The 111,535-nt window shown below is 65.0% G+C and carries 108 protein-coding genes, 1 tRNA gene and 2 pseudogenes (1 of these 111 cut by a window edge); 47 read left to right on the top strand and 64 right to left on the bottom strand.

Annotated features, from left to right (window positions below; translation table 11 throughout):
* The 7 genes from GWG65_RS16595 to GWG65_RS16565 form a co-directional block, all read right to left on the bottom strand.
* Nucleotides 1-1,233: the 5' portion of an alkaline phosphatase D family protein gene (locus tag GWG65_RS16595; protein ID WP_275196639.1), read on the bottom strand. It extends 342 nt beyond the left edge of the window; only the first 1,233 of its 1,575 coding nucleotides appear in the window; its start codon is at nucleotides 1,231-1,233; its stop codon lies beyond the left edge, outside the window.
* A gap of 119 nt (nucleotides 1,234-1,352) precedes the next feature.
* The gene (locus tag GWG65_RS16590; protein WP_275196638.1) at nucleotides 1,353-1,772 is read right to left on the bottom strand and encodes a hypothetical protein; all 420 of its coding nucleotides are present in this window, start codon (nucleotides 1,770-1,772) and stop codon (nucleotides 1,353-1,355) included.
* A gap of 108 nt (nucleotides 1,773-1,880) precedes the next feature.
* Nucleotides 1,881-2,882, bottom strand: a complete 1,002-nt coding sequence (locus tag GWG65_RS16585) for a nitronate monooxygenase family protein (RefSeq protein ID WP_275196637.1) — start codon at nucleotides 2,880-2,882, stop codon at nucleotides 1,881-1,883.
* 173 nt (nucleotides 2,883-3,055) lie between these two features.
* Nucleotides 3,056-4,669, bottom strand: a complete 1,614-nt coding sequence (locus tag GWG65_RS16580) for a DHA2 family efflux MFS transporter permease subunit (RefSeq protein WP_275196636.1) — start codon at nucleotides 4,667-4,669, stop codon at nucleotides 3,056-3,058.
* A complete protein-coding gene (locus GWG65_RS16575) occupies nucleotides 4,666-5,817 on the bottom strand; it encodes an HlyD family secretion protein (RefSeq protein WP_275196635.1) in 1,152 nt (383 codons plus the stop codon). The genes GWG65_RS16580 and GWG65_RS16575 overlap by 4 nt, the downstream gene beginning before the upstream one ends.
* 21 nt (nucleotides 5,818-5,838) lie before the next feature.
* Entirely contained in the window at nucleotides 5,839-6,183 is a 345-nt protein-coding gene (locus GWG65_RS16570; protein ID WP_275196732.1) for a hypothetical protein, read from the bottom strand.
* A gap of 21 nt (nucleotides 6,184-6,204) precedes the next feature.
* Complete coding sequence (locus GWG65_RS16565) at nucleotides 6,205-6,579, bottom strand: PRC-barrel domain-containing protein (protein ID WP_275196634.1); 375 nt, start codon at nucleotides 6,577-6,579, stop codon at nucleotides 6,205-6,207.
* A gap of 144 nt (nucleotides 6,580-6,723) precedes the next feature.
* Between GWG65_RS16565 and GWG65_RS16560 the strand changes: the two are divergent.
* The 5 genes and pseudogenes from GWG65_RS16560 (at nucleotide 6,724) to GWG65_RS16540 (ending at nucleotide 10,510) form a co-directional block, all read left to right on the top strand.
* Nucleotides 6,724-8,510 (top strand): annotated as a pseudogene (locus GWG65_RS16560) (thiamine pyrophosphate-requiring protein).
* 3 nt (nucleotides 8,511-8,513) lie between these two features.
* Nucleotides 8,514-8,741 (top strand): hypothetical protein, encoded by a 228-nt coding sequence (locus GWG65_RS16555; protein WP_275196633.1) that lies wholly within the window; start codon nucleotides 8,514-8,516, stop codon nucleotides 8,739-8,741.
* 334 nt (nucleotides 8,742-9,075) lie between these two features.
* The gene (locus GWG65_RS16550; RefSeq protein WP_275196632.1) at nucleotides 9,076-9,678 is read left to right on the top strand and encodes a phosphatase PAP2 family protein; all 603 of its coding nucleotides are present in this window, start codon (nucleotides 9,076-9,078) and stop codon (nucleotides 9,676-9,678) included.
* Complete coding sequence (locus GWG65_RS16545; protein ID WP_148741608.1) at nucleotides 9,675-10,022, top strand: DUF3147 family protein; 348 nt, start codon at nucleotides 9,675-9,677, stop codon at nucleotides 10,020-10,022. The genes GWG65_RS16550 and GWG65_RS16545 overlap by 4 nt, the downstream gene beginning before the upstream one ends.
* The gene (locus tag GWG65_RS16540) at nucleotides 10,022-10,510 is read left to right on the top strand and encodes a DUF3147 family protein (RefSeq protein WP_275196631.1); all 489 of its coding nucleotides are present in this window, start codon (nucleotides 10,022-10,024) and stop codon (nucleotides 10,508-10,510) included. The genes GWG65_RS16545 and GWG65_RS16540 overlap by 1 nt, the downstream gene beginning before the upstream one ends.
* 165 nt (nucleotides 10,511-10,675) lie before the next feature.
* On the opposite strand, the gene GWG65_RS16535 is transcribed toward GWG65_RS16540, so the two are convergent.
* The gene (locus GWG65_RS16535; RefSeq protein ID WP_275196630.1) at nucleotides 10,676-10,840 is read right to left on the bottom strand and encodes a hypothetical protein; all 165 of its coding nucleotides are present in this window, start codon (nucleotides 10,838-10,840) and stop codon (nucleotides 10,676-10,678) included.
* Nucleotides 10,841-11,020: 180 nt separating this feature from the next.
* On the opposite strand from GWG65_RS16535, the gene GWG65_RS16530 reads away from it, so the two are divergent.
* Nucleotides 11,021-11,275: a hypothetical protein gene (locus GWG65_RS16530; protein WP_148741604.1), complete on the top strand. Its 255-nt coding sequence runs from the start codon at nucleotides 11,021-11,023 to the stop codon at nucleotides 11,273-11,275.
* A 144-nt stretch (nucleotides 11,276-11,419) separates the two neighbouring features.
* Here the strand turns inward: GWG65_RS16530 and GWG65_RS16525 are convergent, their stop codons facing one another.
* From GWG65_RS16525 to GWG65_RS16515, 3 genes are all read right to left on the bottom strand, one after another.
* Nucleotides 11,420-11,626: a hypothetical protein gene (locus GWG65_RS16525; protein ID WP_275196629.1), complete on the bottom strand. Its 207-nt coding sequence runs from the start codon at nucleotides 11,624-11,626 to the stop codon at nucleotides 11,420-11,422.
* Between the two features lie 85 nt (nucleotides 11,627-11,711).
* Nucleotides 11,712-11,843 carry a hypothetical protein gene (locus GWG65_RS16520; RefSeq protein ID WP_275196628.1) on the bottom strand — a complete coding sequence of 44 codons (132 nt, stop codon included), beginning with the start codon at nucleotides 11,841-11,843 and terminating at the stop codon, nucleotides 11,712-11,714.
* Between the two features lie 119 nt (nucleotides 11,844-11,962).
* Nucleotides 11,963-12,157 (bottom strand): hypothetical protein, encoded by a 195-nt coding sequence (locus GWG65_RS16515; protein WP_148741602.1) that lies wholly within the window; start codon nucleotides 12,155-12,157, stop codon nucleotides 11,963-11,965.
* 94 nt (nucleotides 12,158-12,251) lie between these two features.
* Between GWG65_RS16515 and GWG65_RS16510 the strand changes: the two genes are divergently transcribed.
* Nucleotides 12,252-12,761, top strand: coding sequence for a DUF4142 domain-containing protein (locus GWG65_RS16510; RefSeq protein WP_275196627.1), 510 nt, complete (start codon nucleotides 12,252-12,254; stop codon nucleotides 12,759-12,761).
* A 6-nt stretch (nucleotides 12,762-12,767) separates the two neighbouring features.
* Here GWG65_RS16510 and GWG65_RS16505 read toward each other — a convergent pair whose 3' ends face one another.
* Nucleotides 12,768-13,064, bottom strand: coding sequence for a hypothetical protein (locus tag GWG65_RS16505; RefSeq protein ID WP_275196626.1), 297 nt, complete (start codon nucleotides 13,062-13,064; stop codon nucleotides 12,768-12,770).
* Nucleotides 13,065-13,328: 264 nt separating this feature from the next.
* Here GWG65_RS16505 and GWG65_RS16500 point away from each other — a divergent pair, with 264 nt between their 5' ends.
* A complete protein-coding gene (locus GWG65_RS16500) occupies nucleotides 13,329-19,619 on the top strand; it encodes a HAMP domain-containing protein (RefSeq protein WP_275196625.1) in 6,291 nt (2,096 codons plus the stop codon).
* Between the two features lie 12 nt (nucleotides 19,620-19,631).
* Nucleotides 19,632-21,122 (top strand): HWE histidine kinase domain-containing protein, encoded by a 1,491-nt coding sequence (locus GWG65_RS16495; protein WP_275196624.1) that lies wholly within the window; start codon nucleotides 19,632-19,634, stop codon nucleotides 21,120-21,122.
* On the opposite strand, the gene GWG65_RS16490 is transcribed toward GWG65_RS16495, so the two are convergent.
* Nucleotides 21,119-21,340, bottom strand: a complete 222-nt coding sequence (locus GWG65_RS16490; protein ID WP_275196623.1) for a hypothetical protein — start codon at nucleotides 21,338-21,340, stop codon at nucleotides 21,119-21,121. The genes GWG65_RS16495 and GWG65_RS16490 overlap by 4 nt on opposite strands.
* A gap of 139 nt (nucleotides 21,341-21,479) precedes the next feature.
* On the opposite strand from GWG65_RS16490, the gene GWG65_RS16485 reads away from it, so the two are divergent.
* A complete protein-coding gene (locus GWG65_RS16485; protein ID WP_275196622.1) occupies nucleotides 21,480-21,737 on the top strand; it encodes a hypothetical protein in 258 nt (85 codons plus the stop codon).
* Nucleotides 21,738-21,860: 123 nt separating this feature from the next.
* Nucleotides 21,861-22,100: a hypothetical protein gene (locus GWG65_RS16480; protein ID WP_275196621.1), complete on the top strand. Its 240-nt coding sequence runs from the start codon at nucleotides 21,861-21,863 to the stop codon at nucleotides 22,098-22,100.
* A 320-nt stretch (nucleotides 22,101-22,420) separates the two neighbouring features.
* Here GWG65_RS16480 and GWG65_RS16475 read toward each other — a convergent pair whose 3' ends face one another.
* Nucleotides 22,421-22,642: a hypothetical protein gene (locus GWG65_RS16475; protein ID WP_275196620.1), complete on the bottom strand. Its 222-nt coding sequence runs from the start codon at nucleotides 22,640-22,642 to the stop codon at nucleotides 22,421-22,423.
* Between the two features lie 115 nt (nucleotides 22,643-22,757).
* Between GWG65_RS16475 and GWG65_RS16470 the strand changes: the two genes are divergently transcribed.
* Together GWG65_RS16470 and GWG65_RS16465 are read left to right on the top strand one after the other, a co-directional pair.
* Nucleotides 22,758-22,952 carry a DUF3072 domain-containing protein gene (locus GWG65_RS16470; RefSeq protein ID WP_275196619.1) on the top strand — a complete coding sequence of 65 codons (195 nt, stop codon included), beginning with the start codon at nucleotides 22,758-22,760 and terminating at the stop codon, nucleotides 22,950-22,952.
* A 90-nt stretch (nucleotides 22,953-23,042) separates the two neighbouring features.
* Nucleotides 23,043-23,351: a DUF6496 domain-containing protein gene (locus GWG65_RS16465; RefSeq protein ID WP_275196618.1), complete on the top strand. Its 309-nt coding sequence runs from the start codon at nucleotides 23,043-23,045 to the stop codon at nucleotides 23,349-23,351.
* Between the two features lie 6 nt (nucleotides 23,352-23,357).
* Here GWG65_RS16465 and GWG65_RS16460 read toward each other — a convergent pair whose 3' ends face one another.
* The 3 genes and pseudogenes from GWG65_RS16460 to GWG65_RS16450 all read right to left on the bottom strand — a co-directional run.
* Nucleotides 23,358-23,720, bottom strand: a complete 363-nt coding sequence (locus GWG65_RS16460; RefSeq protein ID WP_247383022.1) for a hypothetical protein — start codon at nucleotides 23,718-23,720, stop codon at nucleotides 23,358-23,360.
* A gap of 273 nt (nucleotides 23,721-23,993) precedes the next feature.
* The gene (locus GWG65_RS16455; protein ID WP_275196617.1) at nucleotides 23,994-25,532 is read right to left on the bottom strand and encodes a Do family serine endopeptidase; all 1,539 of its coding nucleotides are present in this window, start codon (nucleotides 25,530-25,532) and stop codon (nucleotides 23,994-23,996) included.
* Between the two features lie 147 nt (nucleotides 25,533-25,679).
* A pseudogene (locus GWG65_RS16450) lies at nucleotides 25,680-26,513 on the bottom strand (cell division protein FtsH); the annotation flags it as partial.
* 140 nt (nucleotides 26,514-26,653) lie between these two features.
* Here GWG65_RS16450 and GWG65_RS16445 point away from each other — a divergent pair.
* Nucleotides 26,654-27,490, top strand: a complete 837-nt coding sequence (locus GWG65_RS16445; protein ID WP_275196616.1) for a universal stress protein — start codon at nucleotides 26,654-26,656, stop codon at nucleotides 27,488-27,490.
* A 19-nt stretch (nucleotides 27,491-27,509) separates the two neighbouring features.
* On the opposite strand, the gene GWG65_RS16440 is transcribed toward GWG65_RS16445, so the two are convergent.
* The 9 genes from GWG65_RS16440 to GWG65_RS16400 all read right to left on the bottom strand — a co-directional run bounded on the left by GWG65_RS16440 (nucleotide 27,510) and on the right by GWG65_RS16400 (nucleotide 36,774).
* Nucleotides 27,510-27,716, bottom strand: coding sequence for a hypothetical protein (locus GWG65_RS16440; RefSeq protein ID WP_275196615.1), 207 nt, complete (start codon nucleotides 27,714-27,716; stop codon nucleotides 27,510-27,512).
* 308 nt (nucleotides 27,717-28,024) lie between these two features.
* Nucleotides 28,025-28,762: a ribulose-phosphate 3-epimerase gene (rpe, locus tag GWG65_RS16435; protein ID WP_275196614.1), complete on the bottom strand. Its 738-nt coding sequence runs from the start codon at nucleotides 28,760-28,762 to the stop codon at nucleotides 28,025-28,027.
* Nucleotides 28,759-29,691 (bottom strand): CbbX protein, encoded by a 933-nt coding sequence (gene cbbX / locus GWG65_RS16430; protein WP_275196613.1) that lies wholly within the window; start codon nucleotides 29,689-29,691, stop codon nucleotides 28,759-28,761. The genes rpe and cbbX overlap by 4 nt, the downstream gene beginning before the upstream one ends.
* A gap of 98 nt (nucleotides 29,692-29,789) precedes the next feature.
* A complete protein-coding gene (locus GWG65_RS16425; RefSeq protein WP_247383029.1) occupies nucleotides 29,790-30,197 on the bottom strand; it encodes a ribulose bisphosphate carboxylase small subunit in 408 nt (135 codons plus the stop codon).
* 11 nt (nucleotides 30,198-30,208) lie between these two features.
* Nucleotides 30,209-31,669: a form I ribulose bisphosphate carboxylase large subunit gene (locus GWG65_RS16420; RefSeq protein WP_148741586.1), complete on the bottom strand. Its 1,461-nt coding sequence runs from the start codon at nucleotides 31,667-31,669 to the stop codon at nucleotides 30,209-30,211.
* Between the two features lie 42 nt (nucleotides 31,670-31,711).
* Nucleotides 31,712-32,797 (bottom strand): class II fructose-bisphosphate aldolase, encoded by a 1,086-nt coding sequence (gene fba, locus GWG65_RS16415; protein ID WP_275196612.1) that lies wholly within the window; start codon nucleotides 32,795-32,797, stop codon nucleotides 31,712-31,714.
* An 11-nt stretch (nucleotides 32,798-32,808) separates the two neighbouring features.
* Nucleotides 32,809-34,833, bottom strand: a complete 2,025-nt coding sequence (gene tkt, locus GWG65_RS16410; protein WP_275196611.1) for a transketolase — start codon at nucleotides 34,831-34,833, stop codon at nucleotides 32,809-32,811.
* A gap of 16 nt (nucleotides 34,834-34,849) precedes the next feature.
* On the bottom strand, nucleotides 34,850-35,725 hold the full coding sequence (locus GWG65_RS16405) for a phosphoribulokinase (protein ID WP_275196610.1): 876 nt from the start codon (nucleotides 35,723-35,725) through the stop codon (nucleotides 34,850-34,852).
* Nucleotides 35,726-35,736: 11 nt separating this feature from the next.
* A complete protein-coding gene (locus GWG65_RS16400; protein WP_275196609.1) occupies nucleotides 35,737-36,774 on the bottom strand; it encodes a class 1 fructose-bisphosphatase in 1,038 nt (345 codons plus the stop codon).
* 119 nt (nucleotides 36,775-36,893) lie between these two features.
* Here GWG65_RS16400 and GWG65_RS16395 point away from each other — a divergent pair, with 119 nt between their 5' ends.
* Nucleotides 36,894-37,865, top strand: coding sequence for a LysR family transcriptional regulator (locus GWG65_RS16395; protein WP_275196608.1), 972 nt, complete (start codon nucleotides 36,894-36,896; stop codon nucleotides 37,863-37,865).
* 301 nt (nucleotides 37,866-38,166) lie between these two features.
* Here GWG65_RS16395 and GWG65_RS16390 read toward each other — a convergent pair whose 3' ends face one another.
* The 4 genes from GWG65_RS16390 to GWG65_RS16375 form a co-directional block, all read right to left on the bottom strand.
* Nucleotides 38,167-38,364: a hypothetical protein gene (locus GWG65_RS16390; protein ID WP_275196607.1), complete on the bottom strand. Its 198-nt coding sequence runs from the start codon at nucleotides 38,362-38,364 to the stop codon at nucleotides 38,167-38,169.
* A gap of 140 nt (nucleotides 38,365-38,504) precedes the next feature.
* The gene (locus GWG65_RS16385) at nucleotides 38,505-38,924 is read right to left on the bottom strand and encodes a DUF4118 domain-containing protein (protein ID WP_275196606.1); all 420 of its coding nucleotides are present in this window, start codon (nucleotides 38,922-38,924) and stop codon (nucleotides 38,505-38,507) included.
* Nucleotides 38,925-39,059: 135 nt separating this feature from the next.
* On the bottom strand, nucleotides 39,060-40,259 hold the full coding sequence (locus GWG65_RS16380) for an MFS transporter (RefSeq protein ID WP_275196605.1): 1,200 nt from the start codon (nucleotides 40,257-40,259) through the stop codon (nucleotides 39,060-39,062).
* A 50-nt stretch (nucleotides 40,260-40,309) separates the two neighbouring features.
* The gene (locus GWG65_RS16375) at nucleotides 40,310-40,864 is read right to left on the bottom strand and encodes a TetR/AcrR family transcriptional regulator (RefSeq protein WP_275196604.1); all 555 of its coding nucleotides are present in this window, start codon (nucleotides 40,862-40,864) and stop codon (nucleotides 40,310-40,312) included.
* 708 nt (nucleotides 40,865-41,572) lie between these two features.
* Here GWG65_RS16375 and GWG65_RS16370 point away from each other — a divergent pair.
* The gene (locus GWG65_RS16370) at nucleotides 41,573-41,887 is read left to right on the top strand and encodes a hypothetical protein (RefSeq protein ID WP_275196603.1); all 315 of its coding nucleotides are present in this window, start codon (nucleotides 41,573-41,575) and stop codon (nucleotides 41,885-41,887) included.
* Between the two features lie 21 nt (nucleotides 41,888-41,908).
* Here the strand turns inward: GWG65_RS16370 and GWG65_RS16365 are convergent, their stop codons facing one another.
* A complete protein-coding gene (locus GWG65_RS16365; protein WP_148741577.1) occupies nucleotides 41,909-42,121 on the bottom strand; it encodes a hypothetical protein in 213 nt (70 codons plus the stop codon).
* A gap of 188 nt (nucleotides 42,122-42,309) precedes the next feature.
* Here GWG65_RS16365 and GWG65_RS16360 point away from each other — a divergent pair, with 188 nt between their 5' ends.
* Both GWG65_RS16360 and GWG65_RS16355 read left to right on the top strand, forming a co-directional pair.
* The gene (locus GWG65_RS16360; protein WP_275196602.1) at nucleotides 42,310-42,570 is read left to right on the top strand and encodes a hypothetical protein; all 261 of its coding nucleotides are present in this window, start codon (nucleotides 42,310-42,312) and stop codon (nucleotides 42,568-42,570) included.
* Nucleotides 42,571-42,750: 180 nt separating this feature from the next.
* Entirely contained in the window at nucleotides 42,751-42,951 is a 201-nt protein-coding gene (locus GWG65_RS16355; RefSeq protein WP_275196601.1) for a hypothetical protein, read from the top strand.
* Nucleotides 42,952-42,959: 8 nt separating this feature from the next.
* Here the strand turns inward: GWG65_RS16355 and GWG65_RS16350 are convergent, their stop codons facing one another.
* Both GWG65_RS16350 and GWG65_RS16345 read right to left on the bottom strand, forming a co-directional pair.
* Nucleotides 42,960-43,241, bottom strand: coding sequence for a hypothetical protein (locus tag GWG65_RS16350; protein ID WP_275196600.1), 282 nt, complete (start codon nucleotides 43,239-43,241; stop codon nucleotides 42,960-42,962).
* 848 nt (nucleotides 43,242-44,089) lie between these two features.
* Nucleotides 44,090-44,166: transfer RNA gene (locus GWG65_RS16345), tRNA-Pro, on the bottom strand.
* A 68-nt stretch (nucleotides 44,167-44,234) separates the two neighbouring features.
* On the opposite strand from GWG65_RS16345, the gene GWG65_RS16340 reads away from it, so the two are divergent.
* The 6 genes from GWG65_RS16340 to GWG65_RS16315 all read left to right on the top strand — a co-directional run bounded on the left by GWG65_RS16340 (nucleotide 44,235) and on the right by GWG65_RS16315 (nucleotide 50,218).
* Nucleotides 44,235-45,224 carry an L-threonylcarbamoyladenylate synthase gene (locus tag GWG65_RS16340; RefSeq protein WP_275196599.1) on the top strand — a complete coding sequence of 330 codons (990 nt, stop codon included), beginning with the start codon at nucleotides 44,235-44,237 and terminating at the stop codon, nucleotides 45,222-45,224.
* 80 nt (nucleotides 45,225-45,304) lie between these two features.
* The gene (locus tag GWG65_RS16335) at nucleotides 45,305-46,732 is read left to right on the top strand and encodes an FAD-binding oxidoreductase (RefSeq protein ID WP_275196598.1); all 1,428 of its coding nucleotides are present in this window, start codon (nucleotides 45,305-45,307) and stop codon (nucleotides 46,730-46,732) included.
* Entirely contained in the window at nucleotides 46,729-47,184 is a 456-nt protein-coding gene (locus tag GWG65_RS16330) for a GNAT family acetyltransferase (protein ID WP_275196597.1), read from the top strand. Before GWG65_RS16335 ends, GWG65_RS16330 begins: the two co-directional genes overlap by 4 nt.
* 9 nt (nucleotides 47,185-47,193) lie before the next feature.
* Entirely contained in the window at nucleotides 47,194-47,775 is a 582-nt protein-coding gene (locus tag GWG65_RS16325; RefSeq protein ID WP_275196596.1) for a GDP-mannose pyrophosphatase, read from the top strand.
* A 282-nt stretch (nucleotides 47,776-48,057) separates the two neighbouring features.
* A complete protein-coding gene (locus tag GWG65_RS16320; protein ID WP_275196595.1) occupies nucleotides 48,058-48,987 on the top strand; it encodes a glycine reductase in 930 nt (309 codons plus the stop codon).
* 37 nt (nucleotides 48,988-49,024) lie between these two features.
* A complete protein-coding gene (locus tag GWG65_RS16315) occupies nucleotides 49,025-50,218 on the top strand; it encodes a CoA transferase (protein WP_275196594.1) in 1,194 nt (397 codons plus the stop codon).
* Between the two features lie 190 nt (nucleotides 50,219-50,408).
* On the opposite strand, the gene GWG65_RS16310 is transcribed toward GWG65_RS16315, so the two are convergent.
* The gene (locus tag GWG65_RS16310; protein ID WP_275196593.1) at nucleotides 50,409-51,164 is read right to left on the bottom strand and encodes an SOS response-associated peptidase; all 756 of its coding nucleotides are present in this window, start codon (nucleotides 51,162-51,164) and stop codon (nucleotides 50,409-50,411) included.
* Nucleotides 51,165-51,226: 62 nt separating this feature from the next.
* Here GWG65_RS16310 and GWG65_RS16305 point away from each other — a divergent pair, with 62 nt between their 5' ends.
* The 4 genes from GWG65_RS16305 (at nucleotide 51,227) to GWG65_RS16290 (ending at nucleotide 53,156) form a co-directional block, all read left to right on the top strand.
* Nucleotides 51,227-51,727: a hypothetical protein gene (locus GWG65_RS16305; RefSeq protein WP_275196592.1), complete on the top strand. Its 501-nt coding sequence runs from the start codon at nucleotides 51,227-51,229 to the stop codon at nucleotides 51,725-51,727.
* 19 nt (nucleotides 51,728-51,746) lie between these two features.
* Nucleotides 51,747-52,181: an NUDIX hydrolase gene (locus GWG65_RS16300; RefSeq protein WP_275196591.1), complete on the top strand. Its 435-nt coding sequence runs from the start codon at nucleotides 51,747-51,749 to the stop codon at nucleotides 52,179-52,181.
* A gap of 56 nt (nucleotides 52,182-52,237) precedes the next feature.
* Nucleotides 52,238-52,615, top strand: coding sequence for a TIGR02301 family protein (locus tag GWG65_RS16295; protein WP_275196590.1), 378 nt, complete (start codon nucleotides 52,238-52,240; stop codon nucleotides 52,613-52,615).
* Nucleotides 52,616-52,889: 274 nt separating this feature from the next.
* Complete coding sequence (locus tag GWG65_RS16290) at nucleotides 52,890-53,156, top strand: hypothetical protein (RefSeq protein ID WP_148745459.1); 267 nt, start codon at nucleotides 52,890-52,892, stop codon at nucleotides 53,154-53,156.
* A gap of 32 nt (nucleotides 53,157-53,188) precedes the next feature.
* On the opposite strand, the gene GWG65_RS16285 is transcribed toward GWG65_RS16290, so the two are convergent.
* The 5 genes from GWG65_RS16285 to GWG65_RS16265 all read right to left on the bottom strand — a co-directional run bounded on the left by GWG65_RS16285 (nucleotide 53,189) and on the right by GWG65_RS16265 (nucleotide 57,254).
* Complete coding sequence (locus tag GWG65_RS16285) at nucleotides 53,189-53,506, bottom strand: cupredoxin domain-containing protein (protein ID WP_275196589.1); 318 nt, start codon at nucleotides 53,504-53,506, stop codon at nucleotides 53,189-53,191.
* Between the two features lie 12 nt (nucleotides 53,507-53,518).
* Complete coding sequence (locus GWG65_RS16280) at nucleotides 53,519-54,040, bottom strand: DUF4142 domain-containing protein (RefSeq protein ID WP_275196588.1); 522 nt, start codon at nucleotides 54,038-54,040, stop codon at nucleotides 53,519-53,521.
* A gap of 88 nt (nucleotides 54,041-54,128) precedes the next feature.
* Complete coding sequence (locus GWG65_RS16275) at nucleotides 54,129-54,818, bottom strand: RNA polymerase sigma factor (protein WP_275196729.1); 690 nt, start codon at nucleotides 54,816-54,818, stop codon at nucleotides 54,129-54,131.
* Nucleotides 54,819-54,884: 66 nt separating this feature from the next.
* Entirely contained in the window at nucleotides 54,885-55,757 is an 873-nt protein-coding gene (locus GWG65_RS16270) for a sulfurtransferase (RefSeq protein WP_275196587.1), read from the bottom strand.
* Nucleotides 55,758-55,919: 162 nt separating this feature from the next.
* A complete protein-coding gene (locus tag GWG65_RS16265) occupies nucleotides 55,920-57,254 on the bottom strand; it encodes a dihydroorotase (protein WP_275196586.1) in 1,335 nt (444 codons plus the stop codon).
* 101 nt (nucleotides 57,255-57,355) lie between these two features.
* On the opposite strand from GWG65_RS16265, the gene GWG65_RS16260 reads away from it, so the two are divergent.
* The 6 genes from GWG65_RS16260 to GWG65_RS16235 all read left to right on the top strand — a co-directional run bounded on the left by GWG65_RS16260 (nucleotide 57,356) and on the right by GWG65_RS16235 (nucleotide 64,056).
* Nucleotides 57,356-58,237: a folate-binding protein gene (locus GWG65_RS16260; RefSeq protein ID WP_275196585.1), complete on the top strand. Its 882-nt coding sequence runs from the start codon at nucleotides 57,356-57,358 to the stop codon at nucleotides 58,235-58,237.
* The gene (locus GWG65_RS16255) at nucleotides 58,234-58,860 is read left to right on the top strand and encodes a DNA-3-methyladenine glycosylase I (RefSeq protein WP_275196584.1); all 627 of its coding nucleotides are present in this window, start codon (nucleotides 58,234-58,236) and stop codon (nucleotides 58,858-58,860) included. Before GWG65_RS16260 ends, GWG65_RS16255 begins: the two co-directional genes overlap by 4 nt.
* Nucleotides 58,857-59,474, top strand: coding sequence for an HD family hydrolase (locus GWG65_RS16250; protein WP_275196583.1), 618 nt, complete (start codon nucleotides 58,857-58,859; stop codon nucleotides 59,472-59,474). The genes GWG65_RS16255 and GWG65_RS16250 overlap by 4 nt, the downstream gene beginning before the upstream one ends.
* A gap of 141 nt (nucleotides 59,475-59,615) precedes the next feature.
* Entirely contained in the window at nucleotides 59,616-60,122 is a 507-nt protein-coding gene (locus GWG65_RS16245; protein WP_275196582.1) for a protein tyrosine phosphatase, read from the top strand.
* A gap of 214 nt (nucleotides 60,123-60,336) precedes the next feature.
* Complete coding sequence (locus tag GWG65_RS16240) at nucleotides 60,337-61,305, top strand: NAD regulator (RefSeq protein ID WP_275196581.1); 969 nt, start codon at nucleotides 60,337-60,339, stop codon at nucleotides 61,303-61,305.
* 48 nt (nucleotides 61,306-61,353) lie between these two features.
* Nucleotides 61,354-64,056 carry a DUF2339 domain-containing protein gene (locus tag GWG65_RS16235; RefSeq protein ID WP_275196580.1) on the top strand — a complete coding sequence of 901 codons (2,703 nt, stop codon included), beginning with the start codon at nucleotides 61,354-61,356 and terminating at the stop codon, nucleotides 64,054-64,056.
* Nucleotides 64,057-64,211: 155 nt separating this feature from the next.
* Here GWG65_RS16235 and GWG65_RS16230 read toward each other — a convergent pair whose 3' ends face one another.
* From GWG65_RS16230 to GWG65_RS16205, 6 genes are all read right to left on the bottom strand, one after another.
* Nucleotides 64,212-65,900: a methyl-accepting chemotaxis protein gene (locus tag GWG65_RS16230; RefSeq protein ID WP_275196579.1), complete on the bottom strand. Its 1,689-nt coding sequence runs from the start codon at nucleotides 65,898-65,900 to the stop codon at nucleotides 64,212-64,214.
* 428 nt (nucleotides 65,901-66,328) lie between these two features.
* Nucleotides 66,329-68,071 carry a methyl-accepting chemotaxis protein gene (locus GWG65_RS16225; protein ID WP_275196578.1) on the bottom strand — a complete coding sequence of 581 codons (1,743 nt, stop codon included), beginning with the start codon at nucleotides 68,069-68,071 and terminating at the stop codon, nucleotides 66,329-66,331.
* Between the two features lie 228 nt (nucleotides 68,072-68,299).
* Nucleotides 68,300-68,533, bottom strand: coding sequence for a hypothetical protein (locus GWG65_RS16220; protein ID WP_275196577.1), 234 nt, complete (start codon nucleotides 68,531-68,533; stop codon nucleotides 68,300-68,302).
* Between the two features lie 168 nt (nucleotides 68,534-68,701).
* Entirely contained in the window at nucleotides 68,702-69,301 is a 600-nt protein-coding gene (locus GWG65_RS16215; protein ID WP_275196576.1) for a hypothetical protein, read from the bottom strand.
* 113 nt (nucleotides 69,302-69,414) lie between these two features.
* The gene (locus GWG65_RS16210) at nucleotides 69,415-70,401 is read right to left on the bottom strand and encodes an MDR family oxidoreductase (protein WP_275196575.1); all 987 of its coding nucleotides are present in this window, start codon (nucleotides 70,399-70,401) and stop codon (nucleotides 69,415-69,417) included.
* A gap of 40 nt (nucleotides 70,402-70,441) precedes the next feature.
* Nucleotides 70,442-71,686, bottom strand: a complete 1,245-nt coding sequence (locus GWG65_RS16205; protein ID WP_275196574.1) for an MFS transporter — start codon at nucleotides 71,684-71,686, stop codon at nucleotides 70,442-70,444.
* Nucleotides 71,687-72,026: 340 nt separating this feature from the next.
* Here GWG65_RS16205 and nadA point away from each other — a divergent pair, with 340 nt between their 5' ends.
* The 3 genes from nadA to nadC all read left to right on the top strand — a co-directional run bounded on the left by nadA (nucleotide 72,027) and on the right by nadC (nucleotide 75,808).
* Complete coding sequence (nadA, locus tag GWG65_RS16200; protein ID WP_275196573.1) at nucleotides 72,027-73,130, top strand: quinolinate synthase NadA; 1,104 nt, start codon at nucleotides 72,027-72,029, stop codon at nucleotides 73,128-73,130.
* A gap of 177 nt (nucleotides 73,131-73,307) precedes the next feature.
* Nucleotides 73,308-74,918, top strand: coding sequence for an L-aspartate oxidase (locus tag GWG65_RS16195; RefSeq protein WP_275196572.1), 1,611 nt, complete (start codon nucleotides 73,308-73,310; stop codon nucleotides 74,916-74,918).
* Nucleotides 74,919-74,929: 11 nt separating this feature from the next.
* A complete protein-coding gene (gene nadC, locus GWG65_RS16190; RefSeq protein WP_275196571.1) occupies nucleotides 74,930-75,808 on the top strand; it encodes a carboxylating nicotinate-nucleotide diphosphorylase in 879 nt (292 codons plus the stop codon).
* 143 nt (nucleotides 75,809-75,951) lie between these two features.
* On the opposite strand, the gene GWG65_RS16185 is transcribed toward nadC, so the two are convergent.
* From GWG65_RS16185 to GWG65_RS16175, 3 genes are all read right to left on the bottom strand, one after another.
* A complete protein-coding gene (locus tag GWG65_RS16185) occupies nucleotides 75,952-77,406 on the bottom strand; it encodes a cell wall hydrolase (RefSeq protein ID WP_275196570.1) in 1,455 nt (484 codons plus the stop codon).
* 459 nt (nucleotides 77,407-77,865) lie between these two features.
* Nucleotides 77,866-80,829 (bottom strand): pyruvate, phosphate dikinase, encoded by a 2,964-nt coding sequence (gene ppdK, locus GWG65_RS16180; RefSeq protein WP_275196569.1) that lies wholly within the window; start codon nucleotides 80,827-80,829, stop codon nucleotides 77,866-77,868.
* A 95-nt stretch (nucleotides 80,830-80,924) separates the two neighbouring features.
* Nucleotides 80,925-81,080, bottom strand: coding sequence for a DUF3096 domain-containing protein (locus tag GWG65_RS16175; protein WP_074077234.1), 156 nt, complete (start codon nucleotides 81,078-81,080; stop codon nucleotides 80,925-80,927).
* A gap of 230 nt (nucleotides 81,081-81,310) precedes the next feature.
* Here GWG65_RS16175 and GWG65_RS16170 point away from each other — a divergent pair, with 230 nt between their 5' ends.
* Nucleotides 81,311-81,664, top strand: coding sequence for a DUF1236 domain-containing protein (locus GWG65_RS16170; RefSeq protein WP_247391106.1), 354 nt, complete (start codon nucleotides 81,311-81,313; stop codon nucleotides 81,662-81,664).
* A gap of 249 nt (nucleotides 81,665-81,913) precedes the next feature.
* Here the strand turns inward: GWG65_RS16170 and glyS are convergent, their stop codons facing one another.
* The 6 genes from glyS to GWG65_RS16140 all read right to left on the bottom strand — a co-directional run bounded on the left by glyS (nucleotide 81,914) and on the right by GWG65_RS16140 (nucleotide 87,679).
* The gene (gene glyS / locus GWG65_RS16165) at nucleotides 81,914-84,094 is read right to left on the bottom strand and encodes a glycine--tRNA ligase subunit beta (RefSeq protein ID WP_275196564.1); all 2,181 of its coding nucleotides are present in this window, start codon (nucleotides 84,092-84,094) and stop codon (nucleotides 81,914-81,916) included.
* On the bottom strand, nucleotides 84,094-85,041 hold the full coding sequence (locus GWG65_RS16160) for a glycine--tRNA ligase subunit alpha (RefSeq protein ID WP_275196563.1): 948 nt from the start codon (nucleotides 85,039-85,041) through the stop codon (nucleotides 84,094-84,096). Before GWG65_RS16160 ends, glyS begins: the two co-directional genes overlap by 1 nt.
* A gap of 230 nt (nucleotides 85,042-85,271) precedes the next feature.
* The gene (locus GWG65_RS16155; RefSeq protein ID WP_148743101.1) at nucleotides 85,272-85,463 is read right to left on the bottom strand and encodes a hypothetical protein; all 192 of its coding nucleotides are present in this window, start codon (nucleotides 85,461-85,463) and stop codon (nucleotides 85,272-85,274) included.
* A gap of 105 nt (nucleotides 85,464-85,568) precedes the next feature.
* Nucleotides 85,569-86,477 carry a S49 family peptidase gene (locus tag GWG65_RS16150; protein ID WP_275196562.1) on the bottom strand — a complete coding sequence of 303 codons (909 nt, stop codon included), beginning with the start codon at nucleotides 86,475-86,477 and terminating at the stop codon, nucleotides 85,569-85,571.
* Nucleotides 86,478-86,691: 214 nt separating this feature from the next.
* Complete coding sequence (locus GWG65_RS16145) at nucleotides 86,692-87,459, bottom strand: methyltransferase (protein WP_275196561.1); 768 nt, start codon at nucleotides 87,457-87,459, stop codon at nucleotides 86,692-86,694.
* Nucleotides 87,452-87,679 (bottom strand): DUF2007 domain-containing protein, encoded by a 228-nt coding sequence (locus GWG65_RS16140; protein ID WP_247497016.1) that lies wholly within the window; start codon nucleotides 87,677-87,679, stop codon nucleotides 87,452-87,454. Before GWG65_RS16140 ends, GWG65_RS16145 begins: the two co-directional genes overlap by 8 nt.
* A 133-nt stretch (nucleotides 87,680-87,812) precedes the next feature.
* On the opposite strand from GWG65_RS16140, the gene GWG65_RS16135 reads away from it, so the two are divergent.
* On the top strand, nucleotides 87,813-88,820 hold the full coding sequence (locus tag GWG65_RS16135; protein ID WP_275196560.1) for a polyprenyl synthetase family protein: 1,008 nt from the start codon (nucleotides 87,813-87,815) through the stop codon (nucleotides 88,818-88,820).
* Nucleotides 88,821-88,960: 140 nt separating this feature from the next.
* Nucleotides 88,961-89,593 carry a LysE family translocator gene (locus tag GWG65_RS16130; RefSeq protein ID WP_275196559.1) on the top strand — a complete coding sequence of 211 codons (633 nt, stop codon included), beginning with the start codon at nucleotides 88,961-88,963 and terminating at the stop codon, nucleotides 89,591-89,593.
* Between the two features lie 9 nt (nucleotides 89,594-89,602).
* Here GWG65_RS16130 and GWG65_RS16125 read toward each other — a convergent pair whose 3' ends face one another.
* The 4 genes from GWG65_RS16125 to GWG65_RS16110 form a co-directional block, all read right to left on the bottom strand.
* Nucleotides 89,603-89,773, bottom strand: coding sequence for a hypothetical protein (locus GWG65_RS16125; protein WP_275196558.1), 171 nt, complete (start codon nucleotides 89,771-89,773; stop codon nucleotides 89,603-89,605).
* Between the two features lie 142 nt (nucleotides 89,774-89,915).
* Nucleotides 89,916-90,800 (bottom strand): 4-(cytidine 5'-diphospho)-2-C-methyl-D-erythritol kinase, encoded by an 885-nt coding sequence (locus GWG65_RS16120; protein ID WP_275196557.1) that lies wholly within the window; start codon nucleotides 90,798-90,800, stop codon nucleotides 89,916-89,918.
* An 86-nt stretch (nucleotides 90,801-90,886) separates the two neighbouring features.
* Nucleotides 90,887-92,683 carry a tetratricopeptide repeat protein gene (locus GWG65_RS16115; RefSeq protein WP_275196555.1) on the bottom strand — a complete coding sequence of 599 codons (1,797 nt, stop codon included), beginning with the start codon at nucleotides 92,681-92,683 and terminating at the stop codon, nucleotides 90,887-90,889.
* Between the two features lie 305 nt (nucleotides 92,684-92,988).
* A complete protein-coding gene (locus GWG65_RS16110) occupies nucleotides 92,989-94,650 on the bottom strand; it encodes an electron transfer flavoprotein-ubiquinone oxidoreductase (protein ID WP_275196553.1) in 1,662 nt (553 codons plus the stop codon).
* 136 nt (nucleotides 94,651-94,786) lie between these two features.
* Between GWG65_RS16110 and GWG65_RS16105 the strand changes: the two genes are divergently transcribed.
* Nucleotides 94,787-95,596 (top strand): uracil-DNA glycosylase, encoded by an 810-nt coding sequence (locus GWG65_RS16105; protein WP_275196551.1) that lies wholly within the window; start codon nucleotides 94,787-94,789, stop codon nucleotides 95,594-95,596.
* A gap of 122 nt (nucleotides 95,597-95,718) precedes the next feature.
* Here the strand turns inward: GWG65_RS16105 and GWG65_RS16100 are convergent, their stop codons facing one another.
* The 3 genes from GWG65_RS16100 to GWG65_RS16090 form a co-directional block, all read right to left on the bottom strand.
* Nucleotides 95,719-97,227: a glycosyltransferase family 39 protein gene (locus GWG65_RS16100; protein ID WP_275196549.1), complete on the bottom strand. Its 1,509-nt coding sequence runs from the start codon at nucleotides 97,225-97,227 to the stop codon at nucleotides 95,719-95,721.
* Nucleotides 97,228-97,437: 210 nt separating this feature from the next.
* The gene (locus GWG65_RS16095) at nucleotides 97,438-98,337 is read right to left on the bottom strand and encodes a ribonuclease HII (RefSeq protein WP_275196548.1); all 900 of its coding nucleotides are present in this window, start codon (nucleotides 98,335-98,337) and stop codon (nucleotides 97,438-97,440) included.
* Nucleotides 98,338-98,411: 74 nt separating this feature from the next.
* Entirely contained in the window at nucleotides 98,412-99,587 is a 1,176-nt protein-coding gene (locus tag GWG65_RS16090; RefSeq protein WP_275196547.1) for a PA0069 family radical SAM protein, read from the bottom strand.
* A 207-nt stretch (nucleotides 99,588-99,794) separates the two neighbouring features.
* On the opposite strand from GWG65_RS16090, the gene GWG65_RS16085 reads away from it, so the two are divergent.
* From GWG65_RS16085 to GWG65_RS16070, 4 genes are all read left to right on the top strand, one after another.
* Nucleotides 99,795-102,209, top strand: coding sequence for a phosphoketolase family protein (locus GWG65_RS16085; protein WP_275196546.1), 2,415 nt, complete (start codon nucleotides 99,795-99,797; stop codon nucleotides 102,207-102,209).
* A 9-nt stretch (nucleotides 102,210-102,218) separates the two neighbouring features.
* Nucleotides 102,219-103,409 carry an acetate/propionate family kinase gene (locus GWG65_RS16080; RefSeq protein WP_275196545.1) on the top strand — a complete coding sequence of 397 codons (1,191 nt, stop codon included), beginning with the start codon at nucleotides 102,219-102,221 and terminating at the stop codon, nucleotides 103,407-103,409.
* Between the two features lie 82 nt (nucleotides 103,410-103,491).
* Nucleotides 103,492-105,420, top strand: a complete 1,929-nt coding sequence (locus GWG65_RS16075) for a hypothetical protein (protein WP_275196544.1) — start codon at nucleotides 103,492-103,494, stop codon at nucleotides 105,418-105,420.
* 10 nt (nucleotides 105,421-105,430) lie between these two features.
* Complete coding sequence (locus tag GWG65_RS16070; RefSeq protein WP_275196543.1) at nucleotides 105,431-107,044, top strand: PEP/pyruvate-binding domain-containing protein; 1,614 nt, start codon at nucleotides 105,431-105,433, stop codon at nucleotides 107,042-107,044.
* Here the strand turns inward: GWG65_RS16070 and GWG65_RS16065 are convergent.
* Nucleotides 107,038-107,793, bottom strand: coding sequence for an RMD1 family protein (locus tag GWG65_RS16065; RefSeq protein ID WP_275196728.1), 756 nt, complete (start codon nucleotides 107,791-107,793; stop codon nucleotides 107,038-107,040). The genes GWG65_RS16070 and GWG65_RS16065 overlap by 7 nt on opposite strands.
* Nucleotides 107,794-108,213: 420 nt before the next feature.
* Here GWG65_RS16065 and GWG65_RS16060 point away from each other — a divergent pair, with 420 nt between their 5' ends.
* Nucleotides 108,214-108,789 carry a glycosyl transferase gene (locus tag GWG65_RS16060; RefSeq protein ID WP_275196542.1) on the top strand — a complete coding sequence of 192 codons (576 nt, stop codon included), beginning with the start codon at nucleotides 108,214-108,216 and terminating at the stop codon, nucleotides 108,787-108,789.
* A 61-nt stretch (nucleotides 108,790-108,850) separates the two neighbouring features.
* A complete protein-coding gene (locus GWG65_RS16055; RefSeq protein WP_275196541.1) occupies nucleotides 108,851-109,810 on the top strand; it encodes a helix-turn-helix domain-containing GNAT family N-acetyltransferase in 960 nt (319 codons plus the stop codon).
* A gap of 204 nt (nucleotides 109,811-110,014) precedes the next feature.
* Here the strand turns inward: GWG65_RS16055 and moaB are convergent, their stop codons facing one another.
* Nucleotides 110,015-110,578 (bottom strand): molybdenum cofactor biosynthesis protein B, encoded by a 564-nt coding sequence (gene moaB, locus GWG65_RS16050; RefSeq protein WP_275196540.1) that lies wholly within the window; start codon nucleotides 110,576-110,578, stop codon nucleotides 110,015-110,017.
* Nucleotides 110,579-110,681: 103 nt separating this feature from the next.
* On the bottom strand, nucleotides 110,682-111,535 hold an 854-nt coding region (locus tag GWG65_RS16045), incomplete at its 5' end, for a neutral zinc metallopeptidase (protein ID WP_275196539.1).

Here is a 111,535-nt window from a genome sequence, read left to right as displayed (position 1 = left end):
GTGCATGTCAGCCGTGAGCCAGACGACGTTGCGGATGCCTGCGCGCTTGATCGATGCCAGCAGATCCGCGATCTCATGCTCGCGCCGGTCGGGCGCCCCGTCGCCGAGCGCTACCGCATCGAGACTGATCAGGCCGATCGGCAAATCGGCCGCGATCACCTTCCAGGTCGCGCGCGAGGCGGCGAGCTCGCGCTTCAGCCAGACCAGTTGTTCGGCGCCCAAAATCCAGCCGCGATGGTCGTCGCCCTTGTTCCAGCTGTCATCGCGAAAGCTGCGCATGTCGATCATGAAGACGTCGAGCAGCGGGCCGTAACCGATCTTGCGATAGACCCGGCCCTGCCGCGCGCCGATGTCGCGGATCGGCATGAAGTCGAAGAAGGCGCGGCGGGCGCTCGCGACCAGACGCGGCGTGCCGTCGTCCTCAAACCCGGCGTCGTCGTAGCTGCCGGCAGGCGACCAATCGTTGGTGACCTCGTGATCGTCCCACTGCGCGAACATCGGCACTTGCGCGTGGAAGGCGCGGAAATTCTCATCGAGATGGTTGTATTTGTAGTTGCCGCGGAATTGCGCCAGCGTGTGCGCGACTTTCGATTTTTCCTCGGTCACGACATTGCGCCACGTCTCGCCGTTCGGGAGCTTCTGTTCGGCGGGAATCGTGCAATCGGCGTAAATGTGATCGCCGGAGTGGATGAAAAAATCAGGACGGTTGTCGAGCATGGTGCGATAGCTGCGATAGCCGCCGCGCGAAACGTCGATGCCCCAGCCCTGCCCCGCGGTGTCGCCGGACCAGACGAAAGAGATCGATTGTCCTGCGGCCGGCGCAGTGCGGAAATGGCCGACGCGGCTTTCGCCGGCGATGCCGGTCGCGATGTCGTCGAACCGCACGCGATAGAAGATATCCTGGCCGGCCGGTAGATCGTTCAATAGCAGTTTTGAGGCGAAGTCGGCCTCCGGCGTCGCATCACCCGACGCTGACGCGATGATTGTCTTGAAGCTTTCGACGCTCGCGCACTCCACCTGCATCCGCGCGGCCCGGTCGGCGCGGGCCCAGACGACTGCAGAGCCATCAGAGACGTCCCCGGACTGGATGCCGCCCGCGATCTGCGGGCGGTCGGCGGCGCGGCTGATGGACGGGCTTGCGAGCGTGCCCAGCGAGGCGACGGCGAGGCTGGAGGTGGAGCGCACCAAAAACTGCCGCCGGGTCCATGCGCGCTGCGCGCGGAGCGTTGCCATTCAGGAGACCTTCGTCGAATCGTGACGGAAGGTGCCTGCGCTCCTTGACTCCCAGCTTACGGTTTTTTGACTCCACGCCTACGGTTTTGCGACGCGTAGATGACGCGTCAGGCAGGCGCTCAGCGCTGCCAGTTGCAGATGCCGCCGGACCGGCAGGGCCAGGTTTGGATGCGGGTATCCCTTGCCTGTGCATTCAGCGGATTGCCGTGGCGACGTGCGAGCCTGGTGCGGGCCGCACCGCGCGGCTGCGAGGGCTTGGCGTGCGCGACCTTCGGCTCCGGTACATGCACGCGTTCGGCGACAACCTTCTTCGGCACATCCATCGGTTCGATGCGCGCTTGCGCGTCATTGCCGCCGCGCGCTTCGAGGGGGACAGGCGCAAACCGCGTCTCGGGCCCGAGCCGCTTCGGCGATAGCACGGCCTTGGAGAGATCAAGACCGAGATATTCGTCAGGCTTGTAGTCGTCGGCGCGCGCGACGCCGCCCGCTGCGAGCACGAGGGCAACGGCAACAGCAAAATGAACGCTCTTCAGGACCACGGACGCCTCCTGAAATTGATTATGAAAGAGGTAATTTACCCCTATTTAGGAGGCGCCGCGCGCAATTCCAGCGGGCAAGTGCCGCCGTGGTTAAGAAGATTGGCGGTGTCAGGCGACCTTTCGCGCCGCACCCGTCCCGTCCAAGAACCCCATCAGGCGACTGCGGATGAGGGTTTCGGCCTCACCCATGATGCGATCGACGAGTTCCTTGCACGATGGGATGTCGTGGATCAGGCCCGCGACCATGCCACAGCTCCAGGCCCCGGCATCCATCTGCCCTTCCAGCATGATTTTGGGATAGACGCCGGCGACCTGGTCATGGATGTCATCGATCGTGAGCTTGGCGCCCTTTTCGCGCTCGATATCGAGCAGACGGTCGACATTGGCGTTCTTGAGCACACGCTCGGTGTTGCGCAAGCTGCGCATGATCAGCCTTGTATCGAGCTCAGTCGCCGCGACCAGCGCGTTCTTCACGTTCTGATGCACCGGCGCTTCCTTGGTGGCGATGAAGCGCGTGCCCATGTTCATGCCGGCCGCGCCCAGCGACAGCGCCGCGACGAGGCTGCGCCCGTCGGCCATGCCGCCGGAGGCGACGAACGGGATCTTCAATTCCTCCGCCGCGCGCGGCAGCAGGATCATGTTGGGAATGTCGTCCTCGCCGGGATGACCGCCGCACTCGAAACCATCGACGCTGACGGCGTCGCACCCGATCCGCTCGGCCTTCAGCGAATGGCGCACCGAGGTGCATTTGTGGATCACCTTGATGCCTGCCGCCTTCAGGGCCGGCATATAAGCTTCCGGGCTGCGGCCCGCGGTTTCCACGGCCTTGACGCCACCTTCGACGATGGCCGCGATGTATTCCGGATAGGGCGGCGCGGAGAAGGCCGGCAGGAAGGTGAGGTTCACGCCGAACGGCTTGTCGGTCATGTCGCGGCAGCGCGCGATCTCCTTGGCCAGCAGCTCCGGCGTCCTCTGCGTGAGCCCGGTAATGATGCCAAGCCCGCCGGCATTGGAGACTGCGGCGGCCAGCTCGGCAAAGCCGACGAAATGCATGCCGCCCTGGATGATGGGGTGCTCGATGCCGAACAGTTCGGTGATCGCGGTCTTCACGTAGTGCCCTCCCGGAGCTTTGGTTCGCGTTGGGATCAGTCTAGCCAGACTTTTGCGCCGCGGTCACCACCTCTCTCGGAACGGCCCGATCTCCATCTCCAAGGTCCAGGCGCTCTTCGGCTGCCGACAGAGCTCCGATGAGGGTCGACCGACGATGGTGGCATCAGGGGACATCAATGCCCGCGCGCCGGCGCGCGCAAATCGATCGGCCGGATGACCGCGGCAATCGGGATCAACAACGCCGCAATAACGGCAAGCGTCCAGAACACGTCGATATAAGCAAGAAGATCGATCTGCTGCTGGAGGGTCTGGCCGATCCAGGCGATCGCTTGCGAGGCAGCATCCGTTGCATTCGAGCCTTGGGCCTGGAAGAAGCGCGTCATGGCGTCGATGGTTTGCTGATAGCCGAGATCGGACGGCGCGGCGTGCTCGATCAGGCGGCTCTGATGGAATTGCTGGCGCTGCGCCAAGAGCGTTTGCGCCAGCGCCACGCCCATCGAGCCGCCGATATTGCGGGCGACATTGATCAGGGCGGAGGCCTGGTTGGTCTTCTCGGGTGGCAAGCCGTCATAGGATGCCGTTGTCACCGGAAGGAATAGGAAGGGAAGAGCGACCGCGAGATAGATTCGCGCCAGCGCGGCGTAGCCGTAGGTGATGTCCCCGGTAAGCCCGGTCAGATGCCACATCGAAAGTGCGGCAGTCGCAGCGCCGAACATGATCAGATATTTCGGCTGCACTATCGTGACCAGTCGTCCCGCCGCCGGCATCAACATCATCGTCACGACGCCGCTCGGCGACAGCACCAGTCCCGCGAGCATGGCGGTATAGCCCAGCTCCGTCTGCAAAAGCTGGGGCAATAGCTGCGTCGTTGAGATCAGCACCGCAAATGTGCCAAGCATGACCAGGAAACAGGACCCGAACTGGCGCCTGCCGAGCAGGCGGATGTCGACGATGGGATCATCCCGCATCAACTCCCACGGGATCAATGCGAGCAGGCAGAAGGCGGCAAGCAGTGCAAAGGACAGGACCATGTTCGATCCGAACCAATCATTGCGCTGGCCTTCGTCAAGGACGAATTCGAGCGAGCCGAGCCCAATCGCGACCAGCAGGAAGCCGATGTAGTCGACGCGCAGGCCTCTGCTGAGCAGCTCCGCCCTCTCCTCTTCCGCGCCCGACGGCTCCTTGACCAGCGTACCGACCAGGAACAGCGAGATCAGACCCATCGGCACGTTGATCAGGAAGACCCAGTGCCAGGAGTAGGTGTCGGTAATCCAGCCGCCGAGCGTCGGGCCAATCACTGGGGCGACCACGACTGCGACGCCATAGATCGCAAACGCTTGGCCGCGTTTTTGCGGCGGAAAAGAATCAGCGAGGATCGCCTGCTCGCTGGTCGCCATGCCACCGCCGCCCAGCCCCTGCAGAATCCGGAACAACACAAGCGCCTGCAAACTCCAGGCGAGGCCGCACAACAGCGAGGCCACCGAAAAGGTCGCGACGCAGATCATATAGAAGCGCTTGCGGCCGATCACGGTCGAGAGCCAGCCCGAGATCGACAGCACGATGGCGTTGGCGACGAGGTAGCTGGTGATGACGTAGGTGCTCTCGTCGATGCCGACCGCGAGCCCGCCGGCGATGTGGCGCAGCGCAACGTTGGCGATGGTGGTGTCGAGCACCTCCATGAAAGTCGCGATCGAGACGACGAACGCGATCAGATACGGATTGTGCCCGCCGGCCGCCGAGCGCTCCGGCGACCAGCCTCCTGCGCTGCCTTGCGCGACCTCGGTCACCGCACCTTCGTCCAGGGCACGACCGACATGCCCGGGCCGACCGGCAGATCGGCCGGCCAGTTGTCGACCATGATCTTCACCGGCACACGCTGCACCACCTTGACGAAGTTGCCGGTGGCGTTTTCGGCGGGCAGCAGGCTGAATGCGGTGCCGGAGCCCGGCTGCACGGAATCGACGTGACCGGTCAGTTTGCGTCCGGGATAGGCATCGATGTGGATCTCGACGGTTTGGCCGGGCCGCATGTCGTTGAGTTGGGTTTCCTTGTAGTTGGCGACGATCCACACCTCGTCGGGGACGAACATCATCAGGCTCTGTCCCGCCGCGACGAAGGTGCCCTTGGCGCCGCTCAGCTTGACGACGCGGCCGGATTGCGCCGCGACGACGTCGGAATATTGCAGGTTCAGCTTGGCCTGATCGAGTTGCGCCTGCGACTGCCCGAGCTGCGCCTTGGCGCCCTCGAGCTGGGCCTGGAGCGTCTTGATGCCGAGCTCGGCCGCGGTCACCGCCGTCTTGGCGCGCTCGGTATTGGCCTGCTGCGCCTGAAGGTCGGAACGGGTCTGCTGCTGGCGCTGCACGGTGCCGGCGCCCTTCTCGGCAAGATCCTCGGCGCGCGCAAATTCCTCCTGCGAGAACCGGAGCTGGGCCTGGGCCTGTTCAAGCTGCGCCTGCGCCTGCTTGATCTGCTCGCGCTGCGAGTCGATCTGCGCATCGAGATTGGCGATGTTGGCCTTGGAGGCCTCGACCTGCGCCGCGGCCTGATCGACGGCGATGCGGTAGTCGCGCTCGTCGATCTTGGCCAGCAGGTCGCCGGCATTGACATGCTGGTTGTCCGTGACCGGGACGTCGGTGACGTAACCACCAACCTTCGAAGCCACGGAAAAGCTGCGCGCGGCGACGAAAGCGTCATCGGTGGATTCATAGTGGCGGATCTCCAGCCAGTAGAGCAGGCCGCCGACCAGGGCCGCGATCAGCAAGATGGCGCCGAGGGTTGCGAGCAGCCAATGTTCGCGAAGCCGCTCGCGCAGCGGCGGCGTCGCCGGCTTCTGGTGGTTGGCGTTGTGGGTCTGATCGGGAGACGCTTTCGGAGCGTCCTTCGCCCTCTGCGGCTGCTCCGCAGACGGCCCACGCTCCCGTGTCTGAGCATCCACGGCGAACACCCTTTCTCGGGACTAAACCGGCAGGGCGGCCAAGGCCGGCGCGCTCGCCGCGAGCCTAACCGCCAGCGCCAAAGCAAGGTTCCGACTGCGACCGGCATTACCGTCATTCGTGATTGCATTGTCCAAAAAAGAAGCGCGGGCTCGTGCGTGCCGCGCCCATCTCGACCGCCTCGGCGCCTTGCTCAGTGCGTCTTCGTCTGATGCCATCTTTTGATGCCATCTTTCGAGATCGGGCTTGACCTCGTCGTCCGATCCCTGCTCCTTCTCCGGATTGCCCTTCCAGGGCTTGTCCGTCTGGCGGTGCGATCCCCAGTCACTCTGGCGCCGCGGATCGTCGGTAGGTTTTTCCTTGCTCATCGCGTGTTCCTCAGTGATCCCCTAAACGAAGGGAACGCCGTAATAGGCGTTGATCCGGCGCACCGCCGCGTCATCACCCCAGTTCCACTCGCTCTTGTCGCCATATTTCGGTGCGCCGGTCAGCTCCTTGGTGGTAATGCCGGTGACGTAGCCGCCGAGTTCAGTGTCATATTTCAGCGACTGCCAGGGCAACGGGTAGTGGTCGTTACCGAGCCCCAGAAATCCGCCGAAGCCAAGCACGGCGTAGGACACCTTGCCGCTGATCTTGTCGATCATCACGCGCTCGATCCAACCGATCTTGTTGCGGTCGGCGCCATAGACCGATGTTCCCTCGACCTTGTCGCTACCGATCAACCGGCCCATCTCGTTTTGGTCCAGTTCGCTTCGATTCAACATCTCAATTCTCCACTCAGCCTGAGTTCAGCCTAAGTAAAGACAACCCGGATAAACGAGCGATCGTTCCGGCGCGTGTTCCGCGAGGGTTGAGGAACATCGCCGGAGACGGCGGGTTCTCGATCGTCACACCGGGAGCCACCCGCGATGACCCAGACCGTCTCCGACTTCATCGTCCAGCGTCTGCATCAATGGAGCGTGCGCCACATCTTTGGCTATCCCGGAGATGGCATCAACGGCGGATTCGGCGCGCTTCAACGAGCTGACGGCAAGATCGGCTTCGTCCAGGCGCGGCACGAGGAGATGGCCGCGTTCATGGCGAGCGCCTATGCGAAGTTCTCCAGCCAGCTCGGCGTCTGCATTGCGACCTCTGGACCGGGCGCCTCGCATCTCGTCACCGGCCTCTACGATGCTCTGCTGGACCACCAGCCGGTGCTTGCGATCGTCGGCCAGCAGGCACGCAACGCATTAGGCGGGAACTATCAGCAGGAACTCGATCTGGTCTCGATGTTCAAGGACGTCGCCGGCGCCTATGTCCTGCAGGCATCTTCGCCAGCGCAGGTGCGACACCTGATCGACCGATCGGTGCGGATCGCGATGGCGCGGCGGACCCCGACGGCGATCATTCTGCCCAACGACGTCCAGGAGGAACCATACAGCGATCCGCCGCGCGCCCACGGTACGTTGCACTCCGGTATCGGCTACAGCGCTCCAAACATCACGCCTCGTGACACCGATCTCGATCGCGCCGCAGGCATTCTCAATGCCGGCAAGGTCGCGATGCTCGTCGGTGCCGGCGCGCTGCATGCCACCGACGAGGTGATTGCCGTCGCCGACCGCCTGTCGGCCGGCTGCGCCAAGGCGCTGCTCGGCAAGGCGGCCCTGCCCGACGACCTGCCCTGGGTGACCGGCTCGATCGGCCTGCTCGGCACCGAGCCCAGTTACAAAATGATGATGGAGTGCGACACGCTGGTGATGATCGGCTCCGGATTTCCGTACTCCGAGTTCCTGCCCAAGGAAGGCGCCGCGCGGGGCGTCCAGATCGACATCGACGCCAGCATGATGTCGATCCGTTTTCCCATGGAGGTCGGCCTCATAGGCGACACGGCCGAGACATTGCGCGCGCTGTTGCCAAGGCTCAAACCCAAGAGCGACGCTTCATGGCGCAAGGGCATCGAGGACAGCGTCGCGACATGGTGGAAGACGCTGGACGACCGTGCGCATCAGCCAGCCGCGCCCGTCAATCCGCAGCTCGTGGCCTGGGAATGGTCGCCGCGCCTGCCCGAACGCGCCATCATCACCAGCGATTCCGGTTCCTGCGCCAACTGGTTTGCGCGCGACCTCAAGATGCGCAGCGGCATGACCGCCTCGCTCTCTGGCGGCCTCGCCTCGATGGGCGCCGCGGTACCTTATGCGCTCGCCGCAAAATACGCGCATCCGGACCGGCCGGTGATCGCGCTGGTCGGCGACGGTGCCATGCAGATGAACAACATGGCCGAGTTGATCACGGCCGCAAAATACTGGCGCGACTGGCGGGATCCGCGCTTCATCGTCTGCGTCTTCAACAACGAGGATCTCAACCAGGTCACCTGGGAGCAGCGCATTATCAACGGCGATCCCAAGTTCGAGGCATCGCAGCGCATACCAGAGACGTGTCCTATTCACGCTTTGCCGAGCTGATCGGCTTGCGCGGCATCTATGTCGACAGCCCGGAACTGCTGGGTTCGGCCTGGGACCAAGCGCTGGCGGCCGAGATGCCGGTGGTGCTGGAGGTGAAGACCGACCCCGAAGTGCCGCCGCTGCCGCCGCACGTCACGTTGCAGCAGGCGAAAAACTTCTCGCTAGCACTGATGAAGGGCGATCCAAACGAAGTCGGGGTGATCAAGGGAGCGGCACGGCAGGTGCTCGAATCGATCCTGCCCGGAAAGGAGTGAACCATGAGCGACTTTCGCGACATCCAGCACGGCGTCAACGATCCGGTCGACGGAGTCGACGTGAAGCGACAGATCAACCCCAACCAGACACCGCACGAGCGGGCGCAGCGTCATGCTGACGTTCGCTCGGCGCCCTCCGCTTCGCCCGCCGAGCCATTCCTGCCGGAGAGGCTTCGGCGCGAGCCAACCGACCCGATCAATCCGCGCACCGGCCGCAATCGAACCGACTAGCCGCTTAGGAACATCCGAGGACGCCGGCATCCCGGCGTCTTCCTCGAGCTGGCAACGATCCCCGTCTCCGCAGGTCGAAGCGCAACGTTCTCGGAGACCATCATGGCCGATCAAACCAGAACTTCGATATCCCGCCGGCACGTCGTTCACGCGGCGAGCGCAACGCTTGCTGTGACGCCAGCTATGCCACGGGCCAAGGGTATGGTGCTTCCGGCGGAGAGCTGGACACCCGTCGTCGCCCATCGGGGCCGCAGGAGAGCGGCGCGCCGGCGAGGAACCTTCATTGTCACTGAAGCTTTACAAAAGTTCATGAAGGATAGCTCACCGTAGAACGATGGCATTAGTAGAGGTCAGACCCACCCGCGTCGACACAACCATTGCGAACGAAATCGCGGTGCACACCAATTCAGGCATCGAGCGTACCGCACAGACCCTGACCTGGGGCGCTGACGAGCACGTGCTGCTCGCGCTGGCTGCGGCCGGGTGGCTCTATGCCCACCTTGTGCAGCCGCGGCAGCGCCGCATCGCCAACCACGTTCTGACTGTTTCGCTGGCGACCGCCTTGCTGCCACATGTCCTGAAATCCGTGTTCGATCAGACCAGGCCGGACCGGTTGACAGTGCGCGGACATCAAAAGGGCGTCCCTGTCTCCGGACAGCCGCGCGACGCCTTCCCCTCCGGCCACGCCGTTCATATGGGCGCACTTGCCTCGGCGGCGGGCTTGCTGCCGCCGACGCCGCGGCGCCTGGTGCGCTCGGTTGCGGTCGCGCTTTCGCTGACGCGGATTGCGCTGCTCGCGCATTGGACGAGCGATGTGGTGGCAGGCTTCGCGCTCGGCGCTGTCGTGGAAAGACTAGTGCGGCCATTGACGCTGGCAAAATCGCGCAGCCGGCAAGAATCGTACAGCCGGCAAGACAAGTCACAGGCACGGTCATGACCGAATATATCGTGCGCTTCATTGCCGGCGGCGTGATCGTTTCCGCGTTCGCGATCCTCGGTGACATGTTCAGGCCGAAGAGCTTTGCGGGGCTCCTGGGCGCCGCCCCTTCCGTCGCACTGGCCACGCTTGGCATCGCCGTCGTCCGGCATGGATCTCACTATGCCGCCGCCGAAAGCTGGACCATGATCTATGGCGCTGTCGCACTCGGCTGCTACAGCGTCGTCGTCTGCCATCTGTTGATGCGATACCGTCTGAATGCGTTGCCGGCCACCACCCTCGCTTTGACCGTGTGGCTTGCGGTAGCCTTCGGACTGCTCGCGGGCTTGGGAGGGGCGGCCTGATGCCGGTCAAGCTGTCACTCTCCGCGCTGAAGCAGACTCGCTGGTATGAGTATGGCGTTCGCTTCCTGCTGGGCGGCCTGGCGACCGTGCTCACGGGGATCGTGGGTGCGCGCTTCGGTGTGTCTGTCGGTGGTCTCTTCCTCGCGCTCCCCGCCATCTTCTGCGCCAGCGCCACGCTGGTGGAAAGCCATGAGCGCCGCACCAAGCAGAAGGCCGGTCTCAGCGGTCGGCGGCGCGGACAAGAGGCGGCTGCGCTCGATGCGGCCGGCGCTGCCTGGGGAAGTATCGGTCTTGTGGCATTCGCCGCCGTTTTCTATCTCACCGCAGCTGCAAGCGTCCTTGGCGCCTTCGCTGCAGCCCTGACGGTATGGGCCGTTGTCTCAGTGTCGGCGTGGTGGCTCAGGCGGAAGCTCCGCATCGTGTCCCATCGTGCACGACGGTCCGGGCGCTGGCCATCATCAGCGAAGACCCCCCATCTGTTCCCGTGACGACAGAAATTCGTGAATTCGTGCATCTCGGCCGCGGCGTGAAGCTGCTCGAGCCGCGCAGCAACGGCGTCGCGCTGCTCGCCATCCCGCAGGTTCGCCAACTCACGTTCAAGCCGGCATTTCTGCGCCTCGATACGCTCCATGATTGTGGGTGGCATCGACCGCTTACGCATTTCGCTCCCCCGGCGGTTGGGGCTCCGGCGGTTGCAGGCCCGGGCTATTGGCCCAGCGCTCCACTTGCTCGATAACTTTCTGATGGCTCGCACGCACCGGCTTGGGTGCTTCCGGTTCTTCGGAAAGCTTGCGGGGTAACCTGACTTTATCCGTCATGGCGAGTCTCCATTCCCGTTTCCCGCATTATGCGTCAGTCCCCGCACCTTTCCAACACACAAACTATTGATTTTATTGAAGTATTTTAATAATTTGATGCTCTTTCCGACTTTTGTGGAACCCGCGTCGGGTTAGGCGGTTGAGTAAACTACTCAATCTGCACATTCGATGTGGTGAGTCATGAATGATCTTCGCGCCGAGCGCCTCCAGGTCATGCTCTCGCCGGAAGAGTTGGCCGCAGTCGATGATTTCCGCTTCAAGCATCGTATGCCGACGCGTGCCGCAGCGGTCCGCGAGCTTCTCAAGATCGGGCTTGCCGGTGCCGTCCCCGACGGCCCACCAGGGATCAAATCAAGCAATTATGGCGTGTTCGGGCGGGGGGCCGACGGGCACATCCGGGGCAATCGAGCCCAGCCGGGCGATACGGAAGACTGAATCGGATCGCAGATATTTCATAAGCAAACGGCCCCGGCACAGGTGTGCCAGGACCGTCCTTGGAGATTGCTTCCGGCGCACCGGGGGCATGACAGCCGGAAGCAAACGTTCGACTCTTCGCGTATGGATTCGTTCCTTGTGAGACTAGCCGCTCGGCGCGCCGCCGGAATCATCCGGCGTCATGCCTGAGCCGGGCGTCTTGCTGTTGTCGCTCAGCTTGGGATCGCGTGTCGCCTCCCGCGAGGGCAATCCCTTCGGCCCCGACTTGTGCACACTCTGTGCACGCTGCTTATCGCGCAGCTGCTGTTCACCGCGCTTGTCTCTGACGATGCCTTGATCGGAATGGACCATGATGTCCTCTCGCCTCCTCTGATGCCTCGAAGCGCTTACGCGCCGCTGTGTCGAAGGTTCCGGCCCGAGCGAGAGCGACTTGTTGCTAGCTGTGCGCCGCGCGTACCGTGGCCGGTGTACTCGCCAGATGCACTTGCCGCACGGTGGTCACCGTCGCGAACGCGACGGAGACGCCGAAGGCGAGGATGAGTGAGAGAAGGGCTAGACGTGGAGTCATCGCAAATCCTCTTTCTGGAACCGAAAATCAACGCGATCGACTATTCCCTAATCATCGTGGATTTGTCGCCTTCATTCCGTGAGCGGAATCACACGGGAGTTTCGCGCAAGCGTGAGCGCTCACACATCCTGCTTGTGGGGGACGCGGTCCGTAACGGGCGGGATTTCGCCATCGAGCCAGTCCTGCTCGTTCGCGAGCGCCATCCAGGCCTCCGCCATACGCGAATAGCGCTTGTAGCTCGGTTGCCCTTCCGCGCGTTCGGCGAGCTGCAGGCAGTTCTCTGCGTTATCTCTGAAGATATCTGATTGCTTCATACAAAAAACGTGGGGTCGGAACCTGCGTCCCGCAACCGCCTTACCGGATCGTAATCTTCGCGGAACTTCGCGCGCCATCAGTCATTGGATAGTCATGCGAGTTCTTGTCGCGATCGTCTTGGCATTCATCGGCACGGCAGCGCTTGCGGACAACATCGGCGAGCGAACGCCTGGGGAGCGCACGCCGACCGCGAACGACGTCGTCAGCAGCCTCTACGCCTTCAGCCACTTTCAGCAGGACCTGTTGGAGAGCACCGACCTGAAGGGCAATGCGGAGGTCAAAAATCTTGCCGCCTTGCGGGTCGAGGAGGCAGCCAAGCGCGACAAAGCGCTGAAAGAAATTCAGCAAGCGATTGGTGCCGAGCCACACGCCGGCAAGACCATGCCCGGCGCCATCCTCGTCGAGCCCGAAGCCTCGGACGGACCAACTTACGTCAGAAGCTTCTATGCTGCGCAGATCCCCGAATATGAGTCCGTCATCACCCTGCTCGAGCACTATCTGAACGGGCCGGACAATCCCGCACTGGCCGCCTTCGCGCGCGAACAGCTGCCCAAGCTGCGCGGCCAGGTCAAGGACGTGGAGCGCACGATGGCCGACAAGTAGCCGCGATCATTTGTCGTCCGAATGCCGCTGCTGGCTCTCGGGGCGCACCGTACGGTCGCTCTCGGGCATCTTGCCACGGCCCGCATCGCCATTGTCATCCTTGCCGCCCGAGGTCGAAGTGCCGCTGCCGCTCGGGCTCGGCCTTGTCGCCGCGCCTGTCGTGGGCGAATCGGCGCGCGGGGTCGCGGAGCTTGCCGCGGGATCACCGGTCACGGCTCCGCGTCCGCTGGGTGCGCCCCCCTGCGCCAGCGCCGAGCCGGCGCCGAACAAGCTGACGATAATCGCTGCAAACACGGCTCGCATGCGTCTCTCCATGGTTTTGCGGGCTAACCACAGGGCCTGTGCTCTGTTCCGACGGGCCTCTATCCGGGGCACCTGCGGGACGGAAACTTCTTCTGAAAGGGATGGAACCGACGTCCTCCCTCGCCGTTATTGCGATTGGGCTGAGTAGAGCAGGTTCCATTTTCGTGCGCCGCAACGTTGGCGCTTGATTTCGAATTTGGCTGACGCTCTAGTTTGACAATTGCGTCTGGCCTTGGATTCGGCCGACGCCTGCGGGGGAATCATATGAGCGACCTCGATCCCGGAACTGCATCACGCTCCGGTCGTCGCGTCCCAAAGCCAAAAATCAATGATGCGTCGGACCCGGATTCCCGGCCGGAATTGCTGCTCGCATTGCAGGCAATGCGCAGCGGCGATTTTTCCGTGCGCATGAGCGTCGACTATCTCGGCATCGACGGCAAGATCGCCGACACTTTTAATGAAATCATCGCCGCCAACCAACGGATGGCGCAGCAGCTCGAGCTGGTCGGCCAGGTGGTGGGGCGCGAAGGCAAGACGCGGCAGCGCGTGAAGTTCGGGCTGGCCTCGGGCTCCTGGGCCGACATGGAAGGCTCGGTCAACACGCTGATCGACGACCTGCTGTGGCCGACCCGCGAGGTCACGCGCGCGGTCGCAGCCGTCGCGCAAGGCGACCTGATCCAGACCGTCAAGCTCGACGTCGAGGGCCGGCCGCTCCGCGGCGAATTTTTGCAGTCGGCGACCATCGTCAACACCATGATCAAGCAGCTTGGCGTGTTCACCTCCGAGGTGACGCGCGTCGCGCGCGAGGTCGGGACCGAGGGCAAGCTCGGCGGACAGGCCCAGGTGCCGGAAGTGACCGGCGTCTGGAAGGATCTGACCGAGAGCGTCAACTCGATGGCGAACAACCTGACCAACCAGGTTCGCAACATCGCCGAGGTGACGATCGCGGTCGCCAACGGCGACTTGTCCAAGAAGATCACCGTCGACGTCCGCGGCGAAATCCTCCAGCTCAAGGAAGCCATCAACACGATGGTGGACCAGTTGCGCTCCTTCGCCTCCGAAGTGACGCGCGTGGCGCGAGAGGTCGGCACCGACGGCAAGCTCGGCGGCCAGGCGATCGTGCCCGGCGTCGCCGGTACCTGGAAGGACTTGACCGATTCCGTCAATGCGATGTGCGGCAACCTCACCGCGCAGGTGCGCAACATCGCCAACGTCACCACCGCCGTGGCGCGCGGCGACTTGTCCCGCAAGATCACCGTGGACGTACGCGGCGAGATTCTGGAGCTGAAGGACACCATCAACACCATGGTCGACCAGCTCAACTCGTTCGCCTCGGAAGTGACGCGCGTGGCGCGCGAGGTCGGCACCGAGGGCAAGCTCGGCGGCCAGGCCCAGGTGCCCGGTGTGGCCGGAACCTGGAAGGACCTCACTGACAACGTCAACTTCATGGCGTCGAACCTGACAGCGCAGGTCCGCAACATCGCCGACGTCGCCACCGCGATCGCTGGCGGTGACTTGTCGAAGAAAATCACGGTGAACGTGTCCGGCGAGATCCTTCAGTTGAAGGAAACGCTCAACACCATGGTGGACCAGCTCAACGCCTTCGCGGGCGAAGTCACCCGCGTCGCGCGCGAGGTCGGCACCGAGGGGCGGCTCGGCGGCCAGGCCAACGTGCTTGGCGTCGCCGGCACCTGGAAGGACCTGACCGAAAGCGTCAACTCGATGGCGTCGAACCTGACCGCGCAGGTCCGCAACATCGCCGAGGTGACGACGGCGGTCGCAGGCGGCGACCTCTCCAAGAAGATCACCGTGGACGTGCGCGGCGAGATTCTCGAGCTGAAAGACACCATCAACACCATGGTGGACCAGCTCAACGCCTTCGCCGGCGAGGTCACGCGCGTCGCGCGCGAGGTCGGCACCGAAGGCAAGCTCGGCGGACAGGCCCAGGTGCGTGGCGTCGCCGGCACCTGGAAGGACTTGACCGACTCGGTCAACTCGATGGCCTCGAACCTGACCGGCCAGGTCCGCAACATCGCCGAGGTCGCCACCGCCGTCGCGAAAGGCGACCTGTCGAAGAAGATCACGGTGAACGTGTCCGGCGAAATCCTTCAGTTGAAGGAAACGCTCAACACGATGGTGGACCAGCTCAACGCCTTTGCCGGCGAAGTCACGCGCGTGGCGCGCGAGGTCGGCACTGAAGGCAAGCTCGGCGGCCAGGCCGAAGTGCCCGGCGTCGCCGGCACCTGGAAGGATCTCACAGACTCCGTGAACTCGATGGCGGGCAACCTCACGGCTCAGGTCCGCAACATCGCCGAGGTCGCGACCGCCATTGCCGGCGGCGACTTGTCGCGCAAGATCACCGTCGACGTGCGCGGCGAAATCCTTCAGCTCAAGGACACCCTCAACACGATGGTCGACCAGCTCAACCGCTTCGCGGGCGAGGTGACGCGCGTGGCGCGCGAGGTCGGCACCGAGGGCCGTCTCGGCGGTCAGGCCAACGTGCCCGGCGTCGCCGGCACCTGGAAGGACCTCACGGACTCCGTGAACTCGATGGCGGGCAACCTCACTGCCCAGGTCCGCAACATCGCCGAAGTGACCACCGCCGTGGCGCGCGGAGACCTGTCGCGCAAGATCACCGTCGACGTGCGCGGCGAAATCCTGGAGCTGAAGAACACCATCAACACCATGGTGGACCAGCTCAACGGTTTTGCCGGCGAAGTGACGCGCGTGGCGCGCGAGGTCGGCACGGAAGGCAAGCTTGGCGGCCAAGCCGAGGTGCCCGGCGTCGCCGGCACCTGGAAGGATCTCACCGACAATGTCAACTTCATGGCCTCGAACCTGACGGCCCAGGTCCGCAACATCGCCGAGGTCGCGACCGCCATCGCCGGCGGCGACCTGTCGAAGAAGATCACGGTGGACGTGCGCGGCGAAATCCTTCTGCTGAAGGACACGCTGAACACCATGGTCGAACAGCTGCGCTCCTTCGCCGCCGAAGTGACGCGCGTTGCCCGCGAGGTCGGCACCGAAGGCCGGCTCGGCGGTCAGGCCGTGGTGCCCGGCGTCGGTGGCACCTGGAAAGACCTCACGGACAACGTCAACCTGCTGGCTGCGAACCTCACCACGCAGGTCCGCAACATCGCCGAAGTCACGACCGCCGTGGCGCGCGGCGACTTGTCGCGCAAGATCACCGTGGACGTGAAGGGCGAGATCCTCGAGCTGAAGAACACCATCAACACCATGGTGGACCAGCTCAATGCCTTCGCCGGCGAGGTCACCCGCGTCGCGCGCGAGGTCGGCACCGAAGGCAAGCTGGGCGGCCAGGCGCAGGTGCCGGGCGTCGCCGGCACCTGGAAAGACCTCACCGACACCGTCAACTTCATGGCGGCGAACCTGACCGAGCAGGTCCGCGGCATCGTCAAGGTGGTGACCGCGGTCGCCAACGGCGATCTGAAGCAGAACCTCACCGTGAAATCGAAGGGCGAGGTCGCGGCGCTCGCCGACACCATCAACAACATGACCGAGACGCTCGCGACCTTCGCCGACCAAGTGACGTCGGTGGCGCGCGAAGTCGGCGTCGAGGGCCGGCTCGGCGGTCAGGCCAACGTGCCAGGCGCCGCCGGCACCTGGAAGGACCTCACTGGCAACGTCAACCTGCTGGCGGCCAACCTCACCTCGCAGGTGCGCGCGATCGCGGAGGTGGCGACCGCGGTGACCAAGGGCGACCTCACCCGATCGATCCAGGTCGACGCCCGCGGCGAGGTCGCGGAGCTGAAGGACAACATCAACACGATGATCACGAACCTCCGTCTTACGACGGACGTGAACACCGAGCAGGACTGGCTCAAGACCAACCTTGCCAAATTCACCAACATGCTTCAGGGCCAGCGCGACCTCACCACCGTCGGCCGGCTGCTGCTCAGCGAATTGTCGCCGCTGGTGAGCGCCCATACCGGCGTGATCTATCAGGTCGAGAACGAGGACAGCCCGCAGCTTCGCCTGCTCGCCTCCTACGCTGGCGACGGCGTCTATCCCTATCAGCAGGTGCTGCAGTTCGGCGACGGGCTGATCGGCCAATGCGCGCTCGACCGGCGCCCGCGTGTGGTCGCGGACATTCCCGCCGACGTGGTGCCGATCAATTCGGCGCTGCTCCGCGTCGCACCGAAAGACCTCGTGGTGCTCCCGGTCCTGTTCGAAGGCCAGGTCAAGGCCGTGATCGAGCTCGCCTCGCTTGCCTCGTTCACGACCTCGCAGATGACCTTCCTGGAGCAGCTCACCGACTCCATCGGCATCGTGCTCAACTCGATCGAGGCGACGATGCAGACCGAAGGCCTGCTCAAGCAGTCGCAGCAGCTCGCCGGAGAGCTTCAGACCCAGCAGCGCGAGTTGCAGCAGACCAACGACCAGCTCGAGCAGAAGGCGCAGCAGCTCGCCGAGCGCAACGTCGAGGTCGAGCGCAAGAACCAGGAGATCGAGCAGGCCCGCCGCGCGCTGGAGGAAAAGGCGACCGAGCTCGCGCTGACGTCGAAGTACAAGTCCGAATTCCTGGCCAATATGAGCCACGAGCTACGCACGCCGCTGAACTCGATCCTCATCCTCGGCCAGCAGCTCACGGACAATCCGGACGGCAACCTCTCGGCCAAGCAGGTCGAATTCGCCCGCACAATTCACGGCGCCGGCACCGACCTGCTCAACCTCATCAGCGACATTCTCGATCTCTCCAAGATCGAGTCCGGCACGGTGACGGTCGACGCCGAGGAGATCCTGACGGCGAACCTGCTCGATACCGTCGGACGGCCGTTCCGGCACGAGGCCGAAAATCGCAACCTGTCGTTCAAGATCGACGTCGATCCGAACCTCGCGCGCAGCCTCGTCACGGACTCCAAGCGCCTGCAACAGGTCTTGAAGAACCTGCTCTCCAACGCCTTCAAGTTCACCGCCGAAGGCGAAGTGCGGTTGAAGGTTGCCGCCGCGCTCGGAGGCTGGGGTACGGATCATCCGGTGCTGAACACCGCACCGGCCGTGATCGCGTTCGAAGTGTCCGACACCGGCATCGGCATACCCTTGGAGAAGCAGAAGCTGATCTTCGAGGCGTTCCAGCAGGCCGACGCCGGCACCAGCCGCAAATATGGCGGCACCGGCCTTGGCCTTGCCATCAGCCGCGAGCTCGCAAGCCTGCTCGGCGGAGAAATCCACCTGCGCAGCGCGCCTGGCAAGGGCTCGACCTTCACGCTCTATTTGCCACTGAAATATTCAGGGCCGACGCTCGCACCGCGCGCCGCGCCACAACAATACAGCCAACCGCCGGCACTTCAGCAGGTAGCGACGGCGCCCGAGCGTGTCATCGAACAGCTTCCCGACGATCGGCTCAATCTCGAGCCAGGCGACAGCATCCTGTTGATCGTCGAGGACGACCCGCATTATGCGCGCGTGCTGATCGATCTGGCCCGCGACAAGGGATTCAAGGTGCTGGTCGCCGCCCGCGGCGCGGAAGCCCTCGAGCTTGCGAAGCAATATCAGCCGAGAGCCGTCTCACTCGACGTCTTCCTGCCCGACATGCTCGGCTGGACGGTGCTGAGCCAGCTCAAGCACAATCCGCTGACGCGCCACATTCCGGTGCAGATCATTACGCTCGACGAGGACCGCCAGCATGCGCTCGCCCGCGGCGCCTTCTCCTTCGTGAACAAGCCGACGACGACCGAAGGCGTCGCCGCCGCGCTGACGCAGATCAAGGAATATGCGCGGCCCCGGCGCAAGCGGCTCCTGATCGTCGAGGACAACGAAGCCGAGCAGCTCTCGATCCGCGAGTTGCTGGATCACGACGACATCGAGATTGTGACGACCGGTACCGGCGCCGATGCGCTCTCGATGCTGCGTGAGGCACCCTTCGATTGCATAGTGCTCGACCTGCGGCTGCCCGATATGAGCGGCTTCGAGGTGCTGGACCATATCCGCAAGGACGATGCACTCTCGAACATTCCGGTGGTGGTGTTCACCGGCCGCGAGCTCTCGGCGGAGGAGGATGCGGAGCTGCACACCATGGCGCGCAGCATCGTGGTGAAGGGCGTGGAATCGCCGGAGCGTCTGCTCGACGAGACCGCCCTGTTCCTGCACCGCGTGATCACGGAGCTGCCGGTCGAGAAACAGCGTATGCTGGAAAAGTTGAACAGTTCCGACGAGGACCTGATCGGCAAGACAGCGCTGCTCGTCGACGACGACGCCCGCAACATCTTCGCACTGTCGAGCGTGCTGGAACGGCGGGGCATGAAGGTGTTGACGGCGACCACCGGCAGAGAAGCAGTAACGCTGGTCGAGTCCAACCCGGAAATCGCGATCGTCTTGATGGACATCATGATGCCGCAGATGGATGGCTATCAGACCATCGGCGTTATTCGCGAGAATCCGGCCTTCGCCCGCCTGCCGATCATCGCGCTGACCGCCAAGGCGATGAAGGGCGACCGCGAGAAATGCCTGGAAGCCGGCGCGTCCGACTACCTCGCCAAGCCCGTGAACACCGACCAATTGCTGCTTGCGATTCGCATGTGGCTGCATCGCTGATCGGGACCAGAAATGGACCACGAAAAGGTCAACATCCTCCTCGTCGATGACCAGCCGGCCAAGCTGCTCGCCTACGAGGTCATCTTGAAGGAACTCGGCGAGAACCTCGTGATCGCGTCGTCGGGTCGCGAGGCGCTGGAGGTGCTGCTGAAGACCGAGATCGCCGTGATCCTGGTCGACGTCTGCATGCCCGACCTCGACGGTTTCGAGCTTGCCGCGATGATCCGGGAGCATCCGCGCTTCCAGAAGACCGCGATGATCTTCATCTCGGCCATTCAAGTGAGCGACATCGATCGCCTCCGCGGCTACGAGATGGGCGCGGTCGACTACGTTCCGGTGCCAGTCGTGCCGGAGGTGCTGCGCGCCAAGATCAAGGTTTTTTCCGAGCTCTACCGCAAGACGCGTGAGCTCGAGCGGCTGAACCAGGAGCTCGAGGATCGCGTCCGCGCGCGCACCGCCGAGCTGGAAAACTCCACCGCAAAGCTGCGGGAGAGCGAACAGCGGCGCAGCATGGCGATCGCCGCCGGCAAGATGGGATCGTGGGATTGGGACTGGATCAACGGCGACTGGATGTGGGATGAAGGCCAGTATCGCATCTTCGGCGTTAGCCCTGAGAATTTTAACGTCAATCCGGCCAACGTTCAGGCTCTGTTGCACCCCGACGACGTCGATGAGTTGCGCAAGGCGATCGCCGAATTCAACAAAGGCTCGCGCGCTTATGAAACGGAGTTCCGCATTGTGCGGCCCGACGGCGACGTGCGTTGGTGCGTCGGTACGGCTGCCGCGACCGTCGATGGGAGCGGTCGCGTGGTGCGCGTGAGCGGTGTCACCGTGGACATCACCGAACGCAAGCGTGCCGAGGAGCGGCAGAATCTGCTCGCGCGTGAAGTCGATCATCGCGCCAAGAATGCGCTGGCGCTGGCCCAATCGATCGTGCGCCTCACCCGTGCCGACGAGGTCAAGGCATATGTCAACGCCGTCGAAGGGCGCATCAATGCGCTGGCGCGCGTTCACACCATCCTGTCGCTGTCGAGCTGGCAGGGCGCCGAATTGTCGAAGCTGATCGACGAGGAGCTTGCGCCCTATTCGCTCGGCGGCCAGATCAGGCTCGCGGGTCCCGAGGTACAGCTCGTGCCTGCCACCGCTCAGACGCTGGCGCTGGCGCTGCATGAACTCTTCACCAACTCCGCAAAGTATGGCGCACTCTCGACGCGGTCAGGCCGGCTCACGATCGGCTGGCAGGTCGATAACGACGCGCTCGCCGTGACGTGGGAGGAATCCGGCGGCCCGCTAGTGAGGCCTCCGAAGTCGCGCGGCTTCGGCACACGCAGCCTGCTGGCGAGCGTCGAATCCCAGCTCGGCGGACAGGCGCTGTTCGACTGGCGGCCCGAGGGGCTGTTGTGCCGCCTGCAGGTGCCGTTGACCCGCAAGATTGCAGCGTCCTCCGCACCCGACAAATTTGGCGCCGCAGCCTCGGCGGAGTTGCAGCGCGCGTCGGGCTAGCCGGACGCCGCCCTCCTCATTCGCCGCAGCGGTCGCGCTTCCTCGGCGACGCGCCCTTCGAGCCAGGCTTCCGTCTGAGCGAGATCGCGTAGCGCCCTCGCGTAGCGGCGGGCCGCACTTCGCTCCGCGCCGTGCGGCAGTTTGCGCGCCTTGCGCAGTATATCCGCGGCCGCGTTGCGATAGGCCAGCGAGCGGTAAAGAAAGACAACCTTGCCCATATCGAATGTCCCGTGTTGATGGCGCCATCCTCGCAACTCCGGCCTGAACGCCGGATGAAGCCTGTCGTGACAATTTGTTCATGTAAGTGGAACCCGCGATCCTCGGCCGCGTTTCCCTGCAAATCGAAGGGGCGGCTCCATGCGCACGAAGAGGCCCTCCGGACTTATCTCTCGCACCGGCGCCATCCGTGTGATGACGCACGCGATGATGGGCGCGGCACTGGGCCTCGTCTTCGGCCTTGTGCTCGCACTCACCAACCCTGCCGTCGCCGCGCTGATCCACAACGGCGGCCGTGAAGCCGTTATCGTCTTCATTATCACACTGGTGACCACGTTCGCGATCGGAGCGACACTTACCGGTGTCGTGTTCATTCTCGCCGAGAACAAAGAGTTTTGAAGCGCAAGGAATAGCGCAAGGAATTTTGAAGCGGATGTGAAGCGGCGCAACGTTTTGCGTGGAACTCCTGCAGCGAACGGCAGTTGGCTGCCTGCGTCATTTTAACTCAGGAGTTCCCGCGCAATGAAGACGACCAAGCTCGCTCTCGCCATGATGTTGGCAACCGGCCTTGCCGCGACCCCCTTCGCCGCTCAGGCAAAGTCGCACAAGGCCAAGCAAGGATCTTCGATGTCATCGTCGCAGACCACAGGCGCCAACACCAAATCCTCAAAGGGCGCTGACCCGTCCGGCCAAGGCGGCTCTGGTCCCGGCTCCGATCAGGGCGGTACCATGACGAACAAGGGCACCACCAACACCAAGTGAGTGCCGTCGACGACTCAATCACAAAGCCCCGCGGTGACGCGGGGCTTTTCCGTTCAGCGATGCCGGGGCACCGGTCACACCGCGCTGCGGTGGATGTCCACCCCGCGTTAGCTGCCTCGATTGTCAGCGATGTTAAGGCCGCCGCCTGCGGAATTCATCTTCACGAGATGCTCGAGCCGTACGCGCCTGCGTGCGATCAGAAGCTTGCGTTGTCGCCTCGTCGAGACCCTCGCAATGCAATTGCCCAATGGCGGAGCCCAGTTCGAAAAGCTCGGCGCGCGGGCGTCCGGACTCCTCCACGGTGAGCCGCCAAAAAAATCTCAGCGGGGCGCGATCGCGCCTGCTGGCTTGCCGACTTGCCTGACGGTCCGAAGACGCACCCTGTCCCGAATGTCGGGCAGGACGTCGCCACCGCCCGCCGCCTTCCATTCGGTAATCGCCAGGTTGATTTTCCGCCGCAGGCCCATTTGCGAAAGCGCCTGTTCGGTGCAGTCGCGATCACGGTTGACGAGGTCGCGGACAGATGCCTCGATCTCGGCCATTTCCAGCCGCAAGGCGCTGATTTTCCGCCGGATTTCATTAATTCTGTTGTCCATGGCTTGTTAGAACAAAATAAGAACATATAGTCAAGCCACGATTTCAGAACGGAGATGGGAAATGCAGATTCAGGTGCGGTACGACGCCAGGGCCGTGCTTTCGGAGCAGATGACGCGGACACAGGGCCTCAAGCTGAAGCGGCTCAGCGAAGAGGCTTACCAGCCTGCACAATACGCGCGGGATCTGTCCTTCGCTGAAGCCGCGCGTCGCATCCAGGCACTGGAGGCGGAGATCGAGCTGGCGAATTCGTTCTAGCCTGCTTGCTGCCGTGGAGTGTCGCAGGCCGTGGTTTCGGAACCCTGCCTGCTACGAACGGTTTTCCCCTCGGCCCAAGGGAGAACGTTGATGGCACGCAAGGCGAAGAAGCGCCGCTATTCGCGCAGCTCCGGCAGTGATGTCGAAAGCGAGATGCGGCGCTACAAGAAGGGCACCGCAAAGAGTGGACGCGGCGGTCGTGGCGGACGCGTGAAAAACCGCAAACAGGCGATCGCGATCGGCCTCTCGAAGGCGCGCAAGAAGGGCAAGAAGGTCCCGAAGAAAGCCTCAAAGCGGAAGACAGCCAAGAAAACGTCCAGGAAGACATCGTCCAGGAAGACATCAAAGAAAACGTCCAAGAAGGCGTCGAAGCGCAAATCCGCCAAGCGGTCGCGCTGACCGGCGTCAGATCATGCTGCCCGGCATGAAGCAGCGGATCGATATCCCGAACGAGGTCTTGACCGGCCACACCATGGTGCGACCAGCGCGGTTCGGCTCGGTGATGACAGCTTCATCGGGCACCTCGACCCACTGCCCATCCAGCCGCACGCGATAGTGCCCGTTGTGCGATTCCCAGTCGGGATCGGCGACGGCAAGCCCGTCCGCGTCCGAGCAGCACGGACCGAGATGGCTGCGCAGGCTGTCGAACCACGGCTTGAGCGGAGAATCGGCGTAGCGGCCATCGTCGCGGCCCAAGGCGCTTCCGATCGACAGCACGAAGGGCGCGACGAGCAGCGCACTTCTCAGAAAGAGCTTCAATCGAACCATCTTCGGCACCGATCAAATGCGAACCGCCGGCCAGTTCCACAAAGCGGCCGGACGCTCGAAGTTCCATCCTTGCAACCCGCGCCGGCAGCTTCATTGCCGCCGAGCACATGCAACTCCGAAGTCTGATAAGCGAACGCGGCTTTTTCGGACGAACCCGTCATCATTCCTGCCGTTGACGAGAATGTTATCGGCGCTCTTTGGGAAACTTGCTTGCCGACGGGAAAAGGCGACCCGAAGGCCGCCTTTTTGGACTCGTGCGGGCAGGCGTATGACTTACGCGAGCGGCACTGCGACGAACCGGGTCGCCTCTGCGTTCTTCACCTGCAACAGCACGCTGCGCCGGCCGGATGATCTGGCCTGCGCCAGCTCGGAGCGGACGTCGCCAACACTGGCGACGGCCTTGCCGCCGACATTGAGGATGACGTCGCCGGTCTGGATGCCGCGCTGCGCGGCCGGGCCTTGCGGATCGACCTCGGTCACCACGACGCCGCTCTGGCCGGCGCCCTGCACGTCGCCTGCGGGCGCCAGGCTGAGGCCAAGGCGCGGCGTTCGCGCGTCCGGCTGGACCTTGCCGTCATCGGCCTTGCCGTTGCCTTGGGCCTGCCGCTCCTTCGGCAGCTCGCCAAGCGCGAGCGTCATCGTCTTGCCCTCACCCTTGTGCCAGACGTCGAGCTTCACCGAGCTGCCCGGCGCCAATGTGGCGATGGTGCGGGCGAGATCGCGCGAGTCCTTGATCGGAGTGCCATTGACGGCCGTGATGACGTCACCCGCCTCGATGCCGGCCTTCGCCGCCGGACTGCCACCTTGCGGATTGTCGACGATCGCGCCCCTTGCCTCCTTCAGGCCGATGCTGTCGGCAATATCCGCCGTCACGGGCTGCACCTGGACGCCAAGCCAGCCGCGGGTCACCGCGCCCCTGTCCTTCAGCTGCGCGACGACGAGCTTTGCGGTCGAGGCCGGAATGTCGAAGCCGATGCCGACCGAGCCGCCGGAGGGCGAGAAGATCGCAGTGTTCACGCCGATCACGTTGCCGGTCATATCGAAGGCCGGACCGCCTGAATTGCCCTTGTTGATGGGGGCGTCGATCTGGATGAAGTCGTCATAGGGACCGTTGCCGATGTCGCGGCCGCTGGCCGAGACGATACCGGCGGTCACGGTGCCGCCGAGGCCGAAGGGATTGCCGACCGCGACCACCCAGTCGCCGATCCGCGGCTTCTGGTCGGAGAATTTGACGAACGGGAAATCCTTCTTGCCCTCGACCTTGATCAGCGCCAGATCGGTCTTCGGATCGGTGCCGACCACCTTCGCGGTGTAGATCGCGCCGTCATCCGTCGTGATCTGCACAGACTGCGCATGGTCGACAACGTGGTTGTTGGTCACCGCATAGCCGTCAGCGGAGATGAAGAAGCCGGAGCCCTCGCCGGTGATCACCTGGTGACGCTGGCGCGGCATGCCCTTGGGGCCACCGAAACCGAACTGCCGGGAGAACTGGTCGAACGGCGAATCCTCGTCGGAGTCCATCCGGTTCTGTTGCAGCATCGCGCTCTTGTCGTTGTCCCGGTCGATTCTGACCCGCACCGAGATGACGGCAGGTTTGACCTTGGCAACGAGGTCGCCGAAGCCCGGCGGCGTTGCGGCGGCTTCCGCCGCCTGCGCCGGCCCAACGAACGGGGTCACACCGAACGGCGAAGAACCGGGAGAAGCAGCAAGCACCGCCACGCCGAGCGCGGCCACGGTGCCGAGCAGCGCAAGCCGGCGCGGCCTCAGAATCTTGCGGGACGTGTTGGTGTCGGAATTGACGCGGTCGGTCATGTCGAAATGTCCATGTTGGGTCAGGTGTCGCCTTGACCTCAATATGGACCTCGCGACATTACGGTATCCCGTCCACGCAATTAATTGTTGGCAAAGGAGGCGCGACCAGCGGCCGCCGATGATGGACACCGTCACTTTGCGCCGACGTCATGCGGCAGCTTGCCCGATTGCGGCTTTCGCGCGCGAGGGGGCGAATTGCTCGGCGGTGAGGCTTTCCTTGTCGATCAGAAGTACGATGCCGGCCTCGAGCTCGGAGCGATGCTCCGCAAGAATCCTGCGCGCCGTAACATCGCCCGCCTCGACCAGATCGCGCACGGCAAGGTCGATCTCCCGCCCGGTGTCCTCCGCCGCACTCACGACCGCATCTTGGGCGGCCTGCAGGAACATCAACGGCTTCGATGCATAGGTGCGCTGGCCGACGGTTGCGTCCATGCCGTACTTTGTCACCATCTCAATCGCGATATCGGTAACACGCTGGAGATCGTGGGCCGCGCCGGTCGATATGTCACCATCGAAGATCAGCCGCTCCGAAGCGCGACCGCCCATCAGAACCGCGATGCGACTTTTCAGCTCGCCGACCGTCAGCAGGAAACGATCCTCAGTCGGACGCTGCATGGTGTAACCAAGCGCACCAATGCCGCGCGGGATGATCGAGACCTTCTGCACGGGATCGACTCCGGGCAGATTGGCCGCGACAAGCACATGACCCATCTCGTGATACGCAACGCGCCTACGTTCGTTGGTGCTCAGCACCCGGCTCTTCTTCTCGACGCCGGCTACGATCCGCTCGATTTCCGCGGTGAAGTCTTCGAAGGAGACCTCGTCGGCCTTGCGCCGGGTCGCCGCAATCGCGGCTTCGTTGATGAGGTTGGCAATGTCGGCACCGGTGAAGCCGGCGGTGAGACCGGCCACCTTGTCGAGATCGACGTCCCGCGCCATGTGGATCTTCTTGATGTGAACCCGGAGAATCGCTACGCGACCGCCCTAGGCGGTTGGAGGCCTGCGGTTTTGCGGAGGATCAAAGTTGCTGGGCCGTAGCCGCAGTTGACGCAAGTCAACAAGCGTTTCCCGATCGGTGGAAGATTGGCCCGCACCAAACGACGTCCGCCGGAGGCGCTGTCATGTACAAAGACATTCTCGTCCACATCCCGACCGAGCGCGCGATGCGTCCGGTGATCGACGGCTCGATCGCGCTAGCAGCGAGCCTCCACGCCCATCTCGATGCGGTCGCGGTCGGCTATGTCGCAACCAGCGCCGCTTACGTCATGGAGGGAGGCGCTGCCGTCGCTGCCGTGTTCGAAATGGAACGCGAACGCGCGGTGGAGCGGGCCGAGGCGGCGCTCGCGGTATTCAAGATCGAAGCGGCGAATGCCGGGATCTCCCACGCTTGTCACCCGCTTGGCGCGATCCCCGTAGACGCGGCTGGCTCGCTCGGCGAGATGGCGCGATTACATGACCTCTGCGTCGTACTTCAGCCGGATCCGGAGCACGGTTCGTTTGACAACGAGCTGCCCCGCGAAATCCTGTTCCAGGCGGGCGGCCCGGTGCTGTTCCTGCCGTATACCTTCCGGGGGGCATTCAAGGCGCGCCGGATCGGGATCTGCTGGGACGGCAGCCGCGTCGCCGCGCGTGCGTTGCGCGACGCAGCGCCATTCCTCGCGCGCGCCGAGGAGATCGTGATCCTCACGATCAACGAAGCCGACACGGTCCCGGGGGACGCTTCGGCGGAGAATCTCGCAAAGCATCTCGCCCGTCGCGGGCTCTCGGCCCGCACGGTCGATCTGCCGGCTACACGCGCTGAGATTCAGCCGGCCATCCTGTCATTGGCGGCAGACGAAAATCTCGACCTCCTGATCATGGGCGGCTACGGCCATTCACGATTGCAGGAGCGCATTCTTGGCGGCGTCACCCGCGCCATGCTGGAAGCCATGACGGTGCCGACGCTGATGTCGCATTAGCGAAGTCGGCCCGGCGCTCTCATGCCGCGGCGGGTGTCTCCCACGCCGCGATGCCGTCCTCTTCGCGTTGCGCATTGCACGCGTCGAAATGCGCCTTCAGCGCGATCTCGGCGAGATACTCGAAATGTTCGGCCTGACCCAGCAGTTCCCAGTTCTGGAGCGGCCGATAGGCCGCCTGCTGACGACAGAGGGACGCCAGCGCCCGGTAGCGACGTACGTTCTCCATGAGGCCCTCCCTCGCTTTCACAGGCTTATCGCCCAGATTTGCGTCAGGCCGATGGCGGTTGTGCAAAACATTTGCTGCGGGCACGACCCGCCTGATCGCGGTTGAGTTTTGAGAAACGCGCGTGAGGACTTTAGTTCCAATCGGCGCAGGCCCTGCGCCGTGGAACATGGCTCACCCGGCCAGCGAGCTAGGCGTAGAGCCGGCGCTCGACGTTCACGCCGATCAGATCGAGCGGAAACTTCCGTAGAACCGCGGAGAAGGTGGCGCGCCTTGGCACAACTGGCCGCCTGGTGCACGGCTCCCGTCGTCTACCGGAGGCGCGCGCTTTCGCCGGCGCGCATCGGCTGTGTGGAACTATCTGGCAGCTTTCGAACCCGGCCTGCCTCGGCGGCGATGCGGATGGCTGCAATGTTGCCGGCATAGTCGGCACTGCCGTTGCCGCGAAACACGGCCGAACCCGCGACCAGCGTATCGGCGCCCGCGGCGGCAACGGCAGCGGCATTGTCGCGCGTGATGCCGCCATCGACCTCGAGCCGGATCGGCCGGTCGCCGATCATCGCTCGAATACGCCTGATCTTCTCGAGCTGGGATTCGAGAAAGGACTGGCCGCCAAAGCCCGGATTGACCGTCATCACCAGCACGAGATCGATGCGGTCGAGCACATATTCGATCACGCTCTCGGGGGTCGCCGGACACAGGCTGACGCCGGCCTGCTTGCCGAGTGCGCGAATGGCCTGGAGCGAGCGGTCGAGATGGACGCCGGCTTCGGCATGCACCGTGATGACATCGGCGCCCGCCTTCGCGAAGGCCTCCAGATAAGGATCGGCCGGCGCAATCATGAGATGGACGTCGAAGACCTTTTTCGTCAGCGGCCGGATCGCCTTGATGACGTCGGCGCCATAACTGATGTTCGGCACGAAGTGTCCGTCCATCACGTCGCAGTGAATCCAGTCGGCGCCGGCCGCATCGATGGCTGCGATCTCCTCGCCGAGACGCGCGAAATCCGCAGCCAGGATCGACGGCGCAATGAGTATTTCTCTGGTCATGGCTTTGCACTCCGCAGATCGACACCGCCGCTGAAGACACGGCTCCCCAGCACGTCGGCGGGATCGATCCTTTCGAGGTCCGCGACATCGAGCATGCGGTCGAGATCGGAGACCAGCCGATCGGCCTGCCGCAACCGGATGCGGTCGACCGCGTTGCGGATCGAGCGCGCATTGGAGAAGAACGGCTGGGTCCGGCGCAATTCGATGTATTTCTCGAAGGCCTCGCGCGCGGCGGCCGAGAAGCGATAACCGCGCTCTCTAAGCATCAGCTCCGCGATGACGAGAAGCTCGGCCTCCCCATAGTCCGGGAAGTCGATGTGATGCGCGATACGCGAGCGGAAGCCGGGATTGCTGGCAAAGAAGCTCGTCATCCGCTCGCCATAGCCGGCAAGGATCACGACGAGGTCCTCGCGCTGGTTCTCCATCACCTGGAGCAGGATCTCGATCGCCTCCTGACCATAGTCGCGCTCGTTGTCGGGCCGATGCAGGTAATAGGCCTCGTCGATGAAAAGCACGCCGCCCATCGCCTTCTTCAATATCTCTTTGGTTTTCGGCGCGGTATGGCCGATATACTGGCCGACGAGATCGTCGCGCGTCACCGAGATCACCTGCCCGCGCCGCACGAAGCCGAGGCCGTGCAGAATTTTCGCCATGCGCAGCGCCACCGTGGTCTTGCCGGTGCCGGGATTACCGGTGAACGACATGTGCAGCGTCGGCGGCGCGGAGGCCAGGCCCGCACGCTGGCGGATGCGTTCGATCAACAGGAGCGAGGCGATCTGGCGCACGCGGTTCTTGACCGGCCTCAAGCCAACCAGCTCCTGCTCGAGCTGTTGCAGCGTGTCCGTGATTCCGGCCGCTTCAGCTTCCTTGCGGAGATCAAACCTGGTCTCGCCGCCTTCGGTGGTCGTTGCATGGGGCACATCGAGCATCGGCACCTCGAAGAAAAGGGCTTCGCCGCGGGGGAGCGGCGAAGCAGTGGTCCGCCAAGGATACGGAGCAGGGAGCGCTCCGCGCGGAGAGGAAGGGATTATTGCGAGGCGTGGGCAGCCGGCTTTCGTACAGTGGTGTACCGGATCGCGCGCCCGCCAACCTCCTGCCGCACCAGCTCGAACTCGGCCTCCTGCGGCGGTCGGTTGACCAGAAAGGAGATCCGCACCGATTCCCAGCCATGGCTTGAGTCGAAGCCGCTGATACGGATGTAACGGTCGCCGTACACCCTACGGCACTCGGCGAGCTCCATCATCACGCCAGCAGCGTCCTGGAGATCGAACATCGGCAGACCCCACATCTCCCAATAAGTGTTGCGGGGATGCGGATCGTCAGTGAATTCGATGTTCACCGCCCAGCCATTGGCCAGGCAATATTGCACCTGCTTCGTGATCTGGTCGTCGGTCAGATCGGGCAGGAACGAGAAGCACCCTTGCGTCAGCTTCATCTCATGTCTCCTCAAACGGTTTCCAACGCGGTCGGCACGAAGTCCGGCGTGTCGGTGGATTGATAGTTGAAAGTGACGTCCTTCCAGACCTCGAGCGCTGCCTTGAGCGGCGTGCAGGTCTCGGCCGCCCTGGCCAGGATCTCCGGACCTTCATGGACATAGTCGCGGCCCTCGTTGCGCGCGAGGATCATCGCCTCAAGGGCGACGCGATTGGCGATCGCACCGGCCGCAATCCCCATGGGGTGGCCAATCGTGCCGCCGCCGAACTGGAGCACCACATCCTCTCCTAACAAGTCGAGCAGCTGATGCATCTGGCCGGCATGGATGCCGCCCGAGGCCACTGGCATCATCTTGTTCAGGCTCGCCCAGGACTGGTCGAAAAACAGGCCGTGCTCGAGCTTCATCGGATTGAAGTCCTCGCGGCAGACATCGTAGTAGCCGCGCGTGGTGTTGGGATCGCCCTCGAGCTTGCCGACCACCGTGCCGGCATGGATGTGGTCGACGCCGGCAAGCCGCATCCATTTGGCGATGACGCGGAACGATACGCCGTGGCTCTTCTGCCGCGTATAGGTCGAGTGGCCGGCACGGTGCAGATGCAGGATCATGTCGTTGCGGCGCGCCCATTTCGCCATCGACTGGATCGCGGTGTAGCCGATCACCAGATCGATCATGACGATGCACGATCCGAGCTCCTTGGCGAACTCCGCACGCTCGTACATGTCCTCCATGGTCCCGGCGGTGATGTTGAGATAGGTTCCCTTCACCTCGCCCGAGGCGGCCTGCGCACGATTCACGGCCTCCATGCAGTAAAGGAAGCGATCGCGCCAGTGCATGAACGGCTGCGAGTTGATGTTCTCGTCGTCCTTGGTGAAATCGAGCCCGCCCTTCAGCGCCTCGTAGACCACGCGGCCGTAATTGCGGCCGGACAGACCGAGCTTTGGCTTTATCGTCGCGCCCAGCAGCGGCCGGCCGAACTTGTCGAGCCGTTCGCGCTCGACCACGATGCCGGTCGCCGGCCCCTGGAACGTCTTCACATAGGCGACCGGGAAGCGCATGTCCTCGAGGCGCAGCGCCTTCAGCGGCTTGAAGCCGAAGACGTTGCCGATGATCGAGGCGGAGAGGTTGGCGATCGACCCGGACTCGAACAGGTCGAGGTCATAGGCGATGTAGGCAAAGTATGAATCCGGCGAGCCCGGCACAGGATCGACGCGATAGCATTTTGCACGGTACTTCTCCGCCGCGGTCAGGCGATCGGTCCACACCACCGTCCAGGTTGCGGTCGAAGATTCGCCGGCGACTGCAGCGGACGCTTCGATCGGGTCGACCCCCTCCTGCGGCGTCACGCGGAACAGCGCGATGACGTCGGTGTCCTTCGGCACATAGTCTGGCTCCCAATAGCCCATGCGCTTGTATTCCATGACGCCAGAGCGATAGCGCTCTTTGCCGCGGACCGTGCCGGTATGTGCGTTCATGACTCTCTCCTCGTTTCTCTCTCTTTTGCTCTTCTGAAAAGCTCAGGCCGCGACGGGCTCGCGCGCATCGATCCGCGGATCGAGTTCACCGGCGCGGTAGCGCCGCGCCATCTCGCTCATGGGGACCACCTTGATCTTGCTGGCCTGGCCTGCGGTGCCGAACTGCTCGAACCGTTCGCGGCACAGATCACGCATCGCATCCAGCGCCGGCTTGAGGAACTTTCGCGGATCGAATTCGGATGGCGCCTGCGCGGCAACTTTGCGGAACACCGCCGTCATCGCCAGCCGGCAGTCAGTATCGATATTGACCTTGCGCACGCCGCTCTTGATGCCGCGGACAATCTCCTCTACCGGCACGCCCCAGGTCTGCGGCATCTCGCCACCGAACTGGTTGAACATGTCCTGCAGCGGCTGCGGCACCGAGGATGATCCATGCATCACAAGGTGCGTGTTCGGCAGCCGGCGATGGATCTCCTCGACTACCCGCATCGCCAGGATGTCGCCATCCGGCTTGCGGCTGAACTTGTAAGCGCCGTGCGAGGTGCCCATGGCGATGGCAAGCGCATCGACTTTTGTTGCCCGGACGAAATCGACGGCCTGGTCGGGATCGGTCAGCAACTGGTCGTGACTGACCTTGCCTTCGACACCGTGACCGTCCTCCTGCTCGCTGCCGCCGTGCTCCAGGGAACCGAGCACGCCGAGCTCGCCCTCGACCGACGCGCCGACCCAGTGGGCGAGATCGACCACGCGGCGCGTGATCGCGACGTTGTAGTCGTAATCCGCCGCGGTCTTGGCATCGGCCTTGAGCGAGCCGTCCATCATCACCGAGGTGAAGCCGTGCGCGATCGCGGACGCACACGTCGCCTCGTCATTGCCGTGGTCCTGGTGCATGCACAGGGGAATGTCAGGATAGGTCCGCTCCAGCGCATCGATCATGTGCGAGAGCATGAGATCGCCGGCATAGCTGCGCGCGCCACGCGAGGCCTGGATGATCACGGGCGCATCGACCTCGGCCGCAGCCTGCATGATCGCGATGCCCTGCTCCATATTGTTGATGTTGAACGCCGGCACCGCGTAGCCGTGGTGAGCTGCATGGTCGAGCAATTGCCGAAGGGTGATACGTGCCACGAGATGTCCTCCTATTGTGTCTTGCCTGCGCGGGCGATCGCCCTCCGGGCGGTGTCCGCGATGCCTTGCGAGGTGATGCCGAATTCGCGGTAGAGCACGGGCGCCGGCGCCGAGGCGCCGAAGCCGCGCATGCCGACGAACTCACCATCGGCACCGAGCCAGCGTGGCCAGTCGCCGGGCATGGCGGCCTCGATGCCGATGCGCGGCACGGCGCCGAGAACCTCGGCGCGGTAGTCCTCCGGCTGTTCCTCGAACAGGGCGAAGCAAGGCGCGGAGACCACGGCCGCGCGGACGTGTTCGGTCGCAAGCAGGCGGGCCGCTTCCAACGCGATCGACACTTCCGAGCCGGTCGCGATCAGCGTCACATCACGGCCGCCATCCGGCGTGACCACGAGATAGGCACCGCGCGCCACGCGATTCCTGCCGCGGGCATCGCTGCGGAAGGTCGGCAGCGCCTGGCGCGACAGGCACAGCACGGAGGGACGATCCTCAGCCCCGAGCGCGCAGTCCCAGGCTTCCAGCGTTTCCACCGCATCCGCAGGACGGAACACCAGAAGGTTCGGAATGACGCGCAACGCGGCGAGATGCTCGACCGGCTGGTGCGTCGGGCCGTCCTCGCCAAGACCAATGGAGTCGTGGGTCATCACATGGATGACCCGCAGCCGCATCAGCGCTGCTAGGCGGATCGCCGGCCGGCTGTAGTCGGAAAAGGCGAGGAACGTGCCGCCATAAGGAATGAAGCCGCCATGCAGCGCGAGGCCGTTCATCGCGGCGGCCATACCGTGCTCGCGAATTCCGTAGTGGATGTAGTCGCCTGCAAATGCGCCGCGCGTGACGGGCGTCTGCGCTTTGGCGTGCGTCAGGTTCGAATGGGTCAGGTCCGCCGAGCCGCCGACCAGGCCGGGGATTGTCCCGGCGATGCCGTCGAGCACCTGTTGCGAGGCCTGCCGGGTCGCCAGCTTCGGACGCTCGGTGGCAAACCGCTCGCGCAATTTCGCCGCTGCCAGCGCATAGGCGGACGGAAGCGCAACGGCCTTGCCCTCGACGAACAGGTCGCGCTGCTCGGGCGCCGCGCATTCATAGCGATCGAGCCAGGCCAGACGCGCCACTTGCCCGCGCTGGCCGATCATCCGCCATGCCTTCAGGATCGGGATCGGCACCACGAACGGCTGATAGTCCCAGCCGAGCGTTCGCCGCGCCGCGGCCGCCTGTTCAGGGCCGAGCGGGGCGCCATGCGCCTTCTCGGTGCCCTGGCGATCCGGTGCGCCATAGCCGATGATGGTGCGACAGGCGATCAGTGACGGCCGTGTGGTTTCGCGCTCTTCGGCAATCGCCTGCGCGATCGCCTCGGGATCGTGCCCGTCGATGCGGCGCACCGACCAGCCGGAGGCGGCGAAGCGCGCGAGCTGGTCGTCCGACGTCGCGAGCGAGGTCGGCCCGTCGATCGAGATGCCGTTGTCGTCGAACAGCAGGATCAGCCGGGACAATTGCAGATGGCCCGCCAGCGAGATCGCCTCCTGGCTGATGCCCTCCATCAGACAGCCGTCGCCGGCGATCACATAGGTGAAGTGATCGACCAGACCATCGCCGTGCCGCGCATTGGCCATGCGCTCGGCGAGCGCCATGCCGACAGCGGTCGCGATCCCCTGCCCCAGCGGCCCCGTCGTGGTCTCGACGCCCGGTGTGTGGCCGTATTCGGGATGGCCCGGCGTCTTTGAGCCCCACTGCCGAAACGCCTTGATGTCGTCGAGGCTGACATCGCCACCAGTGAGATGGAGCAGCGCGTAGAGCAGCATCGAGCCGTGGCCCGCGGACAGCACGAAGCGATCACGGTCCGGCCAGTTCGGATGCGCCGAGTCGAATTTCAGGAACCGCGAGAACAGCACTGTCGCGACGTCTGCCATGCCCATGGGCAAGCCGGGATGGCCGGACTGCGAGGTCTCGATGGCGTCGATCGCGAGAAAGCGGACCGCGTTGGCGAGATCGTTGTGGCTGACCGCGTAGAGGTCGGCTTCGGCATGGACGGAGATGTTCATCGGATTCTCTCCTTGTTCACTTCAAATTTCGCTTGCGCTCGATCAGCTGCATGATCAGCGGCGTCAGGATGAGTTGCATTGCGAGGTCAAGCTTCGCGCCCGGGCAGACAATGGAGTTCGCGCGCGACATGAAGCTGTGCGGCAGCATCGAGAGCAGATAGGGGAAGTCGATGCCGCGCGGGTTCTTGAACCGGATCACGACCATCGATTCGTCCGGCGTCGGAATCCAGCGCGCGATGAACGGATTTGAAGTGTCAACCGTCGGCACGCGTTGGAAGTTGATGTCGGTGTCGGTGAATTGCGGACATATGTAGTGGATGTAGTCCGGCATGCGCCGCAAAATGGTGTCGGTGACGGCCTCGGTCGAATAGCCGCGAGCGCTGCGGTCGCGGTGCAGCTTCTGGATCCACTCGAGATTGATGACGGGCACGACCCCGATCTTGAGGTCGGCGTAGCGCGCGACATTGACCTTGTCGGTGACGACGGCGCCGTGCAGACCTTCGTAGAACAGCAGATCCGAATTTTCGGGTAGCCGCTCCCATTCGGTGAAGGTGCCGGGAGGCGCGCCGTGCAGCGCCGACTCTTCAGCGTCATGGACGTAGTGCCGCGTCGTCGCAGTGCCGGTCTCGCCATAGTCGCGGAACGCGCGCTCCAGTTCCTCGAACAGGTTGGTCTCGGGGCTGAAATGACTGAAATGCCTGTTGCCGCGCTCGGCCTCCTTGGCCATTTGCGTGCGCATTTCGGTGCGGTCGTAGCGATGAAACGCGTCGCCCTCGATGTAGACGGCGTTGACGCGTTCGCGGAAGAAGATCTGCTCGAACGTCTTCTTGACCGAGGTCGTGCCCGCGCCGGAGGAGCCGGTGATGGAGATGATCGGATGCTTCCTGGACATGTCCTATCTCCTCACAGCCGAAAGAAGCCGCGCCGCGCGAACAAGGGTGCGGAGACGCTTGCGACCAGCAGCGGATCGCAATGCAGTTCTGCGACGCGCTGCACCGCGTTGCTCGATCCCATGATCAGCGGCACGCGCTGGTGCAGGCTTTCCGCTGACAGCTCGAGGATGCGCTCGCGCCCGGTCGAGGCGGAGCCGCCGGCCTGCTCGATGATCATGGCCATCGGGTGCGCCTCGTAGGTGAGGCGCAGGCGGCCGTCGCCATAGCCGGGGCGCGCGTCGGACGGATAGAGAAAGACGCCGCCGCGGGTGAGGATCCGATAGGCCTCCGCAACCAGCGAGCCGATCCAGCGCATGTTGAAGTCATGGTTGGCCGGCCCATCAACACCGGCGAGGCACTCATCCACGAAGGCACGCACCGGCGGATCCCAATGCCGGCGGTTGGAGCCGTTGATCGCGAACTCGTCGCAGGCCTCGGAAATCTGCACGGCGCTGCGCGCCAGACGAAAGCCTGCGGACCTGCGGTCGTAAGTGAAGATGTCGACGCCGTCACCGAGTGTCAGCACCAGCGAGGTCTGTGGGCCGTAGGTGACGAAGCCCGCCGCAAGCTGCGCCGAGCCGCGCTGATGGAAGGCGAGCGCGAGATCGTCCGGCGCCGGCAGGATCGAGAAAATCGTGCCGACGGTCATGTTGATGTCGATGTTGGAAGAGCCGTCGAGCGGATCGAAGGCGACGCAGATTTTCGCCTCGCGGTCGCCGAGCTGCGGTTCGCGCATCTCCTCCGAGGCGAGCGCCGCAATCGGCAGCTTGCCGAGATAGCTGCGCAGGATCGCATCCGCCTGGACGTCGAGGTTACGCTGGAGATCGCCGTCGCTGTTGCGCCCGGTCGTCAGGCCCGATGCGTCTGCGAGATCTCCGGTGCCGATCAGGTCGGCGATCTCGATGGCGGCCGCCGCGATGGCATCGACCGCGGCTGCGACCGCTAGCGCGTGGGGTGCGGTCTCGGAATACCGCTGAAGGTGGTCGTCCAGCTTGAGTTGCCCGGTCATGTGCGTCCATCCCTTGCAGGCGCCGTCTCCAGTTCCCTCCGCGGCGCGGAGGTCGGTGCGGTCGATCCAGCATCAGGAGATTGACAGGGGTGGCTTAATAAGGAAAATTTCTAATCATAATGACTGCCAAAGAATTATCTTATAATACTCGCCTGGTGGCGCAGCTCCGGCATCTCACGATTCGGCAGCTACGCTCGCTTGCGGCGCTCTCGGCGAAGGGCAGCGTCACGGCGGCCTCGAGCCATCTCGGGCTGACGCAACCGGCGGTCACCCAGCAGCTGCGCCAGCTTCAGGATCTCGCAGGCCTGCCGCTGGTGCAGCGGACCGGCGACGGCATGCTGCTGACGGAGGCAGGCAGGGAGGTTCTCACGCTCGCCGAGCGCGTCGAAGCCGCAATCGCCGACTGCCAGGGCGCGCTCGACCTGCTCGCGGGGCGAACCGGCGGCACGGTGCATCTCGGCGCGGTCTCGACCGCAAAATATTTCGTGCCGCACGCGATCGCGGCATTCTCGAAGCGGTATCCGAAGATCGAGATCAAGCTCACCATCGGCAATCGCGAGGAGATCCGCGAGGCCATGCACGGCTACGACCTCGACTTCGCCGTGATGGGTCGGCCACCGGCCGACGTCAGCGTCGACGTCCGCCAGCTCGGGCGCAATCCGCATATCATCGTCGCCCGCAAGGGGCACTGGCTGGAGAAGGATGCCGGCCTCAGCCTGACCGATCTTGTGCACGAGACCTTCCTCACCCGAGAGCCGGGATCCGGCACGCGCACGCTGATGGAGGGCATGTTCCAGAAGTCGGATCTGGAGCCGATCATCGGCATGGAGATGAGCAGCAACGAGACCATCAAGCAGGCCGTGATCGCCGGGCTTGGCATCGCCTTCATCTCGGCCCACACCGTGGCGCATGAGCTCACCGAGGGCCGTCTCATCGTGCTCGACGTCGCAGGCCTGCCGATCGTGCGGCAATGGTACGTGATCCGCCGCAGCGACAAGGTGCTGCTGCCGCCGGCGCAGGCGATGTTCGATTTTCTTGGCTCGGAGGGCTCGAACTATCTGCCTGAGGTACCCGAACTCGGCGGGCGATAGCTCGCCGACGTTCAGCCCATCAGCTTCATCGCCACCGTCGCGGCCAGGATGACGATGATCTGGAGCAAACGCTCAGTCGTGAAGATGCGGTTGAAGGTGGTCATCGCGTGCCCCCGGCCGACGTAGCTTCGTGGTCAGCGCCTTGCTAGCACACGCAAGCACCGAGACAACTCCGTAGTTGCCACCGTCTGCTTGGATCCGCCCGCTCGCGGGGCTTGCACATGACGGTTTCCGGGAGAGACGGTCGACCCATCTCGCAAGATCAGATCCGCGCCTGTACGACCGCAGTGATGGTTAACGATCAGGCAGCGCGCTGGACGGCGTGGTCCGCACGGCTGGCGAAATAGGCTTCCAGCTCCCTCAATGCCCGTGCTTCCCACTCCCCGGCCTGCTCCAGCAGCGACCAGCTCTGGCTCGGCCGGAAGACGGCGGTCTGGCGATAGAGCGATGCGATCCCGCGATAGCGGCGCACGTTCTCCAAAATGGCCTGGCCGTTCATGTTTCGAAAACTCCCTCGTCTTTCCCGCGGGAGAAATTGCGGCCAAATCTTTTTCGAAAAGTTAGCGGCGCAGGCGAACCGCGCGAATGGTTGCCGGACTGTTGCACCGGCGCAACGCGTCCCGCTCGCGCCAGGCCCTTTTATTGCGAATTCGTTGGCGCGCTCTCGCCAGGCGCCCTCAACCCGCCGCGGCTGATCATCGCCATGGTCTCGCGGCAGAGATCGGCAAGGCCAATCAGCAGCACGGCGAGCAGAAAGAACAGGTTGATTGAATCGGTATTGGCGCTGGTCAACGGATTGAACTCGAAGAACGGCGGCATGAATGCCCACCACACCACCGGAACGGTGAGCACCGCCGCGAACACCGCAGCCGGCGCGCCGGCGAGAATTCCGACCACGAAGATGCTGGGAAGGAAGGCCGCGAAGTAAAGTTTTGCGCCGAGCACGACGCAGATGCCCTGAACCGTGGCCGACACGGCCACGATCGCCAATCCGAGCACGAACGCCTGCCACGACCATGGCCGTACTTGCGGCACGCCGAACGGTTCCGCACGCTCCATAAGCCTCCCCCTGCCACCTGTTGACCAGGCCCGATTACGACCAAAGTACAACAGCGGCGAGCAAACCGCGAGGCGGAAATCGCAGCCACGAGGTCTTGGTAAACGGCCGCGGCGTACAACGTGGTCGTCCGCCCGCTACTCGGTGGCGGCATACAGCAAGCCCGCAACCGGCAAGGCGAGCCCAATCCCGGATGCCAGCGTCCAGCCGCCTTGCGCGAAGGCCCAGGCGCCGAGCGCGGAGCCGGCAGCGCCGGCGGCGAAGAACGTCGCCATGTAGAGGCCGTTGAGGCGGCTGCGGTGCGCGTGCCCGAGCCCGAAGATGGCGCGGAATCCCAGCACAACATTGCCTTGCACGCCGAAATCGATGGCGATGGCGGCGGCGACCAGGCAGGCGAGATTGAGCGCGGATCCGGCCGCGCCGAAATACGTGATCAGGAAGCCCACGGCGACGAGCAGCATCGCCACCAGGGTTGCCACGCGGCTGTGACCGCGATCGGCCAATCGCCCCGCGATCGGTGCCGCAAACACACCGGCGACGCCTGCGAGGGCGAACAGCGCGATGCCGCGCTGGGAGAAGCCGAATGCGCTCGCGAGCTGCAGCGGCGCCACCGTCCAGAACAGCGTGAAGGCGCCGAACAGGCTGGCCTGATAGAGCGCGCGGCGCCGCAGCAGCGGCGTGGTGCGCACCAGATGCGGCATCGACAGCAGCAACTCGCCATAATGCATGCGCGCGACCGGCTTTCGCTTGGGCAGCGTCATCCAGAGCGCTGCGGCAAGCGCGACCATCAGCGCGGCCGAGCCGAAGAACACCGCGTGCCACGACAGGGCCGCGGTGACGAAGCTCGATACCGGGCGCGCCAGCATGATGCCGAGCATCAGGCCGGTCGAGACATTGCCGACGACGCGGCCGCGGATGGCCTCGGGCGCCAGGTGCGCCGCATAGGGAATGATGATCTGCACCGCGACCGAGCCGAGCCCGATGAACAGCGCGGCAATCAGGAACGGCAACGCATGGCTGGCGAACGCGGCGGCGAGCAACGCCGCGGCGCCGAGCGCGATGACGGAGCAGATCAGCGTGCGATTCTCGACGAGATCGCCAAGCGGCACGATCAGCAGCAGCCCGGTGCCATAGCCGATCTGCGTCATGGTGACGATCAGCCCGGCTGCGGCATGCGACAGGCCGAGCGCGGCGCTGATCGGGCCGATCAACGGCTGGGCATAGTAGATGTTGGCGGCGACCATGCCACAGGCCGCGGCAAGCACCAAGGTCAGTCGCTGCGACACCGCATCCGGCGCGGGCGCGGGCACGGTTTCGATCGTGGCATTCATCGTCATTTCACGGGCTCCAGAGATAGGAAACGCTCGTTCCCTAATAAGGCAAGAATTCACGCGAGCAGCTTCATCGCGACGCCGACCAGGCGCTCGCCGTCGAGCGGCAGGCGCGCCTTGCCGACGACGCGCAAGCCCTGCGTGATGCAGATCATCAGCCGCGCAGTGTCGTCGGCTTCGACGTGGGCAGGGATCGAGCCGTCGGCCTGCCCCTCGCGAATGAGGCCGGCGATGAAGTTTTCGTTGGTCTTGAGCTGCGCGTTGACGCGCGCGCCGACCATTGGATCGAGCGCGGAGAGCTCGACAGCACTGCCGACCACGAGACAGCCGCGTCGTCCCTCGCTGCCCTGGGAGTGCTCGACATGGGACAGCAGCACGTGACGCAGCCGCTCCCGCCCATTGGTGCCCTTCGCCGCGGCATTGCGGGTCTGCTCCTGGCGCAGCGCCACGTAGCGCTCGAAGGCGGCGAGGAACACGGCATGCTTGTCGCGAAACGCCTTGTAGACGCTGCCGGTCGCAAGCCGCATCGCCGCGGTGAGGTCGCCGATCGACGTCGCATGATAACCGCGCTCGCGAAACACCCGCACGGCCCTGTCCAGCGCGGTGTCCATGTCGAACTCGCGGGGACGGCCCGGCGAACGGGCAACAGACTGGGATCGGCGGGTGGCTTTTCGCATTGCGGGATAATAGGGAATGATTGTTTCCGAATCAAGGCAATTGGTTGTGATTGGGGTTGGGGTCTGAGGTTGGGAAGCAATCCAGTCTGCGGCCGCGGAAAGACTCTGGATTGCTTCGCTGCGCTGGCAATAACGGAGTGTGAGGCGGCAGCTCCTCATCCTGAGGAGCGCATCTTCGCGCGTCTCGAAGGATGGAGGCCCGGCCGGTGGCCTCGCCCTTCGAGACGCCGCGCGAAGAGCGCGGCTCGCGAAACGTGACGACGTGCGATCGCCCCTCTTGGGTGAGCCGGATGGGCGACACATACGCCGTTTCCGAATTTCGGTAAAACGGAATATCTTGCGCGTAACGGCTTGACACGCCGCCGACACAGCCGGCGGATCGCCCCGACGGCCGTTGCCGAGGCCAACACGTGCCCGGCTTTCGCCGCACAAAACCCCAACTCACCCGAATTGGAGGGCGGCGAGGAACCAGATGCTTCGGCCCCGATTGTTTCACGAAGCGAGGAGCGCAACATGGCCAGACATCTGACACGAGCGGGACTTGCGCGCGGCGTGACCGGCGCGATCTCGGCGCTGATCGTCTGCGCGCTGATCGCATTTGGCGCCGCGTATCATTTCGCGCTGTAAGGGGGGACGTTTGGCATGACATCGGACCCCGAGGAATCGGTCAGGCTGCAAGGCTATGGCGAGATGACGCTGCGCACCGCGATCGCGACGCTGATGGCCGTGCCGGCGCGCGACCGCGCCGACGCCGCGGTCTTCCGCGTTCGCGACGAATCGCGGCTGGCGCCGCGCGAGATTGCCGAACTTGCATCCGACTGGGGCATTGCGCAGGCGGCCGACATCAAACTGCCCGACCGACATTGGCCCGATATCGTCCGCGGCATGGTGCGCGAGGCGCCGCTGCCGGCGCTCATGGTGGCGTTCCTGATGGGGGTGCTGGTGGCGCGGAGGTGACGCCCCCCGGCGCGCGACGCATCAACCGCCGATCGGCCCCGACAGGGTCCGCAGGCCCGCTTCGATCAAGGCGATATCCTCATCGATCTGCGCGATCGACGACCCGCACTCGAAGCCCGTCGTCGCTTTCAGATCAGCGACCAGGCGCCGCCGGTGCATCACCAACTGCTCCAGCGACTGACGGTCCTTCAAGCGGGTGTAACCCCCAACGATCAATTTCATCGCACTCGACATAATGCTGCCTCACAAACACAAATGAAAAATCTGCAATGAGCAGAGTGTACGGCCGATGTGACGGCCGCGCCATCCCATAGAAGCGGCATGGGGGGCCCGCTGCCCGGCCCCAGGCTGGCATTCTGCTTGCTCCACTGCGGTCAATCCCCCAGACCCGCCGTGGGTCTGTCTCAAAGTGAGGCGATCACATGCAGCCGACGTCCCGTTTCGAAGCGACCATGCCGACACAGCTCCATGCGCTGATTTCCGATCTGCGCTGGCGCACGCAACTGCTCGATGCCGATATCCGCGAGGAAGAGCGCAAGGCCGGAATTTCCGACCCGACCAACCTAGCCTATCCCCTGCTCGCTCTGAACCTGAGGGCCCGGCGCGACAATCTCCAGGTCAGCATTGCGATCCTGGAAAGCCGGCTGTCGAGCCGACCGACCGAGTGGCCCCACGCCGCCTGATCCGAATCGTGCTGGGGCACGGATTGGCAACGCGAGGCCTCGCCTTCGCGTTGCCAATCTGCAACGGTTCCCCACCGTCAGACGCCGGACAAAAGAAACTCCCATTGCCGCCACGAACCCCGCTCACAACGCCGTGAGAGTATCAGGGGAACTACGATGCGTGCACAACGGGTGTGGGTGGTGAACGGCGCCGCCAGCGTCGAACAATTGCAGTCCAGGCTGGACGATCTGAACAAGCGGCTGGGCCAGCTCGAGAGCGAGCACCCGGAAAGCCGGAACGTCGAGGCACTGAAATCAGGTGCGCTCAACCTCTCGCGCGAGATCGACGAAATTCGCTGTGCCGAGGCGACGGCGGCGTTGAGCGAGCTGCTGCGGAAGTAAGATAGCGGCTAGGCTGCACGCAGGCGGACCAGTTCAGCCTCAAACTCGAACCGCAACTGCGCTCCCTCGTCTTCCGGAAGACAGTTCGTCATCTGCGGAAAGATCGTCTGGTAGAGCGCCGTCTTTCTCGGCTCCCACGGAAGGGTCTTGGCGGCTCTGGCCTCCGCGAGGATGCGCTGAAGTTCGGTGCGCACCTGGTCGGGATCAGGGCGATACACGGGAGTCGGTGCATCATGGAACAGTTCTGCTCGTTCTTCATCCTGGAATAGATCACGCTGGAGTGAGATCATCGCTCACTCCAATCAATAGGAACAAGCGCAGCGCTCCCTCTCCATTCCTCGACAATCGCCTCTTCGAACCAATCATCACTAAGGTGGGCATGGTCCAGCACGATAAGCTGAAAGCTAGGCGATATCTCCGCACACGCGTGCGCCATCAGCCTAAAGAGGGCTTGATCGGACAGAAATGTCTGAGCAGCACGTCGCTCAGCGTTTAGCTCCTGCAGCCGATTCTGAATAGTTCGCTGCTCGCCCCGCAGCCGGTTACCCAAATGCGGAGGGTCTTCCACAGGTCGACACTAGAGTCGGACAGGCTCTTTGGAGTTACGTGATGCTTCGCTTGGATGACGCAGGTTGCAATATCTTCGTCTGCGAATGCAATATCGTCGAATTTCTCTATGGAGATGTGTCCGTTCGGCTTCTTCTTGAGCATTTGAAGCCCAAGCAATAGTGCGAGACGGCATTGATAGAGATAGCCGGCCAACGAACCGGATGCATTAAATGGATCATTCGGAACCAAAACTCCCCCCTGGTACCCTCAAAGCGGGCTAATTGGCCCAGCATGCCCGTCAGGCCCATCGAATCAAGGAGAATCTACTACAGGTAGTGCGAACTGCAGTGCAGCGAACTAAGAGCCCCGCATTCGGGCAGCGCGTCAAATCCAAGGTGTTTGGCTTTCCTTTTGCTTCGAGCCAGAAAAAAACGAGCGCATTCGCCCCAGAGCCATGCCACGCGCACAGGCCGCCCTGCCCGGTCAAATCTGCCGTGGACCCGCCGCCAAAATCGTTGCAATAAGGCGCTTCCGAGGCGCTGGCGGCCGGTCCGCCAAGCCTCTAGGAAAACGTCGATTTTTGGAAGAATGGTCGGAGTGGCAGGATTCGAACCTGCGACCCCTGCGTCCCGAACGCAGTGCTCTACCGGGCTGAGCCACACTCCGACAAGAGGCCGGCTTATAGCGTCGGGTTTGGCGCACCGCAAGCGGCCGGTCTAAGGAATTTCGTCCCTGTGAAAACGAGCCTTGAAACGCTGATTTTACCGGCAGGCCACGCCGCCGCCGAGGCTGCCGCCTGGCGGCTCGCCGCCGGCGGGCTGGTCGCGTTCCCGACCGAGACGGTCTACGGGCTCGGCGCGGACGCCGGCAATGCCGCCGCGATCGCCCATCTCTATGCCGCCAAGGGCCGGCCGGCCTTCAATCCGCTGATCGCCCATGTGGCTGACCTTGCCGCCGCGCAAGCCATCGGCCGGTTCGACGCGCGCGCCTTGCGGCTTGCGGAGGCGTTCTGGCCGGGGCCGCTGACGCTGGTGGTGCCGAAGACCGACGGCTGCCCGGTGGCTGATCTGGCCACCGCCGGCCTCGACACCGTCGCGATCCGCATTCCCGCCCACCCGGTGGCGCAGGCGATCGTGCGCGCCTTCGGCAGGGCGGTGGTGGCGCCGTCGGCCAACATCTCCGGCCATGTCTCGCCGACGCTGGCGGCCCATGTCGAGAGCGACCTTGCGGGGCGGATCGACCTGATCGTCGACGGCGGGCCGGTCGAGGTCGGCGTCGAATCGACCATCGTCGGCTGCCTCAACGCGCCGATGCTGCTGCGTCCCGGCGGGCTGTCGCGCGAGCGGATCGAGGCGGTGCTGGGGCTGCCGCTTTTGCGGCCGCAAGCGGAGGCCGAGAGCGACGACAGCCAGCCGCTGGCGCCGGGCATGCTGGCCTCGCATTACGCGCCGCGGGCCAGCGTGCGGCTCGATGCGCGCGACGTGGCGCCGGGCGAGGCGCTGCTGGCGTTCGGCCCTGCGCGCCTCCCCGGCCTTGACGCCGCATCGGCCGTGATGAATTTGTCGCCCGGCGGCGATCTCGATGAAGCCGCCGCCAATCTGTTCGGCTATCTTCGCGCGCTCGATGCGAAGGGCCCGCGGGCGATCGCGGTGATGACGATTCCCGAACAGGATCTGGGCGAAGCCATCAACGACCGCCTGCGCCGCGCGGCGGTTGCGCGATAGCGCATGATGCGGAAAACTGTGCACCGGTTTTCCGATAAGATCATGCGCAAACGAAAAGAAGCCGAGCAAGAGACGAAAGCATGAACATCAATCCAGCCGCCACGCCGCCGCTTGCCCCCGAGCTGATCGCGCAATTTCGCAAGATCGTCGGCGAGAAGCACGCGATCACCGATGCGGCCGATATCGAGGCCTACGTCACCGAGGAGCGCAACCTGTTCCACGGCCGCTCGCCGCTGGTGCTGCGCCCGGGCTCGACCGCGGAAGTCTCCGAGATCTGCAAGCTCGCCTCCGCGCACAGGATCGCGCTGGTGCCGCAGGGCGGCAACACCGGCCTCGTCGGCGGCCAGACGCCGCACAATGGCGAGGTGGTGGTGTCGCTGCGCCGCCTCGACAAAATCCGCGAGGTCGATACTGCCTCCAACACCATGACCTGCGAGGCCGGCGTGGTGCTGCAGATCGCGCAGCAGAAGGCGGCCGAGATCGACCGGCTGTTTCCGCTGTCGCTGGGCGCGGAAGGCAGCTGCACCATCGGCGGCAATCTGTCGACCAATGCCGGCGGCACCGCGGCGCTCGCCTATGGCGTGGCGCGCGAGATGGCGCTGGGGCTGGAAGTGGTGCTGGCCGACGGGCGCGTGCTCAATGTGCTGTCGAAGCTGAAGAAGGACAATACCGGCTACAATCTGCACAACCTCTTCATCGGCGCGGAAGGCACGCTCGGCATCATCACGGCGGCGACGCTAAAGCTGTTTCCGAAGCCGCGGGCGATCGAGACCGCCTTCGTCGGGCTGAAGTCGCCGGAGGCGGCGCTGAGGCTGCTCGCCATCGCGCAAAGCGAGGTTGCGAATGCGCTGACGAGCTTCGAGCTGCTGTCGGAGCTGGCGGTCGATTTCTCGATCCGCCACGGAATCGACGTGCGCGATCCGCTTCAGGACAAGCATGCCTGGTACGTGCTGATGGAATTGTCCGCAGCCGGCGAGGATGCGCGCGCGCCGCTGGAGGCGATCCTGACCCGCGCGATGGAAGACGAGATCGTCGACGACGCCGTGATCGCGGCCAACCTCAGCCAGCGCGCCGGCTTCTGGAAGCTGCGCGACGAGATGTCGTCGGCGCAGAAGCCGGAAGGCGGCTCGATCAAGCACGACATCTCCGTGCCGGTCGCCGCCGTGCCCGCCTTCATCGCCGAGGCCAACGCTGCCGTGGTGAAACTGATCCCCGGCGCGCGGCCGGTGCCGTTCGGCCATCTCGGCGACGGCAATTTGCATTACAATGTCAGCCAGCCGGTCGGCGCCGACAGCGCGGACTTTCTGGCGCGCTGGCACGAGATGAACGCGGTGGTGTTCGCGATCGTGCTGCGCATGGGCGGCTCGATCTCGGCCGAGCACGGCATCGGCGTGCTCAAGCGCGACGAGCTGCCTGACGTGAAAGACAAGACCGCGATCGAGCTGATGCGCGCGATCAAGACGATGCTCGACCCGCTCGGAATCATGAACCCGGGAAAAGTGCTGTGAACGAAGCTGTCTTTCTGCTCGCGATCGCGGAGATCGCCGATGCCGACGTCGAGCCGGTCATCGCGCTGTGGCAGCGCTGCGGCCTGACCCGGCCGTGGAACGATCCGCATGCCGACATCGCGCTGGCGCGGCGGCGCGACAATTCAACCGTGCTGGTCGGCCGCGATGGCGGCGCGATCGTCACGACCGCCATGGTCGGCCATGACGGCCATCGCGGCTGGGTCTACTACGTCGCGGTCGATCCCGACTGCCGCAAGCGCGGTTTTGGCCGCGTCATCATGGCCGCTGTGGAAGACTGGCTGCGCCAAGCCGGGATTGCAAAGCTCCAGCTCTTGGTCCGGCGCGGGAATGAGCAGGCGAATGCGTTCTACCAATCGCTCGGGTTCGAGGAATCGACCTCGGTAATGTTCCAGAAGTGGCTCGACGGCCGCGACACGACGCCAAACAACTGAGATCGAGCCATGACCATTTCCGACCGCGTCCGCATCAAGGACGTCCGCGTGCTCTCGGACAACTGGACCGTCCTGAAAGAGACGACGTTCGACTACCGGCGCGCCGATGGCGAATGGCAGACGCAGCACCGCGAAACCTATGAGCGCGACAACGCCGCGGCCGTGCTGCCCTATAATCGCGTAGGGCGTACGGTGATCCTGGTGCGCCAGTTCCGTCTGCCGGCCTATATCCGCGGCTATGACGATCTCCTGATCGAGGCCGCCGCCGGCGTGCTGGACGAGGCCGCTCCGGAGGTGCGCATCCGCGCCGAAGCCGAGGAAGAAACCGGCTATCGCCTGCACCATGTGCACAAGGTGTTCGAGGCATTCATGAGCCCCGGCGCGGTGACCGAGAAGCTGCATTTCTTCATCGCCGAATACGAGCCCGAGATGCGCGTCAGCGACGGCGGCGGCCTTGCCCATGAAGGCGAGGACATCGAGGTGCTGGAGCTCGGCATCGACGAGGCGCTGGCGATGATCGCCGATGGACGCATCATCGATGCCAAGACCATCATGCTGCTGCAATATGTGGCGCTGCATATCTTTCGGTGACAGTTTTGCCTTCCTTCTCCCCTTGTGGGAGAAGGTGGCGCGAAGCGCCGGATGAGGGGTTGCATCTGCGAATTCAGTCGCCAGAAAGTCGCTCGCGGCTAGAAACCCCTCACCCGTCTCGCCGCTCTGCGGCGAGCCACCCTCTCCCACAAGGGGAGAGGGAACAGCAGCGCAATCCGCCTCAACCTGCTTGCAATCCTGACCTGCGCCCCTTTGCCCCCCGTTGAGCTCATCGCCGACTATCTCTAGTCTGGTCTTAACCAAGAACCAGGAGACGCGCCCATGTCCGCTTCGCGCGACGATGAATTCGGCTTTGCGCCCGACTATGATGCTCCCGTCCCCTATATGCAACGCACGCGCGACTATTACGCGGCGATCGGCTACACCACGCCGTATCGCTGGGCGCATTATACCGAGGCGCCGTTCCAGCCGCTGAAGAACGAGCTGTCACAGTCGCGCGTGACCATCATCACCACGGCCGCGCCTTTCGATCCGGCCAAGGGCGACCAGGGGCCGGGCGCGCCGTATAATGGCGGGGCGAAGTTCTACGAGGTCTATGACGGCGACACGTCGAAGCAGCACGATTTGCGCATCTCGCACATCGGCTACGACCGCAAGCACACCAGCGCCACCGACAACGGCACCTGGTTCCCGCTGCCGCAGCTGCTGAAGGCAAGCGCCGCAGGCCGCATCGGCGAGGTCGCGCCGCGCTTCTTCGGCGCGCCGACCAACCGCAGCCATCGCGTCACGCTGGACACCGACGCGCCGGAAATCCTGGCGCGCTGCCTCACTGATGCCGTCGACGTCGCCGTGCTGGTGCCGAACTGCCCGGTCTGCCATCAGACCACGGCGCTGGTGGCGCGGCACCTGGAGGCCAATGGCATTCCGACGGTAGTGATGGGCTGCGCCAAGGACATCATCGAGCACGCCGCCGTGCCGCGCTTTCTGTTCTCCGACTTCCCGCTCGGCAATTCGGCCGGCAAGCCGCATGACGTCGCCTCGCAGGCGCAGACGCTCGAGCTGGCGCTCAGGCTGCTGGAGACCGCCAGCGGCCCGCAGACCACGATGCAGTCACCGCTGCGCTGGAGCGAGGACGCCTCCTGGAAGCTCGACTACAACAACGTCGCTCAGCTCAGCGCTGAAGAGCTGGCGCGGCGCCGCGCCGAATTCGACAAGCAGAAGGAGATCGCGCGCGGCAACCGCGCCGCCTGACGTCCTCCAATAACGAAAATCAAAGGGAGAGAGAGACGTGACGCGACCGTTCGAGGGCGTGAAGATCCTGGACTTCACGCAAGTGCTGGCCGGCCCCTATGCGAGTTACCAGCTCGCGCTGCTGGGCGCCGAAGTCATCAAGGTCGAGCGGCGCGAGGGCGAGGACATGCGCCGCACGCCGCTGTCGCGCGAATGGGCCGAGCGCGGGCTCGCGCCTGCGTTCCAGGCCATCAACGGCAACAAGCGCAGCCTGACGCTTGACCTGCAAAAGCCGGAGGCCATCGCCATCGTGAAGAGGCTCGCGAGCCAGGTCGACGTCGTCATGGAGAATTTTCGTCCGGGCGTGATGGACAAGCTCGGCATCGGCTACCAGGTGCTCTCCGCAATCAATCCAAAACTGATCTATTGCGCCGTGTCCGGCTTCGGCCAGACCGGCCCGGATCGCCTGCGTCCCGGCTATGACGGCAAGATGCAGGCGCTGTCCGGCATCATGGCCATCACTGGGCACCCTACGACCGGGCCGACCCGCGCGGGCTTTGCGGTGTGCGATGTGCTCTCGGGCGCGACCGCCGCGTTCGGCGTGTCGAGCGCGCTGTATCAGCGCGACCGCACCGGCAAGGGCCAGCTCATTGACGTCTCCATGCTGGAGGCGACGCTGGCGTTTCTCTCGGGGCAGATCGCGGACTGGTCAGTGGCCGGCCATCGCCAGCAGCTTTCAGGCAACCAGGCGGTGAGCCGCAGGACCACGGCGAACCTGTTCAAATGCGGTGACGGCCACATCCTGCTCGCCGTCAACAACGAGAGGCAGTATCGCGCGCTGATGTCTGCGCTCGGCCGCGAGGACACGCTGGCCGATCCGCGTTTTTCCGACTGGTTTGCGCGCAACGAGAACGAGCCTGCGCTGCGCGCCATCATCGAGGAAGCGCTCGCGAAAAAGCCGGCGCGCGAGTGGGAGACGATTTTGGAGGATGCCGGCGCGCCCTGTTCCAGCATCTGGACGATCGAGGAGGTGATCGACCATCCGCAGATCTCAGCCCGCGGCGTGATCCAGGAGCTCGATACGCCCTACGGCCGCCTGCGCTTCGCCGGCAGCGGCTTCAAGCTCGCGCATGGCGGTGGCAGGCTCGACCGCATGGCGCCGGAACTCGGCGCCGATACGAATGCGGTGCTGGAGGAGCTGGGCTTCGATGCGGCGGAGATCGCGGCGCTGAGGGCACGGGAGATCGTGTGAGGCGCGGAACCACTAACTCCGCTGTCGTCCCGGACAAGCGTCAGCGCAGATCCGGGACCCATTATCACAGGATGGAATTTGGCGAAGACTCGTGGTCGTCAGCTCGCGCCACAACGTCTCCCTGGGGCTATGGGTCCCGGATCTGCGCGCGCTTTGGGCGCGCTTGTCCGGGACGACAGTGTGGCTACAGCTAAAACAACGACCCCTGTCCGTCGTCCGCCGATCCGGCCGCAGCTTTCCGCACCACCTGCTTCTTCGGCACCTCCGCCTCCATCTCCTCCGCGCTGATCGGCAGCAGCAGCTGGTCGTCGTCATTTGCGACGCGGTTGACGCGGGTGGAGACCGGGTGCCAGGCGAATTCGCCGATGCGCGGGGCGGCCATCAGCGGCAGCACGTCGTCCACCTCGTCGCTGCGGGAATCGAGCCAGCGCTCGAAATCGCGCGGGCTGATGGTGACGGGCACGCGGTCGTGCAGCGCGGCGAGATCCTCACCTGCCGCCGCCGTAACGATCGCGACGGTGTCGAGTTCCTCGCCGTTCGGCCCGGCCCAGGTCTCGAACAAGGCGGCGAAGCCGAGCGGCTCACCATCGGCGCGGTGGATGAAAAAGGGCTGCTTGCGGCCGCCCTCCGCCTTCCATTCGTAATAGCCGTCGGCCGGGATCAGGCCGCGACGGCGGCGAATCGCCCGCTTGAATGCCGGCTTTTCGAGCACCGTCTCGGAGCGGGCGTTGATCAGCAGCGTAAACCCGCGGGGGTCCTTGACCCAGCTCGGCAACAGGCCCCAGCGCATCAGGCGGAAGTGACGCGCGCCGTTCTCGACCAGCACGACCGGAATCGGCTGTGTCGGCGCCACATTGTAGCGGGGCGGGAAGTTCGGCTGCTCGATATAACCGAACAGTTGCCGCAAGGCCGCGGGGGCCGAAGTTATGACGAAGCGTCCACACATCCTTGGTGCCTATATAGGGTCCGTTCAGGTCCTTTTAACCCCGAACGTTAACACTGCGGCGGATGAGCTCAACGGTCTCCCAGCCCGCGCGGACGCTTGTACAGACGGGACCCGAGGCCGCGGCCTGGGCCGAGCGGCTGCGCGTGGCCAACATCAACCCGCGGACCGGGCTTGCCACCGACTATCTCAACCATTTCAATGAAGCCGTGATGCTGCTCGAAATGGTCCCGGACATGCCGGAATGCGCGGAAGACTTCTTGACGTGGTCGCCGCTGTCCTATGCCGAGCATTTCACCGCCTCGAATTTCAAGGCGCGAGATCTCGCGATCGAAGCCTACGAGAAGGCCGACCCCAGCGTGCGTGCGCAGTTCGACCACATCACCGACACCATGACCTCGATCCTGACCGCGGTCGGCTCGGCCATGCGCGAGGTCGAGAAGGACACGACGCGGGTGCGCCTCGCCGAGCAGGCGGCGGCCTGGGTCAAGCCGCTGATCGCGGCCTGCGGCGGCATCATCAATGGCGGCGCGGAAGCCGACATCGACACCATCATGGCGAACTGAGCGCGGGCAGGTGACGAAATTGGCCTCACTCGTCCAGCCCGCCCACCCCCAGCTCGCGGTCAGCGCCGCGATCTTCCGCGACGGCAAAGTGCTGTTGGTCCGCCGCGCCCGCTCGCCCGCCAAGGGGTTCTATTCGCTGCCGGGCGGCCGGGTCGAGTTCGGCGAATCGCTGCACCAGGCACTGGCGCGCGAGGTCGATGAGGAGACCGGGCTCGACATCGACATCATCGGCCTTGCCGGCTGGCGCGAAGTGCTGCCGGCAACGAGCGGCGCTGGCCACTACCTCATCATGTCCTTTGCCGCCCGCTGGACGGCCCGGGAGCCGGTTCTCAACGACGAGCTCGACGACTACCGCTGGATCGCCCCGGACGCACTGGCGAGCCTCGGTGACCTCAAGCTGACCGGGGGGCTGGAGGAGGTGATCCAGTCGGCCGCGCGGCTGATCGGACCTTAAAAGGGGTCGTTCCGCCGGTCTTGCGTCCACCGCCCTGAGGAGGCATACACCGGCCGATGTCCGCGCGATTTCTGGCCATTTTTGCCCTCATTCTCGCCTGCGCCTGCGTGCCCGCCCGGGCCCAGGACGTGGCGGCGCCGTTTGACGGCGATCTGCAGCGGCTGGCCGAGATCCTCGGCGGGCTGCATTATTTGCGCGGCATCTGCGGGGCCAACGAGGGCAACAAATGGCGCAGCGAGATGCAGGCGCTGATCGACGCCGAAACCCCCTCCGGCGAGCGCCGCACCCGCATGATCGCGGGCTTCAACCGCGGCTATAACGGCTTTCAGCAGACCTACCGGAGCTGCACGCCGGCGGCAACCGTCGCGATCCGCCGCTACATCGAGGAAGGCTCGAAAATCTCACGCGATCTCACGGCGCGCTACGCGAACTGAGCGCCCCCTCATCCTGAAGGAGCGCGCTCTTCGCGCGCGTCTCGAAGGATGCAGGCCCCGCAGCAGCGACGCGGCCTCCATGGTTCGAGACGGCGCTGGCGCGCCTCCTCACCATGAGGAACAGGCCTTCAAACTCGCAGATGGAACCACGACATCGTCTTTGTCCACTGCCATTAACCGTTCTTAAAGATGTGGCCTAGCGGAGGTTAATACGCGTGCTACACCTCTGACACAGCGCATCGCCGTGGATCGCGCCCCAGCCCTGTCGAGTTTCATGAGCCATCCAGTGTCCTACGCCCCCGCCCGCGCGCCGCTGCCCGATCACGAGCAGAAGCAGGCCGCGCTGAGCTATCTCAACGAGGCCTGGGCCGAGGCGCGCCATGACGGTGTCGACGGCGACTGCCTGGCGCAGGCGAGCCTGTTCGCGGCGCTCGCCGAGCTCGTCGGGACCTATGGCGAGGACGCGGTGGCGAAATTCGTCGAGGGTTTTCCCGGCCGCATCCGCAACGGCGAGTTCTCCGTCGGAATCTCCAGGCAGTAGGCGGGCGCTCCTCTCCGACACGATCGGGAATGCTACGGAATGACCTTCAGCGTCGCCTTCATGTTGGGATGGAAGCGGCAGTAATATTCCACGATCCCGGCTTTCTTCACAACCGTCGTCCCGGATTTCTTCGCCGGCAGGTTCACGTCGAATTCGCCGCTCTTGGCGGTGGCGGTGTGGGCAAACACGTCCTTGTTGATCCACTCGACGGTGTCGCCGACCTTCGCAGAGGCCTCGGCCGGCGATATCTCCAGATTCTCCATCGTGATCTGAATTGTCGCGGCGTGCGCCGGGACGACCATCGTTGCGAAGACGACCGCTGTTACGATCGAAGACAAACGTCCCGGCATGATATCCCTCCTCTACTTCAGCTCGGCCGCGACATGCACGGCGTGCTGCTGATGGCCCTGGAATATCTTCAAGCCCGTCTGCAGCAGGCTCTTCAGTTCCGCGTTGCTGGCAGAGGGAATAAGCTGGGTCTCCAGCGCGCCGTTGACCGTCTCGTGATAGGCGACCTCATTCGCGACGTAGGCCTTGTCGAAGGCTGCGCCGTTCAGCTTGTCGAGCTCGGCGAGCTTATCGCTCGCCTGCTTCGAAAGCGCCTTGCTGGTGTCGTTGTCTTCGGGCGTGACGTTCAGCTTCTTGACCAGCGCGAGCGCCTGCTTGTTGACCGCCTCGTGGTCGCGCAACATGTCTTCGGCGAACGCCTTGACGTCCTTGCTCCTGGCTTTCTTCACCGCCTGCTTGGCGGCATTGACGTCGATCACGCCTGCGGTGTAGGCGATATGTGCGATCTGCGGATCGGTGGGCTTGGTGCCTTGCGCGAGCGCAGGGCCGGACAAAAGGGCGACCGCAGCGATCGCCGCGCTCCATCGGACGAACATGGTTGATACTCCTGTGGCGCCGGAGTTTTCCCGGCTGCTTGCTTGCACAGGAGTTGGATGAGAATTCCGCGCGAACGTTCCCGAAAAATTACGCGCCACCCAGGCGCTTGAGCACGGCCTCCGTCAGACGCTCGCAGCGCCGGCCGGCAAACGGGAAGGCATCCATCACGACCGGACCGATCTTCTTCTCGACATTTTCGCGCAACATCGCGCGCGCACGGTGCAGCCGGGTCTTCACAGTTTCAGGCTTGACGCCGAGCAGCTCGGCCGTCACCTCCATGCTCATCCCCTCCATCACGCGCGCTATGAAGACCATGCGGAAGACGTCCGGCAATTCATCGACGGCGTGCTCGACGACGCGCTGGATTTCACGTTGGGCCATGGATTTTTCCGGATCGCTTGCGGCGGACGAGAGGGGGAACTGGATGATTTGCGCTTCGAGCGTTGCCTCCGGCACGGATCCCAACTCGACCTGCGGCTTCCGACTGCGTACGCGGCCGAGCGCCTCGTTGATCGCAATGCGCGACAGCCAGGTCGATAAGCTGGACTCGCCGCGAAAGCCGTCGAGATTCGTAAATGCGCGGACATAGGTCTCCTGCACCACATCCTCGGCCTCGCTGTCGCTGCGCAGGATGCCACGGGCGAGCCGGTAGAGCCTGCGGTTGTTGGCCTGCATGATGGTACGCAGCGCCGCCTCGTCGCGGGCTCGCGCGCGGCGAACCAGTTCAGCCTCGGGCGCGCCGTCCTCAAGGGCCGGAAATGTTGCGGTGCGATGTATCACGGGCGCGTCTCCAGCTTTTCGGACATTGGATGCTGGTCCGCCAAAAACGTTCCCGGGAATCCCCTAATCCGTCTCGATCGGCAGCGCCGGATCCCTCGCCCATTCGCCCATCGAGGCGTCGTAGAGCGTGAGCTTGTCGTAGCCGAGCTGCGTCAGCAGGAGCAAATCGATCGTCGCCGAGATGCCGCCGCCGCAATAGCAGATCACGTCCTTGTCGCGCGTGACGCCTTGGCTCGCGAATTTCGCTTCCGCATCTGCAAGCGTCGTCAGCGTCTTGCCGGCGCCGTCGACGAGCGAGGCGGCGGGAACGTTGACGCTGCCGGGAATGCGGCCAGGCCGGCCGTAGCGGCTCGGCTCAAGGCCGCGGTGAAACTGTGGGCCGAGCGCATTGACGATTGCGGTTGCGGGATTGCCGATCCGCGCCATGACCGTGTCCTTGTCGACGAAGAAACCCGCCCGCGGCGCGGCCTTGAAGCTCGTCGCTGGATATCCCTTTGCTGCGCCCGTCTCGACCGGCCGCCCCTCGGCCTTCCATTTGTCGAACCCGCCGTCGAGCACTCGCGCATCGACGCCGAGCGAGCGCAGCATCCACCAGAACCGCGTCGACCACATCATCGTGCCGATGCTGTAGAGCACGATGGTCCTCGATGCATCGAGGCCATGGCGGCCGAAGGCGGCCTCTAACTGGGCCACACCAGGCATCATGAACAAATGCTGCGCGGAGGTGTCCGAGAACTCGCCTTGCAGGTCGAGAAAATCGGCGCCCGGGATGTGACCCGCCTCGAACGTCTTGTCGCCGGGCACTGCGCGATAAGGCACATCGCTGCCCGGCGGCACTGGCTCGTTATAGGTCGTGCAGTCGTAGAGGCGCAGGCCGGGATCGCCGAGCATGGCGGCGAGTTGTTCGGTGGTGATGAGGAGGGATGGTTGGGACATCGGACTGCTCTCCCGTTCGAGAGGACGCGTAGACCTCTCCCCACGTCATTGCGAGCGAAGCGAAGCAATCCAGAATCTCTCCGCGGCGGCAGTCTGGATTGCTTCGCTTCGCTCGCAATGACGAGTGTGGGGAGACATCGCGCCCCTTCGACAGTGATACGCCTACTCCTTCAGCGTCTCCAGAAACCGCACCGGCTCGCCCTGCGATGGCGTCACCAGCTCGCCCTGCCACATCACGCGGCGGCCGCGGATGAAGGTGCCGACGGGCCAACCCGTCACGCGCATGCCGTCATAGGGCGTCCAGCCGGCCTTGGAGGCCACCCATTTGTTGGTGATGGTCTCGCTGCGCTTGAGGTCGACGATGGTGAAGTCGGCATCGTAGCCGGCCGCGATGCGGCCCTTGCAGGCCATGTTGTAGAGGCGCGCCGGGCCGGCGCTGGTGAGATCGACGAACCTTGCCAACGACAGGCGGCCCGCATTGACGTGGTCGAGCATGAGCGGCACCAGCGTCTGCACGCCGGTCATGCCCGAGGGCGAGGCCGGGTAGGTCTTCTGCTTTTCTTCCAGCGTATGCGGCGCGTGGTCGGAGCCGAGCACGTCGATGATGCCCTGCTCGATGCCGCGCCAGATGCCGGCGCGGTGATCCGCCCCGCGCACCGGCGGGTTCATCTGGGCCAGCGTGCCGAGCCGTTCGTAGCATTCCGGCGCGGCCAGCGTCAGATGATGCGGCGTCGCCTCGCAGGAGGCGACATCCTTGTGGTCGCGCAGGAACTCGATCTCTTCCTTGGTCGAGATGTGCAGCACATGGATGCGTTTGCCGGTCTCGTGCGCAAGCTTGACCAGCCGCTGCGTCGCCATCAGCGCCGCAGTCTCGTCGCGCCAGACCGCGTGCGAGCGGGTATCGCCCTCGATGCGGAGCGACTTGCGCTCGTTGAGGCGATATTCGTCCTCGGCGTGAAACGCCGCACGGCGGCCGATCACCTGGAAGATGCGGCGCAGGCTTTCGTCGTCCTCCACCAGCAGCGCGCCGGTCGAGGAGCCGATGAACACCTTGACGCCCGCACAGCCGGGCGCACGTTCCAGCACGGGCAGGTCCTGCACGTTCTCGCGGGTGCCGCCAATGAAGAAGGCGAAATCACAATGCATGCCGTGATGGGCGCGCTGCACCTTGTCGGTGAACTCGGCCTCATTCACAGTGAGCGGCGAGGTGTTCGGCATCTCGAACACGGCGGTGACGCCGCCCATCACGGCGCTGCGCGAGCCGGTTTCAAGGTCTTCCTTGTGCGTCAGCCCGGGCTCGCGAAAATGCACCTGCGTGTCCATCACGCCGGGCAGGATGTGCAGGCCCTTGCAGTCGATCACCTCCGCAGCGGAGGCCTGCGACAGCGCGCCGATCTCGGCAATGCGGCCATTGGCAATGCCGACATCGCGGACGCCCTCACCGTCCTGGTTGACCACGGTGCCACCCTTGAGGATGACGTCGAAACGCTGGGTCATGGCAAAAGGCCTCTCTCATCCCCAAGCGCGGGGCTCGAGGTCTTGTCGTTTATGCGTTGCGGGCTTACGTTCCGGAGCAACATGTCGCAAGAGATTTTCGCATGAAATCAGCGTTTCTTCCCGACCGGGGCGTGGTCAAGGTCGCGGGCGAGGATGCGCGCAACTTCCTCAACGGCCTCGTCACCACCGACGTCGACAGGCTCAAGCCCGGCCTGGGACGATTCGGCGCGCTGCTGACGCCGCAGGGCAAGATTACCGTGGATTTTCTGATCACGGAGGTGCCCCCCGGCCATGGCGGCGGGTTCCTGATCGACTGTCCAAAAGTGCTGGCAGACACCCTCGCCACCAAGCTGAAATTCTACAAGCTCCGTGCCAAGGTCGTTGTGGAGAACCTCTCCGGCGAGCTCGGCGTGCTCGCGGCCTGGGACGGCAAGCTCGCGGCCCAGCCGGACCTCGCCTTCGCCGACCCGCGCAACGAAGAACTCGGCTATCGCATCCTGATTCCCGAAGATCTCAAGCAGAAGCTGTCCGATCTCATCGGTGCCGAGCTCGTTGACGCCGCTGCATACGAGGCCCACCGCATCGCACTCGGGGTGCCGCGCGGCGGGCTCGATTTCATGTACAGCGATGCGTTTCCGCACGAGACCAACATGGATCGTCTTGCCGGCGTCGATTTCGACAAGGGCTGCTATGTCGGCCAGGAGGTCGTCTCGCGCATGCAGCATCGCGGCACCGCACGCACCCGCAGCGTCAAGGTGCTGCTCGAAGGGGCCGCGCCTGAGGCCGGCGCCACCATCCTCGCCGGCGACAAGCCGGTCGGCACCATCGGCTCGACTGCCGACGGCAAGGGCATCGCGCTGGTGCGCATCGACCGCGTCGCCGACGCGCTCGACGCGGGCCAGCCGCTCACCGCCGGCGGCCTGGCGTTGAGGCTGGCGGAACCTGACGTCGTGCGCATTCCAACCAAGCAGCCCATCGCATGAGCCGTGCGTCCCGCCTCCATGCCGACGGCCTGACGCGCTGCCCATGGCCGGGCGAAGATCCGCTCTACGTCGCCTATCACGACACCGAATGGGGCGTGCCGGAATATGACGACCGCGCGCTTTACGAAAAGCTGATGCTCGACGGCTTCCAGGCCGGCCTGTCCTGGATCACGATCCTGCGCAAGCGCGACAATTTCCGCAAAGCGTTCGATGATTTCCAGCCGGAGAAGATCGCGCGCTACAATGCGAAGAAGGTCCATGCGCTGATGAACGATGCCGGCATCATTCGTAACCGCGCCAAGATCGACGGCGCGATCCTCAGCGCAAAATCCTATCTCGACATCATGGAGAAGGGCCCGGGCTTCTCGAAGCTGCTGTGGGACTTCATGGACGGCCGGCCCAAGGTCAACCATTTCAAGACGACCGCGAGCGTGCCGGCTTCGACGCCGCTGTCGGTGCAGATCTCCAAGGAGCTGGCCTCGCGCGGCTTCAAGTTCGTCGGCCCAACCATCGTCTATGCCTTCATGCAGGCGACCGGCATGGTCAACGACCACCTCGTCGACTGCCACTGCCACGCGAGCTGCGGCAAAGCGCAGCGCAAGCCGCGCCTCAAAGTCAAATGACGGCGAAGAAGACCGCCGCGCGCGATGTGCCATCCCGCGCCTGGCAGCGCATGCTGTCGGGACGGCGGCTCGACCTGCTCGATCCCTCGCCGCTCGATATCGAGATTGCCGACATTGCGCATGGGCTGGCACGTGTGGCGCGCTGGAACGGGCAGACCACCGGCGCCCACATCTTCTCTGTGGCGCAGCACACGCTGCTGGTGGAGACCGTGATGCGGCACGAGATGCCGCGCGCCGATCAGCGGCTGCGGCTCGCCGCCCTGCTGCACGATGCGCCCGAATATGTGATCGGCGACATGATCTCGCCGTTCAAGGCCGTGCTCGACGGCCATTACAAGGCGGTCGAGAAGCGGCTGCTCGGCGCGATCCATATCCGTTTCGGGCTGCCGCCGGTGCTCGCCGACGAGATCACCCAACAGATCAAGGCGGCCGACCGCGGCGCGGCCTATCTGGAGGCGACCGAGCTCGCCGGCTTCAGCGACGCCGAGGCCAAGCGCCTGTTCGGCCGCGATCCAGGCCTCTCCGACAGCGTCCGGCGCGACTACCTGACGCCTTGGACGGCGGCGCGGGCCGAGAAGCAGTTTTTGGAGCGGTTCAACGCGGTATTTGCGTGAGCATCAGCCTTTCGTAGGGTGGGCAAAGCGAAGCGTGCCCACCAAACAAAGCAAGCTGCGCGGAGTGCGAAATCGTGGGCACGGCGCGATGCGCATTTGCCCACCCTACGGCGGCGGCTATAATCCGCAAAAAGGTCCGTCATGATCCACGTCTGTTCCCTCGCCGCGCTTCCCGAAACCGTCCGCCTTACCGGGGCCAGCCATGTGCTGACCGTGATGGCCAATGTCGAGCAGGTGGCGCGGCCGGTGTCGGTGTTGCCTGCCAACCATCTCAAGGTGTCGATGGACGACATCACCGAGGAGATGGACGGCTTTGTCGCGCCGTCGGAAACGCATATCGATCAGGTGCTGAATTTCGTGCGCGGCTGGGACCGCGGCGCGCCGCTGGTGGTGCATTGCTACGCGGGCATCAGCCGCTCCACCGCGAGCGCGTTTGCCGCCGTGTGCGCACTCAATCCAAATCGCGACGAGATCGAGATCGCGAAAAAGATCCGCTCGGCCTCGCCGATCGCCTCGCCGAACCGGCGCATCGTCGGTCTCGCCGACCGCGCGCTGGGGCGCAACGGCCGCATGCTGCGCGCGCTCGACGAAATGGGCCCGGGCGCCATGATGGTCGAGGGTCGCCCCTTCGTGATCGAGCTCGAATGACGGGTGCGCGCCACAGCATAGGTGCGCTCCCTCTCCCGCTTGCGGGCAGCGCAATCGCATATGCCTGTGGTGAGCCTGTGCGGAGATGCTTCCACACCGTCATGGCCGGGCTTGTCCCGGCCATCCACGATCTTGCTCGCGGCACGAAGAACGTGGATGCCCGGGACAAGCCCGGGCATGACGAGTTTGTGGCTACCCCTGCGATCCTATCCGCATGAGCGAAAAGCTCCTGACGCCGATCGAGATCGGCCTGACGGCGGCGATCGTCGCGATCGAGGATCATGAGCCGCTGGTCCTCACCGCGCGCAGCAATGACGGGCTTGCCGGCCTGCCGTTCGGCCCGTTCGATGCGCCAAGCCACCGCACCTTCGAGATCGGTCTGCGCGCCTGGGTCGAGGCACAGGCGGGCCTGCGGCTCGGCTATGTCGAGCAGCTCTATACGTTCGGCGATCGCGGCCGTCATGCGGAGGCCGGCGACACCGGCGCGCACATGGTTTCGATCGGCTATCTCGCGCTCACGCGTGCTGTTGGCGGCGAACTCGCTGCGACGGGCGCGAGCTTCGAGCCCTGGTATCGCTTCTTTCCCTGGGAAGACTGGCGCGAGGCGCCGCCCGCGATCATCGCCCGCGACATCATCCCGGAGCTGACCAAATGGGCCGGGGACGAGACGCCGGAGACCACGCGAGCGCTGCCGCGCAAGGATCGCGTGCGGTTCTATTTCGGTCTCGACGGCGCTCCCTGGGACGAGGAGCGCGTGCTCGACCGCTACGAGCTTCTGTACGAAGCCGGCTTGATCGAGGAGGCGCGGCGGGACGGCCGCCCTGCGGCATTAGCGCGCAAGTCGCTTCCGGCACTCGGCACCTCGATGCGGTTCGACCATCGCCGGATCCTCGCCACCGCGATTGCGCGGCTGCGCGCAAAACTGAAGTATCGTCCTGTCGTCTTTGAACTTTTGCCGGCCGAGTTCACACTTACCGAACTGCAGTACACGGTGGAGGCAATCTCCGGCCGGCACCTGCATAAGCAGAATTTCCGGCGCCTGGTCGAAACCGAAGCCCTGGTCGAACCGACCGGGGTGATGTCGACACAGACTGGCGGGCGGCCGGCGGCGCTCTATCGCTTCCGCCGCGACGTGCTCCAGGAACGGCCGGCGCCCGGCTTGCGCGTGCGCTCCCGGCGCTAGATCAGGATTTGCGCGGCGGCCCATGTGCGCCGGTCGCCAGGAGGCCTTATGTTCGACGACCCGTTCAACGTCCTTGCGGCGCTGTTTGCCATCGCTGCCTTCCTGGTCGCGATCAAGGCCTCCAACCAGGTGACCGAGCTGCGCCGCCGGCTGAGTTCGCTGGAGGCGACGCTGCAGGCACAGCGGCCGATCCAGCCGCCGCCGGTGCCGTTGCCAGAACAGGTGTTGACGACGACTGCCGCAGCAGCACCACCACCGCTTGCGCCCGAGGCCGAACCAGTTTCGCCGCCACCGCTCGTGACCGATCCTGTCACGCCGCCGCCGATCGAGACGAGCACGGACAACATCGCGCCGCCTCCCGTGCCCGCCGCAGAGCCCGGCTTCGAGGAGCGGCTCGGCACCCGGTGGGTGGTGTGGATCGGCGGCCTTGCGCTCGCGCTCGGCGGCTTCTTCATGGTGCGCTATTCGATCGAGGCCGGGCTGGTCGGCCCCGGCGTGCGGGTGTTCCTCGGCGGCCTGTTCGCGCTGGCGCTATTAGGTGCCGGGGAATGGACGCGGCGCAAGGAGAGTATCTCCAGCATGGCGGCGCTGCCGATTGCCAACATTCCGGCGATCCTCACCGCGGCCGGAACGGCGGTGGCGTTTGCCACCATCTACGCGGCCTACGCGCTCTACGGCTTCCTCGTGCCCGCCACCGCTTTCGTGCTGCTCGGCCTCGTCGCACTCGGCACGCTCGCCGCAGCGCTGCTGCACGGCCCCGCGCTGGCCGGCCTCGGCGTGATCGGCGCATTCGTGACGCCCGCCCTCGTCTCCAGCGGCAAGCCCGACTATTGGGCGCTCTACGTCTATCTCGCGATCGTCACCGCCGCGAGCTTCGGCCTCGCCCGCATCCGGTTGTGGCGCTGGCTTGCGGTGACCACCATCGCCTTCGCCGTGCTCTGGATCCTCCCGGGCCTCGACGCCGGCGAGCTGCAGGTCGCACCGCACGCCTTCCATGTGATCGCCGGTTTCGTGCTGGCCGCCCTGCTCGTCGTCTGCGGCTTCATGTTCGGCCCCACGATCGGGGACGGCGAGATCGAGCCGGTCTCGTCGAGCTCGCTCGGCGCCTATCTGTTCGGCGCGATGCTGATCGTGCTGTCGAGCGCGCATGCCGATCTGGCGCTGATCGCCTTCACCCTCCTGGTGGCCGCAACGCTGTTCGTGGCCTGGCGCGCGCCGGCGGCCACCGGCGCGCTGGGTGCGGCCGCAGCCACCGTCTTCATCGTGTTCGCCGAATGGGCGGTGCGTGCCAATCCCGACATGCTGGTGCTGCCGGGCGGACCGCTCCCCGGCGTCGGACCGGCCGCGATCGACAGCGCGGTGACACTGCATCTGGTGATGGCCGCGATCTTCGCCGCCGGTTTCGGCATCGCAGGCTTCCTGGCGCAGGGACGCTCGAACTCGGCGATCATCCCGGTGGTGTGGTCGGCGGCTGCGGTTGCCACCCCCATTGCAATTCTCGTTGCGCTTTACGCACGCATCGCCCATCTCGACCGCTCGATCCCCTTTGCGATCCTCGCAGTCCTGCTCGCTGCCGCGTTCGGTGCTGCGACCGAAGCGCTCACCCGCCGCGAAACCCGTCCGGGCGTTGCGGTCTCCACCGCGCTGTTCGCGACCGGCACGCTCGGCGCGCTGGCGCTGGCGCTGACTTTTGCGCTGGAGAAGGGCTGGCTCACCATCGCACTGGCACTGATGTCGCTCGGCACCGCCTGGATCTCGATGCAGCGGCCGATCCCGTTCCTGCGCTGGCTCGCTGCCGCGTTTGCCGCGATCGTCACCGCGCGGATCGGCTATGATCCCCGCATCGTCGGCGCGGACGTCGGCACCACGCCAATCTTCAACTGGCTGCTGTGGGGCTATGGCCTGCCGGCGCTGTCGTTCTGGGCGGCGAGCCATTTCCTGCACCGCCGCGGCGACGACGCGCCGCTGCGCATGGTGGAGGCCGCCGCGATCCTGTTCACGGCGCTGCTGGCCTTCATGGAAATCCGTCACTTCGCCACCGGCGGCCGCATGACTTCGCCGCCGTCGCTGCTCGAATTCGCGCTCCAGGTCTGCGTGATGCTGGCCATGGCGATCGGGCTCGAGCGGCTAAGGCTGAGGAGCCATAGCGTCGTGCACAAGGTCGGTGCGGTCATTCTCACCGTAATTGCCGGCCTCATCAGCGTGTTCGGCCTGCTGATCCTGGAGAACCCGTTGCTGTGGAGCAGGACCGATGTCGGCGGCCTCGTGTTCAACCTGTTGCTGCTCGGCTACGCGCTGCCGGCCGTGCTGATGCTGCTGCTGTCCTATGCGGTTGTCGGCGAACGCGGCAGGACCTACGCCAACACGATCGCAAGCGGGGCACTGGTGTTCGCGCTCGCCTACGTCACGCTGGAGATCCGGCGCTTCTATCATGGACCGATTCTGCTCGGCGGCGAGACCACGGGTGCGGAGCAATACACCTATTCGATCGGCTGGCTCGCCTTCGGCGTGGTGCTGCTCGGCGTCGGCATCTTCGTCAACTCCGAGCGGGCGCGGCTGGCATCGGCGGCGGTGATCGCGCTGACGATCCTCAAGGCCTTCGTCATCGACATGTCGACGCTGACCGGCGTCTACCGCGCGCTGTCCTTCATGTGTCTCGGAATCGTGCTGGTCGCGATCGGCTGGCTTTACCAGCGCATCCTGTTCCGACGGCAGGTCGCTCCGCCGCCGGCTCCGCAGACAAGCACGTAGAGGTCAGGCCTGTAGCTGGAACGCAGCGGCGTTCGGTCGTGCCGAGGTGTTCACCTCTCCCCAGCGGGGAGAGTCGGATTGCGCAGCAATCCGGGTGAGGGGCCGCAGCGTTCGGTGAGCCTGTAATCCCTCACCGGCTTTCGGCTGCGCCGCCTCTAGGCCGCGCGAACCGACTCCAGGAATTGCGCGACCTCGACCTTGAGACGGGTGCTGTCGCTCGCGAGCGACTTGGCGGCAGACAGCACCTGGGTCGAGGCCGAGCCGGTCTCGATCGCGCCGCGCTGCACGTCCGTGATGTTCGACGAAACTTCCTGCGTGCCGAGCGAGGCCTGCTGCACGTTGCGCGAAATCTCCTGCGTGGCCGCGCCCTGCTCCTCGACGGCGGCGGCGATGGCCGACGACACTTCGGATAGCCGCTCGATGGTGCCGCCGATCTCCTGGATGGCGCTGACGGACTCGCCGGTCGCGGCCTGGATGCCGGAGACCTGGGCTCCGATCTCGCCGGTCGCCTTCGCGGTCTGATCGGCCAGCGCCTTGACCTCGGAGGCGACGACGGCGAAGCCGCGGCCGGCCTCGCCGGCACGCGCCGCCTCGATGGTCGCGTTCAGCGCCAGCAGGTTGGTCTGGCCTGCGATCGTGTTGATGAGCTCGACGACATCGCCGATGCGAGAGGCCGCCACCGACAGCGCGTTGACGCGCTCGTTGGTCCGCGCCGCCTGTTCGACGGCTTCGGCAGCCATCCGCGCCGAATCCTGCACGCGACGGCTGATCTCGGTGATGGACGACGACAGCTCTTCAGATGCCGACGCCACCGACTGGACGTTGGTGGATGCCTCCTCGGAGGCGGCGGCAACGACGGTCGCGAGCTCCTGCCCGCGCTGCGCGGTGCCGGTCAAGGTGGCCGCAGACGCTTCGAGCTCGGTCGAGGCCGCCGAGACGGTCTCGACCACCTCGGCGATCATGATCTCGAAATTGCGGGTGATGGCGTCGACGCGCCGGGCGCGTTCGATCTTGGCTTCGGCATCGCGCGCGGCGGCCTCGTCGGCCGCCTTCTTGGCGATCAGCGCCTCCTTGAAGATCTGGAGCGCATTCGCCATCGAGCCGATCTCGGTGTTCTCACCGCGATGCGGCACCTCGGCCGAAAGATCGCCCTCGCCGAGCGACTGCATCGGACTGATGATCGAAGCAATACCCCGAGAAACGTCGCGCACGAGATAATAGGCCGCGCCGATCGCGATCACGACCGAGACCACGATGATGCCGACCAGTACGCGGAAGATCATGGCGTAGCTGTCGGCGGCCTGCTTCGTCTCCAGCTCGGCGCCCCGGTTGTTGAGTTCGATGCCCTTCTGGAGCAATGGATCGGCAGCCTGGGCCATCTTCGCGACCTTGGTCTGCAACAGCTCGTTGGCGTCGGCCGGGAAACGGCCAACGCTCTTGCGCGACAGTGCCATCACGTCCTGCACGCCGTTCAGATACTCGGCCCACGCCTTGGTCCATTGCCCGTAGAGCGAGCGCTCTTCGGCACCGGTGATCAGCGGTTCGTAGACCTTGCGGGTCTTCTCGATGCGCTCGCGGAGCGAGGCAAGCCGCTTCTCTGCCGCGTCCTTGCCCTCAGTGGTGTCCTGCATCAGGTGCAAGCGCAGCGCCACGCGCAGCTCATTGATGTCGGCGCGAAGCGAGCCGAGAGCCCGCACGCTCGGCAGCCAGCTCTCCGCGATCTCGACGGTGTGCGCGTTGATGTTCTGCATGGTGCCGATCGCCGTCACGCCGACGCCGGCAAGCGAGAGCACGAGGACCGTCAGCACGGTCAGAAGCTTGAAAACGATCGACAACTTCGACATCACACCCAATCCCGATGATACCTGGCAACGCACGTGTCGCCTGCGCCGCGACCGCCATGACGGCGACGAGACGGAGGTCAGCTCAACAGTGCTGGCTGGTTCTTATCCGGTAAGATTGCGCACATAGTCGCAAACAGGCGTTAACAGGAGCCTACGTTAAAATTACGGGCGCGGCCTTGTCGGCGTTATTTTCTCTGCAACCATATCTTGCAGCTGCGCGGATATCCCGCAGCGCCGCACCAACGTACCGCGATTGCGACGCACCGTTCGGACGGAACGGCTGACGTCCTTACGGCGCGGAGCACCCCGCTTCCGCCATGTTGTTCCTGGAGACCTCGACCGCGCCGGCCATCTCGCCGATCTCGTCTTTTCGCCCGACGCTGGGAACGGAGATCGAGGTTGCAGGAGTCGACTTGTCGGGAAGTGCCTCACGCTGCGCGCACCGTGCTCAGGAACTTGCCGACTTCGAGCTTCAGGCGATTGCTGTCGCCGGAGAGCGACTGCGCGGCCGCCAGCACCTGCGACGACGCCGATCCGGTCTCGCTTGCCCCGCGCTGCACGTCGGTGATGTTGGACGAGACCTCGTGGGTACCCTGCGCGGCCTGCTGCACGTTGCGGGAGATTTCCTGCGTCGCTGCGCCCTGCTCCTCGACCGCCGCCGCGATGGTGGACGAAATCTCGGACAGCTTTTCGATGGTACCGCTGATGGCACTGATGGCGCTGACCGAATCCTGCGTCGCCGCCTGGATGCCCGAGATCTGCTGGCCGATCTCGCCGGTCGCCTTCGCGGTCTGCTCGGCGAGCGCCTTCACCTCGGAGGCGACCACGGCAAAGCCGCGGCCGGCCTCGCCGGCGCGCGCCGCCTCGATCGTGGCGTTGAGCGCCAGCAAATTGGTCTGGCCGGCGATGGTGTTGATCAGCTCGACTACGTCGCCGATCCGCGCCGCCGCCTTGGACAATTCGCCGACACGGTTCGTCGTGGTGCGGGCCTGGCTGACCGCCTCGCTCGCCACCCGTGCCGATTCCTGCACCTGGCGGCTGATCTCCGTAATCGAGGACGACAGCTCCTCGGTCGCGGAGGCCACCGACTGCACGTTGGTGGACGCCTCCTCGGAGGCCGAGGCCACCATCGTGGTCAGTTCCTGCGCACGCTCCGCCGTCGAGGTCAGCGTCGACGCCGAAGCCTCGAGCTCCGTCGCAGCCGAGGAAACGGTGTCGACGATCTCGCCCACGGCCGTCTCGAATCCATTCGCGAGCTTGTGCATCTCTGCCTTGCGCCGCTCCGCAGCGATCTGATCCTGCCGCATCTTGGCTTCCGCTTCCTCGCGCGCCTTCAGCTCGGATACGATCTTGAATTTCTCGACGGCGCCGGCAACTTCGCCAACCTCGTCCTTGCGGCCGAGGCCCGGCAGCACGACCGAGAAGTCTCCGTCGGCGAGCTTCTCCATCGCCGCCGTCAACGCGCGCATGGGCCGCGCGATGCTGAAGACGGAGAAAATGCACGTGCCGATCAGGACCAGCGCGACCAGCACGCCGGCGCCGAGCGACGTCCGCGCAACCGAGGCGACCTCCGCTTCCGCTTCGGCACGAGCCTCTACACTCCTCTCCTTGGCAAAGTTGGTGATCTCGTTGGTCAGCTCGGAGATCTCTTCGTTGATCGGAACGAGTGTTTCCTTGCGGATGCGGCCGACCTCGGCCACCAGCTTTGCAAGTTGCGCCGCCGCTTCGCCCTCGTTCTTCCCGTCGAGCGCGAGCTCCTGCTTGCGGATCGCTTCGATCTGCTGCTCGCCCTTCTGGAAGTTTCCGATCAATATAATCAACCGGTCGATCCGCTTGCGATTCTCCGGCGAATGCGAAAGCTTCGCCATCTCGCCCGAGAACTTCAGAGCCGCCGTCTGGCGGTCGTTGAAATAGGTGACAGCCTTCTGCATCTCGGCCGGCGAGGACGAAGTCAGAATATCACGAATGCCGATCTGCATCCCGCGGACCGACGCCTTCGCTTCAGCGGCGTTTTGCGCGATCGACTGCTGTCCAGATGCCCCATTGCTCAGCTTCTGGACCTCGGCGCCGCCGCTCATCTGGAGGAAGATCATCAGCGCCACGAGCCCGATGGCCAGCGCGGAGGTGATGGCGAGCTTAGTGCCAATTCGCAGGTTCTGAATGAGCATCATTGAAACATTCCCGGGATACGAATTGCCACGACCACACGCGTGAACATCCCAGGAAGGCTAGAGGTCAGATTCCTCATTAGCGTTAAGCATGAGCTGCGCGGGCTGAGTACAAATACGGAAACGCTGCTTAGTTCAGCAGATTTGCACACTTTTCACGTGCAGCGATGGAGGACCTCGCGGTTTTTCCGTCGTGACGTTCGTTAATGTCCGCCCACCGTCGCGCTGGCTTCAGCTCCCAGCTTCGCCGACGAGGCTGATGCGAAACACCGGCGTCTTGTTCTCGTCGAGCAATTCCATGCTCCATTTGGCATTCGGCTTCAGATTGCGCGCGATGGTACCGAGCAGGTTGGCGCAGACCTCGGTCATCTCGGTCCACGCGGCTGCGCGATCCTCGAACTCGTAGGGCTGATCGGCAGCACCGGAATAGGGGCCGGTGCTGATGCGGAAGAAGTACAGCGACATCGTCGAACCCTTTTATCGGGCCGCACCCCCCGGCCGTACGCAAACTGAGGCGCTACTCGCTACCAACGCATGAAAGCCGCCGTCCGTATGACTACGGCGCGGCGGCTTGATGGCTGCTGGAAATCGTCAACAGGGAGTTCGCGCAATCGGCGACGCGCGGCTCGGGGTTCAATCGGTCGAACGGCGCAGCTCGAGCGGGCCTTCGTTCCTGGCGGGCTCCGGCCTGGCTTCGGATTTGACCGGATCGAGCCGGGTGCTCTCGACGCGCGGCGTTTCGACTCGTGCCGCGACCTCGGTGTTCGAGCCGCCGACCGAACCGGTGTGCTCCGAGGTACGCAACGAGCGCGGCCGCGCAACGGCGCGGGCCATCAGCATCTGATTGCCGCCCTGATGGCGGAAGTCGCAATAGGCGAAGCCCATGCCCGAGACCGAGCCGCGGAAGCTGCGATCGTCGGTCTTTTCCAGGTTGAAGCACGGCTCGAACGGAATGCCCTTGATCGAGGCACAGACGTTCTGGCCGCGAATCTGGAGCGTATTGCCGGGAAGGCGGAGGTGGCGTGTGGGACCTGAACCCGAGAACTGCACCGCGCCGGCAGCGCCGAGATCATCGAGGATGCGGCCTGCGCCGCGGGTGCCATCGAAACAGGTGAAAGCAAACACCTTGCCGGCAACGAAGCGGCGCGCCTCATCGGCGTTCATGCCTCCGGCAATGGCCGGCGCAAACGTCACTGCCGCCGTGACGGCCCCCAACACAATACGCGCAAGCATGCTCTTACTCCGACGAACCCATGCAGCGGGCGATGCCTGATCTCTTTACCCGCTGCTTACCATACTAACCATGGCGACATTGAAGCAGCTTGGTTGGTAAAGTCTGAACGCCGTCAGACAATTTTTACCACGACGCGGCCGCGGACCTGGCCGGCAAGGATTTTGGCGCCCCACTCCGAAACCTGGTCGAGCGAAATTTCATGAGTGATTTCAGATAGTTTCGTCCGATCCAAATCGGATGCCAGGCGCTGCCAGGCGGCTTTCCTGGGATCGATCGGGCACATCACCGAATCGATGCCGAGAAGGCACACCCCGCGCAAAATAAACGGCGCGACCGACGACGGCAGGTCCATGCCGCCGGCGAGACCGCAGGCGGCGATCGCACCGCCATACTTCGTCATCGACAAGAGGTTGGCGAGCGTGGTCGAACCGACGCTGTCGACGCCACCGGCCCAGCGTTCCTTTGCGATCGGCTTGGCCGCCCCCGACAATTCGCTGCGATCGATCACCTCGGCCGCACCGATCTCTTTCAGGTACTCCGTTTCCGACGCGCGGCCGGTCGAGGCGATGACGTGGTAGCCAAGCTTCGACAGCACAGCGGTCGCGACCGAGCCGACGCCTCCGGCTGCGCCCGTGACCACCACGGGGCCGCTCTTCGGCGACAGGCCGTGCTTCTCCAATGCCAGCACCGAAAGCATCGCGGTGAAGCCGGCGGTGCCGATCGCCATTGCATCGCGCGCGGACAGGCCCTGCGGCAATGCGACCAGCCAGTCGCCCTTCACTCGCGCCTTCTCGGCATAGGCGCCGAGATGGGTCTCGCCCATGCCCCAGCCGGTACAGACGACCTTGTCGCCCGCCTTCCATTGCGGATGCGAGGACTGCTCGACAGTGCCGGCGAAATCGATGCCGGCGATCATCGGGAAGCGGCGCACCACCGGCGCCTTGCCGGTCAGCGCGAGGCCGTCCTTGTAGTTCAGTGTGGACCATTCGACGTGGACGGTGACGTCGCCGTCCATCAGCTCGGCTTCGTCGAACTGCGCCAGCTGCGTGGTGGTGCCCTTGTCCGCCTTGTCGATCCGGATCGCCTTGAATGTGGCCATGGCTGAACTCCCTGACTTGTTTCGGGGGATGTTTAGCCGATCAGGCAGGCTGCGCAACCGCTCGCTCGACCGGTTTCTCCACGATCGGAAGATTGATCAGGGCCGACAGCACGCCGAACAGGATCGAGAGCCACCAGATCGGCGTGTAGGAACCGAAGCGCTCGAACACGATGCCGCCGAGCCAGACTCCGAGGAAACCTCCGACCTGGTGGCTGACGAAGGCGAAGCCGTAGAGCGTGGAGAGCCAGCGCGTGCCGAACATCAGCGCCACCAGCGCCGAGGTCGGCGGCACCGTCGACAGCCAGGTCAGGCCCGAGATCGCCCCGAACGCAATCGCCGAGAACGGCGTGATCGGGAAGGAGATGAAGGCGAGCGTCGCGAGCGCGCGGGCAAAATAGATCGTGGAGAGGATGAATCGCTTGGGCAAATAGTTCTGGAGGTAACCGACGCTCAGCGACCCCACGATGTTGAACAGGCCGATCGCCGCTATGACCCAACCGCCGGTCTGCGCCGAGATGCCGCTGTCGACCAGAAAGGCCGGCAAGTGAACCGTGATGAAGGCGAGCTGGAAGCCGCAGGTGAAGAAGCCGAGCACCAGCAGCACGTAGGAGCGATGGCCGAAGGCTTCTGCAAGCGCCTTGGTGAATGATTGTTGTTCCGCGGGCGCCTCGCTCGCAGAGCTTTCCACCGGCGGCGTCGAGAGCGCCAGCGACAGCGGGATGATCAGGAGCATCAGGAAGCCGAATACGGTCAGCGCCTGCTGCCAGCCGAAATTGTCGATCAGGGCCACACCAATGGGCGCGAACAGGAACTGGCCGAACGAGCCCGCTGCGGTGCCGGCGCCGAGTGCAAGGCCGCGCTTCTCGGCTGGCAACAGCTTGCTGAACGCCGACAGCACCAGATTGAACGAGCAACCGGCCAGGCCAAAGCCGATCATCACGCCCGCGCCGATGTCGAGCGACAGCGGCGTCGACGAATAGCGCATCAAGAGCAGGCCGCCGGCATAGAGCAGAGCGCCGACGCACATCACCCGGAACAGGCCGAAGCGATCGGCAACCGCGCCGGCGATCGGCTGACCCAATCCCCACAGCAGATTCTGGAAGGCGATCGCCAAGCCAAACACATCGCGGCCCCAGGCGAACTCATGGCTCATCGGCTGCACGAAGAAACCGAGCGCCGAGCGCGGGCCGAAGCCGAGCATGCCGATGGCGCAGCCGCAAAGGATGATGACGGCCGGCGTGCGCCAGGAAGAACGCGAACGGAGTTCGCCCACTTGGATCGACATGGAGCACCTCGTCTATCGTTGGCGGGTTACGACCAGGCAACCGCGAACTCAGGCGTTTAATGCAAGTGCATGAAAGTCCCAAGTCAAATATGGCTGCGTTCTACGAAGGGCTCGCCGGGGAGCATTGCGTTTCAACGAGGCCTCACCCGACGACGTCGGAGCTGCTTTGACGAGAATGTGTGCCGCAGGACCTAGCGGCTCTTGCCCGGACGTGTTATCTTCGATCTACTCAGATTGAGTATATCTGGCGCTTTTGAAATCCCACCCGGCCTCGCGGCCGGATTTCTCAAGTCCCGCATATACTCATATTGAGTATATTTGACATTCACGGGAGGCTTCGATGCCGATCACTGGAATCTACGGGCCTGACGACTTTGCCAACCGCCCGCAGGGTCAGACCAGCTTTCCTCGCGCCGCGCCGGCGAGGCGCGCGGCCGCCTTGCCGAAGCCGTCGCTGGAATGGACGCCGGAGGTCGAACAGGCCACCGCCTCGCTCTACGAGCGCGTGAAGCATGTGATCCCGCCGATCGAGTGGCCAACGATGGCGCCGACCATCAAGGCGATCAACGAGCTGAAGATCGCGCGCAACGCGGTGATCCTCGCCCACAACTACCAGGCGCCGGAGATCTTTCACGGCGTCGCCGACATCGGCGGCGACTCGCTGCAGCTCGCGGTCGAAGCCACCAAGGTGAAGGCCGACATCATCGTGCAGTGCGGCGTGCACTTCATGGCGGAGACCTCAAAGCTGCTCAACCCGGACAAGACCGTGCTGATCCCGGATTCGCGCGCCGGTTGCTCGCTTGCAGCCAGCATCACCGGCGCGGACGTCCGCCTGCTCCGCGAAAAATTTCCCGGCGTGCCGGTAGTCGCCTACGTCAACACCTCCGCCGAAGTGAAGGCCGAAGTCGACATCTGCTGCACCTCCTCGAATGCGGTGCAGGTGGTCGAGAGCCTGAACGCGCCGAGCGTGATCTTCCTGCCCGACCGCTATCTTGCGACCTACGTGGCCTCGAAGACCGACGTGAAGATCATCGCCTGGAAGGGCGCCTGCGAGGTGCATGAGCGTTTCACCGGCGATGAGCTGCGCGGGCTTCGCGAGGCCGATCCGTCCGTGCAGATCATCGCCCATCCCGAATGCCCGCCGGACGTGCTGGCCGAAGCCGACTTCACCGGCTCGACCGCGCACATGATCAACTGGGTGCGCGCGCGGCGACCGCGGCGGCTCGTCATGATCACGGAATGCTCGATGGCCGACAATGTGCGCGCCGAGCTGCCCGACGTGGAGATGCTGCGCCCCTGCAATCTCTGCCCGCACATGAAGCGCATCACGCTCGCGAACATTCTGGACAGCCTGCTGACGCTTGGCGAGGAGGTGACGATCGATCCAGCCATCTCCGAGCGCGCGAGGCGATCGGTCGAGCGGATGATCAATCTGAAGCATTGAAGGCAACACGCACGGTGTCGGTCCGGCCTAGTGCGCAATTGCGCACGGGGGCCGGGACCCATAACCACAGGAAGATGTGATTGCGAAGAACGTTGGACAGCTTCGCGCAACAATTTTCGCCGCGGCGTATGGGTCCCGGCCTTCGCCGGGACGACTGTTGAGAGCTTGGAGAGAGCTATGACAAGAAACACCATCGAAAATCTCACCCGCTCCACCGACGACGTCGTCATCGTCGGCGGCGGGCTTGCCGGATTGTTCTGCGCGCTGAAACTTGCGCCGCGGCCGGTGACGCTGATCGCGGCGGCGCCGCTCGGACAGGGCGCCTCATCCGCATGGGCGCAAGGCGGCATCGCTGCGGCAGTCGCCGAAGGCGACAGCCCGGAGGCACATGCCGCCGACACCATCGCGGTCGGCGGCGGCATCGTCGACGAGAGGGTCGCGCTCGGAATCGCGCGCGAGGCTGGCCCGCGGATTCACGACCTGCTTGCTTATGGCGTGCCGTTCGACCGCGACCTCGAAGGCCGGCTTGCCGTCGGGCGCGAAGCCGCACATTCGGCGCGCCGCATCGTGCATGTGCGCGGCGACGGCGCGGGTGCCGCGATCATCGCCGCACTGAGCGAAGCCGTGCGCCGCACGCCGTCGATCCGTGTCATCGAAGGCTTTGTCGCCGAAGCGCTCCAGACCCGGGACGGCGCCGTCACCGGTCTTCAGCTGCGCGAAGCTGGCAATCTTTCCGCAAGGCCGATGATGATCGCCTCCCGCGCGGTGGTGCTAGCGACCGGCGGCATCGGCCATCTCTATAGCGTCACCACCAATCCGGTCGAAGCTGGCGGATCGGGGCTTGCGATCGCGGCGCGCGCCGGCGCTGACATCGCCGATCCCGAATTCGTGCAATTCCACCCGACCGCGATCATGGTCGGCCGTGACCCGGCGCCGCTTGCGACCGAAGCGCTGCGCGGCGAAGGCGCGACGCTGATCAACGGCAATGGCGAGCGCTTCATGACGGCACGTCACCCGCTCGCCGAGCTTGCCCCGCGCGACATCGTGGCGCGCGGCGTGTTCGCCGAGATCGCGGCCGGGCGCGGCGCATTCCTTGATGCGCGGGAAGCGCTGGGGACACGCTTCGCCGAAAAATTTCCGACCGTGTATGCAAGCTGCACCGCGGCCGGCATCGATCCCGCGACGCAAGCCATTCCGATCGCGCCCGCCGCGCACTACCACATGGGCGGGATCGCGGTGGACGAGCACGGCCGCAGCTCGATCGACGGGCTGTGGGCCGGCGGCGAGGTGTCGTCCACGGGCGCGCACGGCGCCAACCGGCTCGCCTCCAATTCGCTGCTGGAGGCGGTGGTCTATGCTGCACGCATCGCCGACGACATCGCCGGCCGCGCGATCCCATCGCCCGCCCGTCTCCCCGACGCGCTGGTGACGCCGCGTAGCGGAGCACTGGACGCGGCGAGCGTAAGGCGGCTGCGGGCGACGATGAGCTCTCATGTCGGCGTGGTTCGCGACGACGACGGGCTTGCGGATGCGGTGCGCAGCTTTGCCGCGATCGAACAGGAGGCAACAAGCACTGCACTGCGCAACATGGCAACGTCAGCCCTGCTCGTTGCTGCCGCGGCCTGGACGCGGCGCGAGAGCCGCGGCGCACATTTCCGCTCCGACCATCCGGCGGACGTGTCGGCGCTGGCGCAGCGAACCATGACCACGCTCACGGCAGCACGCGAAGTGGCGGAAAGCCTCGCCGATCGTGCACGGCCGCGCATCGCCCAACCCATGATCGCCTGACGGAGCCTCCGATGATCAGCCCAGTCTCACTGCTCAATCCCGACGCCTTCCTGTCCCCGCTCGCGATCGACGAGGCCGTGCACCGCGCACTCGACGAGGATCTCGGCCGCGCCGGCGACATCACCTCGCTTGCGACGATTCCCGAAGCAACCAAGGCGCAGGCGGTCCTGGTCGCGCGCCAGTCCGGCGTGATCGCAGGACTGCCGCTGGCGCTGGCGACATTGCACAAGCTCTCGCCTGACATCGAGGTACGTGCGCATGTCCGCGACGCCGCGCGCGTTGCCCGCGGGCAGCAGGTGCTGGCGATTTCCGGGCCCGCGCGCGCCATTCTCACCGCGGAGCGCACCGCGCTGAATTTTGTTGGCCGGCTGTCGGGCGTCGCCACGCTCGCGGCGGACTATGTCCATCAGACCGAAGGCACAAAAATGCGCATCTGCTGCACGCGCAAGACGACGCCGGGATTGCGTGCGCTGGAGAAATACGCGGTGCGCTGTGGCGGCGGCTTCAATCACCGCTTCGGCCTCGACGATGCGATCCTGATCAAGGACAACCATATCGCCGTCGCCGGCGGTATCCGCCCCGTGCTGGAGCGCGCGCGCGCCCATGCCGGCCATCTCGTCAAGATCGAGATCGAGGTCGATACGCTGGCGCAGCTGCGCGAGGTGCTCGACACCGGATTGGCCGACGCAGTGCTGCTCGACAACATGGACCTTGCGACGCTGCGCGAGGCGGTGCGGCTCAGCGAGGGCCGCGTCGCGCTGGAGGCCTCCGGCGGCGTCACGCTGGAGTCGATCGCGGCCATCGCGGCAACCGGCGTCGACTACGCCTCATCCGGCGCGCTGACGCATTCCGCGCCGAATTTCGACTGCGCGCTTGATATCGAGGCGTGATGGGTGCCCCCTCCCGTCATGGCCGGGCTTGTCCCGGCCATCCACGACTTGCCGCGCGGCACGAAGAACGTGGATGCCCGGGACAAGCCCGGGCATGACGACCTCTTCCGAATGCGCCCGCAAGCGAGGCGAGGTGAAGAGAACTACCGCCGTTCGCTCACGCCCATCTCGGCGGAGCTCCTGGCTTCCTGCGCGAGCTCCGCCGAGAGCGCTGCGGTCTGCGCCGGGGTGCCCCAGCTCGGCTCCTCGCTGCCGTCGCCCCACTTGCGCGGCCGGTAGAAGGTGTGGACGCCGAACTTGTACATCTTCTTCATCTCGGCGACCCAGGACGGACGCACCCAATAGGCGTGGTAGTGCGTCGACTTGCCGACCTCGGGCAGCCAGATCTGACCGTCCAGCATCGCCTTCGAAATCTTCTTGGCGCGCTCCCACATCTCCGGCTCGCGGATCACGTCGGGATTGTTGTCGCAGGCGAAGGTGAACTGGCAGGCAAAATGGCGATACTTGTTCTGATAGACCACGCCGCACACGGTGTCTGGATATTTGCCGGAGAACACGCGGTTCATCACCACTTGGGCGACCGCCATCTGTCCGCGCACGGCCTCGCCGCGCGATTCGAAATAGACGGCCTCGGCGAGACACTTCTCGGACTTCGCGCGAGACTTGCCGTCGAGCGCGAGCCGTTCCGCCGGTGACTTGGCGCGCTGGTTGTCGGCGTTGACCTCGCCCTTCGGCGCGACGCTTTCGCCGCTTTCGACGTCCTTGGCAATGTCCTCCGACGGTGGCGACAGTGAGGCCGTCACCTTCATGTCAGGATCGGCCATCACGATCAGCGGCTCGGCGCCGGGTTGCCAGCTCTCGATGCTTTCGAGATTGCCGCCAAGCGAGGAGCTGCCGAAGAACAGGTTCGAGGTCTTGACGCTGAAAGGATCTCGCGGCGGCGCGGCCGGTGCGGTGGCCCGCTTCAGCGCCTCCAGTGGCTGAACCGCGAATGCGCGCGCGGTGTTGCTGGCCTCTGGCGCAACGGAATATTGCGGCAGTGGCGGCGCGCGCAGCGCTTCCTGGAGCTCGGGATCGAGCGCGGCTGCGGATTCCGGCGACATCGCCTGCGGCAATGCCGCAGTCTTGGCGCCGAACACCGAGCTGTTGGAGGTCGCGGGATCTTGCTGGGCGGGCGTGGGCGGCGCGGCCGTCTCGGCAGACCCGGGCGCCGGTGTGGCCGTGGCAAGGCGATCACCCTTCATGGAGCGATCGACCTTGGGAAAGTCGGAGGCCTGGTAGCGCGGCGGCGCCTGCAGCGCCGGATTGCGCGTGATGGAGCCGGTGACGTCGCGGCCGTCAAGGCTCGCGAGACGAACCATCGGGCTCTGCGGAACCGAGGTCCCGATCGGGCGGGAAAAACTGTAGGTGGCGAGCTGAATCGAGGACGCCGCAGAAAACACCTGCTTCTGCCAGCGCTCGGCGACGCCGGGCTGACGCGCCAGCAGCGAAGCAATGTCCTGATAGCCGGTCTCTCTCGGCATCAATGCGAAGATGCAGAGACCGATGCCGAAGGACGCGAACCGCGCGCCCTTCGGATGGTTACGCAACAAAAACATCGATACGCTCACGCTACGCTTACGCCAGTAAGATCGAGCCGCAGTACATCCGTGCAATTCGATCTTTATCGTAAGTATCTAATTTAGGTTGCCGGGGCGTTAATCGACGTTGCGCACGAGGCACACTCAAGCGATCGCTGGTGTTTTCACGGGGCGATTGCGCGCGTTGGTAAATTTCCGCCGACGCGAAACGGTAAACAAGCGGTCAACGCGAATGGTGAAGGAACCCTTGCGCGCACGTATCGTTACAGGACGCGTGCGGTTCCCGATGTTGCACGAAGTGCTTCCATATCGTCATTGCGAGGAGCACTTGCGACGAAGCAATCCAGTCTGCCGCCGCGGAGAGATTCTGGATTGCTTCGCTACGCTCGCAACGACGGTGTGGCGAGAGCATCGTCTCAAATGAAAAGAGGCGGGGTTTGGCCCCGCCTCTTTCTCAACTGTTGTCTCGGTGTTTGCTTACGCCTGGCTCGCAACCGCCTTGCCGAGCGCGGCTTGCGCGGCGGCGAGACGAGCGATCGGCACGCGGTAGGGCGAGCAGGAGACGTAGTCGAGGCCGATCGTGTGGCAGAACGCGACCGAAGCCGGATCGCCGCCGTGCTCGCCGCAAATGCCGACCTTGAGCGAGGGGCGCGTCTTGCGGCCGCGTGCAACGCCGATCTTGACAAGCTCGCCGACGCCTTCCTGGTCGAGCGCGACGAAAGGATCGATCGGGAGAATCCCCTTGGACACATAGGTCCCGAGGAAGCTCGCCGCATCGTCGCGACTGATGCCGTAGGTGGTCTGCGTCAGATCGTTGGTGCCGAAGGAGAAGAACTCCGCGGACTGCGCGATCTCGGCCGCGAGCAGGCAGGCGCGCGGCAGCTCGATCATGGTACCGACCTGATAGGCGAGCTTGGTGTTGGTGTCGCGCATCACCGCCTTCGCGGTGGCGTCGATGCGCGCCTTGACGAGGTCGAGCTCCATCTTGGTCGCGATCAGCGGCACCATCACCTCGAGGCCCACGGCCTTGCCGGTGCGCTTCTCGGCCTCGACAGCGGCTTCGAAGATCGCACGCGCCTGCATCTCGGCGATCTCCGGATAGGCGATCGCGATGCGGCAGCCGCGGAAGCCGAGCATCGGATTGAACTCCGACAGCTCGCGCGCGCGGTCGGCCAGCCGGCGCGGATCGGTGTTCATGGCGCGCGCCACTTCCTCGACCTCGGCATGGGTGTGCGGCAGGAACTCGTGCAACGGCGGATCAAGCAAGCGGATCGTGACGGGCAGGCCCTTCATGATCTCGAACAGCTCGACGAAGTCGGCACGCTGCATCGGCAACAGCTTGGCGAGCGCGGCGCGGCGGGACTGCTCGTCCTCGGAAAGGATCATCTCACGCACCGTGCGGATGCGCGTCTCCTCGAAGAACATGTGCTCGGTGCGGCACAGACCGATGCCTTCCGCGCCGAACTTGATCGCGGTGCGGGCGTCATCCGGCGTATCTCCGTTGACGCGAACGCCGATCTTGCGGACCTGGTCGGCCCATTTCATCAGCGTGCCGAACTCGCCGGAGAGCTCCGGCTCGATCATCGGCATGCGGCCGGCGAGCACCTGGCCGAGCGAGCCGTCGATGGTGATGACGTCGCCGGTCTTGAAGGTGCGCGAGCCGATGCTCATGGTGCCGCGGCCGTAATCGACGCGGATGGTGCCGCAGCCGGAGACGCAGGGCTTGCCCATGCCGCGCGCGACCACCGCCGCATGCGAGGTCATGCCGCCGCGGGTGGTCAAGATGCCTTCGGCGGCGTGCATGCCGTGGATGTCTTCGGGGCTGGTCTCGATCCGGACCAGAATGACCTTGCGCCCGTCGGCCTGAAGCTTTGCCGCTTCATCTGAAGAGAACACGATCTCGCCGGAGGCAGCACCGGGCGAGGCGGGCAAGCCGGTCGCGATCACGTCGCGCTTGGCGTCGGGATCGATGGTCGGATGCAGCAGCTGGTCGAGCGAGGCGGGATCGATCCGCGTCACCGCTTCCTTCTTGGTGATCAGGCCTTCATTGGCGAGCTCGACCGCGATGCGCAGCGCCGCCTTGGCGGTACGCTTGCCGCCGCGGGTCTGCAGCATCCAGAGTTTGCCCTGCTCGACCGTGAATTCCATGTCCTGCATGTCGCGGTAATGCTTCTCGAGCAGCGTGTAGATCCGCCTCAGCTCCTTGAAGGCCTCTGGCATCGCCGATTCCATCGACGCCTTGTCGGAACCCGACTCCTTCCGCGCGTCTTCGGTGATGTCCTGCGGCGTGCGGATGCCCGCGACCACATCTTCACCCTGCGCGTTGATCAGGAACTCGCCATAGAGCTTGCTCTCGCCGGTCGAGGGATTGCGGGTGAAGGCAACGCCGGTGGCCGACGTTTCGCCCATGTTGCCGAACACCATGGCCTGCACATTGACCGCGGTGCCCCAGGATTCCGGAATGTCGTGCAGCTTGCGGTAAGTCACCGCGCGCGTGTTCATCCAGGAGGAGAACACGGCACCAATCGCGCCCCAGAGCTGGTCGTGCGGATCCTGCGGAAAATCCTTGCCGATTTCGCGCGCGACAGCGTCCTTGTATTTGCCGACCAGTTCGACCCAGTCCTCGGCGGACAGGTCGGTGTCGAGCGTGTAGCCCTGGCTGTCCTTGAAGGTATCGAGGATCTCCTCGAAGTGATGATGCTCGAACCCGAGCACCACGTCGGAATACATGGTGATGAAGCGACGATAGCTGTCATAGGCGAAGCGGCGATCGCCCGAGAGCTCCGACAGCGCTTCCACCGTCTCGTCGTTGAGGCCGAGATTGAGCACGGTGTCCATCATTCCCGGCATCGAGGCCCGGCCGCCGGAGCGCACCGAGACCAGCAGCGGGTTCTTGCCGTCGCCGAACACCTTGCCGGTCAACTTGCCGACATAGTCGAGCGCCTTCTCAACCTGTGACTGCAACTCCTTCGGATAGCTCTTGTCGTGTGCATAGAAGTAGGTGCAGACCGAGGTCGGTATGGTGAAGCCCGGAGGCACCGGCAGCCCGAGATTGGCCATCTCGGCGAGGTTGGCGCCCTTGCCGCCGAGCAGGTCGCGCATCTCGGCGCTGCCCTCGGCCTTGCCGTCACCGAACGTATAGACCCACTTGCCGGCCTTGGCTGCGACGGGCGCCGCCTTGCCCAGTGCTGGCTTGATGGGCGCGGTTTTAGCGGCAACCTTCGGCGCGGCCGGCTTGGTCGCAGCCTTCGCGGCGGGCTTCGCAGCCGGCTTGGCAACAGGCTTGGCTACAGGCTTGGCTACAGGCTTGGCGACCGGCTTCGGGGCGCTCTTGGAGAGCGCCTTGCGAGCCGCCGGCGCAGCTTTCGCCTTGGCGGAGGACTTTGATTTCGCTGGCATTTTCGCTGGAGTTTTATTGGGCTTCGAGGCGGCTTTGGCCATAGCTTGCACACAACCTGCGAGAGGAATGGGAAATCGCGCGCTTACACCACTTTGGACGGGCGCGCGCAAGTCGAAGAGTTCCGGAAAATGAAGGCCTAGAGATGGAGCCACTTCAACAATCCGAGCCCGATCGCACCATTTATGATGAGAAAGATCGCGACGATCAGATTGAGGAGCCGCGGCATGATCAGGATGAGCACGCCCGCAATCAGCGATAGGATTGGCGAAATGTGGGCGACGGTGATGTGCATGAATTATCTTTCTGTGGCGTGGACTTGAGACGAATCGCGGGCGGATCATAGCGGCCCTGGTTCCGCGGAGAGAGACGCGTTAGGGGTGGCGCGGGTTCCACGCTTCGCGAAAACTGCCTGAAATTGCCTCGAATGTGACCGCGCATTTGCCGGAACATTGCCTGGACGCATGCATTGGCAACCAGTCGCGCCACTGGCGCTTCCCGAAAATCACGTCGAAGGAGTTGCCTATGCGGAACAGGATTCTTGCTCTTGCAGCGCTCGCGGCCGCGATTGGCTCGCCCGTTGCGGCGCAGGCGCAAAGCGATGTCACGGTGGGCCGCGCGCCCGCCGTGGTCGACAGCGGCCCGACCATCGCGGTCGAACAGCGGCCGGCTTTCCGCGACTATGTCGTCGAACAACGTGTGCCGGCTTTCAGCATTCCGGGTCGCGTGGTGGTCGGTGCCACCTTACCCGATGCCGGCGTCACTTATTATGACGTCCCGCAGCGTTTCGGCGCCACCACCTACCGCTACACCGTCGTGAACGGCGAGACCGTGCTGGTCGAGCCGCGCTCGCGACGCATCGTCGAGGTGCTGGACTAATCCAGTTCAACTCGATGTCCGGCGCGCCGATCGAGACTGGCGCATGCAGTTTAAATCGGACATCAGGCCCTGCCCGGTCCTCCCCCCGCCGGGCGGGGTTTTTTGCCGTACGCCAACGCTAACCGCCGTCATTCCGGGACATGCCGAAGGCATGGGCCCGGAATCCATCGGGCCACAGCGCATGACGATGAATGGATTCCGGGCTGGCGCTTCGCGCGCTCCGGAATGACAGGCTCAATTGTTGCGCAGTTAATCCTGGATCTTCGAGAAATCCGCCACTGCACGCGTGGCGCTGCGGATTTCGTTGAGCAGCTTCAGGCGGTTCTCGCGCACCTTCGCGTCCTCGTCGTTGACCCGGACCTTGTCGAAGAACGCATCGACCGGCGGACGGAGCTTTGCCATCGCGCTCATCGCGCTGGCAAAGTCCTCCTTGGCGACGGCGGCGCTGGCTTCCGCCTTGACCTCGTCGATTGCCTTGGCCAGCGCTTTCTCCTCGCTGAGGTTGTAGAGCGCAGGCTCCGGCGCGCCCTCGAAGCTGCGCTTGTCCTTCTTCTCCTCGATGCCAAGGATATTGCTGGCGCGCTTGATGCCGGCGAGCAGGTTCTTGCCGTCGTCGCTCTCGAGGAATTTGCCGAGCGCCTCGACACGGCGGACGATCATCAGGAGATCGTCCTGACCACCGAGCGCGAACACGGCATCGACGAGATCGTGACGCGCGCCCTGCTCGCGGAGCTGGACTTTGAGGCGATCGGCAAAAAACTCCTGAAGTCCTGACGCACCGAGGCCCTTTGCGATTCGCTTCAGCGTCTCCCGTACGCTCTCACCTTGTTTGCCTCCCTCAAGCCATTTGTCGGTACCGGCAATGACAGCCTTGTTGTCACTCTGACGGTAAATCGCAACTGAATTCGAAAAAGTGTCCCAGAGAGACAGACTGATATTGTTGGAGATTAACATCCGAATGACCCCCAATGCCGCGCGACGCAGCGCATACGGGTCCTTGCTGCCCGTCGGCTTCTCGTCGATGGCCCAGAATCCAACCAGCGTATCGATCTTGTCGGCGAGCGCCACGGCGACGCTGACCGGATCGGTCGGCACGCGATCTCCCGGCCCCTGCGGCTTGTAGTGCTCCTCACACGCGGCGGCGACAGAGGCGTCTTCACCCTGAGCCAGCGCGTAGTACTTGCCCATCAGCCCCTGCACTTCCGGGAATTCGCCGACGACTTCGGTCAGCAAATCTGCCTTCGCCAGATGCGCGGCGCGCCTGGCCTTTTCGACATCCGCACCGACCAGCGGCGCGATCTCGGCCGCAAGGCGTTCGATGCGCTCGATGCGCTCGGCCTGCGTGCCGAGCTTCTCGTGGAATACGATCTGCTCGAACTTCGGCAGCCGGTCTTCCAGCTTCGTCTTCAGGTCGGTCTCGTAGAAGAACTTCGCATCGGACAGCCGCGGGCGGATGACGCGCTCGTTGCCGGCGACGATGGTCTTGCCGCCGTCGGCCGCCTCGATATTGGCGGTGAGGACGAACTTGTTGGTCAGCTTGCCCGTCTTGGGATCCCTAACGACGAAGCACTTCTGGTTGTTGCGGATGGTGGCACGGATCACCTCATCGGGGATCGCGAGAAATTCTGTTTCGAACGATCCCATCATGACGACCGGCCATTCGACGAGACCCGAAACCTCGTCCAGCAGCACCTGATCCTCGACCAGTTCAAGGCCCTGTGCGAACGCCAACTCCCTGGCGTCGGCCAGGATGATGTCCTTGCGCGCCCGCGGATCGAGGATGACCTTCGCAGCCTTCAGCTTGGCTTCGTAGTCTTCGAAGCGGCGCACGGAAATCGCGGCTGGTGCCATGAAGCGATGGCCATAGGTGGTCTGGCCGGCCTCGATGCCGTCCACCGAAAACTTCACGACATCAGGCGCTTCGGTCTCAAGGCCGAAGGTCGCGTTGATCGCGTGCAGCGGGCGCACCCAGTTGAGCGAGCCCGGCTTGCCCGAACGCGCACCCCAGCGCATCGACTTCGGCCAGGGGAAGGTGCGGATGATGACGGGGAGGATTTCGGCGAGCACGTCGATCGCCGGGCGGCCCGGCTTCTCGATCAGCGCGATGTAGAAATCGCCCTTGGGATCGCGTTGGATCTTGGCTTCGTCGAGCGATGTCAAACCCGTCGCTTTCAGGAAGCCCTGCACGGCCGCATCGGGCGCGCCCATTTTCGGTCCGCGGCGTTCGGTCTTCAGATCGGGCTGGCGCGAAGGGATTCCGTGCACGGTCAGCGCCAGGCGGCGCGGTGTTGCGAAGGCTTTCGCGCCCTCATAAACGAGACCTTCGGCGACGAGCTTGTCGGTGACCATGCGGCGCAGATCGTCGGCCGCCTTGGCCTGCATGCGGGCGGGAATTTCTTCCGAGAACAATTCGAGCAAAAGATCAGGCATCAGGCCGCTCCACCCGCTTCGGTGTGCATCCAGGCTTCGCCGCAGGCCTTTGCCAATTCACGCACGCGAAAAATGTAGCTCTGCCGCTCCGTCACCGAGATCACACCGCGCGCATCGAGCAGATTGAAGACATGGCTCGCCTTGATGCACTGGTCATAGGCGGGCAGCGCCATCAAATGCGCCTCGCGCTTGCCCGATTCAGAATTTTTTTGCCAACCCGCGTCGAGATATTTCTTGCAGGCGGCTTCCGCCATCTTGAACTGCTCGAACAGCATCGTGGTGTCGGCGACTTCGAAATTATGCCGCGAATATTCCCGCTCGGCCTGCAGGAAGACGTCGCCATAGGTGACCTTGGCTTCACCGTCGCGGCCGTTGAAATTGAGATCGTAGACGCGGTCGACGCCCTGCACATACATCGCCAGGCGCTCGAGCCCATAGGTGAGCTCGCCCGCGACCGGCGCGCATTCGAAGCCCGCGACCTGCTGGAAATAGGTGAACTGGCTCACTTCCATGCCGTCGCACCAGCACTCCCAGCCGAGGCCCCAGGCGCCCAGCGTCGGGCTCTCCCAGTCGTCCTCGACGAAGCGGATGTCGTGCACGGCGGAATCGATGCCGATCGCGGCGAGCGACTTCAGGTACAGCTCCTGAAGGTTCGGCGGCGACGGCTTCATGATCACCTGGAACTGGTAGTAGTGCTGCATCCGGTTCGGGTTCTCGCCGTAGCGGCCGTCCTTGGGCCGGCGCGAGGGCTGCACATAGGCGGCGTTCCAGGGCTTTGGCCCGAGCGCGCGCAGCGTGGTGGCCGGATGGAAGGTGCCCGCGCCCATCTCCATGTCGTAGGGCTGCAGGATGACGCAGCCCTGCTCGGCCCAGAACCGCTGGAGCGCGAGGATAAAACCCTGGAACGAGCGTTCCGGGCGCATATGGGCGGGCAATGAGGCGTCCATCGTCAGATCAGGCTCTCGCGGGGGGTGAATCGCGCGGGACCGTATCGACGGCGGGGGTGGGAATCAAGGCGAAGGGAGGCGTGAGACGGGCGAACTCTCCGTCATGCCCGGGCATAGCCGTCCGAAGGACGGCGTCGCTTCGCTCGCCTATGTCCCGGGCATCCACGTTCTTCGTGAGGCGACGAGACCGTGGATGGCCGGGACAAGCCGGGCCATGACGGGTGCGGCACCTAACCCGGCCGGTAAGCTCCGGTCACGGGGTCCTGTTTCAGCGTCCGGATTTCCCCCATATGGGCGGCCTCGGCGACGCGCGACAGGCGTATCTCCTCCAGCTCCTGGTTGATCCGGATAGCGGTCTTGTAGGCCCAGCGGACCACGGCAAGCCCGCCTAGGACGCCCGCGAAAGCGACGAACGGCGGCATCGGTCGATCCTTGTTCAATGCTCAGTCCCCACGCACATTCTTGCGCAGACCGGGCCGCGCCGCAATTGGCTCACCGAGAGGCCAAATGGCGCGGCAGGGTGCCGGCTAGAACCCGAATTTTGCCCAAATCGCGCGGGTTTCGACCGCCGAAATCAGCTCGTCCGGCAGACCGGCCATCGATTCCAGCGCCGAAAGCTGGCCGGCGCCGGGCGATTTCCGCCCCAGAAGGCCGGACAGCAGCCCGCTCGGCTGTGCGATCACGGGGGTGAGAACCTGCTCGCCATAGCGGGCACGAAGAGTTGAGCGGAGATCGCCGATGCCATCGGCGAGCCCCAGTGCGATCGCACTCTCGCCGGCCCAGTACTCTCCGGTGAACAGGGTGTCGTCGGCACTCTTCAGCCGCGCGCCTCGGCTCTCCTTCACCAGCCCAATGAAGATCTGGTGGATCTCGCGCTGGATCGCCTTCAGCTTCGCCACGTCATCGGGATTCTCGGGCAGGAACGGATCGAGCATCGCCTTGTGCGAGCCGGCCGTGTAGAGGCGCCGCTCGACGCCGAGCCGCTTGATCGCCTCTTGGAAACCGAAGCTGCCGCCGACCACGCCGATCGAGCCGAGGATCGAGGATGGATCGCAAATGATCTCGTCGCCCGCGCAGGCGATCATGTAGCCGCCGGAGGCCGCAACGTCCTCGACGAACACCAAAACCTTCAGCTTCTTCTCGGCCGCGAGCTGCTTGATGCGCAGATAGATCTGGCGCGACTGCACCGGCGAGCCGCCGGGCGAGTTGATCACCAGCGCCACCGCCTTGGCGTTGCGGACCGCGAACGCGCGCTCCAGCACCCGCGCGAGGCCTGCGAGCGTCATGCCTGGACGCAGCGGCGTCACCGCGCCGATCACGCCGGATAGCCGCACCACCGGCACCACCGCCGTGCCAGGACGGAAGCGCGCAGGCAGATATTGCATCAGTTTGTCGGCCAGGCCGGAACCTTCGCGATCGTTCAATTGTTCGGCCATGCCATTACCTCTGATTAACCATTTCTTATCACGCGACTGTCATTGGAAGTGCCTGGAACGTGTTTTGCGGATTTCCCGTTGGGAGGCTGCAATGCGCCAGCGGAGAACGACATGAAAATCTATCTGCTGATACTGCTGATCGGGACGCTTTTCACAGCGATTCGCTTCACTTCGCCGCAAGAACAGCAGTCGGAATCGCTTCCGCAGTAAGCCGTCACGACTCCGACAACGGCAAAGCCGCTCTCCCTTCCAGAATATCCGTCACCTCTTTTTTGGGCACGCGTGACTCTTCGTTAAGCATGAGGCCCGGCAGCAATCGCGTCGGCGCCCTGCCGCCTTTGATCGCGCGCACCAGCAGGCGGATCGCAGGCCGCTCCGCCTCACCATGAACCGGCAGGATCGACAGGCTGCCGAAGCCGCGTGACAGCGCTGCGAAAACCTCTGCTATCCCATCCGCACGCCAGATCAAAGTCAGCACACCATTCGATCGGAGGATGCGCCGCGCCGCATGCACCCAGGCCTCCAACGTCTCTTCCGTCGCGACATGTGCGATGTGCCGCGCCTCGTTCGGCGAACCGCGATGCCGCGTGGGAAGGTTGAAGGGCGGGTTCATCATCACAATGTCGGCACTGTCGGGCGCAAGCCGATTTGCCGCGAAGGCCCGTGCGTCGGCCGTGACATCGAGCACGATCGCCTCGGCGGCAATCCCATTTGCCGCTGCGTTGGCGCGCGCGAGCTCTGCCAGCTCGGGATCGATCTCGACCATGCGGAGGTTGATACCGGCCACGCGCCGGGCCAGCGCCAGCCCGGCCGTGCCGACGCCGGCGCCGAGATCGACCACGCGGTCGCCGGCCCGGGCGTCCGTCGCTGTCGCGAGCAGGATGGCGTCATGGCCGGCGCGGTGGCCGGACCGCTTCTGCTTCAACCGCAGCTGTCCGCCGAGAAAGGCGTCCTCGGTGAGATCGGGCAAGGTCTCACTCATCGCCGCGCAGTTCGTGGCTGAGCCCGGCATCGGTCAGAAGCTGCCGGGCCTCCAGGGCATCGTCCTCATGGACCAGGATCCGCCGCGGCAAAATGCCGAGCGAGCCCTCGATGATGCTCATGTTCTGGTCCAGCACCAGGTGATGGATATTGGCGCCGTCGAGCAGCGCGCCGATTGCCGACACCAGCACCATATCGTTGGTCCGAACCAGTTCTCGCAAAACACAGGACTCCTGCCTGACGGGGGGGTGAAGCGGCAATGTCAATGGTTCCGCGGCCCTTGCCGCATCCGCGTCCAGTTTCTATTGTCTTTCCATCAGAATAGCCCCTTCGGGGCAAATATTGGAGACCGGCGTGGCCGTCATCGTACCTTTCGAAACCCCCGGCGCGTCGATCGAACAGCTGGTTGCCCTTGTCGCTCCGGACATGGAGCGCGTCAACGCGACGATTTTGTCGCGGACCGGCTCTGAAGTAACCATGATCCCCGAGGTCGCCAACCATTTGATCTCCTCCGGCGGCAAGCGATTGCGCCCGATGCTGACGCTCGCCATGGCCAACCTCGCCGGCTACACCGGCGATGGCCACGTCAAGCTCGCCGCCTCCGTCGAATTCATGCATACCGCGACCCTTCTGCACGACGACGTTGTCGACGAGAGCGAATTGCGCCGCGGCAAGCTCTCGGCGCGCATGCTCTGGGGCAACGAGGCGAGCGTGCTGGTCGGCGACTTCCTGCTCGGCCAGGCCTTTCGCATGATGGTCGAGGTCGGCTCGCTCCGCGCGCTCGACATCCTGTCCGCGGCCGCCGCGACCATCGCCGAGGGCGAGGTGATGCAGCTTGCCGCCGCCAAGAACACCGCAACCACCGAAGACGAATATCTCGCCGTGATCCGCGGCAAGACCGCCGAGCTGTTCGCGGCCGCCTGCGAGGTCGGGCCGGTGATCGCCAACCGCCCGAAAGCCGAGCAGACCGCCTGCCGCTCGGTCGGCATGAATCTCGGCATCGCCTTCCAGCTCGTCGACGACGTGCTCGATTATGGCGGCAAGAGCGCCAAGCTCGGCAAGAACACCGGCGACGATTTTCGCGAAGGCAAGATCACGCTCCCCGTCGTGCTCGCTTTCCGCCGCGGCAATGACACCGAACGCGCCTTCTGGATCCGGGCGCTCGAGCGCGGCGAGATCGGCGACGGCGATCTCGACCATGCCCTCGGCCTGATGAACAAGCACCGCACGCTCGAGGACACGCTGAGCCGCGCCCAGCACTACGGCGCCATGGCGGTCGACGCACTGGCGCTATTCCCGTCCTCGCCGATGAAGAGCGCGCTGGAGCAGGTCGTGGCGTTCTGCCTGGCGCGGTCGCACTAGGCGCTATGGCGTCATCCTCAGACGCAAGCGGCGCGATGTCCGGCATCGCGGTCTGAAGCCTCGACGGATGCACGGCCCTGGTGTAGCCGGCAGGTGACGAGAGCACTTGCAATCACGCCAGACAGCGCTACGACAACAGGATGAGCGCAACGAATTTCTGGCTATTTCTGGCGGCCGCACTCGTCATTGCCGCAATTCCCGGTCCCGGCATCTTCTACGTAGCCGCCCGAACACTGTCGGAAGGGCGGACGAGCGGATTCGCGTCGACCGCGGGCACGGCGTTGGGCGGTCTGGTCCATGTGCTGGCGGGCAGCCTAGGCATCTCCGCGATCATCCTCGCCAGTGCCGAACTGTTCGCCGTCGTGAAGTTCGTCGGCGCGCTCTACCTGGTCTGGCTCGGCGTTCGCACGTTTCGCAGCGCCGGCCGCGTTCTGTCGCTTGAGAGCGAAGCTGTCGGCGACAGCCGCGCGTTCCGCGACGGCGTGCTGGTCGAGGCGCTGAACCCGAAGACCGCGGCGTTCTTCCTCGCCTTCATCCCGCAGTTCCTCGATCCGGCGTCATCAAGCCCGACACTGCAATTCATCGCACTGGGCGCGATCTCGGTGACGCTGAACACGCTCGCCGACGTCGTCGTGGTGCTGATGGCCGCGGCGACACGCACGCAGCTGATCGTAAGGCCGCACCTGATGCGGCGTCTCACGCAAGGTTCCGGCCTCTTCATCGCGGGCCTCGGCTTGTCCCTCGCGTTGGCGCGGCGGCCCGTGCCCGGCTAGGGTCGGGATCTAGGCGGCCCAATCCACAACTGCGTCGATAAAAGTCTGGGCCTGACGGATCGCATCCAGCCTGGTGGCGCAGACGCCGACCGTAACTGTCCTGCCCTTTCCGACGGTCCATCTCCAGCCGCGTGAAAAGCTCATTTCGACGACCGAGAAACTGATGCCGCGATGTTCCACGGAGAACCTCCGTTGGCATTGGGTTGCGCGGATGAAGGCTAGTGCTTTCGCTGGCGAAGGTCCAGCCGGGCTTCGAGAAAGGCACCGGTCTCTCGCAGTTCCGCGACAAGGCGGAACTCCCGCCGAGCTTTACGAAGACATCCTAGCTCAGCGTCCCCGCATGCACCCACCAGCCGGGGTGATCGCGCCGGATTTTTTCGGCGGCGGCGTGCGTCTCGGCGGGCGCGCCGAAGATCGCAAAGCAGGTCGCGCCGGAGCCGGACATGCGGGCGAGCTTGACGCCGGCGGAGTCGCGCAACGCTTCCAGCACGCCGCCGATCACGGGCTCGATGCGCATCGCGGGAGCTTCGAGGTCGTTGGCGACGGTTTCGAGAACCTCGACCCAATCGGCAATCGACGCGCCCTCCTCCGGCCAGGCCGCGGCCCCGAAGACCGAGGTGGCGCCGACCAGCAGTTCGCCGTTGCGCAGGCCGAGCGCCTGGAACACGTCCTTGGTCGCCACCGGCACGCGCGGATTGGCCATGACACAGGGCATGCTCGGCAGCGCGAGCGGCAGCAATTGCTCGCCGACACCGGTCATGTCGCAGGCGCGGGAGAGCAGGCACACCGGCACATCGGCGCCGGTCGCGAGCGCAACCTTCTGCAAGCGGGGATCATCGAGCGACAAATTGTTGAGGCGCGCAAGCAGTCGCAGCGCCGCAGCCGCATCGGCCGAGCCGCCGCCGATGCCGGCTGCGACCGGCAACACCTTGTCGAGCGCGAAGGCACCCAGCTTCAGGTTCGGCACGGCCTCTGCCAGCAGCTTGGCCGCCTTGAATACGAGATTGTCAGCAGTGTCGCCGCAAGCCGCGGCGAGCGGCCCCGTTGCGGTGAGCTTCAGCTCGCCGCCCGGCTCCAGCGTGAGGCGGTCGGCACAGTCGGCAAACGCAACCACGCTTTCGAGATCATGATAGCCATCAGTGCGACGGCCGACGACGCGAAGGCTCAAATTGACCTTCGCCCGTCCTTCTTCAACCAACGCCGGCATCGGCGACACGCCCCCAGACCTTATTTCCTTTTTTCGCATGATCGTGCCGGAAGCCGCCACAGGCTGTTCCGGATCATGCGCGCAGATCAGCCGCCCCTACCGTCATCCTTTTTCTTCTCGGCCTGCGCCGCTGAAGAGTTCGAATTGTCGTCCGACATGCCGTTGGCGATCTTGGCCTCGATCTTCGGCAGCTCCTCCGGCTCGGGCTTGAGATCGCGGGCATGGGCCCACTGGAATTTGGCTTCCAGCGTGCGGCCGACGCGCCAATAGGCGTCGCCAAGGTGATCGTTGATGGTGGGATCCTCGGGCTTGAGATCGATCGCACGCTCGAGATTCTTCACCGCCTCCTCGTAATTGCCGATGCGGTAATAGGCCCAGCCGAGGGAGTCGACGATGTAGCCGTCGTCGGGGCGCTGCTCGACGGCGCGCTTGATCATCTTCATGCCTTCGTCGAGATTCACGCCCTGGTCGATCCAGGAATAGCCGAGATAGTTGAGGACGTGCGGCTGGTCGGCCTGGAGCTCGAGCGCCTTCTTCATGTCGGCTTCGGCCTTGCCCCACTGCTTGGAGCGCTCCTCGCAGATGCCGCGGTAATAGTACCAGACGCTGTTGGCCTTGTCGTTGCCGGCCGGCAGCACGTCGATGCCTTGCGAATAGGTCGCACCGCAGTCGCCGAACTTCTTGCGGCCGCGCTCGAGATTGCCGAGCGCCATGATGGCTTCGAGGTCCTTGGGATCCTCGCTGACGACGCCCTTGAGGATCTTGATCGCCTCGTCGGTGCGGTCGGCGGAATCGAGATCGACGGCGAGCTGGATCTGCGCATTGCGCTTGAGCGGCGAGGATGACGGCACGCGCTCATAGACCTTGATAGCCATCTGCGGCCGCTTCACGGACTCGTAGAGATCGGCGAGCGACAGCAGCGCCAGTGGATGGCTGGGCTGGAGATAGAGCGCGAGCTGGAGATAGACCAGTGCGAGGTCCTCGCCGCCGCGACGAGTCAGGGTGGCGCCGATGCCGTAGAGAGCTTCGGCCGCACCGGCTTGCGCCGAATCGGCCAAAGGCGGCATCTTCTTGCCGGCCTTGGTCTCGCGCAGACCTTCCTGGATCAGCGGATGACGGGCGAGCTTCTTGTCGAAGGCCAGGTACACCGTGGTCGCCGCGGCGGAATCCTTGTTGCGCGACAGCCAGCGGCCATAGGCCTCGGTGATGCGCAGCATGGAATCGTCGAGCTTGTAGGCACGCTCGAAGCGGACGCCCGCGTCCTTCTCCTTACCGGCGAGCTCGAGGATCATGCCGGCGTGGAGATCCTTGAACAGCGGGTACCATTCGGGACCGGCCAGCTTGTCGATGGCGGCGACACCGCCCTTGGCGTCGCCGGCGCCATAGGCGGCCCAGCCCGACAGCAGCGTGGCGACGAGATCGGTGATGGGACCGCGGATAGACTGGTTGATGTTGCTCTGCGCGGTCGCGTACTTCTTGAACTTGAGATCGTGCACGCCGACGACGAGTCGGGCGACGCGGTTGGTCTTGTCGATGGTGAGGATGCGCTCGGCTAGCTTGACCGCCTCGTCGATATCGCCGTCGGCGACCGAGGAGATGAAGGCTCGGTCGAGCAGCTCGTTGTTCTTGGGATCGCTGCGCAGCGCAGAGCGGTAGAACGCGGCGGCGGACGCCGCATCGCGCTCGACACTGGCGTGGCGGGCGGCGAGATAGCTGCCGGAGGTCGTGAGCGCCTTCAGGTCATTTCGGGTCGGAAACTGCGCCGCCGTGTCGGCCGGATGATCCGGCGTCTGCGCCATGACCCCGCCGGGGACCGTCGCGATCGCTGTGCCCAAGAGGGCGATGGCAGCAACGGTCCAGCGGTTGAAACGATTTGAAAACATCAGGGCTCGCCTTGAGTTGGTAGTGCCTGGGTTTGGAGCAAAAAGGCCGTCTCGCATGCAAACGCGGCCGGTGGCATCGGGACCCGGAACCGTCAGGGCCGAACAATGCCGCTTTTGGCGCTTCGCCGCAAGGATTCGGACCGGATGATCGCCTCCGCGTGCCACAACCGGCCCTAGCCGCCCAAAACGCTCTTACTATGGCCGTATCGTGGCTGCGGCGGTCGTCGGCGGCCCCGTTTCTCACGCGAACGTGCGTCAGATTGCCCGCGTCAGCAGACCTGAGATTCGGCCTCACATGGCCTCAATTACATGGCCTCGTAATTCGGCCCACCGCCGCCCTCCGGAGGAACCCAGGTGATGTTGCCGTTGGGGTCCTTCACGTCGCAGGTTTTGCAGTGGACGCAGTTCTGGGCGTTGATCTGGAAGCGCGGGCTCGCGCCCTCCTCCACCCACTCATAGACCCCGGCCGGGCAATAGCGGTTTGAGGGACCGGCGTAGACGTCGTGCTCGGATGTCTTCTGCAGGTTCATGTCGGTCACCTTGAGATGGACCGGCTGGTCCTCCTCATGATTGGTGTTGGACAGGAACACAGAGGACAGCTTGTCGAAGGTGATCTTGCCGTCCGGCTTCGGATAGTTCCTCGGCGCGTGGTTCTTTGCCGGATCGAGCGTCGCGCGATCGGGCTTGGCGTGCGACTGGGTGCCGAACAGCGAGCCGCCGAACAGCGTGTTGCACCACATGTCGAAGCCGCCGAGGGCGACGCCGATCACGGTGCCGAACTTCGACCACAGCGGCTTGACGTTGCGGACCAGGAACAGGTCCTTGCCGACCGACGACGAGCGCCAGGCGTTCTCGTACTCGACGACCTCGTCATTGGCGCGATCCGCAGCGATGGCGGCAGCGACGTGCTCGGCAGCGAGCATGCCGGTCCCCATCGCATTGTGCACGCCCTTGATACGCGGCACGTTGACGAAGCCGGCCGCGCAGCCGATCAGCGCACCGCCGGGGAAGCTGAGCTTCGGCACCGACTGGTAGCCGCCTTCGGTGATGGCGCGCGCGCCGTAGGCAAGCCGCTTGGCGCCTTCGAAGGTGCCGCGGATCGAGGGATGGGTCTTGAAGCGCTGGAATTCGTCGAACGGCGACAGATACGGATCGTCGTAGTTGAGATGCACGACGAAGCCGACGGCAACGAGATTGTCGTCGTAATGATAGAGGAACGAACCGCCGCCGGTCTTCAGATCGAGCGGCCAGCCGAAGGAGTGCTGGATCAAGCCCTTCTGATGCTTGGCGGAGTCGATCTGCCAGACCTCCTTGAGGCCGATCCCGAATTTCGACGGCTCGCTGTTTGCGTCGAGCGCGAACTTGTTGATCAGCTGCTTGGTCAGGCTGCCGCGGGCGCCCTCGGCGAACAGCGTGTACTTGCCGAGCAATTCCATGCCGCGGGTAAAGGAGTCCTTCGGCTTGCCGTCCTTGCCGATGCCCATGTCGCCGGTGGCGATGCCCTTCACCGCCCCCTGCTCGTCATAGAGCACCTCGGCCGCGGCAAAGCCCGGATAGATCTCGACGCCGAGCGCCTCCGCCTTGCGCGCCAGCCAGCGGCAGACATTGCCGAGCGAGCCGATATAGCAGTGATGGTTGTCCATCAGCGGCGGCATCACGAAGTTCGGCAGCCTGATCGCGCCGCCACCCGTCATCCAGTAGAAGCGGTCGTCCTTGACCTGCGTCTTCAGCGGGCAGTCGGAATCCTCGCGCCAGTCCGGAACGAGCTTGTCGAGCCCGGCCGGGTCGATCACGGCGCCCGAGAGAATATGCGCACCGACCTCGGAGCCCTTCTCCACCACGACGACGTTGAGATCGGCGTTGAGCTGCTTCAGCCGGATCGCGGCCGCAAGGCCCGAGGGGCCGGCGCCGACGATGACGACGTCGAATTCCATGGATTCGCGCGGGGGAAGTTCTTCGGTGCTCATCTGATCTCAGCCCTTGAGACGGTTCCTCGTCGTTTGCGTCCTCTTGTTTCCGATTTTTCCGGGTAGGACAACCTCGGAAATGCGTTCCACTGGGATGCAAGGCGCCCCAAACTGATATAAAAGTCCGACTTTCCAAATGATCCCCGAACCCGCACCCACCGTCCGAGAGCTTCTCGCCTTCTATCTGGAGGCCGGTGTCGACTGCGCGCTCGCAGAGGAATCGATCGACCGGCTGGCCGAGGCGGACGCCCCGCCGCCGGCCCCGCGCGCAGCGCCCCCGGTCGAGGCACCGCGGCCAGTCGCCGCGCCGGCCGTGATCCGCGGTAAGGTTGCGCCCGCACCAGAGGTCGCGATCGCTTCTGCCCGCGAGGCCGCGCGCACCGCCCCGACGCTGGAGGCGCTCCGCGAGCTGATGCAGGGCTTCGAGGGCTGCGCGCTCAAGCATACCGCGACGCGGCTGGTGTTCGCCGACGGCAATCCGCAGGCGCGCATCATGTTCGTCGGCGAGGCGCCGGGCCGCGATGAAGACATTGAGGGGCTGCCCTTTGTCGGACGCAGCGGAAAGCTGCTCGACCTCATGATCGGCGCGATCGGACTCAACCGCGGCACCGCCTACATCGCCAACGTGATCCCGTGGCGGCCGCCCGGCAACCGCACGCCCACGCCGCAGGAGACGCAGATCTGCCTGCCATTCATCCAGCGCCAGATCGAGCTGGTGAACCCCGACGTGCTGGTGACACTCGGCAATCCTTCGACTCAGACATTGCTGTCGACGCGCGAGGGCATCATGCGCACCCGCGGCCGCTGGTTCGACTACAACACCGGCGCGCGCACCATCCGCGCGCTGCCGACGTTCCACCCGGCCTACCTGTTGCGCTCGCCCTCCTATAAGCGGCTGGCTTGGCAGGATCTGCGGGCAATCGCGAAGGCGATGGCGGGCGCGTGAGGGCAGAACGACCCATCCCCGTCATTGCGAGCGCAGCGAAGCAAACCAGACTGTTACTCGCGGAAGGACTCTGGATTGCTTCGCTTCGCTCGCAATGACGAAGGAGAGAAGCACGCGAGCCATTAGCTGCCCTTCGGCCGCACGATGGCCCAGCCGATGCGCAGCAATTGCTGGCGTCCGGTCACCAGCCATTCGAAGGCGCGCGGCACTTCCGGCACGATGCCGGGAAAGCGCCTGAGGATTTCCGGTGGCGGGGTGCCGGCTGTGTCGGAGGTGCGCCAGACCACGACGCCGCCGCTCTCGCTGAACCTTGCTGGTGTCATCCACGGCGTGCGCGCAGGCTCGGCATCGATGAACAGATGCGGCCGGCCGGAATGCAGCGTGATCAGGCTCGCAAGCTGGGTCTCGCCGGCGACCGCGCGCAGGCGATGGTTGGTGCGGCGGGAAAAGCTCTCGTCGAAGAAGTCCGAGATTTCGCGGGCCGGCATCGAGGTCGCGATCTCGCCGGTGCCGGTCCAGGGCAGCAGCAGGGATGCCAGCACGACGCCGGCAGCTGGCGCCACCACGGCGGCAGCCCACACCGTGCGCAGCAACCGCGCGCGGCGCATCGCGATGAGATCGCCGGCCGCCACCACCACGGCAAGCCCCGACATCAGCAGCACGGCGCCGGCACCGCCGACGACGCCGTCGAGCCCGAACAGGCCGGAGATCACGACCCCGCCGAGCACCGGCGCGAGCGCGAAGAAATAGACGAAGTTGCGCGCGAGCGGCTCGACCGGCGGCCGGTAGATGATCGGCGCCTCATCGCCCTTGCCGGCGAACCAGCCGGTGTTGAGGAAAGCCAGGACCGGGACCGACACCGCGCCCAGCACGAGGCTGCCGAGCAACCACGCCGCGTGAAGCGCGCGGCCATTCAATTCCGAGAGCTGCGGCAAGGCCGGCAGGGTCAGCGTCTCCGCACGCATCACCCAGATGGCATAAGGCAGCGCCAGCACGGCGACCACGACCAGCGCATACAACGGATCGAGTGCTCGCAGCGTCCTGCGCCCCCCGGCGGTCGCCAGCGCAAAGACGACGAGCAGCAGCAAGAGAAAGATCGCCGCGGGCGTCGTGAGCAGCAACAGCCCGGCTTCAATCGACCAGGCGAACCAGCCATTGCCGCGGCGCTGGCCGATCAGTTGCCAGGAATGCAGCAGGAGCAGCGCCCAGAGCGGGCGCGCCAACACCAGCGGACCGAAGTCGAGCGCGGACGAAGAGAAGGCCAGCAGCGTCATGGTCAAGAGCACGGCGAGCACCGCATGCTGGGTGCCGACCACCGCGCGCGCCAGATGATAGAGCGTGATGAAGGTCGCAATCTCGCACAGCTCGGCCAGCACATAGACGCCGAACATGTGGCCGCCGGCGGCGCGATAGGCGATGTCGGCGAGCCAGGCAGCCAGAGGCGGGCCGAGATCGGTACCGACCTGGTACTCGCGGCCGAAGGCGAGCAGGGTCGCGAGGTTGCCGGGCGGGCTGCGGTAGAACACCAGCGCCACCAACAGCCACATCGCAGCCTGCACCAGCACGGCGATCCACACGATCAGCCGCGGCCGGGCGCGAATGAGCTCGATGACCAGGGAGGTAAACCGCATGCAACGTCCGAAAGATGCAGCCAACCCGTGCAGCCGGCCCTAATCGCTCACGACTGTTTTGATAAAGGGCGCTGCGCGTCGTGGCAACGACCGTCTGCCCGTCATGCCCGGGCTTGTCCCGGGCATCGACGTTCTTCGGAGCAGGCGGCAAAGACGTGGATGGCCGGGTCAAGCCCGGCCATGACGATGCGGAAGCTGCGGGACGAGACCCTAGAGCCGCGCTGAAGCATCGATTTCGACACTCGCGTCCACCTGCACGTCGACCTCGGTCACCGCAAACAGATCCTGCACCGGCTCGACGGTCCAGGGCATGTGCTTGGCGCGGGCGGCGGCGACAGGGGCGAAGAAGCTGCGGTGGTGGACGGAGGGGCCGAGGCGGTCCAGCGCGTCGAGGTGATCCGGGACGGCGTAGCCCTTGTGCTGCTCAAAACCGTAGCCCGGGCAGTCCTGCGCCAGCGCGCACATCAGCCGGTCGCGCGTCACCTTGGCGATAATCGAGGCCGCCGCAATCGACAGGACGATGCCGTCGCCGCCGATCACAGCCTCGCAATCGCACGCCGTATCGAGCCGGTCGCGTCCGTCGACGAAGACGTGGCGGGGCGCCTCGGGCAGCGCCCCCACCGCGCGCTTCAAGGCCCACAGCGAGGCCCGCAAGATGTTGTCGCGGTCGATCCGGGAGCGCGAGGCGACGACGACCGAGACCTGCGCGGTCGCGCAGATCTTGTCGAACAGTCTTTCGCGCTCTTCCGCCGTCAGCCGCTTGGAATCGTCGATGCCGCGCGGGATACGGGCGGGGTCGAGGATCACGGCGGCCGCCACCACGGGCCCGGCGAGCGGCCCGCGGCCGGCCTCGTCGCAGCCCGCGACCGGCCAGATCCCGCGCTTGATCAGCGCGCGCTCGCGGCGGAAGCTCGGCGGGGCGACGGCGATAATGCCCCCCTTGGCGGCGCCCTTGCCGGCCTCGGCCTCGCTGACGTCGGTCGCCTCGCTGACCTCGGTCGCCTTGCTGGCCTCGGTCTTCCTGGCCTCGGCCTTGCCAACCGTGGTCTTCGCAGGCTTCTGGGGCGTGGCCTTCTTGGCCGGCTTGTTGGCGGACTTGTCCCGAATCATGACCGGGATCCTGCGCAAGCGGTCCGGTGCGCGCAACAGGGAACCCCGGACAATTCCCGTTATTCAACGACTCATCAGAACAGACTGAGCTGATCGCCGTTCCGCTTCGGCCTGGCAAAGTGGTCCGTCGTCAGCTTCGCGCGTCGCTTGTTGAGGCCGAGCCTGTCGCAGGCGATCTCGAAGCGGCGGCCGATGGTCCAGGCCATCGGACCAGTGCCCTTCATCCGCTCGCCCCATTTCGAATCGTAGTCGCGCCCGCCGCGCATGTCGCGGATCAGGGTGAAGACGTGGCGGTAGCGGTCCGGATAGTTCGCCATCAGCCATTCGCGGAAGAGATCGCGCACCTCGAGCGGCAGCCGCAACAGCACGTAGGAGGCTTCCTTGACGCCGGCGTGGGCCGCCGCATCCAGGATGCGCTCGATCTCGGAATCGTTCAGCGCGGGGATCACGGGCGCGACCATCACGGTGGTCGGAATGCCGGCGTCCGAGAGCTGCTTCAGCGCTTCCAGCCGCTTCGGCGGCGTCGAGGCCCGCGGCTCCATGGAGCGCGCCAGTTTCGCATCGAGCGAGGTCACCGAGATCGCGACTTTGGCGAGGCTGCGCTTGGCCATCCGTGCGAGAATGTCGATGTCGCGTGTCACCAGCGCCGATTTGGTGACGATGCCGACGGGATGGCCGGCGCGCTCCAGCACCTCCAGAATGCCGCGCATGATTTTGCGCTCGCGCTCGATCGGCTGATAGGGATCGGTGTTGGTGCCGATCGCGATCATTCGCGGCTCGTAGCCGGGCGCGGCGAGCTCCTTCTCGAGCAGCGCCGGCGCCTCGGGCTTGGCAAACAGTTTTGACTCGAAGTCGAGGCCCGGCGACAGGCCGAGATAGGCGTGCGTCGGCCGTGCGAAGCAATAGACGCAGCCATGCTCGCAGCCGCGATAGGGATTGATCGAGCGGTCGAAGCCGATATCGGGCGACTCGTTGCGGGTGATCACCTTGCGCGAGGTGTCGAGCCCGACCGTGGTCTTGAACGGCGGCAGCTCATCCAGGCTCTGCCAGCCGTCGTCGAAGGCGACGCGCGCCTCGGCTTCGAAGCGGCCGCTGGCGTTGGATTGCGCGCCCCGCCCTCGCCTGCGCTCGCGGTCGATCGCGACGGCAATCTCTGGGAAAGCGGCAGGAATGTCCGAAGGCGCACCCGCCGGCTCGGAGGGCGCCGTGACCGGCGGGTGCTTGAGGGCACGAGAGGATGCTCGACTCATGAAGCCAAGATAGCACGCAGAAGGAACAAATCAAGAACGAGAACAAAAACGCGAAAACAACCCCATGCACAGTAACGCTGCCCAATGTTCGGGCGCGCGCCTTTGACTTCACGCAACACGCACGTCCGGCGATCCCGTTTGATCCGGCGGGATCGATCGTCGCGGAACATGGTTGGTGACGATCGCTGGGTGAAAGTCGGCAGGAACATGACAAATCAACAACAATCGGCCGCGGCGAGCAGCGACCTCGATCTCCTCGATCGCTACTGGCGTGCCGCCAACTATCTCTCCGTCGGCCAGATCTATCTCCTCGACAACCCGTTGCTGCGCGAGCCGTTGAGGCCCGAGCAGATCAAGCCGCGTTTGCTCGGCCATTGGGGTACGACGCCGGGGCTGAACTTCATCTACGCCCATCTCAACCGCGTGATCCGCACGCTGGATCTCGACATGATCTATGTCTGCGGGCCCGGCCATGGCGGCCCGGGTATGGTCGCCAACACCTATCTCGAAGGCAGCTACAGCGAGATCTACCCCGACATCGGGCGCGACACGGACGGATTGCGCAAGCTTTTCCGGCAGTTCTCCTTCCCCGGTGGGATTCCGAGCCACGCCGCGCCGGAAACGCCGGGCTCCATCCACGAAGGCGGCGAACTCGGCTACGCGCTGGTGCATGCCTACGGCGCGGCGCTCGACAATCCCGGCCTGATCGTTGCCTGCGTCGTCGGCGACGGCGAGGCCGAGACCGGCCCGCTCGCGGCGTCCTGGCACTCGAACAAGTTCTTGAACCCGGCGCATGACGGCGCGGTGCTGCCGATCCTGCATCTCAACGGCTACAAGATCGCCAATCCCACCGTCATGGGGCGGATGCGCGACGCGGAGATCCGCGACCTGTTCCGCGGGCTCGGCCACGAGCCGCTGTTCGTCGAGGGCGACGATCCCAAGCTGATGCACCGGACCATGGCCGATGCGCTGGACGTCGCGCTCGCCAGCATCCGCTCGATCCAGCAGCACGCCCGCGACGGCCGCAAGGCGGTCGAGCGGCCGCGCTGGCCGATGATCGTGTTGCGCAGCCCGAAGGGCTGGACCGGCCCCAAGGAAGTCGACGGGCTCAAGGTCGAGGGTTTTTGGCGCGCGCACCAAGTGCCCGTCTCCGGTTGCCGCGAGAATCCGGCGCATCTGAAGGTGCTGGAAAACTGGATGCGGAGCTACGAGCCGGAAAAGCTGTTCGACGCGAACGGCGCGCTCGCCTCCGAGCTGCAGGCGCTGGCACCCGAAGGCAACCGCCGCATGGGCGCCAATCCGCACGCCAATGGCGGGCTGCTGAAGAAGGAGCTCAAGCTGCCGGACTTCCGCAGCTTCGCTGTGGATGTCCCAAAGCCTGGCGGCGTCACCGGCGAAGCGACGCGCGAACTCGGCAGGTTCCTGCGCGACGTCATCCGCCTCAACGCGCAGGAGCGCAACTTCCGCATCATGGGACCGGACGAGACCGCGTCAAACCGGCTCGACGCAGTGTTCGAGGCCACCGAACGGGTCTGGATGGAGCCGAGCGAGCCTTACGACGTGCACCTCGCCCAGGACGGCCGCGTCATGGAGGTGTTGAGCGAGCATCTGTGCCAGGGCTGGCTCGAAGGCTATCTGCTCACCGGCCGGCACGGCTTGTTCTCCTGCTACGAGGCCTTCATCCACATCGTGGATTCCATGTTCAACCAGCACGCCAAGTGGCTCAAGGTCACGCGCGATCTGCCGTGGCGGCGCCCGATCGCCTCGCTCAACTACCTCCTGACCTCGCACGTCTGGCGCCAGGACCACAACGGCTTCAGCCATCAGGACCCCGGCTTCGTCGATCTCGTCGCCAACAAGAAGGCCGATATCGTCCGCATCTACTTCCCGCCGGACGCCAATACGCTGCTGTGGATCGCCGATCACTGCCTGCGCACCTATAACCGCGTCAACGTCATCGTCGCTGGCAAGCAGCCGGCGCCGCAATGGCTCTCGATGCAGGACGCCGCCACCCATTGCGATGCCGGCATCGGCATCTGGACATGGGCGGGCACGGAAGACGCAACTCGCGAACCCGACGTGGTGATGGCCTGCGCCGGCGACGTGCCGACATTGGAGACGCTCGCCGCCGTCGACCTGCTGCGCAAGGCGCTGCCCGAGCTGAAGATCCGCGTTGTCAACGTCGTCGACCTGATGACGCTGCAGCCGAAGGAGCAGCATCCACATGGGCTGTCCGATCGCGACTTCGACAGCCTGTTCACGCGCGACAAGCCGGTGATCTTCGCCTATCACGGCTATCCCTATCTGATCCATCGACTGACCTATAACCGCGCCAACCATGCCGGCATGCACGTGCGCGGCTTTGCCGAGGAAGGCACCACGACGACGCCGTTCGACATGGTCGTACTCAACGAGCTCGACCGCTTTCATCTGGCGATCGAGGCGATCGAGCGTGTCCCGGGGCTCGCGACCAGGGCCGCGCAGGTCAAACAGCAATTCCGCGACGCGCTGATCGCGCATTCGCACTATGTGCGCGAGCACGGCGAGGACATGCCGCAGATTCGCGACTGGGTCTGGCAGAACAGCGCGGGCGGCAAGACTCCGGTCGAAGCAGGCGATTGACATCAAGCCATGTCGGACACCGTTCTCGCTCTCAACTCCGGATCGTCGAGCATCAAGTTCGGCCTGTTCGAGCTGTCGGGGCGGGATCCCGTCCTGATCTGCAGGGGGCTGCTCGACGAGCACGAGACGACGCCCCGGCTCATCGTGAAGAACCCGGCGGGCGAGGATCTCTTCGAAAAGCAACGGACAGGATCAGATGCCGACAGCGATCATCTGTTCGCCGACGTGCTCGCCTTCATCGAAGAGCATTTTGGCGAACGCCACTTGCGTGCCGTAGGCCATCGCATCGTTCACGGTGGGCCAGACTATTCAGGGCCGGCCGAATTGACGGAGGATGTCTACGCGAAGCTTGAAGCGCTGACGCCGCTTGCTCCGCTGCACCAGCCGCCGTGCCTCGCGCCGGTCCACACCATCCGGGCGATCCGGCCAGAGCTGAGGCAGATCGCCTGCTTCGACACCGCGTTTCATCATGACCTGGCGCCGCCGGCGAGTCGCTTCGCCATTCCGAGGCGCTATGAACAGCGCGGTGTCCGGCGCTACGGGTTTCACGGCCTCTCGTTCGAATATGTGGCGGGCCGTCTCGCGGAAATTGCACCGCATCTTCTGCCAGGGCGCACCGTCGTCGCGCATCTCGGCAATGGCGCGAGCCTCTGCGCGCTGCTCGACGGCCGCAGCATCGACACCACGATGGGCCTCACCCCGCTCGACGGCCTGGTGATGGGCACGCGCTGCGGCACGATCGATCCCGGCGTCCTGCTCTATCTGCAAGCGCAGGAGAACATGTCGGCCGATGCGGTCCAGCACATGCTCTATCACGAGTCCGGCCTGCTCGGCGTTTCCGGCATCTCTTCGGACATGCGCGCGTTGCTCGCAAGCGGCGAGCCCGCCGCAAGAGAGGCGATCGATTTGTTCATCTTCCGCGCGGCGCAAGCTGTCGCGATGATGACCACCGCGCTTGGCGGGCTGGACTGCCTGGTCTTCACCGGCGGCATCGGCGAGCATGCAAAGGAGATCCGCCGCGGTATCGGCGAGCGCCTCGCCTGGCTCGGCGTGCGCATCGATGCAGCGGCGAATGAAGCAGCGCGCGAGCGGATCGGCAGTGCCGACGGTACGGTCGACACTTTCATCATCCCCACCAACGAAGAGATGACAATCGCGCGCCATTGCGCCGCGCTGCTTCGCGAGCGGCATGTTGCATGACGGTTTTATGAATGATCTGGCGCAATGCCGCCGCCGCAACTTCGCGGCATAGAGACGACGTCAATCGTCGTGCGGACAGGTCATGAAAACCCAGATCATCGAAGAGCTCGGACAAGGCGACATCCTGTTGCCCGCGCTGGTGGCGGAAGGGCTCGCCGCCAACGACCGCATCAAGGTGCGGATGAGCGCGCTGCAGGCGGCGGCCCGGCACGCGCAAGACCCCGATCGTCCCGCCAGTGAGCTTGCGGTCGAAAGCCACGCCGCCGGCATCGCACCTGCCGCGATTGCAAGCTTGGTCGGAGGCGCCCATCTGATCGGACCGTCCCGGCTCGCGGCCCCGAACCTCGCCCAGCTGATGAAGGAGATTCAGGACGACGCCGCGGGGATGATCCGCGCCGTCGGCGCCGGCGCGCCTTCGGAGGGTGAGAAAGCGAACGCGCGGCTGATGGCCATCCGGAACGCGGGCCTGCTCGATGCCGCCAACGAAATCGATCTCGCCAGTATTGTCCGTCTGACCGGCGTCGCCGAGGCGGCAGGCGATAGCCTCCATCGCCTGGTGATGGATCTGCACAAGGCGCTGAACAAGTTTGCGGCGAGCTGTTCGGAGGAAACACTCGACGGCGCCCATGTGTTCGGCCTCCATGGCGAAGACCGCAGCGCGGTCGAGGCCTTCATGAAGGGCCTGAACCAGACGCGCGGGCTGAAGTTCAACCACCCCGGACTCGACACTATGGCGACCCGCTCGGGCGGCCGGCTGCTGATCCAGAACGATATCGGCACCACGGACGCCCATGTCGTGGTGATCGCGGTCAAGAAGAACGCGGTCACCGTGACCTATACCGACGTGCACCTGGCACGAGCAAAGTTCCTCATCTCGCTGTTCGACAAGTTCGGCGCAACCTGGAGCGGGCTCGACCGTCACACCGCCGCAGGTCTCGGCGAGGACAATTCGTTCTATCTCGTCACCGGTCAGTACCAGACAAATCATGCCGCGGATCGCAACGAATTTCTCGCGGCGGTCGGCGCCGCGCTGGTGTTCCTGATCGACTGGAACAAGGCCCGCAAGCTGTTGCGGACCTGGGTCGCCAAGGACGACGCCACACGCATCCTGGAATGGGGAGCGCAGCAGCGAATCGGCCATCGCGGCTTTCTCGAACTCGGTGGCAACGAACTGCTCGGGTCGGCGGTCCGGAATGCGGCGCCGGCGCGCATCGGCTTCGGCGAGCGGCTCGACCAGGCCCTCGGCCGTACTGCTGCGATCGACTTCCTGAAGGCGGCGCTGCGTGTCTCCACCGAGGCGCTGCTTGCAGGCCGCTCCGTCAGGACGGTGCGCGACCAGATCGAAGCCGACCTGGTGCGGCATCTGGAGCGTGTCGACGGCACCCTGCTTGCTGCCGTGCTGCGCCAGATCGGACTCGCCCATGATCTCGTCGCGGCGATCTCGCGCCATATTACTACGCTCCAGGCCGGAAAACCGGCCGACCGCAAGCTGCTGGCGCGACGCTGTGGCGCGATCGAGCAGAAGGCAGATCGCATCGCGCTCGAGACCCGCAAGGAGATCGACCGGCTCAACGCCCGGCCGACGATCGGACAATTGATCGATCGGGCGGAAGAGGCTGTCGATGAACTGGAGCAGGCGGCATTCATCGCCTCCCTCATGCCCGAGCGAACCGATCCGTCACTGCTGGCCGCACTCGCCGATCTCTGTGCGGTCGCCATCACCACAACCGAGGTCGCGGCCAGCGGCGTCGCCGCGGCGACCGACGTGCCGGAAGGACGTCGCGCGGACTCGGAGGATGCGCTGTCCGCCGTGACCCGTCTGATCGACGCCGAACATGCCGCCGACAGCCAGGAGCGTGCGACGACCGCCCTGGTGTTCGGCGGCGGCTTCGACGTTGCGACCTCGCTCTCGGTGCTCGAGCTTGCGCGTGCGATCGAGCGCGCCACGGATCGCTTCGCGGGCTTCGGCCACCTGTTGCGCCGTCACATCATGATCGATCTCGCAGCCTAAGGGGACCACCATGCAGATCGTGCGTATCGGCGCTGGCGCGACCGAATTGCATTCCGCCGAGGAGATCGGCGCCAAGGCCGCCAACCTCGTCCGGATGGCGGCACTGGGCCTGCCGGTGCCGCCCGCTTTCGTGCTGCCGGTCAAACTCTGCGCCAACATCATCGCCGGGCATGCCCATGCCGAGCGTCATCTGCGCGACGGACTCAAGGAAGGTATCGCGTTCCTGGAAGACGCGACCGGCAAGCGCTTCGGCGACCGGCGCCACCCGCTGCTGGTTTCGGTGCGCTCGGGGGCCGCCCGATCGATGCCGGGCATGCTCGACACCGTCCTCAATGTTGGCTGCACGTCGGATGCGGTGCACGGCCTGATCCGCGCGACCGGCCGGCCGCGGCTCGCCTGGGACTGCCGACGCCGCTTCCTGGAGAGTTTTGGCGAGACCGTGCTCGGACTCGATGCCGCCGCGTTCGCGGCGCGCATCTCGGAGCTGGTCGGAGCCGAATGCGTCGACAGCGATCGCGAACTCGACAGCGAAGCGCTGGAGCGGCTTGCAGGCGACGAGCAATTGCTGGTCGAGGATCGCGCCGATGGCCGGTTCGACGATGCGGTCGCGCAGCTAGAGGCCGCGGCGAAAGCCGTCTACCAGTCCTGGATGAGCGAGCGGGCCCAGACCTATCGGAAACTCCAGCGGCTCGAAGAACTCCAGGGCACCGCCGTCACCGTGCAGGCGATGGTGTTCGGCAATGGCGGGCTGGCCTCCGGCGCCGGCGTGGCCTTCTCGCGCGATCCGTCGACCGGTACACCGCGTCCGATGATCGATCTCGTACTCGATGCGCAGGGCGAAGACGTCGTGTCCGGGCGCCGCTCTCCCGACGCCCGGGACGCGATCGCGCGGGCGCTGCCACGGAGCGAAGCCGAGCTTGGCGACATCCTGAAGCAGCTCGAGCGCGAATTTCGCGACGTGCAGGACGTCGAGTTCACGATCGAGGAAGGCAGGCTCTGGATCCTCCAGACGCGCGCGGCGAAACGGACACCGCGTGCGGCGGTCAGGATCGCGATCGACCTCGTGCATGAGGGCCTGATCACGAAGGACGAGGCGCTCGTCCGGATCGCCGAAATCGATCTCGCCTCCCTCGCCGAGACCGCGCTGGTTTCAGCCGGCACGCCGGCGGCGACTGGCATCGGCGCCTCCGGCGGCATCGGTGTCGGCCGTGCCGCCTTCAGTTCCGAGAGTGCCCAGCGCCTGTCGTCGACGGGCGAGCCGGTCATCCTGCTTCGCCCTGATACAAGCACGGCCGACGTCGCAGGCTTTGCGGTGGCGGCCGGCATCGTCACGGCGGTCGGTGCGCGCACCTCGCATGCGGCCCTGGTGGCCCGGCAGATGGGCAAGCCATGCGTGGTCGGCTGCAGCGAGCTGAAGATCGATCCCAGCGCGAGGCAGGCGCGGCTTGCCGATGTGGTGTTGTCGGAGGGTGACTGGATCACGATTGAAGGCGATGCGGGACTACTCCATCTCGGTCGCTGCCAGACGGTGGAGACGCGCCCCGAGGCCGAACTCGCCGAGATCGCAGCATGGCAATCGCAAGCCAGCGGTCGATCGTCGGCGTGCGCCAAAGCAACTCAGTGAATGCCGGCCAGGATCTGGAAACATCCGATCGCGACCTCGATCACGATCAGCACCACCACGGCCACTTCGAGCCGCAGCGAGCGCTGGGTATCGATGATGTCGGTGAGCGCGTTGGCGGTCTCCGATACGGCGGTGAGCTTGCGCTCGAGGGTGTCGAGACGCTCCTTCAATTCGTACTCGTCCTCGAGACGGGAATAGAGCCGGTCGAGCTCGGGCTTCTCCCAGAGCACGTCGGGTTTCTCGGCAATCGCAACGCGGCCGGCGACGCGCTGCTGCACCAGCAGCGCGTTACCGATCAGCTGCAAAATGCCCTTGCGCCGGCGCGGAGTGCGGCCGCGCTCGGCGAGCTCCCGCGCGAAGGGCTCGATGACGTCAAATACGGCGGCGACGCGCCGCTCGTCGCGTGCCAGCGAGGTGCTCTTGGCGAGCGCGTCCGCGACCAGCAGCAGCCGGTCGTCGGAGAATTTGGCCAGGCAGATCGGCCCGCCCGGTTGGATTGTCTCGGCGTTCTCGTCATTGCAGAGCTGCGCCTGCGCAGTCTCCTCCTCATAGGGGCTGAATGCACCGATCACCCGCGACTTCAGGCTGTCGATCAGAAGCTTCTCCTCCGAAGGGAGCAACCCGATCAGCACCACGACACCGTAACGGAAGATCACGGCAAGGCCCGTGTGGACGCGGAAGGCCGCGGGCGCCGAGGACACCAGCGTACCGATCTCAAGCCCCGAGGCATTGATGCGGTCGCCCAGCATCAAGGCGCGGATCCGCAACGTCGGCGCGGCGTCCTGCTTCACCGATGCTGGCGCCACGCCAACGGAGTGGTGATCGGCGTTCACACGAACGTGCTGTTCGATAGGGCCTCTATCCATCATTGCAGGTTTTTCCTGTTCAGGCCGCCGATCGAGACGTCGATGCTTGCGATCGTATAACCTGCCGATGCTCGACAATCGCGGCGGCGACATCCGGTTTCCTACGGTGATAGGCCGCACTTGCCGAAACATTCGGCAATCTTGCCTCACCGCGCGCGACACATTTGGCTGATCGCTGGCAGTGATTTACCATCGAACGCCGAAAGCGCCGTCTAAAGTTGCGCTCGGAAGCGCAGCGTGTTTATGACAACATCATTATATAAACTACGCTTCTCCCGAATTTGAGAGACTGAAGCCTCGATCATGCTGAGCGTCATCATTCCGACCGACGGTGTCGAGCAGACCGCGGTCGCAACTCTGGCCGCGCTGGTACCCGGCGCCGCTGCGGGGGTCATCCGGGAGGTCCTCCTGGTCGACGGCACCCGCAACGGCGTCATCGAGCGCGTTGCCGATGTCGCAGGCTGCCGTTTCATCGGCTACGAGGGGTCCTCGCCGGGCGCCGCGCTTGCCGCCGGCGCGCTTCAGGCCCGTTCGCCCTGGCTGATGTTCCTCCCCGCCGGCGCGGTGCTCGAAACCGGCTGGATCGAAGAGACCACCCAGTTCATTCAGGCCGTCTCGACGAGCGGCCGGGATCGTGCGGCGGTGTTCCGCTATGCACGCTCGCCCTACAGCGATACCGGATTCCGCTACATGCTTCGCTCCGTGGCGCGCAAGCTGATCGGCCCGCTCGGCGATCAGGGACTTTTGATCGGGCGTGATCATTATGACCGGATCGGCGGCTACCCGCCCCAGGCCCGCCGTTCCGAGGCGCGCCTTTTGCGGCGGCTCGGCCGCTCCTCCCGGACCATGCTGCGCAGCCGCATCGTCATGGTGGGGTGAGCCACCAGATACTTGCCAAAGTCAAACATTTAATTGACAATGGCAAGTATTGAGGTGTGCCATGCCAACAAGCCCTTCGCCACCAAGTTCTGCGACCGATCAGGTCTGCGATAATCAGGTTCAGGCGGTTCGCGCGTTCAACCGCTTCTACACCCGCAAGCTCGGCGTCCTCGACCAGCAGCTCCTGAAGACCCCGTTCTCGCTCAGCGAGGCGCGCGTGCTCTACGAACTCGCGCATGGCGGCGAGCAGTCGGCCAAGGAGATCGGCGTCGCCCTCGGGCTCGATGCCGGCTATCTCAGCCGCATCGTGCAGAACTTCGACGAGAGCGAGCTGATCGTACGCAAGCCGCTCGCAACCGACCGCCGGCAATACCAGCTCAGCCTGACCGCGAAGGGCCGCCAGGCCTTCGCCAGGCTCGAGAGCGTGACGCAGGAGGACGTCGCCGCGATGCTGCGAGCCCTGCCGGCCGAGGACCGCAGGCGGCTGACCGGCGCGATGGAGACGATCGAGCGGCTGCTCGGTCTGGCGCGCACGCCGGCCCCGCGCGCGATCTTGCGCGATCCCCGTCCCGGCGACATGGGCTGGGTGGTACAGAGCCATGGCGCGCTTTACGCTAGCGAATATGGCTTCGATTCCGGCTTCGAGGCGCTGGTGGCCGAGATCGTCGCCAAATACATGACCTCCTACGACGCCTCGCGCGAGCGCTGCTGGATCGCCGACATCGAGGGCCGCCCGGTCGGCTCGGTGTTTTTGGTCAAGGCGAGCGACGATGTCGCCAAGCTGCGCCTGCTGCTGCTCGATCCGGCGGCGCGCGGCCAGGGCCTCGGCCAGCGGCTGGTGGCCGAATGCGTCGCCTTCGCACGCGCCTGCGGCTATCGGCGAATGACGCTGTGGACGCAGAGCATACTCGTTGCCGCACGGCACATCTATGAAGGCGCCGGCTTCAAGCTCGTCGCCACCGAACCGCACCGCAGTTTTGGCCAGAACCTGATCGGCGAGACCTGGGAGCGGGATCTGTAGCGTTCTCGAAGCGGGCGAGATGCGCATGAATGTGCCCTCGCCCCTTGTGGGAGAGGGTAGCGATGCTGGTGAACGCGGACTCACTTGGGTGAGGGGTTGTCTCCGCGCACGACTCTCTCGCGTTGTAATGCGCGGATAGAACCCCTCATCCGGCGCTTCGCGCCACCTTCTCCCACAAGGGGGAGAAGGGAAGAAAGCAAGCAACTACACCGTCGCGCCTTTTGTCTTCGCCCTTCGCAAATGCTCGTCCAGCCGCGGCATGATCTCGACGAAGTTGCAGGGGCGCGTGCGGTAGTCGAGTTGGGCGGCGAGGATGCCGTCCCAGCCGTCGCGGCAGGCCCCCGGAGAGCCGGGGAGACAGAAGATGTAGGTCGCGCCCGCGACACCGGCGGTGGCGCGGCTCTGGATCGTCGACGTCCCGATCTTGGCGTGGCTCAACATGTGGAACGCGATCGAGAAGCCGTCCATGCGCTTCTCGAACAACGGCTCGATCGCCTCGGGGGTGACGTCGCGCCCGGTAAAACCGGTGCCGCCGGTGGTAATGACGACATCGACACCGGCGTCCGCGATCCAGCGGCGGATGACGGCGCGGATCGCCTCGATGTCGTCGGTGACGATCGCGCGCGCGGCGAGGTGATGGCCGGCGCCCGTGAGGCGATCGGCCAGCGTCTGGCCCGACTTGTCGTCGGTGAGTACGCGCGTGTCGGAGACCGTGAGCACCGCGATGTTGAGCGGGACGAACTGTTTGGACTCGTCGATGGATGCCATCGCTTGATACCTCCTTGCCCATCCACCGACGTCATCCTGAGGTGCGCGCCCTTGCGCGCCTCGAAGGATGGACCGGAGGGTCCGTGGATGACGTACAGCCAGTCTACAACGCTCCACTGCCGAACGTGTTGCAGGCCTGCACCGTGCCCTGTTTGTAGCCGGTCATGAACCATTGCTTGCGTTGCGCGGCCGAGCCGTGGGTGAAGGAGTCGGGCACTACCCTGCCCGTGGCCTGGCGCTGCAGCGTGTCGTCGCCGATCGCGGTCGCCGTGGTCAAGGCGGCGTCGATGTCGCCGGCCTCGAGGAAGCCCGGACGCTTCTTCTCCTCGCGGTTGACCCAGACGCCCGACAGGCAGTCGGCCTGGAGCTCCACCTTGACCTGCAGCGCATTGGCCTCGGCCTTGCTGCCGGCCTGCTGCTGCAGCCGCGTCACCCGCGGAATGATGCCGAGCAGGTTCTGGATGTGATGGCCGGCTTCATGCGCGATGATGTAGGCGGCAGTGAACTTGCAGGCATTGCCGGAGCAGCCGCGGAAGCGTGTCTCGACCTCGCGGAAGAAGCCGGTGTCGAGGAAGATGGTGCGGTCCGGCGGACAATAGAACGGGCCCATCGCCGACTGCGCCATGCCGCAGCGGCCGCCATTGGTGGCGTTGCGGAACAGCACGATCTTCGGCCCGGTGTAGTTCTGGCCGCTGGCCTGGAAGATCTCGCTCCAGCGATCGTCGATCTCGCCGAGCACGCCGGAGATCATGCTGCCCATCTCGTCGGTCGGCGCGCCGCGCTTGCCCGAGGACGCCTGCCGATCGGTCTGGTAGGTCGGCGCCTGGCCGCCACCGGTGAGGATCTCGGCACCGCCGATCAGGATGCGCGGATCGATGCCGAAGGCGTAGCCGATCAAGCCGAGCACGATGACGGTGCCGATGCCAAGCCCGCCGCCACCCATGGGCAGGCCGAACC

It is taken from the genome of Bradyrhizobium sp. CSA207, assembly GCF_029051685.1.
Taxonomy (GTDB): Bacteria; Pseudomonadota; Alphaproteobacteria; order Rhizobiales; family Xanthobacteraceae; genus Bradyrhizobium.
Note: the sequence above shows the minus strand (reverse complement) of the source record. Positions and strands in the feature narration are given on the sequence as shown.

Excerpts from the sequence above, each read along its gene's own strand:
- GWG65_RS16570 (WP_275196732.1), bottom strand. The coding sequence starts at position 6,183 with ATGAGCAAGGAAAAACCTACCGACGATCCGCGGCGCCAGAGTGACTGG.
- GWG65_RS16565 (WP_275196634.1), bottom strand. The coding sequence starts at position 6,579 with ATGTTGAATCGAAGCGAACTGGACCAAAACGAGATGGGCCGGTTGATC.
- GWG65_RS16555 (WP_275196633.1), top strand. The coding sequence starts at position 8,514 with ATGAGCGACTTTCGCGACATCCAGCACGGCGTCAACGATCCGGTCGAC.
- GWG65_RS16550 (WP_275196632.1), top strand. The coding sequence starts at position 9,076 with ATGGCATTAGTAGAGGTCAGACCCACCCGCGTCGACACAACCATTGCG.
- GWG65_RS16545 (WP_148741608.1), top strand. The coding sequence starts at position 9,675 with ATGACCGAATATATCGTGCGCTTCATTGCCGGCGGCGTGATCGTTTCC.
- GWG65_RS16540 (WP_275196631.1), top strand. The coding sequence starts at position 10,022 with ATGCCGGTCAAGCTGTCACTCTCCGCGCTGAAGCAGACTCGCTGGTAT.
- GWG65_RS16535 (WP_275196630.1), bottom strand. The coding sequence starts at position 10,840 with ATGACGGATAAAGTCAGGTTACCCCGCAAGCTTTCCGAAGAACCGGAA.
- GWG65_RS16530 (WP_148741604.1), top strand. The coding sequence starts at position 11,021 with ATGAATGATCTTCGCGCCGAGCGCCTCCAGGTCATGCTCTCGCCGGAA.
- GWG65_RS16525 (WP_275196629.1), bottom strand. The coding sequence starts at position 11,626 with ATGGTCCATTCCGATCAAGGCATCGTCAGAGACAAGCGCGGTGAACAG.
- GWG65_RS16520 (WP_275196628.1), bottom strand. The coding sequence starts at position 11,843 with ATGACTCCACGTCTAGCCCTTCTCTCACTCATCCTCGCCTTCGGCGTC.
- GWG65_RS16515 (WP_148741602.1), bottom strand. The coding sequence starts at position 12,157 with ATGAAGCAATCAGATATCTTCAGAGATAACGCAGAGAACTGCCTGCAG.
- GWG65_RS16510 (WP_275196627.1), top strand. The coding sequence starts at position 12,252 with ATGCGAGTTCTTGTCGCGATCGTCTTGGCATTCATCGGCACGGCAGCG.
- GWG65_RS16505 (WP_275196626.1), bottom strand. The coding sequence starts at position 13,064 with ATGCGAGCCGTGTTTGCAGCGATTATCGTCAGCTTGTTCGGCGCCGGC.
- GWG65_RS16500 (WP_275196625.1), top strand. The coding sequence starts at position 13,329 with ATGAGCGACCTCGATCCCGGAACTGCATCACGCTCCGGTCGTCGCGTC.
- GWG65_RS16495 (WP_275196624.1), top strand. The coding sequence starts at position 19,632 with ATGGACCACGAAAAGGTCAACATCCTCCTCGTCGATGACCAGCCGGCC.
- GWG65_RS16490 (WP_275196623.1), bottom strand. The coding sequence starts at position 21,340 with ATGGGCAAGGTTGTCTTTCTTTACCGCTCGCTGGCCTATCGCAACGCG.
- GWG65_RS16485 (WP_275196622.1), top strand. The coding sequence starts at position 21,480 with ATGCGCACGAAGAGGCCCTCCGGACTTATCTCTCGCACCGGCGCCATC.
- GWG65_RS16480 (WP_275196621.1), top strand. The coding sequence starts at position 21,861 with ATGAAGACGACCAAGCTCGCTCTCGCCATGATGTTGGCAACCGGCCTT.
- GWG65_RS16475 (WP_275196620.1), bottom strand. The coding sequence starts at position 22,642 with ATGGCCGAGATCGAGGCATCTGTCCGCGACCTCGTCAACCGTGATCGC.
- GWG65_RS16470 (WP_275196619.1), top strand. The coding sequence starts at position 22,758 with ATGCAGATTCAGGTGCGGTACGACGCCAGGGCCGTGCTTTCGGAGCAG.
- GWG65_RS16465 (WP_275196618.1), top strand. The coding sequence starts at position 23,043 with ATGGCACGCAAGGCGAAGAAGCGCCGCTATTCGCGCAGCTCCGGCAGT.
- GWG65_RS16460 (WP_247383022.1), bottom strand. The coding sequence starts at position 23,720 with ATGGTTCGATTGAAGCTCTTTCTGAGAAGTGCGCTGCTCGTCGCGCCC.
- GWG65_RS16455 (WP_275196617.1), bottom strand. The coding sequence starts at position 25,532 with ATGACCGACCGCGTCAATTCCGACACCAACACGTCCCGCAAGATTCTG.
- GWG65_RS16445 (WP_275196616.1), top strand. The coding sequence starts at position 26,654 with ATGTACAAAGACATTCTCGTCCACATCCCGACCGAGCGCGCGATGCGT.
- GWG65_RS16440 (WP_275196615.1), bottom strand. The coding sequence starts at position 27,716 with ATGGAGAACGTACGTCGCTACCGGGCGCTGGCGTCCCTCTGTCGTCAG.
- rpe (WP_275196614.1), bottom strand. The coding sequence starts at position 28,762 with ATGACCAGAGAAATACTCATTGCGCCGTCGATCCTGGCTGCGGATTTC.
- cbbX (WP_275196613.1), bottom strand. The coding sequence starts at position 29,691 with ATGCTCGATGTGCCCCATGCAACGACCACCGAAGGCGGCGAGACCAGG.
- GWG65_RS16425 (WP_247383029.1), bottom strand. The coding sequence starts at position 30,197 with ATGAAGCTGACGCAAGGGTGCTTCTCGTTCCTGCCCGATCTGACCGAC.
- GWG65_RS16420 (WP_148741586.1), bottom strand. The coding sequence starts at position 31,669 with ATGAACGCACATACCGGCACGGTCCGCGGCAAAGAGCGCTATCGCTCT.
- tkt (WP_275196611.1), bottom strand. The coding sequence starts at position 34,833 with ATGAACATCTCCGTCCATGCCGAAGCCGACCTCTACGCGGTCAGCCAC.
- GWG65_RS16405 (WP_275196610.1), bottom strand. The coding sequence starts at position 35,725 with ATGTCCAGGAAGCATCCGATCATCTCCATCACCGGCTCCTCCGGCGCG.
- GWG65_RS16400 (WP_275196609.1), bottom strand. The coding sequence starts at position 36,774 with ATGACCGGGCAACTCAAGCTGGACGACCACCTTCAGCGGTATTCCGAG.
- GWG65_RS16395 (WP_275196608.1), top strand. The coding sequence starts at position 36,894 with ATGACTGCCAAAGAATTATCTTATAATACTCGCCTGGTGGCGCAGCTC.
- GWG65_RS16390 (WP_275196607.1), bottom strand. The coding sequence starts at position 38,364 with ATGAACGGCCAGGCCATTTTGGAGAACGTGCGCCGCTATCGCGGGATC.
- GWG65_RS16385 (WP_275196606.1), bottom strand. The coding sequence starts at position 38,924 with ATGGAGCGTGCGGAACCGTTCGGCGTGCCGCAAGTACGGCCATGGTCG.
- GWG65_RS16380 (WP_275196605.1), bottom strand. The coding sequence starts at position 40,259 with ATGACGATGAATGCCACGATCGAAACCGTGCCCGCGCCCGCGCCGGAT.
- GWG65_RS16375 (WP_275196604.1), bottom strand. The coding sequence starts at position 40,864 with ATGGACACCGCGCTGGACAGGGCCGTGCGGGTGTTTCGCGAGCGCGGT.
- GWG65_RS16370 (WP_275196603.1), top strand. The coding sequence starts at position 41,573 with ATGACATCGGACCCCGAGGAATCGGTCAGGCTGCAAGGCTATGGCGAG.
- GWG65_RS16365 (WP_148741577.1), bottom strand. The coding sequence starts at position 42,121 with ATGTCGAGTGCGATGAAATTGATCGTTGGGGGTTACACCCGCTTGAAG.
- GWG65_RS16360 (WP_275196602.1), top strand. The coding sequence starts at position 42,310 with ATGCAGCCGACGTCCCGTTTCGAAGCGACCATGCCGACACAGCTCCAT.
- GWG65_RS16350 (WP_275196600.1), bottom strand. The coding sequence starts at position 43,241 with ATGATCTCACTCCAGCGTGATCTATTCCAGGATGAAGAACGAGCAGAA.
- GWG65_RS16335 (WP_275196598.1), top strand. The coding sequence starts at position 45,305 with ATGAACATCAATCCAGCCGCCACGCCGCCGCTTGCCCCCGAGCTGATC.
- GWG65_RS16325 (WP_275196596.1), top strand. The coding sequence starts at position 47,194 with ATGACCATTTCCGACCGCGTCCGCATCAAGGACGTCCGCGTGCTCTCG.
- GWG65_RS16320 (WP_275196595.1), top strand. The coding sequence starts at position 48,058 with ATGTCCGCTTCGCGCGACGATGAATTCGGCTTTGCGCCCGACTATGAT.
- GWG65_RS16310 (WP_275196593.1), bottom strand. The coding sequence starts at position 51,164 with ATGTGTGGACGCTTCGTCATAACTTCGGCCCCCGCGGCCTTGCGGCAA.
- GWG65_RS16305 (WP_275196592.1), top strand. The coding sequence starts at position 51,227 with ATGAGCTCAACGGTCTCCCAGCCCGCGCGGACGCTTGTACAGACGGGA.
- GWG65_RS16295 (WP_275196590.1), top strand. The coding sequence starts at position 52,238 with ATGTCCGCGCGATTTCTGGCCATTTTTGCCCTCATTCTCGCCTGCGCC.
- GWG65_RS16290 (WP_148745459.1), top strand. The coding sequence starts at position 52,890 with ATGAGCCATCCAGTGTCCTACGCCCCCGCCCGCGCGCCGCTGCCCGAT.
- GWG65_RS16285 (WP_275196589.1), bottom strand. The coding sequence starts at position 53,506 with ATGCCGGGACGTTTGTCTTCGATCGTAACAGCGGTCGTCTTCGCAACG.
- GWG65_RS16280 (WP_275196588.1), bottom strand. The coding sequence starts at position 54,040 with ATGTTCGTCCGATGGAGCGCGGCGATCGCTGCGGTCGCCCTTTTGTCC.
- GWG65_RS16270 (WP_275196587.1), bottom strand. The coding sequence starts at position 55,757 with ATGTCCCAACCATCCCTCCTCATCACCACCGAACAACTCGCCGCCATG.
- GWG65_RS16265 (WP_275196586.1), bottom strand. The coding sequence starts at position 57,254 with ATGACCCAGCGTTTCGACGTCATCCTCAAGGGTGGCACCGTGGTCAAC.
- GWG65_RS16260 (WP_275196585.1), top strand. The coding sequence starts at position 57,356 with ATGAAATCAGCGTTTCTTCCCGACCGGGGCGTGGTCAAGGTCGCGGGC.
- GWG65_RS16255 (WP_275196584.1), top strand. The coding sequence starts at position 58,234 with ATGAGCCGTGCGTCCCGCCTCCATGCCGACGGCCTGACGCGCTGCCCA.
- GWG65_RS16250 (WP_275196583.1), top strand. The coding sequence starts at position 58,857 with ATGACGGCGAAGAAGACCGCCGCGCGCGATGTGCCATCCCGCGCCTGG.
- GWG65_RS16245 (WP_275196582.1), top strand. The coding sequence starts at position 59,616 with ATGATCCACGTCTGTTCCCTCGCCGCGCTTCCCGAAACCGTCCGCCTT.
- GWG65_RS16240 (WP_275196581.1), top strand. The coding sequence starts at position 60,337 with ATGAGCGAAAAGCTCCTGACGCCGATCGAGATCGGCCTGACGGCGGCG.
- GWG65_RS16235 (WP_275196580.1), top strand. The coding sequence starts at position 61,354 with ATGTTCGACGACCCGTTCAACGTCCTTGCGGCGCTGTTTGCCATCGCT.
- GWG65_RS16230 (WP_275196579.1), bottom strand. The coding sequence starts at position 65,900 with ATGTCGAAGTTGTCGATCGTTTTCAAGCTTCTGACCGTGCTGACGGTC.
- GWG65_RS16225 (WP_275196578.1), bottom strand. The coding sequence starts at position 68,071 with ATGATGCTCATTCAGAACCTGCGAATTGGCACTAAGCTCGCCATCACC.
- GWG65_RS16220 (WP_275196577.1), bottom strand. The coding sequence starts at position 68,533 with ATGTCGCTGTACTTCTTCCGCATCAGCACCGGCCCCTATTCCGGTGCT.
- GWG65_RS16215 (WP_275196576.1), bottom strand. The coding sequence starts at position 69,301 with ATGCTTGCGCGTATTGTGTTGGGGGCCGTCACGGCGGCAGTGACGTTT.
- GWG65_RS16210 (WP_275196575.1), bottom strand. The coding sequence starts at position 70,401 with ATGGCCACATTCAAGGCGATCCGGATCGACAAGGCGGACAAGGGCACC.
- GWG65_RS16205 (WP_275196574.1), bottom strand. The coding sequence starts at position 71,686 with ATGTCGATCCAAGTGGGCGAACTCCGTTCGCGTTCTTCCTGGCGCACG.
- nadA (WP_275196573.1), top strand. The coding sequence starts at position 72,027 with ATGCCGATCACTGGAATCTACGGGCCTGACGACTTTGCCAACCGCCCG.
- GWG65_RS16195 (WP_275196572.1), top strand. The coding sequence starts at position 73,308 with ATGACAAGAAACACCATCGAAAATCTCACCCGCTCCACCGACGACGTC.
- nadC (WP_275196571.1), top strand. The coding sequence starts at position 74,930 with ATGATCAGCCCAGTCTCACTGCTCAATCCCGACGCCTTCCTGTCCCCG.
- GWG65_RS16185 (WP_275196570.1), bottom strand. The coding sequence starts at position 77,406 with ATGTTTTTGTTGCGTAACCATCCGAAGGGCGCGCGGTTCGCGTCCTTC.
- ppdK (WP_275196569.1), bottom strand. The coding sequence starts at position 80,829 with ATGGCCAAAGCCGCCTCGAAGCCCAATAAAACTCCAGCGAAAATGCCA.
- GWG65_RS16175 (WP_074077234.1), bottom strand. The coding sequence starts at position 81,080 with ATGCACATCACCGTCGCCCACATTTCGCCAATCCTATCGCTGATTGCG.
- GWG65_RS16170 (WP_247391106.1), top strand. The coding sequence starts at position 81,311 with ATGCGGAACAGGATTCTTGCTCTTGCAGCGCTCGCGGCCGCGATTGGC.
- glyS (WP_275196564.1), bottom strand. The coding sequence starts at position 84,094 with ATGCCTGATCTTTTGCTCGAATTGTTCTCGGAAGAAATTCCCGCCCGC.
- GWG65_RS16160 (WP_275196563.1), bottom strand. The coding sequence starts at position 85,041 with ATGGACGCCTCATTGCCCGCCCATATGCGCCCGGAACGCTCGTTCCAG.
- GWG65_RS16155 (WP_148743101.1), bottom strand. The coding sequence starts at position 85,463 with ATGCCGCCGTTCGTCGCTTTCGCGGGCGTCCTAGGCGGGCTTGCCGTG.
- GWG65_RS16150 (WP_275196562.1), bottom strand. The coding sequence starts at position 86,477 with ATGGCCGAACAATTGAACGATCGCGAAGGTTCCGGCCTGGCCGACAAA.
- GWG65_RS16145 (WP_275196561.1), bottom strand. The coding sequence starts at position 87,459 with ATGAGTGAGACCTTGCCCGATCTCACCGAGGACGCCTTTCTCGGCGGA.
- GWG65_RS16130 (WP_275196559.1), top strand. The coding sequence starts at position 88,961 with ATGAGCGCAACGAATTTCTGGCTATTTCTGGCGGCCGCACTCGTCATT.
- GWG65_RS16120 (WP_275196557.1), bottom strand. The coding sequence starts at position 90,800 with ATGCCGGCGTTGGTTGAAGAAGGACGGGCGAAGGTCAATTTGAGCCTT.
- GWG65_RS16115 (WP_275196555.1), bottom strand. The coding sequence starts at position 92,683 with ATGTTTTCAAATCGTTTCAACCGCTGGACCGTTGCTGCCATCGCCCTC.
- GWG65_RS16110 (WP_275196553.1), bottom strand. The coding sequence starts at position 94,650 with ATGAGCACCGAAGAACTTCCCCCGCGCGAATCCATGGAATTCGACGTC.
- GWG65_RS16105 (WP_275196551.1), top strand. The coding sequence starts at position 94,787 with ATGATCCCCGAACCCGCACCCACCGTCCGAGAGCTTCTCGCCTTCTAT.
- GWG65_RS16100 (WP_275196549.1), bottom strand. The coding sequence starts at position 97,227 with ATGCGGTTTACCTCCCTGGTCATCGAGCTCATTCGCGCCCGGCCGCGG.
- GWG65_RS16095 (WP_275196548.1), bottom strand. The coding sequence starts at position 98,337 with ATGATTCGGGACAAGTCCGCCAACAAGCCGGCCAAGAAGGCCACGCCC.
- GWG65_RS16090 (WP_275196547.1), bottom strand. The coding sequence starts at position 99,587 with ATGAGTCGAGCATCCTCTCGTGCCCTCAAGCACCCGCCGGTCACGGCG.
- GWG65_RS16085 (WP_275196546.1), top strand. The coding sequence starts at position 99,795 with ATGACAAATCAACAACAATCGGCCGCGGCGAGCAGCGACCTCGATCTC.
- GWG65_RS16080 (WP_275196545.1), top strand. The coding sequence starts at position 102,219 with ATGTCGGACACCGTTCTCGCTCTCAACTCCGGATCGTCGAGCATCAAG.
- GWG65_RS16075 (WP_275196544.1), top strand. The coding sequence starts at position 103,492 with ATGAAAACCCAGATCATCGAAGAGCTCGGACAAGGCGACATCCTGTTG.
- GWG65_RS16070 (WP_275196543.1), top strand. The coding sequence starts at position 105,431 with ATGCAGATCGTGCGTATCGGCGCTGGCGCGACCGAATTGCATTCCGCC.
- GWG65_RS16065 (WP_275196728.1), bottom strand. The coding sequence starts at position 107,793 with ATGCTGGGCGACCGCATCAATGCCTCGGGGCTTGAGATCGGTACGCTG.
- GWG65_RS16060 (WP_275196542.1), top strand. The coding sequence starts at position 108,214 with ATGCTGAGCGTCATCATTCCGACCGACGGTGTCGAGCAGACCGCGGTC.
- GWG65_RS16055 (WP_275196541.1), top strand. The coding sequence starts at position 108,851 with ATGCCAACAAGCCCTTCGCCACCAAGTTCTGCGACCGATCAGGTCTGC.
- moaB (WP_275196540.1), bottom strand. The coding sequence starts at position 110,578 with ATGGCATCCATCGACGAGTCCAAACAGTTCGTCCCGCTCAACATCGCG.